This is a genomic window from Pelagibius sp. Alg239-R121 (assembly GCF_947331435.1).
GTDB lineage: Bacteria > Pseudomonadota > Alphaproteobacteria > Kiloniellales > Kiloniellaceae > Denitrobaculum.
Genome location: NZ_CAMZOF010000009.1, coordinates 226,325 through 327,666, shown reverse-complemented (window position 1 = coordinate 327,666; position 101,342 = coordinate 226,325). Strand labels below are relative to the sequence as shown.

Here is a 101,342-nt window from a genome sequence, read left to right as displayed (position 1 = left end):
TGTTCCGAACAGAACGCGCTCTTTCGTTGCTGCGGTTGTTGGCAGTATCGCCAATGGCCTTGGCCGGGGTGGCCGTCAATCCAACGACAGCCGGTCGGCTCTTGCGGATCGGTCGGCTTATCCACGCGCTGCCTCCTCCGCTTCGAGGTTCGCGATCATCTCGTCCACCGCTTCCAGCGACGCGCGGGTATCCGCAATCATGGCCGTCTCGGCTGGGCTGATCAGATCATCGGGCGGAAAGTTCGATAGCCGCAGGATCTGGCTGTTGACCGACTCCGAAAGGCGTGTGCGGAGCCTGAGTAAGCGTTCTGATGTGTCGTTGACCATGAGTCTACTGCGCCTCCTGTTGTTGCCGCTTCACGACAAAACCCAAAGTCCACAACGGTATTTGGCCAGGCCGAACGCGGCTCGGGAAACTTTGACGTGCGCCGTTTCGGATCTCGATAATTGCGGCATGTTCGGTGAGAGCCACCACGCGGTCGCCACGAAGCAGCCAGCAAAGGCCGGCCTGATCAACACGTGGTTCCGGCGCATCGGGCGACACGCCGAACAGTGGCAAAACGCCCCAGCCGAGGAGGAACGCTTGTTCGCCCCAGGTCTGAAGGAAGTCCGCAGCGTCCTCCTGGGCTTGCTTCCAGCGACCGTCAGATAGAGGCAACGGTTCCGGTTGACTCAGGAGGCGCTCGACGCCCCATGACCATTCTCGCGGCACCTGGGGCGCTTGCATGGCTGCGGTTCTCATGCCGAACCCCCTGGTCGACCAACCGCGAGGTATTGGTCGTAGCAGGCACCGTCTGCATGCAGCCAGTTGCCGCCAGATGCCGGAATCGGCTCGCTATCGACTGGTATTGTGCCGCCACACTGAACACAGGATTTTGGACTGTCAGAAGCTGAAACATGGCTATTATGCCCTGTACCCCCCTTTCTAAGCGCCACACCGCCACAACCCGCAGGAACACTGGAGTTTTCGGGGTTTTCTTGCCGCCACAAATCCGATTGTGTGGCGGCTCCAAAATCGCTGTAACCCGCAGTATCGTTGGGTTGTGGCGGTGTGGCGGCTAGAACAGGGGGTAGATAGCGAGAGAACACTTCTCGGAACTTTGACAGCTTGTATCCCTTGGGTGTTGCACCGCCGGTTCGGACGGTTCCCGGTGCGATTCCGAACTTAGCCAACTGCCGAGCCAGTTGCGGCTGTGTCATCGGCTTGCCTTGCCGCCACTCGCACCATGGGCGGGCCTCCAACTGTGCAAGCTCGTCACACAATTCTGCGGAAGAAAGCACATCGGCGTTGCGGCTCGCGAACGAGCAGCGGATATCGGACAGCAACATCACCCGGATAGAACTGTCCTCATCGATACCCGATAGATGCACGGCAGCTTGTCGGGCTACTGCAGGCCATCCACCGCCCGCCACATCCGCAATGGCTAACAATGGGCGCCATACATCCGCTGCTCGGTTGACAACACTCTGAGGCATTTCGGGCTCGGTCTCTCGTAGCAATTGCTCGTTGTCCACGGTCCAGCGCTTTATCTCACAGGCGATTTCCCGCAGGTGGTCGACACGATCAGATCGGAAGTTCTCGGCATACTCATCGATCTTGCGCCGTTGCAGCGTGATCTTGATGGAACGGTCCTCAATAGTGCCGGGAAGGTTACCAATACCTGCTAGGGCGACGGGGGCGTAGGTCTTGAACCCTTTGACCTCATGGTCATCGCCGATACAGCGCATGTGTCGACCGCCCTTGGCGAAACCAGCGTTGATGCAGCCACGAAGCTCTTCGTTTTCCTTGATGAACGTGTCCGCCTCATCGATCAGCAGTGTCGGTTGCCTGGAATCGATCAGCCGGAACATGACCGCTGTGGAAAGACTTTCGGACTTCACCGCTCTCGGCGCCATAGGTTCGATCACGTCAAGCAACGTGCTTTTCCCGCAGCCTTTTTCTGGCGCTCCGACCGATAAACGCGGCGTGTGTTGCCAGTTCTCGAAGCAGTGGCAGTGAACAATCCAAAGTGCAGTCGCTTCTGCCGTAAAGGCAGGCATGACGACATATCGACGGATCGCGCCGGTAATGCGGTCGAGCAAATCGACACCATCAACCGGATACTCGCAGGGCTCTGGATTGAACAAGCCGAGATCGTCGACCTGGCTGTCACCGGTAGTGTGGTTCTGTGGCCGGGCTTTCCTCACTTCATCATCAAGGACAGAAGCCCGCACCCCGAGGGCCTTCGCTTCTTTGCTGCGGACAGCCTCGTATTCCATGATTGGAAGCTGTGCCAGGCGTTCGACCGCCTCAGCGGGGCTCTCGGTTATCGTCTGGGCATTATCAAAAGCCGCTTTGACGATGTTGTCGTCTTCGCCTCCGATATCATGCATGGGCCTGCCCTCCCTGCTGCGAGCGGGCTATCTGGTCCATGAGAGCCGCGTTGAAGTCCTTCGCCCCCTCCGGTGTCGCGATACGGACTTGGCGACCTTCCTTTCGGAACCTGGCTGCTGCGATGCCGGCGACCTTCTGGCCGGGCTCATCGTTGTCGGCAGCGATTACTACTGACCTCACCGTATCGGGCAGGCGCAAGCCTTGAAGACCAGACGTGCCGCAACAGGCTGCTGCAGGCATTCCGGTTTCCTGCAGGACTGTCAGAGCATCTTCAACGCCTTCGCTAACGGCGAGTTCTTCGGCATCCCATGGTGCCAGCCACACCGCACCGCCAGCGCAGCGGCCCAAACTCAACTTATTGTCGGAGACTGGTGCTTTCCGCTTGCCGTCAGCGGTCAAGAAAATGCGGGTGATACCGGACACCTGCTTGTCCGGCCAGATGCGAATGCACCCGATCAGGCATGGCAACAGCATGCCGGTTGCTCGGTGCTTCAGGCCACCGTGGTAGCGCAAGCTTCCTGGCCATGGCGGACGGAGACCGCGTTCCCGCAAGTAGATTTCGCCAATAGTGTCCGCGAGCGGGGTAGAGGACTTGATAATCTCTTGGATGTATTCGGCCTTGCGCCGCTCCTCAGCTTCCCGCAGGGCCTCGTCAGCCCGCAGCTGGACCAAACGTCGCTCTCTGTCCTCTTGAGGCTCGGAAGGCCCGTCACGCTCCGGCAGGAAGCCACGGGCGCGCGCTTCGTCCTTGAGATCGCGCCAGTCACAGCCCGAATAACATTCGAATCTCGGACCGTCCTCGCTATCCCATACCTTCATGCTCGGGCGCTTGTCGTCGTGCCCTGGAGCAATGCAGCAGGCGGAACCGTAGCCGGACATCCAGCGGCCTTTAAGGGCGGTCGTGATCTGCCTTGCGGTCATCATCAGCGAACCTCCCGCAAAATGGTTGGATACCTGTCGGCGCCCAGCGCTCGTATGACCGCAGGGTCAAGGCGGTTGTAGTCTTGGAAGATCTCGCGCAGCCGGTCTTCGCAACCAAGCTCAACCGCGACCTGGGCGAACGCTGCAACGATCGCCCGCTCGTCGTGGTTTCTGATCATCCGACAGACCGGGCCGCGAAAGCTAGGGTCTTGCTCCAACGCGACCATGTCTCGGCAGTCGCCTCGGCGAACTGGACCAGATGCGGGCGCTGGGACGGCGGTTGAACTTTTGAGGGATTCTCTATACATTTGGCTTATTCCTCTTCTTGGGGAGTGCGCCTACCAAGCACACATGACGTTGCGGCCCCCGCCGGTGAGAGGCGGGGGTTTGCTTTTGGGATTAGGCTGCTTGGGATTCGGCCTTGCGAGCTGCAAGCCAATCTTCGAGGTCACGAGCGTCAACAAGGCGCTTAGTGCCAATCCTGAATGACTTTAGCCGACGGGCCTCGTCGGGGTCGTTCAACCAATTGTAAACGCCACTTTGTGAAGCGTTAAACATGGTCTGAATCTGCGCGATGGTATGAGCGCGCCGCTCAACATATGGTTCGGACAATTATCTTTCCTCACTGCATTTGCCTGCTAGCTATCGCTGCCTGCGGTAACCAGTGGCCGTTGATGTGATGCAGTGAAGTTGAGCGAACTTGGGCACAAAAAAAACCCACCCAGAGGTGCTCTGGACGGGTTCAACGTAGCGTCGAGTGGGTTTAACTAATTGAATTAATGCATTATTTTATTTTGCTTTTGTGGACAGACAATGCCGCCACTTCGTGAGGAAGCAAGTTAGGTATTTCGATGCCACATGGTTTCCCCGCCAACCAGATAGGTGGCAGCAATGACTCAACATCGTGAAAGAGCATTGTCTTATTCGAATGAGGTACAAAGCTCTTTGCGAACAGCAAAAACGATAGCGACAAGTTTGCTGTTATGTCTGGAGTGTCATAGATGGTTATCAGCCAGTCTGGATCTTTTAGTTCGGTTGACCGATACGCTCTAAAAAATATGGCTGCAGCTAAGTGGGCGACAGGTTTGAATTCGCTCCACAATGATTCAAGTGAACTCTGACTTGATTTCAGCCACGCGTATTTCGTCTCGGCTATCGCTAATGTCCGTGCCTTTGCAACACTCGCTCCGTTCGTAAGATCTAAGTTCGGAGTCAAGTGCATAGCAAGCACTTGATAAAGCAAATATCCGGCGTTCAATGCTTGCCAGAGACGACCATCATCAACACCGACTGCTTGATCAATTATCTTTGCCAGAGCTACGTCCATATCCTCCGGTGACTGAGGCAGCTCAGATAGCGTCTTTGCGAGATCCAACACCACTTTATCACGACTTTGTCCGGGTCTAATTGACTGCTGTTCAGTGGCAAGAAATCTTAAGATCAAAGATCTTTTGAGCTTTACCCTTTCATGAGCCTGTTCCTCATTCGGCCAACAGATATACGCCAGGAGATTAAAACTAACTCCCACTGGATTGAGCGGATAGCCCAAGTCCATCAGCTTCGCGTTACTCATTTCAACTGCGGTCATGTCAGCTCCGCCCGAAGCTTCACCACATTCTCGGAACTGCGTGGAGGATTGGAGATATAGCTCGCCCAGGCCTCCATGACCTTACGGCGTTTTGCCAGCACGTCAGAGCGCCGATACGCACGCGAGGCTGCATTCCCGACCACATGAGCCAGACACATCTCCGCCAGTTCGGGTGCAAAGTTGGTACGGTCGGCTACATAGTCGCGGAAGCTGCTTCGGAAGCCATGACTGGTGAATTGGCCGTACCCAATTCGCTCCAACAACTTCAAGAAAGCCATGTTTGATAATGGGCGCCTGGGTCTCTGGCCGGGGAAGACATAGAGGCTATTATCGATCACTGGCATAGATCTGATGACTTCCAAGGCCGCCGGCACCAGCGGAACCCTATGCTCGGCTTTCGATTTCATCCGTTCTTTTGGAACAGTCCAAATCGCCTCTTGCATATCGATTTCTTCGCGGGTGACCTCAAGGCATTCAGTCGTTCGCGCTGCGGTCAGTATCAGAAACTCTAATGCCCTAGCTGACACCTCCTCGCGCCGACGCAGTTTCGACATGAATTCGTACATGCGGTCGTATGGTAAGGCCGGGTGATGAACGACAGTTTTGACTCGGCTCGACTTGGGCAAGACCTGATCCAGATGCCCTCGCCAACGTGCCGGATTCTCTCCTGTCCGGTGTCCGCGTACCGTGGCGAAGTCGAGGACCCGCTCTATACGTCCTCTAAGCCTTGAGGCTGTTTCTGCCTTTGTAGTCCAGATCGGCTCCAGGGCCGCGAGCACAAGAGTTGTATTGACGGCGGCGACATCCAGATCACCGAAATGAGGATCAGCGTAAGTCTTTAGGGTGTTTCCCCACTGTTGCCGGTGTTTTGAGTTCTTCCATGAGGATTCGTTGGCGACAAGAAACTGTTCGGTACATTGCTTGAATGTTGTCGCTTTGCGCTGGGCTGCCTTGTCAGAAAGTCGCCTGGCCTTTCTAACTTCAATGGGGTCTAATCCCTCTCGAAGTAGCTTCCTGTTGGCCAGTGCCTCGTCGCGCGCCTCAGCAAGCGATACTGTTCGATATCCTCCCAAGCCCATTTCTCGAGCTCGATTGTTGAGGGAGAATCGAAACAGCCACGATTTACTGCCGCTCTTGCTGATCTGGAGGTACAGCCCTCCCCCATCAGCAATTAGGCCTGGCTCTTTCGCTGCTTTGACCTTTCGGTCTGTAAGACGATTGATCTCGTGCGCCATCCCATCCTACCCATGTTTTTACCCACAAGATATAATTGGTTTTGGGTGGGATGCAATGGACAGTCGTGGAATTCCCTGGAATTGTTTTCCAGGGTTTCTGGCGATTTGGTGAATGTCAGTGGTATTGTGTGGAAAAGTCTGTGGCGGAGAGAGAGGGATTCGAACCCTCGATACGCGATTAACGTATACTCCCTTAGCAGGGGAGCGCCTTCAGCCACTCGGCCATCTCTCCGTTCGCGCGAAGCGGCTGAATATCTATGGTTTTTGCAGGGCGATGTAAATCGAAAAATCGACCTCTGCGAAGATCGGCCGGAAAGACGATACGCCGCAACACTGACCAATCGGCTAAATCAAGGTTCCCGTCATAGGTTCGGCAAGCTGCGGCCCCTCATTGCGTACGTTGCCCACATCAGGACCGACTCGATGCAAAGTGAGCAGTTGACTTGGATATTGGCCGATCACACGCAGCGCGTCGGGAACATCCGCCATCAGCCAGGTCGCATAGTCCTCAGGCGGCAGAATGACCGGCATACGCTTGTAGATATCGGCCATCGCGTCGTTGGCAACCGTGGTCAGGATCGTAAAGCTGTAGAAATCAACCGCCTGCCCCTTTGAAAATCCGCGCCAGGCGGTCCAGAGACCCGCCATGAAGAACAAGCGGTCGTCCACCTGCGAAATCAGCCAGGGTTTCCCCTTGCCCTGCCACTCATAAAAAAACCGAACCGGGATCAGACAGCGTTGCGACTTCAGCGGCCCGCGATAGCTGGCCTTTTCCATGATTTCTTCCGACTTCGCGTTGAAGGTCGCAAACTTCAATTCTTCCAACGGTTTATTGAACCACTCGGGCACCAGGCCAAATCGGGCCATGGCACAGCGATGCTCGTGGCGGTCGCTGAGTACCACCGGAGCAAGCTGAGTGGGCGCAATGTTGTAGCGGGGCTCAAGATCGAATGCCGGTGCCGTCAATCCCGTCAACTCCAGGGCGTCGACGACCTCTTTCCAGGTCAAACGAGCAATTCCGTAACGTCCACACATATCAACAGTCTACGCGATTCTCGGGATAAATCCATATTGTTCTTCTTTTGTTCTTATTCTAATCTCCTGAGATGTTCGATGAGATTTCCGCCAAAATCGCTCAAGCCTTAAAGCGCTCGAAAGTCCTGATCAGGGTCAAAGGCCAGGATCCCGATACGGGGTATCGCGTGGCGGCGAAATACATCGCGGAAGAGTTGGAACGCTCCTATGAGATCAGGCGGCGGCGGATGAACGGAGGATATAAGGTCCCGGGGAACGAGTGACCAAGCCTCCGAGGACGTCTCATACACTTCAAATTGCCGAATGAAGCTTTGATTGCCGAAAGCTTCGGACTTTGGAGAGTAACTCATCGCAGGCATGACAGAGTTCAAAGGACCGGCCCGCGCTTCGAGAGCAGCCAATGCTATAAAAACACTCTGAAAGTGGGCCTTTACCTCTGACCTGCGATATGTACGGACTGAATAGCTCACCCATGTTGTTTCAAGAAAAACAATCATCGAAACAGCGCAATACAGTCTCCGCCTAGATTCTTACATTGGAACTTCTATTAGAAATTATACTACTTCGAATAGGGTCAATAATTTATACACAAATGTTACAGATAATGGAGTACTGGCAACCAACAGATCATTCCACGGCACCATATAATGCCTCTCTCTCAACTAACCGAGCTACAGCAAACTCCTTCGGACGCATTGATTCCGAACATTCTGATCATCGACGATGATGAGGTCGATTTCCGCGCAACCCGCAGGATGTTACTCGAAATCTTCGGTGACGAGTTAAGGCTCGGATGGACCTGTGACTGGAATGAAGCTGCAGAGGCTCTACGTGCCGACAGTTACGACGTCTATCTCATCGACTACTTCCTCGGCGGCAGAACCGGCCTGGAACTGATTGAGAGCTGTAACCGCGACGGCAAACCCAATGTCTTCATATTCCTGACCGGACACGACGACCGGGAAGTGGATGTCGCGGCAACCCACGCCGGCGCCTCCGACTATCTGGTAAAATCCGACATCAGTGCCGCCAAGCTTGAACGCTCTATCCGCTACGCGATCTCCATGGCAAACAAGAAAGAAGAGCTTCGGAAAGAGACCAGCGCCATTAAGGCGGCAAAAGAGGTCGTCGAACGACAATCGGAAATGCATGCAAAGCTCGCAAGCGATCTCTCGGCAACCCAGGAGAAACTTCGGACAGCCCTCAAGCGTGCTGAAGAAAGTGAGCAAAAACACAGGAACCTTGCTCAACAAGACCTGCTGACCGGATTGCCGAACCGGTCTCTCTTCATGACGCAGCTCGAAACCATGATTGCCCACTCACAGCGCAGTGATAAGGAACTGGCGCTACTCTTCCTGGACCTCGACCGCTTCAAATCAGTAAACGACACACTGGGGCACCCGATTGGCGACCTGCTCCTCATACAGGTTGCAGAGCGCCTGATGCGTTGTACGCGCAAGACCGACACGGTTGCCCGGCTTGGCGGCGATGAGTTTGCCATCATCGCAACGAACCTGCAGTGCTCCAACGACGCTGCCATCGTTGCGCAGCACGTGATCGACGCTTTGGCTGCCCCCTTCCAGATCGAGGGGCACGAAATCAACACGAGCACATCCGTCGGGATTGCACTCCTGAACCAGGATTGCAACAACGTCGATGTCTTGCTTAAGAATGCCGATGCCGCTCTCTATAAGGCCAAGGATGCCGGTCGCGGCATTTGCTATTTCTTCGACTCGGCGCTGGACATCCAGATGCGGACATTCACCGTCCTCAAAAAAGAACTCACCATCGCCCTCGAACAGAAACAGTTCTTCCTGGAGTACCAGCCGCAGGTAGAAGCTTCATCCGGCAAGGTGACGGGCGTAGAGGCTCTGGTGCGCTGGCAACATCCCGAGAGAGGCCGGATAGCCCCGATCGATTTCATTCCCACGGCCGAGTCCACGGGCCTGATTACCCCCTTGTCGGAATGGATTCTTCACGAAGCCTGCACAAAGACCGCCGAATGGTCCGCCTTGCACGGTTGTGACATTTCCGTCGCCGTCAATCTCTCCGCCGTTCAGTTCAGGCGCGGACGGCTAATGGAGACAATTGGTCAAACATTACGGCAGACCGGATTGCGGCCATCCTGCCTGACGCTCGAAATCACCGAAACAATCATGATTCACGATGTCGATGATGTCGAACAACAGCTGCACGCTCTTTCGGCATTGGGAGTGAAAATTGCCATCGACGACTTCGGTACGGGCTATTCTTCGCTGGCCCATGTCAGGCAATTGCCGATCAACAAGATCAAAGTCGATCGTTCCTTCGTCTCCGAAATGCTGACGGACCGGCGCGATGCCGCGGTGGTTGAAGCCGTGATCGCCCTGGGGCGAAACCTAGGCGTGACCGTGGTGGCAGAGGGCGTGGAAACCCAGCAGCAGATGGATTATCTGCGCGGTACGCCGGCGATCGACATCCAGGGCTTTTACATTGCCAAGCCAATGGCTGCCAGTGACTGCGAGATATGGCTGGCCGAGAACCTGCAGCCCAGCCTCAAGATGGCTGCTGCCGGATCGTAAACACCACGCTTCCGCTGAAGCTATAAAAGCTCAGTACGTAAATCAGACGTCAGTCTGATCAGGGGAATTCGACAACCCGCCAGTAGTGATCGATCAGCTTCATCGCTTCGGCAAAGCTGTCAGCGACATTGGACTTAACGATATAGCCTGCAACGTGCTTCTCGTAGGCTGACAGCCGGTCGCGTTCATCTCTCGATGTTGTTAGGACGAACACCACAGACGTATTCAGTTCCCGATCACTGCGCAGCTCTGCCAGAAACTCCAGGCCATTCATTCTCGGCATATTGAGATCGAGCAAAATCAGAAACGGAGACACGATCTTTTCACGCCCGTTCTGTCCGCGTAGATGCTCAAGGGCCTCCCGGCCATCCCGCGCAACGATAAGCGGGTTGGCGATCCGAAGCTCGAGGAGCGATCGCTTGATGGCCTTCACATCAACCTCGTCATCTTCTACGAGGAGGAATGTCACAGTTTTATCCGTCATATTTGGTTCGCATTGTTGGCACGAGGCGGTTGATCCGCTCCGGAAGCTTCAGGGTCGTTTTTTTAATCATAATACTAATCGAACAAATTGAACAAGCGAGCATAGGTAGCGATCCGGCCTCGCGAAAATCGGCTTCGGCAAATGCTTAATCGATAGGCCCAGTAAGTCGCCGATCCCTTCGCTTCACGATACTTCATCAATTTACTCAGCCGCCATATCCGAACGCGACTGCCACAGCTTAGGCCAGGTGAAGGTAAAGCCTGTCCCCCGCCCTTTCGCCGGATCGGACTCGATTTCAATGGAGCAGTCGGCGACCCGAAGCTGCTTGTGCACAATCGCGAGCCCCATGCCGCTGCCTTCGACCTGATCTCGGCCTTTGAGGGTTTGAAAGACGCCGAAAATACGTTCGTGGAATTCCGGTTCAATACCTGGCCCGTCATCCCGGACCGAGAAAACGTAGCGGCTGTCCAGCTCCGAAACGCCGACAGCAATTGTGCCTGTGTCACGATCATGATGTTTGATGGCGTTGGACATGAGGTTACGGAAAATCTGCCGGAGCGGCGATTTTGCTGTTACAAAAGTTGGAAACTCACCTTCGAGAATCAGTTCGAAATCCTTGTCTTGCATCACCAGATCGAACTCTTCTTCGATGGTCGATCTCACATCAACGCGTTCGACTTTCTCTTCTTTTCGGCCGACCCGGGAAAACTTCAGCAAATCGTCAAGCAAGGCTTCCAGACGGGCGACCCGGCCGCGAAGAAGCGTCATGTTTTCCCGGCTTTCCTGATTCATAACCGATGCCATGTCGGACTCGATCCAGGTTGCGAGATTATCTATACCGCGCAATGGTGCCTTCAGGTCGTGAGATGCGACGTAAGCAAATTGCTCGAGCTCAGTGTTCGAGCGTTTCAGCTCTTCCGACTGCAGCGCCAGCCTGTGTTCCGTCAACTTGCGTTCGTTGATGTCGGCAATCGAGCCGACCATACGTACCGGTTCACCTGTTTCTGTTCTTGAGGCAATCCCATTGGCCTGAAACCAGCGATATTCACCGGTTTTGTGGCGGAGCCTGTATTCAATATCGAATGGCACCCCATCTTTGAAATGAGCCTGCACGAGGCTCGCGACCGCGTCTAGGTCGTCGGGATGTACGAGGGATGCAAAGGACTTGAAACTGGGCTCGATATCACCCACGCCGTACCCCAGAAGACGATAGAAGTTCGGTGACCAATACTCTTCATCTTCGTTGATGTTGATCCAATCCCAGATCCCTACGCTGGAACCCTCGGCAGCCAATGCAAAACGTTCTTCGCTCTCTTTAAGGGCTGTTGTTTGGCGCCTCAATTCAGTCTCCTGCTCGCGCAACAGGATCGAGTTGTTCTTAAAGACGCGAACGGCATTCGCCAAAGCGCCAAATTCGTCCTGACCATAGACTTCAATTGGTGTTTTGTGATCGCCCTGTGCAAGTGCAAGGGTAGAACTGGTCAGCAACTCCAGGCGCCGCACGATCTGCCTGCTTACGAGAAAAAGCACGATCAGGGACGATCCAATCAAAGCAATCACGACAATCACAACCAACAGAGCGCGACTTGAGGAAATTGCCTCTGTCGCCGCTTTCGATTCATCCGCAATCGCTTGTTCTGCTTCTTCCGACAGAGCCGCTGCATGTTGATTGATGGCTCCAGAGATTTCAACAATACCGACATGGAGATGCGCGATACGGCTATTCAAATCCAAGATCTCAGTGCCCAACTGAAAGATATTCTCTTCTCCCGTAACAACCGAAGACAGCTCACGAAGCTGGATTGCCGTCCGGGCACGAAGCTCTAGGTCTTGCAGGTTCAGCGTTAATCTTGTCAGCGCACGAAGATCGAGGTCCAGTTCGGCCTTCAAAGAGGCCAGGCGAAGACGATCCCGTTCCAGCGTCGTTTGATTGAGCTTGTGAAAGAGTGACTCGGCACGAAACTGCATCTCAATGAGTTGCTCGATTCGTTCGACGTCCTCACCGGTAACACGATCGAACAGCTCAAGGATTTCTTCCGTAAACGCACGTCGATCGCTGAAGGTCTCCCGGAGTAGATCGCTGTCCTCGATGAACTGCGAAGACGACTCGATGACAACCGGTTCTACCGCATCGAGTATGAACTGGGTCGCAGCATAGGCCCGATCTATATTTCTATGCAGAAGCCGTTGCCTGTTGATTCTCTGCAAGACTTGCCGCTCCTGCGAAATTCTGTTCGCAGACAGCTGCACCACCAGATTGTCGAGAACGTCGACAACGTCGGTGGAAATACCACCCTGTTTCAAACGGCGGATGAGTGTGGGAAATTGTGTCAATAGCGCTTCGATGCTGACGATCTGATAGCTCAGTTCGTTCTGGTTCTCGACGCTGGCAAGCGCGGAGGTAGAGGCCGTGAGCGCAAAGGTTTGTTCGACCAATTGTTCCGCCACGATCATCGACGGAACCGCCTGCTCCAGGATTCGCTTCTGCGCCTCTTCGATCGCGCTGTAACTTGCAAAGGCAACGACAGCGGCAACAAAAGACAAACCGGAAATGGCGTAGAAGGCGATTCGCAGCCTCGCGCTGACGCTCAGTCCTTTGATCCATTTCCTAATCATTGAATGCTTGCCACCCTCACATCTTCATTTAGCCTATTTTACTAAAATTAAGGTAACAATTTATAAAATTCTGGTAAGTTATTATAAACATCCCACCTGCTTTATGAGAAATATTATGCTCCCCCGTTCTTCTCTTGGTAGTATTTCACGCCGACGCCTCCTAAGAACTGGCACGAGCGCCGCAATAGTCGGGGCATCCTCTTTGACATTTCCCGTTTCGACCCCCCATGCACAGGAGGCCGGATTCCACCTCGAGAAGCTTCACGAAGCGGTTTTACAAAAAGTTGCTTCGCTGGCCGCCAAGCGTGATATCGAACTTTCGATTCTGCAACCGAAAGGTTCTCTGGGAAACATTAAGCCACTCGGCGACCGCTTTACACAGGCTACGGGAGTAGCGATTCGCTATGTTGAGGTTCCAGTCGACAACATCAACACACAGATGATGATCGATACGGTCTCCGGCGCAGGCACCTTCGATCTCGCACTGCCGGCAACCTTTGGCCTCCCCGATCTTATTGAGGCCGGGGCTCTACTCAATCTTGATGATCTCGCTGCTCGATATGCACCCGATGCATTTCAGGACGACGCGCTGTTTTCAATCGGCGACTACTACAAAAACAGCCTTTACGGCTACCAGACCGACGGCGACGCCTATCTGATGTTCTACAATCGGGACTGGTTGGAGAATTCGGACGAAAAGAAACGCTTTGCCGATCAACACGGCTATGAGCTGAAAGTACCTGACACCTGGGACGAACTCGACAGCATGATGGCGTTTTTTCACCGGCCGGAAGAGAAACTTTATGGAGGCGCGCTGTTCCGCACGCCCAACTACATTGCCTGGGAATGGTGGATACGTTTCCATGCCAAAGGCTACTGGCCTTTCGCTGCCGACATGGAACCGCAAATCAACAACGCTGAGGGCGAAGAAGCCTTAGACGAACTGATCAGCGCATCGAAGTATCTTTATCCAGAAGCCCGCACGAACGGTCTGTTCGACAATTGGAAAGCCTTTGCCGAAGGCGGGATCTTTTGCAACATCGGCTGGGGAGGGACGCAAAAATTCCTGAATGGCCCTAATTCAGCGGTGCGCGGCAAACTCGCATTCGGTCCGACACCGGGCGGTATGGTCAAGGGCGCGCTTCTCCAGACGCCGTACTTCAACTGGGGTTGGAATTACACGGTCTCCAGCGCGACAAAAGAACCTGAAATCGCTTACCTCTTCGCACTTTTCGCCTGCAGTCCTGAAATGTCGACGGTCGCGGTCCAGGATGCCGGCGGCTACTTTGATCCTTTTCGTAAAGAACATTACGAAGACCCTAAAATCGTAGAGGTCTACAGCGCCGAGTTTTTGAAAACCCACCAGGAATCCATGCGAAAGAGTATTCCGGATCTCTATCTGCAAGGACAGGGCGAATACTTCGATGCGTTGCGTGAAAACATTGCCCAAGCCGAACGCGGTGAAATCACTTGCCGCGAAGCCTTAGACACGACTGCTAAACAATGGCGTAAAACCACCCGCCGAATGGGACGGCAGAGTCAGATCGAGCAGTGGAAGTTCCTTCGCTCGCTTTATCCCGAGGCAATCCGGGAACGGCTCGCCTGAAAGACTCTACAACCTGACAAGAAACTCAATAGGCAAGAGCGGGCCGGAACCAGCAAACCGACCCGCTCTTTGCCCACTTCCTTGTCGCGCCAGAACGCGATCAAGTAGGTGAAATCGCCATTGGAATCTGAGTGCTATTGCACTCTAGAAGCTTAGAACAAGACCCGTGACGATACCCCAGCCTTCATTGTCACTACCGGCAGCGTCCCCGGCATAGTCGACAGCGAAAACCGAACCGATGACATCAATTCCGGGACCTATACCGTAGCTCCCCGACAGCATTACCGTGTCGTTTTCGTCATCACCGTCTGTGCCGACCAAGCCTTCGACCTCGCCATGCAGATAGGAGAGGCTGATAGCGGCCGAATCCCAGGCATAGGCCACGCCGATATCATAACCGTCGCCATCGAACGACGTCCCAGTGTCGCCGCCGCCGCCCGCATTGCCTTCGGTATGGGCATAGGATCCTCCAACAGTAAATCCGGCGTATCCAACGTTGAACCCGAGGCTATAGCCTTCGGCGTCGTCATCCCCGCCATTCGGCGCCGATGCGGTTAGAAAACCAGCCGCCAGCGCCAGATCGACATCGCCAAGAGTCTCGACAAAGTTCACTCCAACCGCGAAGCCATTCTCATAAAGATCTTCCGAAGGCTGGGCGTTGTTGTCGCGTTCGAACTCGGGAATGTAGGACACCCCGACCTGCAGGCCGGAGAATCGCGGCGTGAAGTAGGTAATTTTGTTAGCCTTGTCCTCGCCCAGAAATAGAAAGGTCGATTCAAAGGCTGAGTCCGCATCGGATGAAGTCGTGTTCTCGACCCAGTCAGAGACATCACCATCGTTCAAACCGATACCTACGTCCGGGGCAGCGTATTGCATGATGGCTGCGGCATTGTCCCGCGACCCAATCTCCGCACGGCCGAAATCACCTTCGACATAAGCAAAGCTCTCAGCAATCTGCTCTTCGTCGTCCGTATTGCCGTTAAGAACAACTGCCGCACCAAACATAATGCCATTGTCCAACGTGGTTTCACCGCTGAACTCGACTTCTGCATCGCTCTTTTGGTCGAAATGATCCTGGTCCGTGTCGTTATCGGCGTAACCGAAGAACTGCTCCATGTAGCCACCGACTCCAAGCGCAATCGGCTCTTCTGCTTTGGCCCCGATAGATCCGCCCAGCGTCACGGCAAACAAAGATGCCGTCACCAACGCGGTCCGGGCCGTTCCATGCTGCAATTGTCGTTGAAAACTCAACTTCGTTCCTTTCCACAACTCGCCCAAGTGCGGTCCTAACATCGGACCTCGCTTCAGGCATCGTTTTACAAGCGCCCCGCCATTGGACTGGGCACAAGCATTCTCGTTAATATGTTATGTTATTACGTTTCGATGAATCAAGCATAACTAACGACCCGCTACATTGCAATCGCGAATCATTATCATTTGCATAATAAATCACAGAGGAAGAAGCTCTTGTCAAATAAGAATGAACTTGCAGCAAAACCTGCCTCAGTCGGTTCAGGCTAGTAGTGTTCACTGCAAACCGTTGGCTCACACAAGTGTCCCGTTTCAGGGCACCTTTCCTGCAGCCAGAAGCAAACTCAGTGGCTGAATGTGAATAAGGCATGTGACGATTAAGTCCGTTCCGTGTCCGGTCCTATCGCTTCGCCTGCCTTTCTGAATGCCAGGTTAATAGATTCGATGTGGAGTTTAGAGCGTTCAGGTATTTTTCTAATTCTATCAATTAATTACAGGAATATCATGCTGTTAACGCTGAACATGAAGGGCTAAACCATAGCGCTTTATGGATAGATATATGAAACCGCTATAGGCCGTAGAATTTGTTTGAACTAACACGATTCCATTCACTCTATCTTAAGCACGACACACTCAAAGTTACGTCAGATGGAATGCCGAATGAGGAGCATCTGATGGCGCTGTCCAGGGGCACGGTCGAAACACTTATCGACCTGGTTGAAATCAAACTGAGTTGTGTCGAGGTCTACGATCGTGACGACGCCAGAGAATTGGCACGACTAGAGCAGAGCCGGCGCGAACTGTTGGCATTGGCAGGCAGAGAAGACAACGAACCTGCCGAGATCGTGAAGATCTCTCGCGGCGCCCGAGGCCGGGGCCGAACCCGATCGACGGCGACGCATTAGGAGGGATGGGAGCATAGTGCTCCCAATAGAGGGCGATCGCTCTTGGCGGAAACATCCAAGAGAATGCAGTGTCCTCTAACTCTATGATACCGAGGCCGATTGACGCTTTTCACTGATGAGGTGAAAAACGATCAGGCTTTAGGCCAAAGCCGTTTCAAGATCCAAAATCAGATCCTCGACGTCTTCAACACCGACCGACAATCGCAACATATCGTCCGGAATCGGGCTGTCAGGTCCTTCGACCGACGCACGGTGTTCCACCAGACTTTCCACACCGCCAAGCGATGTCGCCCGTTGAAAGCAGTTTAAGTTGGCTGTGCAGCGCAGTGCCGCCTCACGCCCTCCCTTGATCCTTAGCGATAGCATCCCGCCAAAGCCGCCAGGCATCTGTTTGCGCGCCACCGCGTGCCTTGGATGACTCTCCAGTCCCGGATAAAGCACAGCTTCGATCGCCGCATGCCCGTCGAAATGTCTCGCGATCGCCATCGCGTTTTCACAACAACGTTCAACCCGCAGATACAGTGTTCGCATGCCGCGCAGCAGCAGCCAGGCTTCGAAAGTCCCCAGAACACCACCGACGTTCAGACGGTTATCCTTGATCCGCGCCCAGAGCGGATCTTCATTCGCAGTCACCAGCGCCCCCGCGAGCACATCGCTGTGACCGTTGAGGTATTTGGTGGCGGAATGGAAGACGATATCCGCACCCAGTTCGAGAGGCCGGCTCAGAACCGGGGTCACGACGGTTGAATCCACAACCAGTTGAGCACCCGCTGCATGGGCCACCTCTGCGACGGCCGCAATGTCGATAACATCCCAGGTTGGGTTTGCCGGCGTCTCAATCCAGACGAGTTTGGTCTTACCCGTCTGAACTGCCTCCTCAAATGCGCCTTCCTGGCTGGTATCGACAAGATCCAGTCCGATCCCCCATTCCGCACAGAAGGAAACCATCCAACTGCGTAACGTCCAGTACATGACATTCTGGGCGACGATATGATCGCCTGGCCGCAGTGCCTGAACGACCGCCGCTGCCGCGGCCATTCCGGAAGCAAACAGCAGCGCGTCCGTGCCGCCTTCCAAGCGCGTCAGAAGCGCTTCGGCTTGTTCCGGATTTGGCGCGTGATCCCGAGCATAGATCCGCCCGTCGACCAAAGGCTGGTAGTCCCGGTCACGCACGAAGGTCGTGGAGGGTTGAATTACGGGAACGACACCGCCTGTTGCAGGGTCGATGCTGTGCAAGGTTTGAGCGGCCAGGGTCGCGGGCCTGCGCGTATCCGAATCAGTCATACTGCCTGGATAACCCGCGCAGGCAAAAAAAGCCAAGCCTCTGTACCGCCTTTCACGAAATGCTTACGAAGCCGCACATCGGGTCAATCGAGCTTCTTCTTCAACAGCTGATTGACCATACCCGGGTTGGCCTTGCCCTGGGTCGCTTTCATCACCTGACCGACGAACCAGCCGATGAGCTTTACGTTGCCACCCTTGTACTGCTCGACTTGGCCCGGGTTGTCGGCGATGAGCTGATCGACGATCCCTTCCAGCGCGCCCGTGTCGCTGATCTGCTTGAGGCCCTTTTCCTCAACGATGGTGGACGCGTCCTTGCCGCTGTCCCACATCGCTTCGAAGACCTCTTTCGCCGTACGTCCCGAGATCGTGCCGTCGGCAATCAGATCGATCAGACCGCCCAACTTCGCCGCATCGACCGGCGCATTGCCCAGATTCGCACCGCTGGTTCTGTTCAAGGCACCGAAATAATCACCGATGACCCAATTGGCCACCAGCTTCGGATCCCGACCCTCTGCCACCGTCTCGTAGAACGCGGCAGTTTCCTGATCCGCGACTAATACGCCGGCGTCGTAGACCGGCAAGCCGAAATCATCCATAAAGCGCTGCTTCTTGGCATCCGGCAGTTCGGGCAGCTCACTCTTGAGGGACTCTACCCAATCCGCTTTGATCTTCAGCGGCAGGAGGTCCGGATCAGGGAAGTAGCGGTAATCATGCGCCTCTTCCTTGCTGCGCATGGAACGGCTGGTGCCCTTGCTGGCATCGAACAGGCGGGTCTCCTGCGCAATCGTGCCGCCTTCTTCCAAAATCTCAACCTGACGCCGGGCTTCCAGTTCGATGGACTGCTGCACGAACCGGATCGAGTTTACATTCTTGGTCTCGGTCCGCGTGCCCAGGGGATCACCTGGACGCCGCATGGAGAGGTTTACATCGGCACGCATCGAGCCTTCATCCATATTGCCGTCACAGGTGCCCAGATAGCGCAGGATCGAACGCAGTTTGCGCAGATAGGCCCCTGCCTCTTCCGCCGAGCGCATGTCCGGCTTCGAGACGATCTCCATCAGGGTGACGCCGGAGCGATTAAGGTCAATGTAGGACTGGGTCGGATGCTGGTCGTGCAGACTCTTGCCCGCGTCCTGCTCCAGATGCAGCCGTTCAATCCCGACTTCGCGCGTCTTACCATCCTCAAGATCCAGGATGATGGTCCCCTCGCCCACAATCGGATGCAGAAACTGCGAGATCTGATAGCCCTGCGGCAGATCGGCATAGAAGTAGTTCTTGCGCTCGAATTCCGAGAAGAGATTGATCTTGGCATTCAAGCCCAGACCCGTCTTGACCGCCTGCTCGACCGCCATCTCATTGATCACCGGCAGCATGCCCGGCATGGCAGCATCGACCAGCGATACCTGGCTGTTGGGCTCGGCACCGAATGTGGTTGCAGCTCCAGAGAAGAGCTTCGAATCGGCAATCACCTGGGCATGGACCTCAAGTCCAATGACCATTTCCCAGGGACCGGTTTTACCTTCGATTGTCGTCATGACTGATCGTCTTTCCTCTTTGCCTCAACCGCGCCGGATCACGAGATGATCTGCGGAAGGGCATCAAATTCAGCCGCGGTCTCCAACACCTCGGCGACCTTTAACAGCGTCCCTTCCTCGAAGGGTTGGCCGAGCAGCTGCAACCCAAGAGGCAGACCATCGGCCGAAAGTCCGGCAGGAAGTGAGATCCCCGGCAGACCTGCGAGGCTGGCTGGAACCGTGAAGACATCGTTCAAATACATGGCGACAGGATCGTCCATCTTGTCGCCCATGCCGAAAGCCGCGCTCGGCGCCGTCGGTGTCAGGACCACATCAACCTTTTCATATGCCGCCTTGAAATCGTTCGCGATCAGGGTACGGATACGCCGCGCCTTATTGTAGTAAGCGTCGTAGTACCCTGCCGACAGCACATAGGCACCAATCAGGATTCGGCGCTTCACCTCCGCGCCAAAGCCCTCGCCCCGGGTCGCCTCGTACATTTCGTCAAGCGTATCGCCTTGCACTCGCAGGCCGTAACGCACGCCATCGTAGCGCGCCAGATTCGAGGAAGCCTCGGCCGGCGCGACAATATAGTAGGTCGGCAGCGCGTATTTCGTGTGCGGCAGACTGATGTCGACCATCTCGGCGCCGGCGGCCTTCAGCCACTCGATGCCCTGCTGCCAGACCGTGTCGATTTCCGCAGGCGTGCCGTCGATGCGGTATTCCTTGGGAATTCCCACCTTGAGCCCCCGGACATCACCATTCATGGCGGCTTCATAGTCGGGCACCGGCGTATCGACGCTGGTGGAATCCTTCGGATCGTGTCCAGCCATGCCACGCAGCATGATCGCGGCGTCGCGCACGCCACGGGTCATTGGCCCCGCCTGATCCAGGGAAGAGGCAAATGCGACAATACCCCAGCGCGAGCAGCGTCCATAGGTGGGCTTCATCCCCACAACACCGCAGAAAGCCGCCGGTTGGCGGATCGATCCGCCGGTATCGGTCCCGGTCGCGCCCATGGCGCAACGTGCCGCCACAGCCGCAGCTGAGCCACCTGAAGAACCGCCCGGCACCAAAGGTGCGTTGCTGCCCTCGCGCCGCCATGGATTCTCCACGCCGCCGTAATAGCTGGTCATGTTTGACGAGCCCATGGCGAACTCATCCAGGTTTGTCTTGCCCAGCATGACCGCCCCGGCAGCCCAGAGATTGGCGGAAACTGTCGATTCGTACTGCGGCTGGAAGCCGTCAAGTATGTGCGAACCCGCCGTGGTCAGGACGTCCTGCGTACAGAAGAGATCCTTGATTGCCAGTGGAATACCCTCCAACACACCGGCTTCGCCCTTGCTGCGGCGCTTGTCAGAGGCATCCGCACCGTCCAACGCTTTATCAGGCGTTTCGGTGATAAAGGCGTTCAAAGAACGGCATGCCTCAACGGCTTCTACATGCGCCTGGGTCAGCTCACGGGCCGAAAAATCGCCTTTGCTCAGGCCATCCCTGGCTTCTGTCAGGGTAAGATGAGTCAGTTTGGACATTATTCGACCACCTTCGGCACGGCAAAAAAGCCGTGAGCGCCCTCGGGCGCGTTCTTCAAGACCTTGTCAGCGCAGTTGCCGTCCGTCACAGCATCCTCACGCTTGGGCAGGGACATGGCCACAACCGAAGTCATGGGTTCAACCCCATCGGTGTCGAGCTCGGATAGTTGCTCGACCCAGTTCAGGATTTCGGTCAGCTCGCCAGTCAGGGCTTCCTGCTGTTCCTCGGGTATGCGGATCCGCGCCAATTTGGCGATCCGCGCGACGGTGTCCTTATCGACAGCCATAACGGGTCCTGTTCTCGTTCTTTGGGGGATCCCGCCAAAGCACAACCAGGCACGGCCGAGCCCGGGGCAGGATCGAAGCGCGCGGAAAATAGCACCAGCGTTTCGCGCCCGCAATGCCCCCCTCGTTGTCTTCTAAAATGGCCCCGGCAATACAGAGACGGCATTGGAGAAAGATTGCTACTGGCGCCGGCGGCGGGAGCGGTGTAACTGATCCTGCGCGCAACCCGATAGTCACATGCCATCCTGTCCGTCCACCAGGCCGTCATGACGCTGTTGGTCACCGCCTGTTAAACCTCGAAGCAAACGAACAGCAGCTAGCAGTTACCGGATCCATCTATCAATGCGGATGAAAACGAAGCGCCTCGAGCTTGGCCCAGTGACCATGGACGACAAGGACGACCTGGTAGAAATTCTTAATAACTGGCAAGTTTCTCAATGGCTTATCGCCCCACCCTTTCCCTATAAGCAAAGAGATGCCATCGACTGGATTCTCAAGGTGCGCAAGGATCACGAGAAGCTCTCCCCCGAGCATTTTGGCATTTATCTGCGGGACGAAGCCAAACTGATCGGTGCCGTCTCGATCGACAGCAATGTCAAGAATGGCGTCTGGACCCTGGGATATTTCCTGGGCCAGCTCTACTGGGGCAAAGGCTATGTCTTTGAGGCGATTGAACCACTGATCACCTATGCACGGGATCATCTACACGCAAATCGCATCGTCGCCACAGTCGACCAGGAGAACCTGAGATCGACCACCGTTCTGAAGAAACTGGGCTTCAAATACGAGGCAGCCCGCGAAGGCAAGTATCCCAGCCGCCGTCAAGGCAATCTGGTCGACGACTACATTATCGACCTATAGCTCACGCGGGCTTGGTAACGCCCTTTACCCGCTCTCTGATACTCTGGAAGAGATAATAGAGCACCGGAATGAAGAAGATTCCGATGGCTGTCGCCGCCAACATTCCGCCAAAGACAACAAAACCAACGGACACCCGGCTCGCCGCACCCGCTCCTGTCGCGAAGATTAAGGGTAGCACACCCAAAATGAACGACAGCGCCGTCATCATGACCGCCCGGAACCGCAAGCGAGCAGCCTGAAGCGAGGCTTCTTCGATGCCCATTCCCTGCTCCCGGCGTTCTTTGGCAAATTCCACGATCAGAATCGCGCTCTTACTTGCGAGGCCGATCAGCATGACCAGTCCGATCTGGGCATAGAGATTATTGTTGAGGAAAGGAAAGACCATCAATGGAACGAGTGCGCCGAAAGCCGCAATAATAACGGAGGTGATCACCGATAGAGGCACGGACCAGCTTTCGTACTGCGCCACCAGAAAGAGATAGGCGAAGAGGAAGGCCAAGCCAAAGATGAAGACGACGAGCCCTCCGGCTTCCAGCTCCTGCTGTGAGGTGCCGGTCCACTGAATCCCATAACCGTCGGGCAATGCCTCTGCCGCAACCGATTCAAGGGCTGAAATGGCTTCACCTGTGCTGAAACCGGTGCTGCTCGAACCAGTCAACGACGCCGATTGGTAGAGGTTATATCGATTGATAGAGAGCGGCCCCAAAATCGGCTTTAACTCGACCAGCGCGCTGAGCGGCACCATCTCACCAGCCGCGTTGCGCACATGCAGACGGTTGATATCCTCGATCGCGTCACGGTCGCGGGCTTCGGCCTGAATGATGACGCGATAAACCTTCCCGAAGAGATTAAAATCATTGATATACGACGAACCTAAGCTGGCTTGGAGCGTCGAGAAGATTTCCGAGATTGAGAGTCCGAGGGCTTCTGCCTTATCCCGATCCAATTCGAGGAAAAGCTGAGGCACATTCGCAGAAAAAGTACTGAAGACGTTCGCTAGCGCAGGTTCCTGGTTTGCATTGAACACAAGACTCCGCATGGCTGATGCCAGCTCCTGTGGGCTCCGGCCGAGGAAATCCTGAAGCTGCGCCTCTATGTCGCCGCCGGTGCCGAGTCCTGCAATAGGCGGTAAAGGAAACGCGAAAGCCTCCGCCTCCACCAGGCCTGCCAAACGCCCATTGATCTTTCGAAGGATCACAGGCCACTGCAGGTCGGGTTCGGTTCTCTCCTCCCAATCGCTGAGGATGGGAATGAGGAGCGCCGAATTGGAAGCTGCGCCCCCGAGAATGCTGAACCCGCTGATGGCGATGACATCCGTGACACCGTCGATCTCTCTCAACATCTCGGTTGCCTGATCGGCCACCAGTTCGGTTCGCGACAATGACGCCCCTTCGGGAAGCTGGATGTTGCCGAAAAAGACGCCTTTGTCTTCCAGTGGGATGAACCCGGTGGGAACATTCTGGAACATGTAGTAGGTGCCACCGACAAAGGCACCGAACACCAGCATGGTCAGCGCCGTCACCCGTATCATGCGCCCGACCATCCAGGCGTAGCCGTCCCGGCTCTTGTCGACAAGGCGCGCGAAAATACGAAGCGGGCCACGCGGGCTTCCGGATCCCGGCTTCAGCAGCAGCGAACACAGCGCCGGCGAAAGGGTTAGGGCGTTGATCGATGAGATTGAAACCGCAACACAGATAGTGACGGAAAACTGTTTATAAAGTTCGCCCGTGATCCCCGGCATGAAGGAAACCGGAACAAAGACGGCGAGCAGCACCAGTGTCGTCGCGACGACGGGCCCGGTCACTTCCTTCATCGCCTGTCGTGTTGCGTCGCGCGCATTCTTCCCCGTCTCGGTCATGATGCGCTGAACGTTTTCAACGACGACAATGCTGTCGTCCACCACGATCCCGATGGCAAGGATGATGGCAAACAAAGTTATGGTATTGGCCGAAAAGCCGACAACGAAGAGAACTGCGAAGGTACCGATCAGAGAGACAGGAATTGCCAGTGTCGGGATGATGGTAGAGCGCCAGTCGGCCAAAAACAAAAAGGTCACCGCCACGACCAGCGAGAAGGTGATCATGAGGGTTTCCAACACCTCCGCAACGGACGCTCTGACCGCCTTGGTCGTATCGTAGAGAATCCTGTATTCCATATCCGGCGGAAACCGCTCGGCCAGGCGATCCAGTTCCTTATAGAGGACATCCGCAACACCGAGCGCGTTCGCGCCCGGCGACTGGTATACGGCGATCGAGGCCGCCGGCTTGTTGTTCAGTTTAGATATCGCACCATAAGTCTGCGATCCCAGTTCAATACGGGCAACGTCTCGCATACGCACGATCGATCCGTCTTCCGCAGCGCGTACAATAATATTGCCGAACTCCGCCACGCTCGCGAGGCGGCCCTTGGCCTGAATCGAATACTGGAACTGAGGTGCGCCGTCGTAGGGTGGCGCACCAAGCTGCCCGGCTGTTGCCTGGATATTCTGACTCTGGATCGCGTTTGCGATATCGGTCGTGGTCAACTGCAGCGACGACAGACGGTCGGGATTCAGCCAGACCCGCATGCCGTAATCCAGCGCGCCGAATTGAGAAACGCTGCCAACGCCATTGATCCGCGCCAGCACATCCTGAATGTTGATCGACGCGTAATTGCTGAGCGCCAGAGAATCATGTGTGTTGTTGGGCGACACCATATTGACCACCAGCAGCATGCTGGAAGACTGCTTCCTGGTCACAACACCTTGCCGCGTCACCTCCTGCGGCAGTTGGGCATTCGCCACAGCAACGCGATTTTGAACGTTGACCGCGGCAATATCCGGATCCGTGCCGACAGCAAAGGTGACGGTTAGCTCGTAACTGCCATCGTTCGAACTGGTCGACGACATGTAGATCATATCGTCGACGCCATTAACCTGCGCTTCAATCAGTGACGCAACCGACTGCTGCACCACCGTGGAACTCGCGCCGGGGTAACTCGTGGTCACCTTGACTTGGGGCGGGGTGATCTCGGGATATTCAGACACCGGGATCGAAAAGATCGACAGAATACCTGCAAGAGTGATGACGATGGATATGACGAAGGCGAACTTCGGGCGATCGATAAAGAAAGCGGACAACATAAATTGCTTACCCCTGTCCGCCACCGGTCATGATTACCGGGTTGACCTGCATCTCAGGCTGCACCTTCTGCAGTCCCTGCACAATCACCCTTTCGCCCTCTGCTATGCCGTCATCCACAATCCATTCGGTCTCTGTCTGATTGCCCAGCGAGACACGCCGCACTTCCACCTTATCGCTACGATCGACAATGAGGACAAAATAGCCCTGCTGATCTTCTTGAACCGAAGCTTGGGGAACGACGACAGCAGATTCAGGTTCTTTTTGCCGAACAACAACCGTCACGAACTGACCTGGCAGCAAGAGGCGATTAGGATTGGGAAACACTGCGCGGGCCGTGATGGTGTCAGTGCTGCTGTTAACCGTAGAATCCAGATAATCGAATTCGCCCCGCCCGTCATACTGGCTGCCGTCGGAAAGTTGAAGCGACGGAGCAACCGTTGGGTTGTTGAGGTCGATGCCCTGCCGGCGGGCTTCGATCAACTGCTTTTCGCTGACCGCTATGGTGACATATATCGGATCAAGCGAGATCACCGTCGCCAGGGATTCGCTGTTGTTATCGACATAATTGCCAACACTGTAGCGGGCGCGACTGACCTTCCCGTCAATAGGGCTAACGACATCTGTGTAACTGAGATCCAAATTTGCAGCGCGTAAAGCGGCTTGCGCCTGCTTGACCGATGCGCGCGCCGTTCCCAGGTTTGCCCGCGCCGTATCAAGAGATGACTTGGCGGCTGTCTTGCGCTTCACCAGCGTTTCTTTACGGGCATAATCGGCTTCGGCGTTGGCGAGTGTGGCTTTGGCGCCATCCAAATCAGCGGAACGTTGCTGGACCGTGATCTCGTAAGTGTCTTTTTCGATCATGAACAGGACGTCGCCCGCCTTGATCTCTGTGCCTTCCCGGAAATTCCGTTTCTCCAGAAACCCGGCGACGCGGGCGCGCAGTTCAACCGTATCGATCGCCTCGATCCGACCTAGATAGGAGAAACTAGGGGTGATATCACGCCGCTCTGCCGGTGCAATGATCACGCTTGGAGGCTGAGCGGCTTCCTGAGCGGCAAGTGGCAAAGCCGCAACGCTCAATCCTGCGAAAAGGGAGCCGGCAAGAAAAGACGCCATAAGGAGTGGTCTGAAATTCATAACGATGCCTCAGCTCTGCACATTGGTTATCGCGACAGGCTAGCTCTAGCGATGTTTTCGCGTCCAGAAAACACCCAATTTTCAAAAGCTTGCGAAATCCGTCGGTCAGTTATTTTCAATCAGTCTAACATCTCCCAAAGCTCCGCGTCGCCATTCAATCCATCGTTCACCGCATCGGCGTTATTTGTTGGACGGCAGCGACTACCACAGGTTATCGGCGTTAAGTTCAATCGCGATCTTGTTATCTTGTTTGACTGGGCGAACAGCCGTGCCGACCTTACGTCCTTGCCACCGCGCATTACAGTAATGGCTCAGCGCCAACATAGCATGTGCGCTCAAAAGCAAATTCTTGGAAACGAGAGCTCGGACAGGAGAAAAGAGAGATGCGAAGGCAGGTAGGATCAACGACCGCGGCAATGAGCATATCATCAGGCATTCAACGCCTCTTTGTACTCGCGTTTTTTTTGGCCCTTCTTCTTGCTGCTGCTCAGACCGTTCGGGCCGCTCCCTCCGCAGAACTCTGGGAGCGCTGGGCGACTCACGATCCTGCCTCGACGACAAAGCTTGAGCATAGGGCCTGGAACCAGTTCCTGACTCGCTACGTCTCTCCCCAAGCCGACGGCGTGAATCGGGTCGATTACGGGCGCGTCACCCGGGCCGACAAGTCAGCGCTCGCCGACTACATCGATGCCATGACCGCAGTGCGTGTAAGCTCGTTGAACCGGAACGAGCAGCGCGCCTATTGGGTAAACCTCTATAACGCTCTCACGGTGATTGTAATTCTGGATGCCTATCCGGTTGAGTCGATCCGAGATATCGATATTTCACCGGGTCTGTTCAGTGACGGTCCCTGGGGCAAGAAGCTGGTGACCATTGAAGGCGAAAAAGTCAGCCTGGACGATATCGAGCATCGAATCCTGCGGCCGATCTGGAAGGACCCCCGAATCCACTATGCGGTCAACTGCGCCTCGATCGGTTGTCCAAATCTGCGCACGAATGCCATGACCGCTGCAAACGCCGAAGTCTTTCTGAACGCGGGTGCGGTGGACTACATTAATCATCGCCGCGGCGCGGAAGTTATCAAGGGCCAGTTGGTCGTGTCCAGTATCTACGATTGGTTTGAATCGGATTTCGGCGGCAATGACGCCGGCGTCATTGCTCACCTGCGCCGCTACGCCAAACCGGGACTGAAGAATGCACTTTCAGGCATATCCGAAGTCGATGACCATCGTTACGACTGGGATCTGAACAGCAGCGTCAAGGTGGCAAAGGCCAAGAAAAAGCGAAAAAGTGCCACAACCTGGCGCAGCCGTGGAAGCTAACCACCCTGCTGCCCTGCTCACCCCGGCAGCCAAGACGGCGCCGGTCGTCCTTGCACTATGCGGCCTTGGCCTCGCGGCATCGTCCATTCTCTTTCTTTTACTCTCTCATCACCCGCTCAACATCCCGGTGCTCGGTCTGGATCCGATCGTATGGCTGGTCGGGATCGGAATGGGTGCAGGTGCGATCTATCTGATCCTCTGCCGAAGCATTATCGGCCAGGGAAAAAGGGAATTCAGGCTTACGGGCGCTTTCACCTGGCTTCTCCTCGTAGGTCTCCTGATGCGGCTTGTTCTCCTGCCATCGACACCGATGCTGGAGAACGATTACCTGCGTTACCTCTGGGACGGCAGCGTAGTTGCCGCTGGACAGAACCCTTTTGCTTTTGCGCCGCAATCCGTCATCAACGGCGCCGCGCCTCCCACACTGCAAGAGCTCGGCATGTCATCGGGCGGCCTGCTGGAAAGCGTAACCTACCCTCTTCTGCGCAGCATCTATCCCCCAGTCGCGCAAGCATCCTTTCTTTTGGCAAACTGGCTTGAACCCTGGAGCCTCATGGCATGGCGCACTGTAATCTTCGGGTTCGATCTGGTGTCGTTCGGTCTTCTGCTGACCATCCTTCGGCAACTCGCACTCCCGATCACCTGGGCGGCGATTTACTGGTGCAATCCGCTGATCGTGAAAGAATTCTTCAACTCCGCCCATATGGATGCCGTTCTCGTGCCTTTCCTGCTGGCCGCGCTGCTCCTTATTCTCAAAAATCGCTCTGGGTGGGCCGCCAGCATGTTAGCTTTTGCGGCGGGCTGTAAGATATGGCCCGCTCTCCTCATGCCGAGCCTGCTGCGCCCCTTCGTACAGCAATGGCGCAAAGGCGTTGCTCCATTGCTGATTTTTGTGGCACTGGCCACTCTGTTCTCGGCTCCAGTTTTGCTTGCCGGCCTGAATGAGGATTCCGGCTTTGTGGCCTACGGCCGGTCCTGGCAGCGCAATGATGCCGTCTTCGGAGTCATTGCCTGGCTGGCCGGTCAGACGCTCGATATTCTTTCCTTAGACTTTCTGGATGCCGGGCGTGTCGCGCGCTTTGCCGTCGCGCTCGTGGTCGTTGCCACCGCTCTCGGCATCAACCGAAAGGACCTTAGCGAACCAATCGATGTCGTTCATCGGTTCCTGTTTGTCGCGGCACTATTGTTTCTGCTGAGCCCAACACAGTATCCCTGGTATTTCAGCTGGCTGTTGCCCTTTCTCGCCATCCTGCCATCCCTTCCCCTGTTGCTGCTCACCGCTCTTCTGCCGCTCTACTACCTGCGATTCTATTTTGAAGCATCGGACGCCGGAGCCTCGGCGGAAACGATCCTTGCCTGGATACAATTCGGGCCGGTGCTCGCACTTTTGGTCTGGCAGGGACTCACCAAAATCCGACCCGGCAGCACCGACGCCGGAACCGCAAAAATCAAGAGGGCAACCGCACTATGAAATCCGGCACCCACATCACCACGATTATCCCGGCTCTCAATGAAGAGTGTTCCATTGGCAAGGTCATCGCAGCCATTCCCGAATGGGTCGACGAGGTGGTCGTAGTAGACAACGGCTCGACGGACTGCACGGCACAGGTCGCCGCAAGCGCCGGCGCAACCGTCATAGCCGAACCCCGTCGCGGATATGGTCAGGCCTGCCAGCAGGGACTTGCCCAGGTCACTGAATCAGACGTCATCGTGTTCCTGGATGGCGACTACAGCGATTATCCCGACGAGATGGATCGGTTGGTCGATCCGATCCTTTCAGGCAAAGCGGACATGGTCGTCGGATCACGCACACTGCGCAGCAACCCACGCGACGCTCTTACGCCCCAGCAACGTGCGGGTAATCGCTTTGCCTGCGCCCTCATCCACCTCTTTTGGCGGACACGCTATACGGACCTCGGGCCTTTTCGTGCAATCAGCCGTCCGGCCCTGGACCTGCTCGATTTGCAGGACAAAGATTTCGGCTGGACCGTCGAGATGCAGGTTAAGGCGTCACAGAGAGGATTAAAGGTTCGGGAAGTTCCGGTCCGGTACCGCCGCCGCATCGGCCACTCCAAAATCTCCGGCACCATCAAGGGCACACTGCTCGCGGGTACAAAGATCATTTACGTCATCCTCTCGGCCATGATCGGGCAACGTTTCGCTAAATCTTCAGGGATTTAGATGCTGATTCACGTTATTTTCGGCCAACTCATGCCGCCTTTCGTCCTGGCAGAGTAAGCTTCCAACCGAGCCGGACACCAAGTGTCGCCAGCGCGATCATGACTACGCCAATGATCTGCTGAAACGAAAGCAGGTGGCCGTAGACGGCATAGTCCAGGCCGATTGCAACTACCGGATAGACGAAGGAAAGAATGGCGATAAGAGCCATCGAAAGCTTCTGAAAGGCCGAATAGAGCAGGACATATTCGACACCGGTGTGCAAAACCCCGAGCGAGATCAGGAAGAACCACTGCCGCCCCACCGGAACCTGAGCAAAATCGACGAAGGGCAGCACCAGCAGCACGCCAACGCTGACCTGCACAAATGCGATGAACGCGGGTGGGACACCGGTCACCCACTTTGAAAACACGATGGTGAAGGAGTAGAGCGTTGTCGCCAGCAAGGTGAAGACGATGCCCTGAATGTAATCACCCTCAAAAGCGTCCGGAATACCGATAACGCTGATAAGACCGAGGAAGGCAAAGAGGGTCCACCCCAACTTATGCCGGTCGATACGCTCGGCAAAGAAGACAATCCCCAACAGCAAGATGATGAAGGGATTCACGTGGTAAACGATCGTCACAATTGAAATTGACGTCAGGCGCAGAGCCTCGAACATCAAAACCCAGTTGTAGACCAGAAACGCTCCGCCGATGCAGATGAGAGCGAGATTGCGAACGCTGTAGGGAACCTGCCGGAATACCCCGCGGTATAAGCAATAGGCACCTAGCGAAAGTGCTCCAAAGAGACAGCGATAGAAAACGACCGTGAAGGGCGGTTGCTGCGATTCGAGTGCGAAGACTCCAATACTCCCGGCAATAGCCATCGCGGCGGCCATTTCGAGAACCCCCACCTCGACACGGCTGCGTCCGGCGTTAACATTCTTTTCCATCACTGCTCCGCGGCACATCGGAATGTTTGAGAGACAAATTTCGCTTTCAGACTGCCGCACAGAAATGTATCGTTAAAACGAATTTTTATGATCTTTAAAATCTTAAAAAGAGATTATGATGAAACCGGATCTGGATATCGATCTGTTGCGTGCCTTTCTCGCGGTTGCCGAGACCTCCAGCTTTACCGCGGCCTCACAACGCCTTGGCCGGGTCCAGTCGGCGGTCAGCGCACAGATCAAGAAGCTGGAACAGGCTGTGGGGGCAGAGGTCTTCAGCCGAGGACGCGGGCGGAGCGTTTCGCTGACCGGACCAGGCGATGCGCTAGCGTCTTATGCGCGCCGCATGCTGGCACTGAACGAAGAGGCCCTCGCAGCCGTCGGCCAAAGGTCCATGGCGGGCAAGGTCCGCTTGGGCACCACAGACACCTATGCGCAGAGTTACCTACCGCAGGTCTTAACTCTCTTTACCCAGGCAAATCCGGGTATAGAACTCGAAGTTCTTTGCAAAAACAGCGCTGAAGTGCTCTCGGCAATGGATCGAGACGAGATCGATCTGGCACTGGTTACGCGCCAGCATGATCGAAGCGATGGGGTTCTGATCAGGCGAGAGCAGCTCTCCTGGGCCACCGCGCGCGACCGCGCGCCGCTCGACAGCAGCCCCATACCACTAGCATTCATGCCAGAAGGCTGCGCCTTTAGGGCGGCGGCGCTTGCGGCGTTCGACAAAGCCGGGCGTCCCTGGCGCATGGCCTTTCACAGCGAAGGCCCGGCCGGGGTAAGAGCCGCTGTTTCCGCCGGTCTGGCGGTCACGGTCCTGCCGCGCAGCACCCTGGGCCCGATGCTTGTCCCTCTGGGAATACAGGATGGCTTTCCTACGCTGCCCTCAATTGAGATTGTGGTGCACCGGAACCCGAGATCACAACTGCCTGCGGTTACGCGGCTGATGGAAGATATCGCCACGAACCTGGTTTTTTTTGCCGCTTAAGCGCAGCGCGACTTTTCCCAGAGTTTCGCAGAGTGCAGGTCCGCCCAGCCAAAGGCCTCCTCGCTGGGACCATTGGACCTAAGCAGCTCGAGCCGTGCTTTCGCTTCACTCAGATCCGGCAGATGACCTTCCTCGACCCACCACATGACGAAATGATGCTCGGCCATCAGCAGGAACCATTCATCCTTACGTTCGTAGAATTTGCGATGGATGGTGCCCCAGACGAAACGTTCGAGATCAACTGCGCTCTCCCAAACCGAGAGATTGGGAATCAACATCGGATCCTCGAACGCCTGAACATTGGTGGCGTTGCCGCTCTCGTCCTTAAATCGCCACACAAAGCCCGGCATGCGTTCGGCAAGACCGTTGATGCGATCCAGGTTATCCACAAAATCGGCGATATCGGGATGATCGATCGGCTGGCTCAGTCGGGCAATGTTCAATTCCGCGAGATGCATGGGACGGTCCCTCTCCTTCGTCTGCAGATAACATAAGCGATAAGGTGCTGAAGATTGGCCGCCGTTGAATTGAATCGCAAGAGGTGCTTTTGCTCGTCTTGCCCGCCACTCCTGTGTTCTGTATGACTTTTCGGAGCTTTCCGCTTTCCGGTCGTGTCCTTCTGTTCCACTTTCGAAAGTCGCGGCCTTGCCCCTTGTCGAGCTAAACGAACTTGTCCCCCTGGTTCCGAAAGGAACGCGCCTGCTTGGACTGGACCCAGGCACCAAAACCATCGGCCTGGCTATCTCGGATGGCAGCCTGAAGGTCGCGTCCCCCATCGGCACGATCCGGCGCAGCAAATTCACTAAGGATGCCACGGAACTTGCTGCCATCTGCAAAGAACGCGACGTGGGCGGCCTGGTGATGGGTCTGCCGGTCAATATGGATGGCTCTGAGGGGCCGCGCTGCCAATCGGTGCGGCAACTTGCTCAAAATCTGATCGACAAGGCGGGATTTACCCAGCCGATCACTTTTTGGGACGAACGCCTGTCGACCTCGGCGGTAGAGCGTTTTTTGGTCGGCGAGGCCGATATGACTCGGAAACGGCGCGCGGAAGTGGTCGATAAGATGGCGGCTGCCTACATTTTACAAGGCGCGCTGGATGCCCTAGCGCATATATCGGCCGCTCCTTCGCAAGAATCATGAAGCTGTAAATCATGGGGCCGATACTCGACGCAACACTCCCGATCTTTCTTCTAATCCTGGTCGGCTTCCTGCTGCGTTGGCGCGGCTTTATCGAACGTCCTGCCTGGGAAGCGGTCGAGAAGCTGACCTATATGATCCTGTTTCCGGCCCTCCTCATCAGAACACTTGCGACCACCGACTTCGGAAGCCTCCAGGTTCTCCCGATCGTCGCGGCAATCAATACGCCGTTGATCCTGACCGCGTTGATTCTGATGACTTTGGTCGCCCGTTTTACGAATGACGGTCCGGCTTTGACCAGCATGCTCCAGGGCTTCATTCGGCCAAACACCTATATCGGTTTGGCAGTTGCAGCCAGCCTCTTCGGCGAGGTCGGATTTGCTACGGCCACCCTGGCAATTGCGGCCAGCGTACCATTGGTCAATCTGCTCAGCGTCGTTGCTCTCAGCCGTCACGGCAACAACGGAACGAGATCGCTCGGCGGCATGCTGCTTGCCATCGTGAAGAATCCAATCATCGTCGCCTGTGCACTCGGCATCCTTCTCAATGTGACCGCTGTTGGCTTGCCGTCGATTTCCGATCCATTTCTGGAAATTCTTGGTCGGGCTGCCCTGCCGCTTGGCCTAATCGCCGTTGGCGCCGGACTCGAACTGCGAAACGAAGGAGGCGCATTGGGCGCACTTGTGGCGCCGATTGTCGGCAAACTTGTGGTGCTTCCGATCATCACCGCCTTTGCCTGCGGCTTGTTCGGCGTGACCGGCGTCGGCGCCTATGTCGCGATCCTTTTCAACGCCCTGCCCGCCGCCTCATCTTCTTTCATTCTGGCCCGGCAATTGGGGGGAGACGCCGCCCTTATGGCACGCATCATCACGATCCAGACCGCAGCGGCCATGATCACGCTACCGATTTTGCTCGGCTTGCTGGTCTAGTACCATAGATCTGTGCTTAAAGAGACGCCGCCGATATTCATCGAACGAGATATAAAACGTCATGACTGATACCGTCCCGTCCCAATCAGCGAAGGGACCGCTCGCCGGTCTTAGGGTTTTCGATCTTACCCGCATCCTCGCCGGCCCCACTTGCACCCAGTTGCTCGGCGACCTCGGAGCGGACATCATCAAGATCGAACGGCCGGGTCAGGGTGACGACACGCGCAAATGGGGCCCGCCTTATCTGAAGGACAAAGACGGCGGCGACACCAAGGAAAGTGCCTATTACCTCTCGTCCAACCGCAACAAACGCTCCCTTGCCATCGACATCAGCAAACCCGAAGGGCAGGCCCTCGCGAAACGCCTGATCGCGCAGTCGGACATTTTGGTGGAGAACTACAAGGTCGGTGGACTGGCGAAGTACGGTCTGTCCTATGACGACCTCAAGGACGAGTTTCCCGGCCTGATTTTCTGCTCGATTACCGGCTTCGGGCAGACCGGCCCCTATGCACCGCGCGCGGGCTACGACTATCTCGCACAGGGCATCGGCGGGATCATGAGCCTGACAGGCGAGAGTGACGGCGCGCCGATGAAGGTCGGTGTAGGTATCGCCGACGTCATGTGCGGCATGTACGCCAGCTCGGCGATCCTGGCGGCTATCCATCACCGCAGCCAGACCGGCGAAGGCCAGCATATCGATCTCGCACTGCTGGACACCCAGGTCTCCTGGCTGGTGAACGAAGGTCTCAACTATCTGACTTCCGGCAAAGTACCAACCCGCCTGGGTAACGAGCACGCCAACATCGTGCCCTACAAGGTCCTGCCCGCCGCCGATGGCTTCTTCATTCTAGCCGTCGGCAACGACCGGCAGTTTAAGACCTTCTGTGATTTTGCTGGTGCGCCTGAATTGGCAGAAGATCCTCGCTTCCTGACCAACTCCGACCGAGTGCGGAACCGCGAGGCGCTCTATGCGCTGCTGCCCGACGTGACCAAACGCAAAACCCAACAGGAATGGGTCGACGGACTGGCTGGTATCCACGTGCCTTCCGGCCCGGTCAATAGTCTGGACCAGGTCTTCGAAGACCCTCAAATTCAGGCACGCGGCATGAAGCTGACCATGCCCTATCCCGAGTCTCAGAGCGGCGATGTCGACCTGATCGCCAATCCCATCAAGTTCTCTGGCACGCCGGTCACCTACCGCCGCCCGCCACCGTCCGCAGGACAGCATTCGGAAGAGGTCCTGAACGAACTCCTGGATCTATCGGAAGCCGAGATCGCCGCGTTGCGCAGCGATGGGGTGATTTAAGCGCCGGCATTTGGAGCCCGTTTTTAGGCATCTGCCTTGCTGGATGCGCATTGTTTCAGACGATCGTCAAAAGTATTGGAATCACTCCGCCTCACCCGTTGCGCCGCTGCCACGAGGGTGACATAGTCCCGCTTTAATGACTGATACCGGACACACAGCGGACATCCTCGGATTCGCGCACCGCCATCTGCTTGGAATTGACGGGCTGACGGCGGAACAAATCACCTTTCTCCTGGACCTTTCCGACAGCTACGTTGCGCTGAATCGCTCCGACGACAAAAAGACATCGCTGCTGCGCGGGCGCACCGTGATCAATCTCTTTTTCGAGAATTCGACACGGACCCGAACCTCCTTTGAGCTGGCGGGCAAGCGTCTGGGCGCAGACGTAATCAACATGTCGGTTTCCTCCAGCTCGATTAAAAAGGGCGAGACCCTGATCGACACCGCCATGACCCTGAATGCGATGCATCCTGATGTGCTGATCGTCCGGCATCCTGATTCCGGCGCGGTCAAGCTGCTGTCGGAAAAAGTCAATTGCGCGGTCATCAACGGCGGCGACGGCAGTCACGAACATCCGACTCAGGCTTTACTGGATGCCCTGACCATCCGCCGGCGGCGCGGTGACTTGCAGGGACTCAGAGTTGCTATCTGCGGCGACATCTTGCACAGCCGCGTGGCGCGTTCAAACATACAGCTGCTCGGCATCATGGGCGCACGCGTGCGGGTGATCGCGCCGCCGACCCTGCTGCCCAGCAACATCGAACGCCTGGGCGTGGAAGCCTTTATCGACATGCGTGAGGGGCTCAAGGACTGCGACATCGTCATGATGCTGCGATTGCAGACCGAGCGTATGCAGGGCAGCTTCGTGCCCTCGATCCGCGAATACTTCCGCTTTTTTGGGCTTGACCACGAGAAGCTGCAGGCGGCAAAGCCGGACGCACTGATCATGCACCCGGGCCCCATGAACCGTGGCGTGGAGATTGACAGCGAGCTTGCCGACGACATTGACCGTTCATTGATCCGCGATCAGGTAGAAATGGGCGTTGCCGTGCGCATGGCCTGCCTGGACGCCCTGACCCGAACGCTACGATCCAATTCCCAGGATAGAACCAGCGCGCAGGCAGGAGGCGCGTCATGATTTCATCGGCGATGAAGGCGGTCAGTTCCAAGAACCCCGGACGCGTTGCCTATATCAACGCACGTCTGCTCGACCCCGCGAGTGGTCTGGACGAAGTCGGTGGACTGTTTACCGATGGCACCAAGATTGCAGACTTAGGCCCGCGCCTCTTCAACGACGGCCTGCCTGAGGATTCACAGATCATCGACTGCGCCGGCCTTTGCCTTTCGCCCGGGCTGATCGACATGCGTGTCCAGTTGCGCGAGCCCGGTGCCGAGCATAAGGAAACCATTGAAAGCGCCAGCCGTGCCGCGGCCTACGGCGGCATTACGTCGATGGTTGCTCTGCCGAATACGGAACCGGTGATTGACGATGTTGCGGTACTTGAATTCCTTGCCCGGCGCGCCCGCGAAACCAAACTGGTCAAGGTCTACGCCTACGGCACAGTCACCAGGGGTCTGAAGGGCCGCGAACTGACGGAATTCGGACTCTTAACCGAATTTGGCGCGGTCGGCTTTACCGACGGTCTGACCGCCATATCCGACTCCCAGGTCATGCGCCGGGCCCTCAGCTATTCGCGCACCTTCGGACAGGTGATCGTCCAGCACCCGGAAGACCCCGCCCTGGCCAGCGGTGCCATGAACGAAGGAGAAGTCGCGACACGATTGGGTCTGGCTGGCATTCCCACTGCCGCCGAAGTCATCATGGTGGAACGGGATCTCCGATTGCTGGAGCTGACCGGCGGACGCTATCACGTCGCCAACGTAACCACCGCAGCTGCCATAGAAGCCATTCAAAAGGCGAAGCGCCAAGGTCTCTCTGTCACCTGCGACACCGCCCCCCATTACTTCACGTTGAACGAAAACGCAGTGGGCGATTATCGCAGCTTTGCCAAAGTCTCACCGCCGCTGCGTGGCGAGGCCGACCGTCAGGCCGTGGAAAACGCCTTGTCCGACGGTACGATCGATGCGATCGCCAGCGACCACAGTCCGCACGATCAGGATTCGAAACGACTGCCGTTTGCGATCGCCGAACCGGGTATCGTCGGTCTGGAATCGCTGTTGCCGCTTTCTTTGCAGCTTTATCATAACGGGCGGGCAAGCCTGCTCGACGTATTGGCCAAGCTCACCACTGGCCCTGCAGAGATCCTTGGCCTCAGTGGAGGCAGTCTGACCGTCGGCGCGGCGGCGGACCTGACCCTCTTCGATCTAGACAAACCCTGGCAGATCAATCCGGACGCCTTTCAAAGCAAATCCAAAAACTCGCCTTTCACCGATCATCCGGTACAGGGATTGGTGAGACGCTGCATCGTTGACGGGCGATGCGTTTACGATCCAGACGACAAAAAAGAAAGCTGAGGAGCCTCGGAACATAATGCCCGATCCGATTTCCTGGACTCATGCAGCCCCTTACCTGATCACGGCGCTTGTCGGTGGCTATCTGCTCGGTTCCATCCCCTTTGGTCTGGTGATGACCAGATTAGCCGGCTTAGGCGACGTGCGGGCGATCGGCTCAGGGAACATCGGTGCGACCAATGTTCTGCGCACCGGGCGCAAAGATCTTGCCTTTGCAACACTTGTGCTCGATGGCGGCAAGGGTGCGGCGGCCGTTCTGATCGCCATGCTGTGGGGACCCGACGTCACTCTGGCGGCAGGTTTCGGCGCCGTTGTCGGACACCTCTTTCCGGTCTGGTTGAAATTTAAGGGCGGCAAGGGTGTTGCGACCACTTTGGGCGTGATCACTGCCCTCGCTTGGCCGGTGGGTATCGCTTGCTGCGCGACCTGGCTGGTTGCCGCTGCGGTTTTCCGCTACTCCTCTCTCGCGGCACTCTTAAGCTTGGCCGCTGCGCCGGCTTACTCCTGGTGGTTATTGGGCGACCTGCAGATGGTTGAGCTCACGTTATCGCTGGCTGTTCTTGTCTGGTACCGGCACCAGGAAAACATTCGCCGCCTGCTCAAGGGTGAGGAATCGAAGATCGGTCAAAAAAAGACCGAGTAATCCCCAAAGCCACCAGGCATCTTGACGCAGACCGCGTTAACGACCCATGGTAGCTCATGGTCGGCCACACACAGCCCGAAAGAGACGAGCGCAATATCATTGATAGCCTGCAGCTCAGCCGCAGCCGCTCAATTGGGCCGATTACCTTTCGGCAATTGGTGGCCCGGTTCGGTTCGGCGGGCGCAGCGCTCAAAGCTGTGCCCGAACTCGCCCGCAAATCCAACAACACGTCGAGGTTTGCACTGAGATCGCGCGAGGAAGCCGCGAAGGAACTCGAGACCATCAATAGACTGGGCGCCTGGGCAGTGCCCTTAAATAGCAACGACTATCCAGCAGCGCTGGCAGCCATTGAGGATGCACCTCCGGTGCTCATCGGCCTGGGCGACAAGAGCCTTCTCCTCCGCAAGACCATAGCGGTCGTGGGCGCGCGCAATGCGTCTGCCAACGGCAAGCGCCTGGCGCGACAGTTTGCCGCCGATTTAGGTGCCGGAGGGCTGGTTGTGGCATCCGGTCTGGCGCGCGGGATCGACACGTCAGCCCATGAGGGGGCATTGAACAGCGGAACGATCGCCGTCGTCGCCGGCGGCCTCGACATCGTCTACCCGCCCGAGAACCAAGACCTGATGGAAGCCATTGCCGCAAATGGTGCTGTGCTGACAGAAATGCCGCCGGGCACGCGTCCCAAGGCCCGGCACTTTCCACGCCGCAACCGCATCGTGTCGGGCCTGTCTTTTGGGGCATTGGTTGTCGAGGCAGCTCGTAATTCCGGATCGCTGATTACGGCCCGCCTTGCGCTGGAACAAGGCCGTGAAGTCTTTGCCGTTCCTGGTTCACCGCTTGATCCCAGGTCGCAGGGCGGCAACGATCTTATTCGCCAAGGCGCGATTCTGGCCGAATCCGCCGAAGATATCTTGCGTTCGCTGGAAGAAGGTTTTCAGAAACCGGTTATTTCCCCGCAAACCTTTGACAAATCTGCTTTTTGTACGCCGGCGAACGAAGAAACCGAGATCGCGAAAGCTCACAACGATATTGTATCATTGCTGTCTCATACGCCTGTTGCTGTTGACGAACTGATCAGGCAATGCCAATTGTCTCCCGCAGCCGTCTCTTCCGCGATCCTTGAGCTGGAGTTGTCTGGTGCCGTCGACCGGCTTCCCGGCAACATGGTGGCACTCAAGTCCGGAACCGCGGCCCGGCCGGCGTATTAACCGATTGGTTTTTATATTTAGAAGCAGGTAAGTCGTTCCATTATGAAGGTCGTCGTCGTCGAGTCCCCCGCCAAAGCCAAGACCATAAATAAGTACCTCGGCAACGATTATCACGTCTTGGCCAGTTACGGACATGTACGGGATCTGCCCCCGAAAGACGGATCGGTTGATCCGAACGAAGACTTTTCCATGGTCTGGCAGGTCGAAGGTAAATCCGAACAGCGCATCAAAGACATTCAGAATGCCGTCAAGGGCGCCGACACACTGATTCTGGCGACTGACCCCGACCGTGAGGGCGAGGCCATTTCCTGGCATCTCGCCGAAGAACTGACTCGCCGTAAAGTACTCAAGAACGTTGCCATTCAAAGGGTCGTGTTCAACGAGGTAACCAAGAGCGCCGTCCTGGATGCCTTCAGTTCGCCTCGCGAACTGAACCGTGAACTGATCGATGCCTATCTGGCCCGGCGCGCGCTGGACTACCTTGTTGGCTTCACTTTGTCACCGGTGCTGTGGCGCAAGCTGCCTGGAAGCCGCTCCGCCGGCCGCGTGCAATCGGTGGCACTGCGGCTTATCTGCGAACGCGAAGCCGAGATCGAGGTCTTTAAGCCGCGCGAGTACTGGAGCATCGTCGCCAAACTGCGCAACGAAGAAGGTGCCTCCTTCTCTGCCCGTCTGACCCATCTGGACGGCAACAAACTGGATCGCTTCGATCTGTCAGACGAGGCAACCACTATGGCCGCAGTCCGGCGGTTGGAAGACGCTTCCAGCTTTACCGTGGCCCAGGTTGAGCGCAAGCAGGTCCGGCGCAACCCATATCCCCCCTTCACGACCTCGACACTTCAGCAGGAAGCCTCCCGTAAGCTTGGATTTGGCGCCACACGGACGATGCGGACCGCCCAAAAGCTCTATGAAGGTCTCGAGCTAGGCGGTGAAACCGTCGGCCTGATCACCTATATGCGGACCGACGGCGTCTCAATTTCGGCCGAAGCCATTGCGGCCACACGGGATATGGTCGGTGAGAATTATGGCCAGAATTACCTGCCGGACTCGCCCAGGGTCTATAAAAGTAAAGCCAAGAACGCCCAGGAGGCCCATGAAGCCGTCCGTCCGACCGACGTTCGGCGGCATCCTTCCGAGGTCAAATCCTATTTGGATTCTGATGGCGCGCGGCTCTACGAACTCATCTGGAACCGCACGGTTGCAAGCCAGATGGAATCAGCTCGCTTCGATCAGGTCGCCGTCGATATCGATGTTGATATCGATCAGGCGAAACTCCGGGCCACCGGCTCAATCCTGACCTTCGACGGCTTTCTGAAGCTTTATCAGGAAGGCCGGGACGATCAGAAAGAAACCAAGGTTGGCGAACAGGGTGACGATGATAAAGACCGGCGCCTGCCGAAGCTGACCGAAGGCGACCGCCCGACCCGGGACGCCATCGAACCGGAACAGCATTTCACCCAGCCGCCGCCACGCTACAGCGAGGCCAGCCTGGTCAAGAAGATGGAAGAATTGGGCATCGGCCGGCCTTCGACCTATGCCTCGATCATTCAGGTTCTTCAGGATCGGGATTACGTGGTCCTGGATAAGCGCCGCTTTGTGCCGGAAGATCGCGGCAGGCTGGTGGTCGCATTTTTGAGCTCTTTCTTCGAGCGCTACGTCCAATACAATTTCACCGCCGAGTTGGAGGAACAGCTTGACGATATCTCCGGTGGCCGTATCGACTGGAAAATTGTTCTGCGGTCGTTCTGGGAAGCTTTCAATCAGGCTGTCGGCAGCACCAAAGACCTGACGATCACGGAAGTGATCGACGCTCTGGACGAAGATCTGGGCCCGCACTTTTTCCCGGTCGATGCAGAAAATCCCGACAAGGATCCACGGCTTTGCCCGACCTGTTCGGAAGGCCGGCTCGGTTTGCGCCTCGGCCGTAACGGGGGTTTCATAGGTTGTTCCAACTATCCGGAATGCCGCTTCACACGACCTCTTGCGGTGCCTGCAGAAGGCGAAAACGGCGAAAACGGTGACGCCGCCTTTCCTCGTATTCTGGGCAAGGATCCGGCGACCGGCCTGGACGTTTCGCTGCGTAAAGGCCCCTACGGTGTCTATGCGCAGCTTGGCGAACCGGTGGAGAAGGAAAAGCCCAAGCGCGCTTCTCTCCCCAAAGGAATGCCACCGGCAGACGTCACTCTGGAAACTGCGCTCGGCCTCTTGAGCCTGCCACGGGACATTGGTCCTCACCCTGAAGACGGAGAGATGATCACCGCAGGCATCGGACGATTCGGTCCTTATGTTAAGCATGGGAAGACATACCGCTCGATCAGTAACGACGACGATGTTCTGACCGTTGGTCTGAACCGTGCCGTCTCCCTGATCGCTGAAGCCCCCGCCCGGCGCGGCGCGGCTGAACCCCTTCGAGTCGTTGGCGAACATCCAGAGGACAAGGCCCCGATCAACCTCTTCAAGGGACGCTACGGCCCTTACGTCAAACATGGCAAGCTGATTGCCTCCCTGCCGAAAACGGCTGATATGGACAGCTTCACACTAGAAGCTGCTGTCGAGCTGCTAAAGGTCCAGGCCGAAAAGGCTAAGACCAAAAAGGGCGGCAAGAAGGCTCCTGCAAAGAAAGCTGCGACCAAGAAAACGGCGGCCAAAAAGCCCGCAGCTAAGAAAAAAGCGCCTGCGAAAAAGAAGGCACCCGCCAAGAAAACGGCGCCGAGCGAAGACTAAATCGAGACCCACTTGGCAAAATTTAAATCCAAGGCAACACCTTTTCCCAGCAAGGATGAGGTTCTGGCCTTTATCAGCGAAAGCCCGGTTGCAGTCGGCAAGCGCGAGATTGCGCGCGCCTTTCATATCAAGGGCAGCGACCGAATCCCCTTGAAAGCTCTGCTGAAAGAGCTGGAACGCGACGGTCATCTGGAACTTCGGGAAAAGAAGAAAGTAATGTTACCGGGTCACCTGCCACCGGTCCTGGTAGTGGAAGTCGCCGACATCGACGAGGACGGCGAACAACTCGCGAAACCTGCGAGCTGGGATCATGAATCTCCGCCGCCGCGCATCTTTCTGTCACCCGATAACCGCAGCCGGGCGGCCTTTGCCACCGGTGAGCATGTCCTGGCCCGCTTGAGCCGCAATGATGACGGAAGTTACGACGCCAAGACCATTCGACGTATTGGAAAGTCTCAGGACCGCATTCTCGGTGTCTACGAGAACAGCCGCGAAGGCGGACGCCTGCGCCCCACGGACCGGCGGGCCAAAAATGATTTCGTTGTCCGATCGGAAGATTCTCGTGGCGCCGTGCACGGCGAACTGGTGGTTGCCACCCTGAAGTCGACACGGCACCGCAGCAGCCAACGTGAAGCCCGGATCCTGGAGCGGGTCGGCGCGATCGATACCCCGCGCGCCCTCAGCTTGATCGCACTTTACGAGCACGACGTCCCTATGTCCTTCTCCAGCGATGCGGCCGATGCTGCCAAGGCGGCCACAGCCACCGACCTGGGGTCACGAGAAGATCTGCGCGGCCTGCCGTTGGTCACGATCGACGGCGCCGATGCCCGAGATTTCGATGACGCGGTTTGGGCGGAAGCCGACGACGATAAAGACAATCCGGGTGGCTGGCGTCTGATTGTCGCGATCGCCGATGTGGCCCACTACGTGACGGCAGGCAGCGCGCTGGACCGGGACGCATACAAGCGCGGCAACTCAACTTATCTTCCAAATCAGGTCGTCCCGATGCTGCCGGAAGAGCTGTCGAATGGCTGGTGTTCACTGAAACCGGGTGTCGACCGCCCCTGCCTCGCAGTTCAGATGTGGATCGACGCCGAAGGCAATCCTCTGCGGCATCGGTTTCTTCGCGGACTCATGCGTTCAGCTGCCCGTTTGACTTATGAACAGGTTCAGGCAACCCGCAACGGCGAGGAGAGTGAAATTCCCGGCCAGTTGGCCGAACTCGTTGTTTCACCACTCTACGGTGCCTATGCGGCCCTCCTGGCCGCTCGCGAGAAACGCGGGACGCTTGAGCTCGATCTGACCGAACGCAAGGTCGTGGTCGACGACGACGGTCAGATCGTGGCCATCGAACCCCGTGTGAGGCTGGATAGTCACAAGCTGATCGAAGAATTCATGATTGCGGCAAATGTCGCAGCCGCCACGGAACTTGAGCGCTTGCAGCGTCCCTGTATGTACCGTGTTCATGAGCAGCCTGACCCGGTCAAGATAGAAGCCCTGTCGACCGTGCTGGCCAGCATGGATCTCAAGTTGGCACGGGGTCAGGTCATGAGACCGAAAGTTCTCACACAGATTCTGGCAAAGGCGAGCGAGCGGCCTGAAAAGTCGATGGTCAATGAGATGATCCTTCGCGCACAGAGTCAGGCGGTTTATGCACCCGAGAATATCGGCCACTTCGGGCTCGCTTTGACCCGTTACGCCCATTTCACCTCGCCTATCCGGCGTTATGCCGACCTCCTGGTCCATCGCGCCCTTATCTCTGGCCTAAGGCTCGGCGATGACGGATTGCCCTCTGACGCTGCTGAAAACTTCGAGGAAGCGGCACAGCACATCAGCAAAACCGAACGGCGCTCCGCCGCCGCCGAGCGCGATGCCGTCGACCGGCTGACTGCCGCTTACATGTCCGACAAGGTCGGGCGCATCTTTCAGGGCCGGGTCAACGGCGTAACCCGTTTCGGCTTGTTCGTAACGCTCGATGAAAGCGGAGCAGACGGCTTGGTTCCCATGAGCTCCCTTCCCGACGACCGCTACGACCATATCGAGGCGAAACACTGTCTGGTCGGGCGCCGCTGGGGCAGAACCTACCATCTCGGAGACCGTGTTGCGGCCCGTCTTATGGAAGCAACCCCGGTTACCGGCGGTTTGGTGCTGCAGCTCATCGAAGACCCAGAGGGCATCGAAAATGCCGATTTAGACGAAAAAAACTCCGGTTCGACCGCCGCCTGGGACCCACTGAAAAAATCAAGCGCCAACCGAAAACTGGCCGACCGCCGCGGCCGAAGCACGAACCGCAGGCCCCCCGGTACGGCAAAAACAGGCAAGAAATCACCAAGAGGCAAAGGACCGCGGCGCCCATCGAAATGAATTGCGACAGTTTAAGTCGAATGTTTACGAATCCTTGACGGCCTTGCGGTTCAATCACGCTCCATCTCGTGAGATAAATAAATTGTGTGTTTGCGATATTAGCTGTGGTGAAATAGAACAAACGACACTTAGTATTTGATTGAACTCAAAATTAAGGAAACTGGCGGGTGGCAGAACCATCGTTGCCAAATAATGGTCCCGGCGATGATGTGCCGGTAGAACCCCAGGCCAAACGCCAGGCTTTAAGAACGTTTTCTCGCGGCGCGCTACTTTCGCTCGCATTTCTCATTGTCGCTTGCGCGTCTCAGGACTCAACCAATCCTTCGAATTTTGACCGCTCCCGCGCCGACCGCTTCTTTGTCGCCGGCTATCGTGATGTCGCAGAAAGCTACATTGATGAGGTCATGGTCAATCAACTGGCCATCGCAGGACTTGAGTCTCTCGCAGCCATCGACCCTAACATATCTGTTGCAGTAGAGCGCGAAGAGGTTCGCATCGCCCTGGAAGGGGAAGAAACCATCCGCTTCCATCAACCGAACCCAAACGACGTCACTGCCTGGGCCAGTCTCACGACCGCCGCCATTTCCCTGGCACGGTCAAAGTCGAAGGAGCTGGAAGAAGCCAACGCGGAACGGCTGTACGAAACGGTTTTCGATGGCATGCTCGGCGAACTTGACCAGTTTTCACGTTATTCCGGACGTGAAGAAGCCCGCAATAACCGGGCAAGCCGCGACGGTTTCGGCGGCATCGGCATCCGCATTAATATTTCCGACGAAGGCATTCGGGTTCTCTCCGTTATGGAAAAGACGCCGGCAGAAGCTGCAGGACTGAAAGCCGAAGACCTGATCGTCAAAATCGACGGGGTCGATACCACGACACTCTCGCAGAAGGATGCCATACACCGGCTTCGCGGACGCCTGCGCAGTAAGGTCAAACTGGATGTCGAGCGCGAGGGCCATGGGCGCCTCCTTCCGATCACAGTCACCCGTGCGAAAATTGTTCAACAGACGGTCCGCATCAAAAAAGTTGACGAGATAGCCCATATCACAGTGTCGGGTTTCAACCAAAACACCACGCAGAACCTGCGCCTCAAGGTTAGAGAAGTGGCGCAAAGGCTTGGGCCGAAGCTTAAAGGTTATGTCATCGACCTCCGCGGCAACCCAGGTGGCTTGCTGGATCAGGCCGTAGGCGTTTCCGATCTCTTCATCACGGGAGGGCGCATTGTTTCTACCCATGGCCGCCACCCGGACAGCGAACAGTTCTTCGACGCCGAACCGGACGACGTGGCCGACGGCCTGCCGATCGTCGTGCTGATCAACAGCAATTCGGCCTCGGCCTCAGAGATTGTCGCCGCAGCCCTTCAGGACTCGGGCCGCGCCGTTATCATCGGCAGCAACTCCTACGGCAAGGGAACGGTTCAGAATGTTTTCCGTCTCCCCAACCAGGGTGAACTGGCATTGACCTGGGCACGGTTTCACGCCCCCTCCGGCTACGCCCTCCACCAACGTGGTGTGCTTCCCGATATCTGTACGACCAAGGGAATCGACTCCGCTGAAGATGTGTTGGCCGAGTTGAGGCAGGGCACCATGCCGATCGACCATAACATCCGGAACATCTCACCCGATTTTGACGACCCGGCGGCGATAAAGCTGCTTCGAGACAATTGTCCGCCGCGGCAGACCACCGCGAGCATCGATCTCGAGGTTGCCGAACGCTTGCTGACGGAACCTTCGCTCTATGTACGTGCGCTCGGTGAGGTCAGCACCGGCACGACCGCCCAGCTGTCGAACGTCCTAGACCGTACCCAAAGCAGCCAATGAAACGGCTGGTCCTTCCATGAGTACAGCTCGGCGTTGAATTCTCGCTATTGCTACTTTCTTGCGGGTCCAGCCGCAATGTTACCGGTAAAGTGGTAATCCCTTGCCAGACTCCAATCCTCAACATGCCGTTTCTCGTTTCAAACCGGTTCGCCCCGTACCGGCAGCAGCGCTAATACTGCTTCGTGACACGAAATCAGCGGGTTTTGAGGTGCTTTTGGGGCGGCGGCATAGTCAAGCCAAGTTCATGCCAGGCGTTTACGTGGTACCCGGCGGCCGGGTCGAACCAGAGGACGGTGACGCATCCGGCTTCAAGGAAGTATTGCGGCCCCTTCCCCAAGGTCTCGATCAGGCAACACGCAAAGCGGCGCTGGCGACTGTGCGGGCTGCATTGCGGGAGACCTTCGAAGAAACCGGCCTTCTCTATGGCACGCCTCATCAGGCTCCTGCTGTGTCACAACACAGCAACTCAGAAGAAGGAACAGGCTGGAGCCATTATACCGACGCTGCGCTGCGGCCAGCTTTCGACCATCTGCTGTTCATTGCCCGAGCCATTACGCCAACCTTCTCGCCCCGGCGTTTTCACACCCGATTCTTGTTGGGAGACGGTGGATTCGCCGAGGGTCAAATCGCAGGTGACGGCGAATTGGAGGATATTGGCTGGCATCGGCTCGAGGCAATCGCTGAGCTCCCAATGGCCGGTATTACCAGGTTGGTTTTAAAAGAATCTCTAAAACATTATGATTCATTGAGAAAAACTGATTTCGTTGCTCCCAAACGGCCTGCAGCCATGTTTCGCTGGACGGGTTCGCAGCATCGCGGCGGTGTTTCCGCCAGTCCCACAACACTCCAGGCTTGACTTCACCGCTTCTACCGCTATTTTGCGCGCTGACTTTAGGTTTCTAGGGCCTGAGCGTTTCCTGACGAGCCAAATCGGAATGCGACTCAGTCTCTAATCAAATAGGTAGATTGCGCCATGGCTAAGCCAGCAACACAGCTCATCCGGATGGTCAGCACGGCCGACACGGGTTACTTCTACGTCACGAAGAAGAATCCACGGACCTTGACCGAAAAGCTTGAGTTGAAGAAGTACGACCCGCGCGCGCGCAAGCACGTCATCTTCAAAGAAGCGAAGATTAAGTAAGCATTCCGCGTCGTACGGAATTGCAAGCGGCTGCCTCACGGCGGCCGTTTTGCTTTCGGGCCTTTCCCGTTGCCCTGGGACACGCTCCTTCTAGCTCGTTTCTATCGCCGCAATATCACGCAGTCCGTTGAGAGCAAGCGCCTGCGTTTCCGGATCCTCCGGCTCTTTGCGGTAAACCACATAGGCAGGGCGGGAGATAACCGGTGCTTCAGATAGCTGTATAAGTCGTCCCTCATCGATCAATGGCTGGACGGCACGCCGCGGAAAGTAACCAGACCCACCTCGGTGCAGGATGTGTTGAAGCCCCAAGGCACCCAGACCAACCGAGATAGCTGCGGTTTCCATCTCAGGAAAGGCCTCTGCATGCTGGGTACGAAATACATCGCCCCAATCGACATAGACATAGTCCTCAATCCAACCTGGCGATAACCGCCGCTCGTCTGTCGCCACGAGAACAAGCGCCTCTTCGAGCAATTTTTCAATCACCAGGCCCGGAGCCTGCCGTGGCTGGTACATGACGCCTATATCCAGCAATCCATCGGCAAGCTGGCGCATCTGACTGGGCGAATAGTCGGCTTCGATCCGCAAGGCCACATCAGGCGCCTGATCACGCATCCAGGGAATCCAGTCCAGAATCAACCGTTCCCACAAGCTGACCTGGGCACCGACGGACAGCACACTACGATAGCCCGGCCGTAAGGTTACCGCCTGATGTGACTGCTGCCACAGGCGCTGCATACCGATGGCATGCTGTCGGAACTGATGCCCTGCGCTGGTTAAAACGCAGCCGTTGTGGCTTCGGACCAGCAGCGGGCGGCCGAAATTCTCTTCAAGAGTCTTAATCCGTCCGCTCACTGTCGACTGGGTCACATTCAGATTCTCGGCGGCACGATTGAAGTTGCCTGTCGCTGCGACTTCGAGAAACGTCCATATGTGATCCAGGTTCATATCAGTCGGGCCTCCTTTGATCAGGTCACTGCCGTACCGCTGTTTCAGGCAAAACTAATGATCGTCTTTTCCGATCATAGCTATAAATAAATGTCGCTATCCTGATTACTCCAATCAGTCCAATCTGCCTAGCATGATGGTTGCGAAGCGAGCTAAGAAGCGCGCACACCTCCCTCAACCTGACGCACAACGCTGATGCCCATCCCGGGCCAGCTTCGATCGATTGACGCACGCCGATATCATCTGAGGTATAGCCATGGCCGGAAAACCTGCCTACGCGGATCAGGAAGTCTTGAACCTTCTGGATTCCCCCTTAAAGGGGATTCTCCTCGTCAGTGGCGGAATCGCCGTCTTCGGACTGCAGGACGTCATCATCAGATCGCTGAGCGGCGAGTATGCGGCCATGGAGATCATGTTTGTTCGCGGCTTAGTGGCGCTCGTGCCTATGGCATTCCTGGTCTACTGGGACGGGGGCTTTACCAGCCTGCGCGTCAGGCATCCGTACATCAACCTGCTGCGCGGCCTGCTGATGGTCTGCTCCTACACCGCCTTCTACATGTCGTTGGCAGCCATGCCCATCGCCGACGTAACGGCTATTTTCTTCGTCTCACCTTTAATCGTAACCCTTTTCTCCGCCCTCTTCCTACGCGAGTCGGTCGGTATTCGGCGCTGGAGCGCCGTCATCGCAGGCTTCCTCGGTGTGCTGATCATCGTCCAGCCCGGCAGCAGCAGTCTGGATCCCGTCGCTCTACTGCCCCTGCTCGCCTCTGTCACCTACGCTGCCAGCGTCGTCATCACCCGCCGCATTGGCCGGGCGCAGACCGGTGCCAGCCTGGCTTTCATCGCTATGCTGATTTTCATCGTGGCCAGCAGCATCCTGGGCGGAATTACCGGGGACGGGAGTTTCGCTAACGACAGTCATCCCAGCACGGCGTTTCTACTTCGCGCTTGGGTCATGCCGGATGGTCACGACCTGCTCCTAATCGGCAGCTGCGGACTGATTTCAGCCTGTGGCTTCTACTGTCTGTCACAAGGTTACAGGATCGCGCAGGCAAGCTTGGTTGCGCCCTTCGAATTCATCTCCATGCCCATGGCGGTTATCTGGGGCATCGTGCTGTGGAACGAGTATCCGCCGGCGACCACGATAATCGGCATCGCAATCATTATCGGCAGCGGTCTCTACGCCCTGCAACGCGAAGCAGCGCACAGGCGTTACCTCAATACTGGACGCGGTGTCCGGCTCAGGTTGTAGAGGATGTTCCAGCGCCGGATTCCCGACTGGCTGCGCCACGCACCTACGCCAAGCATTCGTGGTTTTGCGGTGTTGGCAGGTGTGGAGAGTGCCGCGAGAGGCGTTCTGATGTCCGTCTTTCCAATTGTAATGTATAGAACCTTCGGCAGCGCTGAGACAGTCTCCGAGGTTTATTTTCTTGTCGGCATCTTGTCCTTTATCACGGCGCTGTTGACGCCTTGGCTGTCACGGTACGTTCCACGCAGATGGCTTTTTACAACCGGCGCTGTCGGGCTCATACTCGGCAGCACCTGTGCTGCAACGGGACACTTCTGGCTGGTGCCCGCCGGATTAGCGGCTAACACCGTTGCGACCGTGATTATTGCAGTCTGCTTCAACTCCTATGTCATGGACTACATCGCCCGCTCCTCACTGGGAGAAAGCGAAACCCTGCGGCTGTTTTACAGCGGCGCGGCCTGGACCATCGGCCCATATCTGGGAATTTGGCTGTTGGAGCAGTGGGCGCCGGCGCCCTTTGTGGTATCCGGCCTAGCTGCACTCACTCTGCTGATTGTCTTTTGGGTCATGCGTCTGGGCAACGGTAAGGTCATTCGCAAGGCGCTTGCCCCCACACCCAACCCCCTGGCCTTCCTGCCCCGCTTCCTGGCGCAACCCCGCCTGATTTCCGGCTGGAGCTTTGCTGTCCTGCGCTCCTGTGGCTGGTGGGTTTACGTCGTCTATCTTCCAATCTACGCCGTGGAAAACGGGTTAAGCGAACAGCTCGGCGGCATGGTGCTTTCAATCTCCAACGGCTTTCTGTTCATAACCCCCTTCATGTTGCGATGGATGCGCAAGACCAACGTCCGCCACGCTGTTCAAGTTGGTTTTTACGGCAGTGGTGCCGCTTTTCTGACCGCCGTTGCATTCGCATCCATGCCGGAGGCCGCGATCGCCTTTCTGATGCTCGGTGCGTTTTTTCTGGTCATTCTCGATATGAGTGGAGGCTTGCCGTTCCTCATGGCGGTCAAACCTTCCGAACGTACGGAGATGTCTGCAATCTTCGCCACGTACAGGGACGTCTCCGGCGTTGTAACACCAGGTATCGCGCGTCTGGTTCTGATCGTTGCACCGCTGCCTGGCGTCTTCGCGGCAACCGCAGTCGGATTGGCCATTGGTGCACTGATCGCTACCAGACTGCATCCCCGCCTAGGCGCACTGCGACACGAGCCGGCAAAAGCGCCGACAGCTTGAGACGGCACGTAATTAGTCTTGCCGTGACGCCCTATGGGCAGATCAACGAAAAGTGTCGGTGAATTTAAGAGACTTTGGACTGATCGTTCGGGACGACCTGGGCGATCACCGGCTCCCGTTCCGCCTGAGTCAGCGGTTGAGCGGACACAACGCGATTACGGCCTGAGCGCTTCGCCTGATAGAGCGCGGCATCAGCGCGCGCCAGCAAGCTGTCTGCGATCTCCATGGGATCGGTAGTCGTCGCAACGCCGATGGAGATTGTGACAGCAAGCGGATCGCCCAACTCGACGGTCTGGAAAGTTTCTTCAGCTACGCGCCTACGCACCCGTTCGGCTATGGTGATGGCAATCACCGAAGCCGTGTCAGGCATAATAACGACAAACTCCTCGCCGCCGTAGCGTGCCAGAAGATCGAAATCGCGTATGCTGTCGGCCACCCGTAACGACAGGGATTTGAGAATTGCGTCTCCTGCCGCGTGACCGCAGGTGTCGTTGACGTCTTTGAATTTGTCGATATCGAACAGCATGACCGAGACCGGCTTCGCGCTCTCGGCGATTTCCATGATCTTGCGGTCCAAATGCGCGTTCATGTAACGGCGATTGTACACACCAGTAAGGCCGTCGGTGTAGGCCAGCGATACACTCTGCTGGAGCATTTCACGCAACATATCGTGATAACGACGGCGCCGAATCTGCGTACGAGACCGTGCGCGCAACTCATTACTGTCGATCGGTTTGATCAGATAGTCGGTAACGCCAAGATCGAGTCCCTTGGCCAACTGAGGCAGGTTTTCCTCTTCCAGCACCAGTAAGATTGGAACGTGGCGGGTTTCCTCCTGCGTGCGGAACTGTGAACAGAGCCTCAAGCCGTCTTCGTCCCCGAGAAACAGACTGACAATCATGAGGTCGTAGGATTCGCGACATCCCAATTCCAGAGCTTCCGCCACCGAGGTACGACGATCAATGGTATGTCCGGCCTCGCTCAGATAGCCCACGACTTTTTCAGCAACCAGATCGTTGGTCTCGGCAAGCAAAATCCGCGCATTGGCGGTTTCCTCCTCACTGCCGAGTTTCTTTTGTTCGAGTACAGGATCCTGACCTGACGCTGCCTGACGAACGCGAAGCTCGTCCATCATAACCTTGAGCCGTGCAAGTGAACGCACCCTGGCAAAGAGTGCGATATCGTTCACCGGCTTGGTCAGAAAATCGTCAGCGCCAGCCTCAAGTCCTCTGACACGGTCGCTCACATCGCTGAGCGCAGTGACCATGACGACTGGGATATGGCTCGTAATGGGTGAGGATTTCAAACGCGCACAGACCTCGAAGCCATCCATGCCCGGCATCATAACATCAAGCAGGACAAGGTCGGGCATCTCCGACGTCGCGACCTCGAGCGCCGTCGGGCCGTCCGAGGCAGAGAGAACCTCGAAATACTCCGCCATCAGCTTCGCTTCGAGAAGCTTCACATTAGCGGGTATGTCATCAACGACGAGAATTCTAGCAGTCATTCGGGGCCTGGTTTATGGCGATCAACAAACTGGACTAACGACAGGTTCGACACAGAGGACTCATTGATACAGGCGATTAATTCAAAAACCGCTCGACAGTTTCCAGGAAATTGGTCACCGAGATCGGCTTCGCGATATAAGCTTCACATCCCCCTTCACGGATCTTTTCCTCATCACCCTTCATCGCGAAGGCCGTAACCGCAATCACGGGAATGGACCTAAGATTGTCGTCTTCCTTGATCCACTTGGTCACTTCAAGCCCGGAGACTTCGGGCAGCTGAATGTCCATCAGAATCAAGTCAGGATGATGTTCACGCGCGATACGCAGCGCTTCCATACCATCCTTGGACTGCAGAATGTTGTACCCATGGGCTTCGAGCAGATCATGAAAGAGTTTCATGTTTAGCTCGTTGTCTTCGACCACCAAGACAGTCTTGGCTTCCTTGTCGCCATTTTGCATGTTCGCGTCGCCTCAACCTTTGACTACAGTCACGGGTCTTGTTCCAACCGATATGACATTTGTCGCCGTAAATTTACATCCGCCGACCCGGATCCGCCAAAAGGCCCGCCCGAGATGCAGACCTATGGAATGTGCTCCCAGAGATCTATACGCTTAAAGTTAATTTAAAGTAACCAATTACGTCGAAGGTTGCGAGTGCGCAATAGTTTTGAGCAGGACTTTCAGGGAAGATTTTGCCGTGCGAATAGGAATTGATCTTGGCGGGACGAAGATCGAAGGAGTTGTGCTGTCGCCTGACGGCACTCAACTTATGCGCCGGCGTATCGATACGCCGGCAGGCAACTATGACGCAACCATTGCTGCGGTCGGGTCGCTCGTTGACTCAATTGAACGCGATATTGGGAAGCACGGCACCATCGGCGTTGGGATTCCAGGCGCCGTTTCGCTGGTGACCGACCGGGTCAAAAATGCCAACTCAACCTGCCTGATCGGGCACCCAATAGAACAAGATCTCTCGGCTGCTGTAGGACGGCCCGTCAGGGTGATGAACGATGCAAACTGCTTCGTGTTGTCCGAGGCTTCCGACGGCGCCGCCTCGCAAGCGACCTTTCCCGATGCCAGAGTCATCTTCGGAATCATATTGGGCACCGGCGTTGGTGGCGGGATTGTCATGAAGGGCGAAGCCTTATCGGGACGAAATGCCATTGCCGGTGAATGGGGGCACAATCCCCTGCCCTGGCCCCGGCCCGAAGAATCGCCCGGTCCACCCTGCTACTGCGGTAAATCCGGATGTATTGAAACCTTCCTCTGCGGTCCCTCTCTCTTCGCGGATTACTGCAAACAAGGCGGTGACGCAAAATCAACGCGCGAGATGGTGGAGCGCGCAGCGAGCGGAGATGATGATTTAGCAGAGGCCGCTTTGCAAAGGTACGAAGACCGCCTGTCACGCGCGCTGGCAATGGTGATCAATGTCCTGGACCCTGACGTGATCGTGCTCGGTGGCGGCATATCGAACATTGAGCGGCTGTACCAAACACTCCCCAAGCGACTTCCGGAATACGTTTTCTCCGACTCTTTTGATACGATGATCGTGCCACCAAAACACGGCGACTCCAGTGGTGTGAGAGGCGCCGCCTGGCTATGGAGCCAGGCGGAAGCCGACCAGATGCAAAGTGTCTGGTCTAATGGTGGTTTGCAGGCGCCGACCACCGCTTTCATTAAGCCATGAAGCTGCAAGATTGATGAAGCCACGTTTCAAATGACAACTCTCTGTCGAGATTGCTTTATCGTCAGTCCACAGCCTACGGTCGAAAAGCGGCCGAACGTACGCTGCCGGTCTTGCGGATCACCGCGCGTTGCCTCTCACCTGGAACTCGAATCCCTCACCATCGCCCATATTGACTGCGATGCCTTTTACGCAAGCGTTGAAAAGCGCGACAACCCCGACCTGCTGGATAAGCCCGTCATCGTCGGTGGTGGTCACCGGGGTGTTGTTTCCGCAGCCTGTTACGTCGCGAGAATGTATGGTGTGGGTTCCGCAATGCCGATGTTCAAGGCCTTGAAAGCCTGCCCGGATGCGGTGGTCATCAGACCCGATATGGCAAAATACAGCCGCGTCGGCCGTGAGGTTCGTGCCTTAATGGAGGCGGTTACGCCGCTGGTTGAGCCAATTTCGATCGACGAAGCCTTTTTGGATCTTTCGGGTACGGCGCAACTGCATGGCGGTTGTCCTGCCAGAACACTGGCCAGACTGGTGAAACAGATCGAAGACTCGATTGGAGTTACGGCTTCAGTCGGGCTCAGCTACAGCAAGTTCCTGGCCAAGATTGCCTCGGATCTGGATAAGCCGCGTGGATTCGCCATGATCGGCCGGGAGGAAGCCCCGGCTTTCCTGGCGGAACAACCGATCAGCATTATCTGGGGAGTCGGTAAGGCTTTCAGACAGCAGTTGGCCAAAGACGGGATCCGGCATGTGCGGGACCTGTTACCCTACGACGAAAACCAACTGGTTGCGCGCTATGGCCGCATGGGCAGCCGACTCTACTTTTTCGCGCGTGGGATCGACAGCCGAAAGGTCGAACCTCACTCCGCCATGAAGAGTGTCTCGGCAGAAACGACTTTCAATGAGGACATCAAGGACCTCCCTAAACTTGAAAAGCAACTATGGCGCCTCTGCGAAAAGGTATCAAAACGTTTGAAAGCAAAAGACCTTGCCGGCGGCAACATCGTTCTCAAACTCAAGACTTCCGATTTTAAGCAGCTTACCCGCAGCCGAAGCCTCGAGAATCCGACACAGCTGTCGGAAGTCATTTATCAGGAAAGCAGAAGGATGCTGGCTAAGGTGGCCGATGGACGGCGCTTTCGTCTGATCGGAGTGGGCACAAGCGACTTAAAGGAGGGCGAAGACGCCGATCCCCCCAGCCTTTTGGTACCGGAGCTGGAGCAGGTTGCGAAGGTAGAACGCGCGATCGACGCCGTCCGGTTAAAGCTGGGCGACGACGCCATCAAAAAAGGCAGAAGCCTCAAGTGATCACTGGCTCCCTCAGACTCGTTGGCAATCAGCAGTCGGGTGCCGCGAAGGGTTTAAGTTCTCTGAGCCGCGCCTTGACGACGAAATCCCCGTAATCCAGCTCGAGCTCGTCGACAACGCCATTTGCGAAGATGCGCAAACCCTGTTCCTGTTCCGGCGCACCGGTCTGATTCTTCACGTCGAAAAAGGCGAGCTGCATCCGCCAGGAAGCTTCGTCGGACATCTCGGCTGCGACCTCGCCAAGGTCTTCACCCGGCGCCAAACGGCGCACCAATGCGGCAGAGATTCCGAAGAAACCGTCGTCGCCCGATCCATCGAACACGATCCGCCAAAGCGGGAGGGTCTCCCCTTCTGCAGCGTTCAGCAGTTCGAGGCTGTGTTGAGTCGGAAAGACCGCCCCTTTGGGTAAAGTCATCTCCCGGTCATCCGGCGCACTGTAGCGTGCCGTTCCCCGCGCTCCGCCTTCACCGCGTTCGGCTTCGCCGCGAACCTCTTCGACCGTGGCACCATTGTAATTGCGCTTGATGAAAAACTGATACTTCTTACCGTCCTTAGATTCCCAGGACTTGTGCGATGCACCGAAGTCGAGTTGGCGTCCATCGGAATAGTCGACCTTCAGGCGCGTTTGATGAAGAACCGTCCAGCCCGAACAGGCATCCTCCCACTCGAATTCGAAGAACCCTTGAGCCTGAGTTACAGTGCTGTTTGCCTGGGTTTTGCTGAGCTTCAAGTCGTAGATCGCGCGGTGCGGCAAAATCTGGCTTGCTGCCAACGACGGCGAGGCAAAAAAAGCAATCAGCGCCGCGGCAAAAAACAGACGAACCGAAGATACTCTTGGATCTTGGCGATCGAACATGTAGCAGGTTACTCCCAACAAAAAGCGATCTTATGTAAAGCAAGGCGCCGCGACTCTAGCAGGCCGGTCATGCAGCGTGTACTAATTTGTCTGTCCCGCCTTGCCTGCCTCAATCTTGTGGAGTGATTTTTGTATGCCTAATAAGCCATCCGTGCTCGTGACCCGTGGGATGCCGCGCGATGTCGCCGCCCGCCTAAATCGGGATTATGACGCGCGCCTGAACGTAGAGGACAGGCTTCTAAGCCAAGACGAATTGCTGCGGCGGGCCGAAGGCTGCCAGGCGGTTCTCTGCACGCCCACGGAAAAGATGGATGCGGAAACCATTGCCGGCCTGCCTGAGGATGTCAAAATCCTCGCGACCTTCTCAGTCGGTTTCGAGCACATCGACCTGGAGGCAGCTGGAAAAAAAGGCGTCATCGTCACCAACACTCCGGACGTCCTGACCAATGCCACGGCCGATATCGCGATGTTGCTGATCCTGGCGGCCGCACGGCGTGCCTATGAAGGCGAACGGTTGGTCCGCGAGGACAAATGGATCGGCTGGAAGCCGGACTTCATGCTCGGCACCGATGTAACCGGCAAGCGCCTGGGTATCCTCGGCATGGGTCGTATCGGCGAAACGACTGCGAAACGCGCCCGCGGCTTCGATATGGCGATCCACTACAGCAAGCGCCAGCGCCTATCGCCGGAACAGGAACAGGGTGCGGTCTATCACCAGTCCATCGAGGCGATGCTGCCGCAGTGCGACTTTCTCTCCATCCACTGTCCAGCCACGCCGGAAACCCATCATCTAATCAACGAAGAACGCCTGGCGCTGATGCCTGACGGAGCGATCGTGGTCAACACCGCGCGCGGCACTATCGTCGACGACACCGCTTTGATTGCCGCACTCAAAAGCGGAAAGATCGCCGCCGCCGGTCTCGACGTGTTCGAGGGAGAACCGAAGATCAATCCGGCCTATCGCGATCTGCCAAACGCTTTCCTGTTGCCACACGTCGGCAGTGCCACCATCGAAACCCGCAACGCGATGGGTTTTAAATGCCTCGAGAACCTTGACGCCTACTTCAAAGGGGATGCGCCGCCCGATCGGCTGATCTAAGTAACGGCGCGCGGTCGAGAGACATCAGAAGGCACGACGCGCCCGGCAACGTTGGTACCTTCGCTAGGTTATTCTTGCCGTAGTGGAAAATTTTGCCGCCCCAAGCCTCGAATTTGACACATTAACAGCTCGTTTCCCTGGCACGGCAATTGCTTGATATATCTCCGAGTGCATATTCACAACGAGGAACAGATGCCGTGTCAGCATCACATGTCCTAAAGTCTGAAGTAGACCCTGTCGAACCGAATTCTATCAACGATATCTGCAGCGTCAGCGAACGGCTGCAGAGGCTTGCCGAACCCCGCAAATGGAAAGTCGATCCGGCCGCCAAACAGCTGTTGGAAGAGCTTCTTGCCCTGGCGGCAGAAGCCGAGCAGACGGTCGCCGAGCAAAGAGAACGCATCCGCTATCTGGAAAGCCTCTCGATGACCGACGAACTCACCGGCTTGCTGAATCGCCGCGGCTTCGATGCGGTTTTCAGCCGCGCCCTCGCCCGCGCCGACCGATCGGACGAGAACGGATTGTTGATCCTGTGTGACCTCGATCACTTTAAGGCCATCAACGATACTTACGGTCATTTGGCAGGCGATGCGGTTCTGCGCGCCATCGGTGAAAAGCTCTCCGGCAACACCCGGCAGTGCGATGCTGTCGCACGGATCGGCGGTGACGAGTTTGCCATCCTCCTGACCCAAGCAGAACCTGACATGGCGGCAAACCTCACGGCCAAACTCAACAGGATGCTGAACACGCTGGTGGTTACCTGGAACGGACATCAAATCCCCGTATCTGCGAGCACAGGCTTTGACAATTACTGTTCGGGCAAGACAGCAGATACGGTCATGTTCCTGGCAGACCGGGCGCTTTATGCCCGAAAAGGACAGATCCGGGAGATGACGGTCCCTCCTTGTAAACGGAGCCGGCGCCAATCATCGGAATTATAGATTATTGTAAACCAGCACCTGTCGCATCAAAGGCGCAGCAATGAATGAGAGCAGTTGAACGCCTGCACCCTGGGGTTCAAATCAGAGGCTGTTGCTGCGTGATGCAGTGAATACCGCCTCCGCCATAGGCGATATCCGTGGCCGACACGCTGACGACCGTTCGGTTTGGAAAGGCGTCGGAGATGATTTCAAAGGCCTGGCCATCTTGCGCATCCTCGAAAGACGGCATAACGATCCCACCATTGGCAATATAAAAATTGATGTAGGACCGACTGAGCCTGTCACCATGATCGTTGTTCATCCGATCCGGCTGCGGCACCTCAATGACTTCCAGAGGCCTGCCTTTCGCGTCGCTTGAGGATCTAAGCCGGCTAATGTTGTCCTGTAGGGCAGCATAGTTCTCGTCATTGGAATCTTCACTCGAAAGCGCCAGTACGACGCCCGGCGCCGCAAAACAGGCGAGGTTATCGACATGCCCGTCGGTCTCATCATCAATCAGACCTTCATTGAGCCAGATAATCTTCTCCACACCCAGATTGGCACGCAGCTTTTCTTCAATGTCCGAGCGGCTCAAGTCCGGATTGCGGTTTGGGTTTAACAGGCATTGCTCGCTTGTCAGAAGCGTCCCCTCACCGTCAACGTGGATCGAACCGCCTTCAAGCACCATATCGGCCTCAAACACCTGAACATCCAAATGCTCCAGGATAGACCTAGCGGTTTGCTGATCTTTGTCGTAGTCCCGATACTTCTGGCCCCAGGCATTAAAGCGCCAGGCAACGCCGGCGAGATCACCGCGTTCGTGCACCAGAAAACTGGGACCGGTGTCCCGGGTCCAGGAATCGTCGTGCGGTATGGGCAGGCAGCCCACGCCCGAACCGCACCTCAGGGAAACCTCGGCCAGATCTTCTGGATTGGCAATCATCGTGACCGGTTCGAATGCAGCAATCGCGTTTGCCACTTCGGCGTAGGCGTCTTGAGCCATCTCCAGACGATCGCCCCATAGGGATTGCCGACACGGCCATGCCATCCAGCATCTGCTGTGCGGCATCCATTCGGCCGGCATGAAGAACCCGTCATCCCGTGGCAGTGTCATCAATGTAGTCCCTGACATTCCAAAGCGAGCGGCAGACTCTATTTGAGCCCAGAGCGAATAGCAATCGGATCACACAACACCGATCGGCTCTGGTGCATACAATAACGTAAACACCAATAGGTTAGAAACATAGAAATTATTGCAGCTTGTCCGTGCAGAACAGCAACACTCTCGGATGACCCTATATCCCGCCGGTTATTCCGGCGGGAGGTTGAGTTTCAAATGAAGCTCACGCAGCCGCTCCAGGGGAACTTCAGCAGGAGCGTGCATCATCAGGTCTTCTGCCTTCTGGTTCATCGGGAAGGCAACCACTTCGCGGATATTGGGTTCGTCGGCCAGCAGCATTACGATCCGGTCAATACCCGGTGCGGAACCGCCATGCGGTGGGGCACCGAACTTCAAGGCTGACAGCAGGCCAGAAAAGCGCTCTTCGACTTCTGCCTGCGCATAGCCGGCAATCGCAAAGGCTTTGTACATGACCTCAGGCAGATGGTTCCGGATGGCACCCGATGACAACTCCACGCCGTTGCAGACAATATCGTACTGGAAGGCCTTGATGGTCAGCGGGTCTTGGTTCTCCAACGCATCCAATCCACCTTGTGGCATAGAGAAGGGATTATGGCTGAATTCAATCTTCCCGCTGTCCTCATCGAGTTCGTACATCGGGAAATCGACGATCCAGCAGAATTTGAAGCAGTTCTTCTCCAACAGATCCAAGTCGTCGCCAAGCTTGGTGCGAACCGTGCCGGCAAACTTGGCAGCGGCACCCACCTTGTCGCAGGCAAAGAAGACGGCATCGCCATCGGCAACCCCAGTCATGGCCTTGATTTGCTCGATCCGGTCAGCGTCGAGATTCTTGGCGATCGGTCCTTTTGCCTCGCCGTCGGCAAAGTTGATATAGCCGAGGCCCGCCGCGCCGTTACCCCGTGCCCAGTCGTTCAACTTGTCGAAGAAACTGCGCGGCTTGCCGCCCGCACCAGGCGCCGGGATCGCCCGCACCACCGCACCTGCATCCACCTGCTTTGCAAAAATGCCGAACCCCGACCCACGGAAGGCTTCGGTCACATCGATAATTTCAATCGGGTTACGCAAATCGGGCTTATCGGAGCCGTACTTTAGCATCGCCTCGTCAAAGGGAATGCGTGGGAAAGGCGCCGGTGTGATCACGCGGTCGTTGGCGAATTCTTCGAAAACCCCGTGGAGAACCGGCTCAATGGCAGCAAAGACATCGTCCTGGGTCACGAAGCTCATCTCAAAGTCGAGCTGATAGAATTCACCAGGTGAGCGGTCGGCCCGGCTGTCTTCGTCACGAAAACACGGGGCAATCTGGAAGTAACGGTCGAAGCCGGCCACCATCAACAGCTGCTTGAACATCTGCGGGGCCTGAGGCAAGGCATAGAACTTGCCTGGATGGATCCGGCTCGGCACCAAGTAGTCGCGCGCGCCCTCAGGACTGCTTGCTGTCAGGATCGGTGTCTGGAACTCGGTAAAATTCTGCTCGATCATGCGGCGGCGGATCGAGGAGATCACCCGGCTGCGCAGCAGGATCTTTTCGTGCATTTTCTCCCTGCGCAGGTCCAGGTAGCGATATCGCAGGCGGATGTCCTCACCTGCATCTTCATCGGCGTTGACCTGGAGTGGCAGCATATCGGCAGTCGATTGGACGGTCAGTTCATCCACGCCGATCTCGATCTGGCCGGTTGGCAGCTTGTCGTTGATGGTCTCGCCGGTCCGCGCTATGACCCGGCCTGTGATGGTAATGACGCTTTCGTTGCGCGCCGACTCCAGTTTCTGAAACAGCGGGCTGGAAATATCGATTACGCATTGGGTCAGACCGAAGTTATCCCGCAGATCGACGAACAGAAGTTGGCCGTGATCGCGCTTGCGATGGACCCAACCGGACAGGCGGACGGCCTCACCGGCGTGCGACAAGCGTAGTTCTGCACAGTTATGTGTGCGATAGGGATGCATATCGGGTCCTCTGGAGCTCTTGGTCTGGTCAATGTAAAGCGGGCGAAAGAGGCATCTAACAGGCCGTTTTGTCAAGGGCCGGACGATGAAATCCTGGTGTTCACGGTCTCCCGCCCTCCAATCACGGACCTTGGCTTTTATCCCCGGTGATTACCGTGTATATCGGATAGATGACACTCATTGCCGACAGTACTGAACTCGCCGCCTTTTGTGACCGACAAGCGACGGCAGAATACATCGCCGTTGATACCGAATTCTTGCGGGACACGACCTATTGGCCACAGCTCTGCCTGGTACAGGTCGGTGGCCCGGACGAGGTCGCGGCCATCGACACTTTGGCACCGGACATCGATCTTTCACCACTCTTTGCCCTGATGGACAATCCGAAGATCCTCAAGGTTTTCCACTCGGCGCGCCAGGACCTGGAGATCTTCTTCAATCTAATGGGTCACGTACCGGGGCCGATTTTCGACACTCAGGTCGCTGCCATGGTCTGCGGCTTCGGCGATTCCGTCGGCTATGACACCATGGTGCGAAAGCTGACCGGCGCGCAGATTGATAAATCCTCTCGCTTTGCCGACTGGTCCCGCCGTCCCCTTTCCGACAAACAGCTGAACTATGCCCTTTCGGACGTGATCCATCTGCGGCCGGCCTTCGAAAAGCTGAAGCGGCGTGTTGACAATTCCAATCGCGCCGAATGGGTTAACGAAGAAATGGCGATTCTAACCAGCGACGATACCTACCGCATGGACCCGGAGACCGCTTGGGGGCGTCTGAAGACTCGTTCCAACGACCCGCGCTATTTCGCGATTCTGAAAGAACTGGCGGCCTGGCGTGAACGGGAAGCCCAGCGCCGAAATACGCCGCGTAACAGGGTTTTGCGGGATGAACAGCTGTTTGACATTGCCGCCCATCGACCTACAAACGCCGATGCCTTGGGCCGGACCCGAGGACTGTCTCGGGATGTCGCAAATGGCCGCATCGGCCAGGGCATCCTGACGGCGATAGAGCAAGGTCTCGCAATTCCCAAGGCCGACTGCCCTTCCCCGCCTCGCAAGCCGGATCTGCCAAATGGCTTGGGTCCGGTTATCGACCTGCTGAAGGTCCTGCTGAAAATGAAATGCGAGAAGCACGAGGTTGCGCAAAAGCTGATCGCCAATGCCGCCGATCTCGAATTCATCGCGGCCGACGATAATGCCCCTGTCCCTGCCCTTTCCGGCTGGCGCCGGGAACTCTTCGGTGACGATGCCCTGGCCTTGAAAAACGGCCAGCTCGCGCTCACCACGCGAAACCGAAAAATCAAGATCGTGCCCCTGGCATCCAACGGTGAAGCCGCCTAAATCCTATGGGCAGGGTTCCGTTAGCTATCTTCCTGTCATTAGCCTTCTGTGGTCTTTTTCCCGTTACTGCTGCTGAGCAGATAAAGTCGCCGAACTATCCTCTTGAGGGCGCACCGCTGCTTAGTTTGCCGGTCGACTGCTCTGAAGCAGGCCGCTGTTCGGTTCAGAACTACGTCGACTTTGCACCTGGGCCCAAAGCCCTGGATCACACCTGCGGCCCGCTGACCTACAACGGGCACAGCGGCGTAGATATACGCCTGAGGTCTGTCGAAGCGATGGAACGCGGTGTCGCGGTGCTGGCCGCTGCGACCGGCACCGTCATCGCCAGCCGCAATGACATCCCTGACCGGCTGTTGAACGAAGTCGAAGCGCGTCAGGCACTTGCTGCCCCTGTAAAACCAAGCAATTCCGTTTCTCTCTATCACGGCAACGGCTGGACGACTCATTACGGTCATTTGCGCAAGGGCAGCGTCACCGTCAAAACCGGTCAGATCGTAAAACGGGGACAACAACTCGGTCTCATCGGCGCGTCCGGTAGCACCAATTTTCCACACCTGCACTTCACACTCCTGCTCCGCGATCAGGTTATCGACCCCTACAGCGGACGACTGCCAGGCAGCGGTTGCGGTGCCGGTGTCCATCATTCGTTTTGGAACGAAGAAGCGGCCAAACTCCTTGCTTATCGCTCATCGGGTGTTCTTAACGCCGGTCTTGCGGAGCGTATCCCTTCGCAGCGAAAAATCCGTCGCGGTCTGCGCAACAAGACTCCACTGTCCACGACAGCCGACCAGATCGTGTTTTGGACCCGGATCTGGGGCTTGCGCCGGAACGACCGGTTCCACATACGCTTGTTTGCCGCCAACGGCGCTCTACTGGCGGAGAGCACCCAGCGTGCCGATGACGACAACGCGGTCAGTATCGCCTCTCTTTCCATATCGCGCCGCACGGACGCCTGGCCGCAGGGAACCTACAGAGGCGAATATCTGTTGGAACGGCCGAACGGGGCCAAGGACGAGAAGTTCGAGAAAATCCTGAAATTCAGCCGTGAGGCAGAAATCCGTTAGGAGCGATCGCTCTTCGAGTGGTGCAATCTACAACTCGATAAAACATCGATAGGCTTCGTCGACGAGTTGATTCACCGCCGTTTCATCTAGGCCCGGCCTCAATCTCCGCGCTTCCTGCGCGGCAATTTCCAGCTGTCCTTCACGACAGAGCCCGGATATTGCCGCCTGCTCGATCGCTTGCGTGATCGAAACCCTGATGTCCGGTGCCTCCATGACGTCACCTCCTCTTCGACCATCCAACACCGCTCAAGCTTCGACGATGGCAGCCTTCAGTTCCAAAACATCGGACAAGGCTTTAAGACGGCGCTCCACGACATCGCCTGCCAACACAGAACCGTCGGACGGCAGTATCAAACTGACGCGGTTGCTCTTGATAGATAGCGAGGTGCGTTCCAAAACACTGCGCATTCCTCCGGAAAGCACAAATGCCATACGCAGAGCCAATCCTAGGATCTGCGCGCGCCGAGCCACCTTTTGCTTCATCAGGGGCAGAATGGAGGCTACCCGGCGGGACTGAATTGAGCCGCTGTAGCGGAGGAAAATTGCGTAGGCCATGAAAGCACGCCCACTATGGTTCACACCAACGAAGGGATGATGCAGGATCCGGAACAGCGCCTGCTCAGCGCGATATTCGGGAAGCTCCCGCCAGACAAAGTCCGACAGATGGCAAGTGGCCATTCGCAGCAGACTTCCTGTTTCATCTTCGTCCTCAAAGAGGGGGGACAGCCAATCGAACAACGTCTGTCCCAGGTCGCCAAACCGGCCTTCACGTGCGGCGATGTCCTGAGCAATAGCGATGAGAGGATCTTTCTTCTGCTCTTTTGCGGGCAAAAGATTGAAAACATGTCCTTCCCGAAGACCGCAGGATGAGAAGACGGCACGGCCGAATTGTGCCCGCCGCAATAGCTGGCTCAACACGAGCGCTCCAAAGGGAAGGGTCTCAACCCGCCGGCGGTTAACGCCGGACGTCCGTGACAATGACTCGGCTCCCTGGCTGCTGACCAGCGACGCCAGTTCCTGCAGTTTTTCGCTCCGCATTTCGTAGCCGTGAACAACTGACAAAGGGTATTTATTCTGCTTGATATGAATACGGGCCAATCCACGCCAGGAGCCACCAACCGGATAGAAAGTTCGGCCCTTCGACTCTTTAAGCCAGTCAACTTTATCCAATTCCCGGTCAATTTCGGCTTTAGCGGTTTTTCGGTCACCGTGACTGAGTTCAATCAGGCGTAACGGGCCCAGTCCCAGGGTCGCGGAACGGCCGATCTTACCGCCATTCAACTCAACCAGTTCGAGACTGCCGCCCCCGAGATCCCCCATAATGCCGTCAGCCTCAGGCATGCCTGAAATGACACCGAGCGCAGAAAGCCGAGCCTCGGCTTTACCGCTGAGCACCTGCACTTCCAGGCCATACTGCTGCGTGATCTCTCTGACAAAGTCCTCACCGTTATCGGCTTCACGGACGGCTGCAGTCGCCAGTAGCGTTAGCTTTTCGACCCCCATAGAGCGAACCAGACCGGCAAAGCGCGCAAGATTGGTCAAGGCCAGCTCAACGCCTTCCTCGCTCAAGCTGCCGGTTTTTTTCAGGCCGCGCCCGAGCCCACAGAAGACCTTTTCATTAAAAACCGGTGCGGGAGCTCTCTTGAGCCCATCGAACACGACCAAGCGCATCGAGTTCGACCCGATATCGATCACGGCCACCCGCTCCCCGCTGGAGAGCGGCACCGATTCGACTGCTTGCAAAATCCAATTCCCTCTAATCGACTAAACTTTTTTCTTTAGTGTAAGTCTGGGAGCTTTTTTGCCCCGTTTCGTCTTCTTCAAAGCCGAGCCTCGCCCCGAAAGACTGGGGTTGGTCATGAAGTAAGTATGTGCAGAAAATGGCTTTCTGCCAGCGCGGGTTCGGCGATAGTCCCCATCCGGTTCAAGAACCCAGCTCTGCACATCGTCGTTGAGATTGGCAATCATGATCTGATCAACAATCTGCTTATGGGCCGTTGGGTTTTCGACTGGGATCAGCGTTTCCACACGCCGGTCCAGATTTCGGGGCATGAGGTCTGCCGACGAGATAAAGACCTTTGCTTCGGTCGAGGGCAGCCCATTGCCGGCGCCGAAGCAGAATATACGGCTGTGCTCCAGGAACCGCCCAACGATGGATTTGACCCGGATATTTTCCGACAGGCCCTTCACCCCCGGACGCAAACAACAGATGCCGCGGATGACAAGGTCGATTGATACGCCAGCCTGAGAGGCCTTGTACAATTTGTCGATAATCTCGGCATCCACCAGCGAGTTGATCTTAACCCAGATTGCAGCCGGCCTTTTCTCCTTGGCATGTGCGATTTCGCCGTCGATCAATTTAAGCAGGCGCTGACGCAAGGTAAGCGGTGCAAAGGCAATCTTTTCCATCGGCTTCGGCTTGGCATAGCCGGTCATGTGATTGAAAAGACGGGTCGCGTCGCGACACAAGGCCGGGTCTGTGGAAAAGAACGAAATGTCCGTATAGATCCGCGCCGTAATGGGGTGGTAGTTTCCGGTTCCGTAGTGAACGTAAGTCCGCAATTGCGATCCCTCACGCCGGGCCACCAGCGATATCTTGGCGTGCGTCTTCAACTGAATGAAACCGTAAACGACCTGTACGCCGGCCCGTTCCAGATTCCGCGCCCAGCGAATATTCCGTTCTTCGTCAAATCTCGCCTTCAGCTCGACCAGCGCGGTCACGGACTTTCCGGCCTCAGCGGCTTCCGTCAGCGCCTTAATGATCGGTGAATCCTCGCTAGTCCGGTACAGCGTTTGTTTGATGGCCACGACCGCAGGATCCTGCGCCGCCTGCCGGATAAACTGCACTACGACGTCGAAACTCTCGTAGGGATGATGAACCACGAAATCCTTGGCGCGGACAGCCGCAAAGCAATCACCGCCGAAGTCTCGGACGCGCTCCGGAAAGCGGGGATTGTAGGGTGGGAACATCAGATCCGGGCGGTCGCGGACGATGACTTGAGAGGCATCTGCCAATCCCAACAGGCCATCCAGCTGGAACACATCTGAATAATCCACATCCAGTTCACGTACGACGAACTCCAAAAGCTCGGGTGGCAGATTTTTATCCACGGTCAGGCGGATCACCGAACCTCTGCGACGCCGCTTCAATGCGGTCTCAAAGACACGTACCAGATCTTCGGCTTCTTCCTCGACCTCGATGTCACTGTCGCGGAGAATGCGGAAATAACCGTGCCCGGTGACGATGAAGCCGGGAAACAGCATATCGAGATAGAGTCGAACTACCTGTTCCAAACGCATAAAGCGTGCATTTTCACCGGGCAGCCGGATAAAACGCTCGATCTGAGAGGGCAGCGGAATCAGGCCGTTGATGTGGGCACCGTCTTCGGCGCGGTCCAGCTCCAGCACCATGGAAAAGCCACGGTTGGGCATGAAAGGAAAGGGATGCGCCGGGTCGATGGCAATCGGTGTCAGGACCGGGAAAATCTGACTGGTAAAATAATCGTCGAGCCAGGATTTTTCGTCATCGGACAGCTCATCACTATTAAGGACGACAATCCCGGCTTGCCGCATTTCCTTACGCAGAATTCGCCACATGTCCTGCTGATTCTGCAACAGACGCACGATCCGCTCATTGATCGCCGTTAACTGTTGTTCAGGTGTCAGTCCCTCAGGTGTGCGGGCGGTCACGTCGGCCCGTAACTGTCCTTTCAGGCCGGCCACCCGGACCATGTAGAACTCGTCCAGGTTACTGGAGGAAATCGCCAGGAAACGAACACGTTCCAGCAAAGGATGGTGCTTGTTTCCGGCCTCTTCCAGAACACGTTCGTTAAAAGCCAACCAGGAAAGTTCGCGGTTGATAAAGCGTTCCGGCGAATCGGCACCAATCGTGGTCCCGGTGTCGACCAGTTGTTCGAACTGTTCCTCTAAAACAGCACCTTGAGCTGATTCGTCCACGGTTGCCTAATACCTTCGAAACGTCAGGGGTTCGATCCAGCTAATAACATACGAACTTTCATATATTATTACGGTTTTGTGTCACTTAATCGACCGAAAACCCGGCGTACTGGGTGCTAGGTAGTTCTTAAAGGATTAAAGCGTCCCTGGGAAAGCACCTCCGTCGAGCAAAATGTTCTGTCCCGTAATGAAACCAGCGTGCGCGCCGCATAGAAACGCACAAGCCTCGCCGAATTCCTCCGGGTAGCCGAAACGCCCGGCTGGGCTGGATGCCAAACGCTCGTCGCGAACTTCTTCGAGCGAACGGCCGCTCTTTTTTGACACTGCAACCAGAGTTCCTTGAAGACGATCGGTTTCGAAAGGCCCCGGTAGCAGACCATTGATCGTGACGTTATGTCGCACGGTTTTGCGCGCGATCCCGGCTACGAATCCAGTCAGGCCGGCGCGTGCACCGTTGGACAGGCCCAGAATATCGATCGGCGACTTGACCGCTGCAGAGGTGATGTTGACGATCCGGCCGAAGCGACGCTCAATCATGCCGTCCACGGTCGCCTTGATCAGTTCAATCGGGGTCAACATGTTGGCGTCGACCGCCTTGATCCAATCATCGCGTTCCCAGTCACGAAAATCACCTGGCGGAGGCCCTCCCGCGTTGTTGACCAGGATGTCCGGATTGGGACAAGCCGCCAAAGCGGCCGCCCTCCCCTCGGGCGTCGTGATATCTACAGCCACGGCAGAGACCGTCACACCGCTCGCCTGTCTGATTTCTTCAGCCGTCGCTTCCAGCGGTCCGGCTGTGCGCGCAATTATGGTCACGTCCACGCCCTCGCGTGCCAAAGAAACGGCACAGGCCTTTCCAAGCCCCTTGCTCGCTGCACAGACAAGCGCGGTCTTACCGCGAATTCCCAGATCCATGAGTTCCTCCCAAGTATTAAATCGTATGCCTGCTCCGACCGGAGCCTCGGCTTAAAGGCGTTTCTCCAGCACGTCGCGCACCAGGGGAACGGTGATATCGCGCCGTCGCTCCAACGAGAAGGAATCGATTGCCGTGACCAATGCCCGGGCAGCTTCGAAAGAACGCTCCATCCTGGGCAGAATGTAACGCAAAACCTCTGGCGTGATCTTGAGTTGCCGGTCTGCGAACATCTTGACCAGAACCGCCTCAATCAGCATATCGTCCGGCACGCCCAGCTCAAAGACCGGCAAGGTCGACAAGCGCGAGCTCAGGTCAGCCAATTCGCAGCGCCAACGGGCCGGTGCCAGCCGACCGGCAACCAAAAGATACCCACGGCGTTCCCGCATCATATTATAGAGATGAAAGAGTCTACGCTGCAGTTCCCGGTTGCCTTCAAGCGCGTCTTCGATCCCGTCAACCACGCAACAGGGCGCCTCACCGATCAAATCCGGCGGCTCTTTCCGTGCCAGAGCAGCCGCATCGACCTCGACGGCACCACTGCTCGCTCGCCAGACTTGGCATAGATGCGACTTTCCGCTACCGGGAGGGCCGCAGAGGGCTATCGCAGGGGCACTCCAATCCGGCCAGCTGTCGATCAGGTCGACGGCAAGCTGATTACTCGGCATCACCAGAAAATCGTCACGGCCGAGTGCCGGCCGATGTCCAAGATCAAGCGGAATCTGTTCGGGACGACTCACGATTCGATCTTTTCGTCCACCACGGAAGTCTGCTCTGCCGCGTCCATTTCAACGTCCCGTGCCGACCCCCGATAATAGTGACTGGCCAAATATTGTCCCAGTCCGAAGCGGACGCCGACACCGATCACTGCGGCGACCGGAACCGCCAGCATAACGCCGACGAATCCAAAGAGAGTGCCACCTGCCAAAAGCCCAAAGATCAGCCAGACCGGGTGAAGTCCGACTTTGTCGCCAACCAGATTAGGAGTCAGAACATAACCCTCCAGGATCTGACCGGCGAAGAAGACTGCGGCGACGATGGCGACCCCGGTAAAGCTATCAAACTGGACGAGCGCGAGTCCCACCGACAGTGCCAGACCGACGATGGAGCCCACATAGGGCACGATCGATAAAATCCCGGCAATCATGCCGACGATCAGCCCGAAATCCAAACCCGCAATACTCAGACCCAGTGCGTAGAACACACCAAGAGTAAGGCAAACCATCCCCTGCCCGCGCAGAAAGCCGGAAAGCGTCTTATCGACCTGTAGTGTGAGATCCCGGATGACCGGTGCGTGATCGCGTGGCAGCCAGCCATTCAGATGTTCGACGATACGGTCCCAGTCGCGCAACAGATAGAAGGTGACCACTGGCGTGATCACTAGCAGAGACAGCACATTGACGACAGCCACGCCACCGCTCAACACCCCGACAATGGCCTTGCTCAACCAAGTGATCACATTGTCAGCAGAGCCGAGCACAGCTGACCTGAATTTCTCCAGCATCTGGTCATCGACACGCATCTCAATGACGGTCAGCAGCGATGAGAGTTTCGTTCGCAAAAATTCAAAATAACCCGGCAGGTTTTCCAACAACCGTGCGGCTTGACCTACAATCAGCGGCACCAGAAGCACAATCACCAGCAAGACAATGATTATAAAGACCAGTGTGACGATTGAGGTCGCCAACGTCCGGGATGCCCCCATGGCCTCCAGCCGGTCACAGACCGGGTCCAACAGGTAGGCAATCGCCATGCCGGCAACGAATGGAAGCAGGACACTGCTGAGAAAAAACACCAGGACCAAAAAGGTCAATAAGCCGAAAAACCAGAACCGGACCTGCCGTTCCGCCGTCATCGTTCCAACCCTGCAGTCATAAATCACGGTTCACGCAGCTTGACGGCACAGGGCCGAAAGCCGGGGCACTCTGTACCCTGATTGCCGTTATAAAGCGAGTAAGGGCCCGGGTCACGAGCTTCCGTTCATGCCCGGCGTTGCAGCACGACAAGGCGCCTGCCCCACAAAAAAACATAAGCGGAACCTGATATGAAAGTTGTGGCCGCAACCACGTAAACCGCCACTTCGCAGGCCATATCCAGCGCGCCATCAAAACTGAACCCCTGCGACGCGAGCACAAGACCGACCAAAACGATTTGCGCGAGAGTATTGATCTTGCTGACAGCCAAAGGTTCCATCTTGAGACTGCCGGTGATCATAAGGACCACCATTGCGCCGCTCACGATCAGGACGTCGCGCAACACAACGAAGCTGACCAGCCATCCCGGAATTTCTCCTAGAAACCCAAGGGTGAGGCAAAGCCCAACCAATAAAATCTTATCGGCAATAGGATCCAGATAGCCGCCGAGCTCAGACACGGCCTTGAGCTTATTGGCCAGATATCCATCGAGTGCATCCGAAACGCCGGCCAGGGCGAAAACCCAGAATGCAGCCAAATACTCCGTGAGGAGGATAAATCCAATGATGACGGGAACTAATAAAAGGCGCGCAATGGTTATGATGTTCGGAAGCCAAGACATATAACGCAGATGCTCATTCGACGGGTTGCGGACTGGACACGCCCGAGGTGCTCCCTAGATCAGAAACCCCTTCGGGTTGAATGGCGGCTTCAGGGTTTGCTGAAGCATTGGAACCGGGCACAAAACTCCCACCTTGCTGTTGAGCTCCTCCGCCTGGCAACGCCGTTGGTGATGTAGGAACAACAGAACTGCCGCTTACCGGGCCTTCAGAGCCGCTCAATCGGAGTTCCCAAACTAAGATCTCATTCATTAATAATGTGAGGTCATTCTGCCGCAATGCAATAGTAAGTTGTTTTTCGTCCCCAACATAAGTGATCGACAGGTCAACCAGTTGCTTTGAAATGGCCTGCACGTTGCTGCCGACAACAGCAGGAATCTCTCTCAATCGCTTCTGTATTTCCACCCAGTCCCCGAGACCGGTAACCGGTACTTTCACCTGAATGGTGCTTTCGACGCCGTATCGAAGCACGTTACTTCCTTTCCACCTTTCCTGAATCGATGCTTCCACGGTATCGGCGGCGCGCATCAGGAAGTCTTCAAGCAATTCACCGGTCTGTTGGCGATAGGTCTCTGCACCGAAAGGCTGAGGAGAACCATTCGAATCGAAACGGGTCATACTCAATCCGAGTTCGGCAGTACCAACCTCTGCATCGCCAAGCAGGGCTGCGCGGCTCACTAAAACCGATCCGGCACCGTAGCGTTCGGCCAGTGCCGAAAGGCGCTCAGCGTCGCCGTTGACCGCCTCATCCGCGGAAATAGACGAGATATCACTCAGATCGCCAAGCGGCACAATCAGAGGAACCAGCCCGCCACTGCCAGTTCGAATCGACCAGATATCCCGCCAAGTGTTGCCGTCTTCCCAAAGGATCTCGGTTCCGCCGGCATCCTGTAGCGGAAGCACCACGACCGGCTTGCTCCTGGTCTCTGCAAAGCCAATGCCGTTATTCCTCAGCAAACGACGAACCTCTTCGGGCCGGAAACGATAAGTAATATCAGCCAGGTAGCGCACGCTCGAGGTCCGTTCGCGCGCCACAGAGAAATCCACGGTATAGTTTGCAATCTGACCGGAAGTCAGTTGTGGAGCCCGTGCCTGCTCCTCCTTCGGCACCAGACGCCCGATCAGCCGGGCGTAGGCATCCAGGTATCCCTTCGCCAGCGCGGCGTCGCGTGCAGTAGCCGCAGCAGCAGCCGTGGCATCCACAGGCACATTTCGGACGGTAAAGACCTCGTTGGCCAGGGCGGATCCTGCCGCAGTCACCGGCAGTATCATGACCAGAACCGAAAAAAACCTGCGAAAGCTCGTATTAAAGCGGCGAAACCGCATTGCAAACCGTCCCGGATAAAGTATTTTCGCGTCGCAAACTGCCATGTAAGACCCGTTTGGGCCTCTTGGCTCTCACCTTAATACGCGAAGATGCCGGAGGACACCATAACAAGCGGATCGCAGCGCGACACCCCGGTGCGCAACACGCCACAGGAAAGTTACAAGTCTGCCGGTGTTGACATCGATGCAGGAAACGCCTTGGTGGACGCTATCAAGCCTCTGGCGAAGTCCACCTCGCGCCCTGGCTCAAACGCCGGTCTCGGCGGTTTCGGCGCGTTTTTCGACCTCAAGGCAGCGGGTTTCGACGATCCACTGCTGGTCGCCTGCAACGACGGTGTCGGCACCAAGCTCAAGATCGCCATCATGGCCGGCAAACACGACGGAGTCGGTATCGATCTGGTTGCCATGTGCGTTAACGACCTCGTCGTTCAGGGCGCAGAGCCTCTGCTATTCCTCGATTACTATGCGACCGGCAAACTCAATGTCGATGCCGGCAGGGAAATCATCGCCAGTATCGCCGAAGGCTGCAGGCAGTCGAACTGCGCCTTGATCGGCGGCGAAACGGCCGAAATGCCCGGTATGTACGAAGGTGACGACTACGATCTCGCCGGTTTTGCCGTCGGTGCAGTCGAGCGCGCCCAGACACTGAACGAAGATCGCGTCACCGCAGGTAATGTCGTCTTGGGTCTGGCGTCCAGCGGTTTGCATTCCAACGGCTTCTCTCTGGTGCGCAAAGTTGTGGCAGATAATGGGCTGGATTACGCCGCGCCCTGCCCATTCAGCCCCACACAAAGCCTTGGGGAAGCATTGCTTGAACCCACGAAGATCTACGTCAGGAGTTGCCTCGATGCAGTGCGCGGCGGTGGCGTGACGGCACTCGCCCACATTACGGGTGGCGGCTTTACCGAGAATCTACCCAGGGTTCTGCCGGCGAATCTGGCGATCGAAATTAACGGCCTGCCCTGGCAGATCCCGGCTGTCTTCCCCTGGTTAGCCGAACTAGGTGGAATTGCACCGCAAGAAATGGTCCGGACCTTCAATTGTGGAATCGGGATGGCAGTGGTCTGCAACGCCGACGCCGAAGAGGACGTCTCAAACACCCTTCAGGCTGCAGGTGAAACGGTGTTCCGATTGGGCAAGGTAACCGAAAAGGCGGAAAACGGCCTCTCCGTCATCTTCCACAATCTCTACGATTCCTGGCCCGTAATGGCCGGAAACACTGGGCTTGACCAGGAGGGACGATGACCAACCGGTTAAAGGTCGGCGTCGTAATTTCAGGTCGCGGCAGCAATCTTCAGGCATTGTTAGACGCCTGCACAGATCCGGCCTATCCGGCTGAAATCGTACGGGTCATCTCCAACAATCCAGATGTCGAAGGTCTGCGCCGTGCTGAACGGGCCGGAGTCGCAACCGAAACGATCAACCACCGCGCATTCGAGAATCGGGAAAGCTTCGAGCGATCGCTGAGCGACGCCATGGAAGCCGCAGGTGTCGAACTGATCTGCCACGCAGGGTTCATGCGGATTGTGACAGGAGACTATCTTTCGAAATGGCACAATCGGCTGATCAATATCCATCCTTCGCTTCTGCCGGCCTTTCCTGGCCTGAACACGCACAAAAAGGCACTGGATGCAGGCGTCAAGCTGCACGGCTGCACAGTGCATTATGTTCGTGAGGAGGTAGATGTGGGTCCGATCATTGGGCAGGCTGCGGTGCCGGTCCTCGACGGGGACAGCGAAGACAGTCTCGCCGACCGGGTATTGACTGCAGAACACAAGCTTTATCCGTTGTGTTTGCGGTTGGTTGCCGAAGGACGAGTTCTGGTCGACGGGGACAGGGCGATCGTCAAATACGCCGGACCGTTCGACCCGAACATTCTATTAAGCCCGGCCAGCTAAACTAATGTCTGCAATGACGGGCTTCGACTGAGGCTTGCACTGATAATCGGCGCCGGTTAAGTTCCGGCATTATACAAGCGGCGATAATGCTTTAGTGAGGGGATCCGTTCCATGAATGACGATGAAATGCTTGCCGAACACCAACAAGCCTGGGTTGGCTTTGTCCGCGTGGCGACGATCTCGACCGTAGCGGTTATCGCGATTCTCGTCCTTTTGGCGCTAGTGACGCTTTAATCAAGCGACATAAGAATCTGACTTTAAACAAAAAAAGGGTGGAGCCGTCATGCGCTCCACCCTTTTTCGTGTCTATGTTCTTCGGCGTTATCCGACCAACTCATCGTCGGTGAAGAAGAACTTGATCTCTTCAGCAGCGGTCTCGGGCGCATCAGAACCGTGGACGGAATTTGCCTCGATCGATTCGGCAAACTCAGCGCGGATGGTGCCGGCGGCTGCGTCGGCTGGGTTGGTGGCGCCCATTACTTCGCGATTCTTCGCGATGCCGTCCTCGCCTTCCAGAACCTGTACAACAACAGGACCAGAGGTCATGAAGCTGCAAAGATCGCCATAAAACGGGCGCTCTTTGTGAACTGCATAGAATCCTTCGGCCTGTGCCTTGGTCATCTGAATGCGCTTGGAGGCGACGATGCGAAGGCCGGCGTCCTCGAACTTACTGATGATCTTGCCGGTCAGATTACGTTTGGTTGCATCCGGCTTGATGATGGAAAAGGTACGCTCGATGGCCATCTTCTTGGCTCTCCTCGTTTGGATTGGGCCCAGGTCTGGATAGGGCTGGTAAATTCGCGCGCGTTATAGCCGTAGAGCGGTTCCGCTGCAATAACCGCGTCGCATTGAACCCAGCGCAAAAAATATCACCGGCTGCGGCCTCTGAAACCGCTCGTACAATTTTGCCGTCTGCTGGCCCTTTCACCACCTTCACCCGACGTGCTATCACCCCGCCTGTCATGCTTCATATCAAAGACATAACCCAAAGGGTCGAAGGCCGGTTGCTGTTCGATCGGGCTACAACCGTCGTCCACAAAGGCGAGCGGGTTGGTTTCGTTGGCCGCAACGGCTCCGGCAAATCCACGCTGCTGCGCCTGATCATGGGAACCACGCCGCTGGACGGTGGCGAAATCGTCGTGCCCAAAGGCGCAAGCGTCGGAACGGTCGCACAGGATGCCCCCTCCGGCCCGACCAGTTTGATCGATACGGTCCTTGCGGCTGACATCGAGCGCACAGCGCTTCTGGCCGAGGCCGAGACAGCCGAAGATCCAGGACGTATCGCTGAAGTGCACGAGCGGTTAGCAACCATCAAAGCCGAAACCGCACCCGCACGTGCGGCTCGTATTCTGGCGGGCTTAGGCTTCAGCGAAGAGGCACAACAGCAGCCCTGCTCCTCACTCTCCGGTGGTTGGCGCATGCGGGTGGCCTTGGCGGCTTTGCTGTTTACCGAACCTGATCTGTTGCTCCTGGATGAGCCGACCAACCATCTCGATCTCGAAGCAACTCTCTGGCTCGAAGGTTACCTCAAAGGTTATCCCGGCACTTTATTGCTGGTCTCTCACGACCGGAACCTCTTGAACAATATCGCCCAGAGGACCCTGCATTTAGAACAGCTTAAGCTGAACATCTACAACGGAAACTACGATAGATTTGAACGCACGCGGCGTGAAAACCAGGAACGCCAGGCGGCAATGCGCACAAAACAGATCGCCGAGCGCAGACATATCGAGAGTTTTGTTGAGAGGTTCCGCGCCAAAGCCAGTAAGGCCAGACAGGCTCAGTCGCGCCTGAAAGCGCTGGCACGAATGGAGCCGATCGCCAGCGCGATCGAGGAGCGCACGACCACGTTCGATTTCCCAACGCCGGTCCAGCTATCCCCTCCCTTGATCAATCTGGAAGACGCTGCGGTCGGCTATAGCGCCGATCTCGCCGTGCTGAACAAACTCAACCTGCGCATCGACATGGATGATCGCATCGCGCTTTTAGGTGCCAACGGCAACGGGAAATCCACCTTTATCAAACTCCTGGCGACACGTCTTAAGCCAATGTCCGGACGCCTCGTCAAATCCTCGAAGCTGAAAGTGGGTTATTTTTCTCAAGACCAAGCTGACGAGCTGGATCTGAACGGAACGCCGCTCGAACACATGGCGCGCGCGCTCCCCATGGAAACCGAAACCAAGCTACGCAGCCATCTTGGCCGGTTCGGGTTTGGCCAGGAACACGCCACAACAAAAGTCGGTAAACTGTCGGGTGGCGAGAAAGCCCGGTTGCTCTTTGCTCTCATGACCCGGGATAAGCCGCATATCCTTTTGCTGGATGAGCCGACCAACCACCTGGACGTCGATGCCCGTCAGGCGTTGATTCAGGCAATCAACGGCTTTGACGGCGCCGTCATTCTGGTCTCGCATGATCCCCATTTGATTGAACTTTCTGCGGATCGCCTGTGGCTGGTTTCCAATGGCGGCGTTGCCAGCTATGACGGCGACATGGAGTCTTACCGTCAGCTTCTTCTGGATCAGCGCCGGGAAGAGCGTGCCCGGGCCCGCAGCGAACGGCGTGAACGAGAATCCGAACTGAATGGTTTCGCTGACCCCAAACAGGGCCAAAGCAAAAAGGACAAGCGCAAGGCAGCTGCCGATGCGCGTGCCGCGGCAGCCGATCTTCGCAAAAAGGTCAAAGCGGCAGAGCAGAACGTGGAGCGCCTTGAACGCCGGAAAAAAGATCTGGAGGTAAAGCTCGCGGATCCGAAAATCTACGACGCCTCGACTGCCGACTTACAGGCGATCCATGTCGAATTTGGACAGGTCTCCAAGGCAATCGCCGACGCCGAACAACTATGGCTGGAAGCCCAAAGCGCCTTGGAAGACGGCTGAGACGGTCGATGGCCCGACTTGAGCTCTGTCACGTCTTTCTATTCGTCGAACCCGAAGCCATTCAGGCGGCAGGGGTGCTCAGGGGCATCGGGCTACGCGAGAGCTGCCGGCGGGAACATCCTGGACAAGGAACCGCCAACCTCTGTTACTGCTTTGACAACGCGTTCCTGGAACTGTTGTGGGTCACCGACAAAGCGGCTTTGACTTCCCCTGTCATCGCCCGCACCGGCCTTGCGGCCCGTGCCGACTGGCACAGCAAAAGGACGAACCCCTTCGGCATTGCACTACGCCCGGAACCTGCGCCTCCCTTCCCGACATGGAATTACACCCCCCCTTACCTGCCTGAAGATCGTGCAATCCCTGTCGCGCTTTCGAGCGAAGACCCCACCCAACCTCTCCTCTTCGTATCCCCCGGTAACACGCGGCCGGACCAGTGGATGGATGGGCGTGCCGGCGCACGACAGGTGGAGGCAGGATTGAGCGAAATTATAGGCTTGGAACTGTCTCTTGACGCAGATATTCAGCCCTGCGCCGACCTGCAGGCTTTGTCGGATACAGGTTTTATCAAAGTGATTCCAAAAAAGGGCCGCTCGCAAGCAAGCCTTGTCTTAAGCATCTCGCAATCGAACAAAGGCCCCGCCCGACGTCTCGAGTTGCCAGCTATGAAATGGCTGGAACCAAGCCGCTAAAAGGTTGGCAAGTCAGGCCTTCTGGCTCCAACGTCCGTTATCGTCCTGCTGCCAGTAGGTTACCTGGTGACCGGCATCCTTGTAACCGACCCACTGCTGACGTGCGGCCTTTACCGCTTCCTCAAGCTTACCATCGAAGAGTACGGCACAAAGTTGAAAGTCCTCCAAGTGCTCCGACGCCGCCCCATCTGTGAGGAATAGGACCTCCGCCGCATTCGGTCTTTCGTCTTTGACCGTCAACCACACCGGCTGGCGCTCGGGATAGCCATCCTTCGCCGAGCCATGGGGTAAAAACGAGCGGTCGTGATAACTCCACAGGTGGCCATTCAGAGCTTCCACCCTGGCATTGGATCCGGCCATCACGACCGCCTTTTGGCCTCGCTCTAAGGTTTTCTCCAGCATCTGCGGCAACGCGGCTTCCAATGTGCTCCGCGTCATATGATAGAAGCGGACTTCCGTCATGGCCTTGCCGTCACGCCCTTCCTTCAGCCTTCGTAGCGGTCGGCGACCAGACGGTCGAGCAGGCGCACACCGAAGGCCGTCGCGCCACGGGGCACCGTCGGTTTGTCCTTTGAAGACCAGGTGACGCCGGCGATATCGATATGTGCCCAGGGCACATCCTTCTGAATAAAGCGCTGCAGGAACTGCGCGGCGGTGATCGATCCACCGGCCCTCCCCCCGATATTCTTCATATCCGCCGCCTCGCAATCGATCAGCTTGTCATAGTCGTCGCCAAGCGGCAGCCGCCAGACTTTCTCGCCGACAGCCTGACCAGCCTGATTCAACGCCTCGGAGAGATCATCGTCATTGGAGAAAACGCCTGCGTGACTGTTGCCCAGGGCGATAATGATGGCACCGGTCAGCGTGGCTAGGTCGATCACCATGCGCGGCTTAAACTTTTCCTGCGTGTACCAGAGAGCATCGGCCAGGACCAGGCGGCCTTCGGCATCGGTATTCAGAACCTCGATGGTCTGCCCCGACATGGAGGTGACGATATCACCCGGGCGCTGAGCATTGCCCGACGGCATATTTTCGACCAATCCACACACTGCGACCACATTGGTTTTGGCTTTACGGCCAGCCAAAGCCTTCATAAGACCGACAACAACGCCCGAACCGCCCATGTCCCATTTCATGTCTTCCATACCGGCCGCAGGCTTGATGGATATACCACCCGTATCAAAGGTCACACCCTTGCCAACAAAAGCGATGGGGCGTTTGTTCTTGGCTTTTGGAGCGCCATCCCATCGCATCACCAGCAACTGCGACTCACGCTCGGACCCCTGGCCGACTCCCAACAGAGCGCCCATCCCCAGTTTGGCCATTTCCTTCTCACCCAGCACCTGCACCTTGACCCCAAGCGAGGTCAGTTCCTTGGCATGCTGGGCCAGCGTCTTTGGATAGAGGATATTGGCAGGTTCAGAAACCAAGTCACGGGTCATGAACACGCCGTCTGCCACCCTGCTCAGAGCCCCATAGAGCTTTCGGGCTTTGGGTGCCGACTCGACCATAAATGTCAGTTTGGCGAGCTTGGTTTTCTTTTCAGACTTTTCTTTGGTCTTGTACTTATCGAAGCGATAGGAACGCAGCAATGCACCATAGGCGCCGTGAGCGGCACGATCGGCACCGTCCAATGCTGCTGATTTTACCGCATCGACCATGACGACGGCTTCTTTTTCACCGCAAGACGATAGATGTTTGTAAAGAGATCCGCCCAGATTCTCCAAATCGCTATCCGTGATTTCTGCCGGATCTCCAACACCGACCAACAGAATACGGCTATTTTGGATATTGGCCGGCGCGAGCAATTCAAGCAGTTCCCCCTTCTTGCCTTCGTAACTGCTTGCTTCGATCGCCTTGGAAAGCGCGCCTCCTGTGGCCTTATCCAGGTTCGCAGCAGTCGGCGACAGTTTGCCGCCTTTCATGACGCCAGCGACGATAGCGGCATTTTTAGGAAGGGCCGGCGCAGCAAAGGAAATTTTCATGATGGCGATCTCGGACAGTTAAAATGGAAGGCGGGGAACGGAATTTTGGACATTGACGATAAACTAACGCAGTTATGCGATATCGGTCACTCATTTCCCTGTCAATGACCACTTTGTTACATCGCGAGCGCGTACAGAAGGCCACAGCCTGTCTGCCTGCCTCAACTTTGGCGCTCTAAAGGCTTCAACCACCAGTCAAAATATCTGGACGTCAGGAGACTGTTCCGGCTATCTCTCTAGCAGCACAGGGCTGATCGTAGAGTAGATGCACACGCTTACACGTCATATTTTGGGGCAGCTGACCGGCGCCACCTTGTCAGTCACTCTCGCGCTGACCTTTGCCATTTGGCTGATGCAGTCCTTGCGCTTGTTGGACTACATCGTCAATCGCGGCCTCCAAGCGACGACATTTCTCTATTTTGTGGCGCTTTTGCTGCCGTCTTTTCTGAGCATCGTCCTGCCGATTGCGGCCTTCTGCGCAACTCTGTTCGTCTACTATAAGCTGACCGCTGATCGCGAATTGATCGTCATGCGGTCGGCCGGTTTTTCCCAGGTCGATCTTGCCCGTCCTGCCATGATCCTCGCCACTGCGATCACCATCATAGGCTACGCGATATCGGTCTATTTCCTCCCGATTTCCCATCGGGAGTTTCGCAATTTGAAGTATCAGCTCAGCAATGAATATTCGGCAGCGATTCTTCAGGAAGGCGTCTTCAACACGCTGACCGAAGGCATCACGATCTTCGTGCGGGAACGCAGCCTGAACGGCGAACTGCGCGGTATCCTCGCCCACGACAACCGGGATCTGGACAACCCGGTTACGATGATGGCCGAGAGCGGCGCGCTCCGGCGCAGCGACGAAGGTCCGCATATTGTGCTCGAGAACGGCAACAGGCAGGTCGTTGACCTGAAGACCGGGCGTCTGCAGATGCTCTATTTTGACAGCTATTCCTTCAACCTCAGCCAGTTCGAGACAGCCTCGAAGGAGCGGGCCAAGGATCGCAGGGAACTGACCATCCCCGAACTGCTAAGTCCTGATACCAAACTGCCGGCACGCACGCAGCGAACATACATTGCGGAAGCCCATCAGCGGATGGTCTATCCGCTCTATTCCATCGCCTTTGTCCTGGTGGCGCTGGCTGCATTGCTTTCGGGCGAATTTTCGCGGCGTGGGCAGGTCCAGCGCGTGGTTGTCGCGATCTTTTGTGTCGCATCGCTTCAGGTCATACTGCTGACACTCAACGATTATGCGAAATCTTCTCTGTCCATCGTTCCCGCCATTTACGCCACACCTCTGAGTGCAATCGCCGTATCGCTGATATTCGTGCTTCGGGACAGCAGGCGGCGCGCCGTATCGCCGCCAAGCAGCGAGGCTATGGCAGGATCATGACCAGCAACGCAATGTCTTCACCGCGGGCTATGAGGTTGTCGCCAACGCTCCTTTGGTACATAGGGCGCCAATACCTGAACCTCTTCATGATGTTCTTCTTCGGTCTGGCGGCCGTCATCCTTCTGATCACCGTTGTCGATGTCATTGACAGGGTTTCGGGCAAAGGTGCAGATCTCGGCACCATGCTGCAGCTCGCGTTTATGAAGCTGCCCTATCTGGCCCAAGAGGTTATGCCCTTTACTGCCCTGTTCGCAGGCTTGGCCACATTCTGGCGCCTCACCAGATCGCACGAACTGGTCGTCACCCGTTCAGCGGGTGTTTCGGTGTGGCAATTTCTTCTTCCCGTGCTCATCGCCGGTTTCCTGCTGGGGGCCGCCACCACTGCGTTACTCAATCCGCTGGCGTCGATTTTACTCAGCCGCTACGAAGCTCTTGAAAGCACTTTTAAAGGCAAGTCCAGTTCGACCTTCGCAATCTCCAAAACCGGCCTCTGGCTGAGGCAACCCGGAGAAACAGGTCAATCCGTCATACATGCGGTATCTGTTACTCCCGAAAGCATGATCCTGAACCACGTGATCGTGTTCAATTACGAGACCAACGATCGCTTTGCCGGACGGATCGACGCCAAATCGGCAGAGTTGAGAGAAGGACGTTGGGTCCTTTTCAATGCATGGAAAACCAGTCCCGGCGTGCCGGCGGAATTCTTTGATACTGTCGAAATCAATACCGATCTGACGATCGAGAAAATCCAGGAAAGCCTTGCCGATCCTCAGACAATCTCGTTCTGGAGTCTCCCCAGTTTCATCGCGCTGATGGAGGAAGCGGGCTTCTCAGCGGTGCGTCATGAACTCCAATTTCATCGGCTGCTGGCGACTCCTTTTCTGTTGATTGCCATGATCCTCCTGGCGGCAAGCTTCTCACTCAGGCCTCAGCGCCGGGGCCGGGTTGGCCTGGTACTGCTCGGCGGTGTTCTGACGGGGTTTCTATTCTACTTTATTTCCAATTTCGTCTTCACACTCGGTCTGTCAGGGAAAATTCCTGTCGTTCTGGCAGCCTGGCTGCCTTCAGGCGTGAGCATGATGTTCGGTGTCGCAGCTCTCTTGCACCTGGAGGATGGATAGGCTAGTGGCTGTTGGGGGGTACATCACCGGGTGGAAACTGGCGTTAGCCGTAACCGCTGTCTTTTTGTCGTTTGCCCAGCCCGCCACGGCACAGGTTTCGGTGGATTCATTCGACAGAGACACGCCAGCTTTGATCAGCGCCGATCAGGTTACCTTCGATCAGGAACTGAACATCGTAACGGCTTCGGGTAACGTCGAAATTTCTCAAGGCGACCGGATCGTCAAGGCAGATGCCGTTTCCTACAATATCAATACCAACGTCGTTACGGCTACGGGCAACGTGGCCCTGCTGGAACCAACCGGAGACGTCGTCTTCGCTGAATATCTCGAGCTGTCCAAAGACCTTAGCGAAGGTTTTATCCGCGACATTCGGGTCTTATTGTCGGACCGCAGCCGCCTCGCAGCCGTGACGGGACAGCGTACCGGAGGCAACCGCACCGTTCTCAGCAAGGCGATATTCAGTCCCTGTAATCTCTGTAAAGACGACCCTTCCAAGGCGCCCCTATGGCAGCTCAAGGCCGATAGGGTGATCCACGATCAGGCGGAACAGGAAATCCGCTACTACGACGCCCGGATGGAATTTTTCGGCATTCCAGTTGCCTACAGCCCGTATCTGTCACATCCGGACCCAACCGTTAAAAAGAAAAGTGGTTTCCTGGCGCCGACCTTCCGCAATTCCGATTCTCTCGGTTTTACAGCTCAGGTTCCGTATTTCTGGAACATTGATTCGAATCAAGATCTTACGATTGCGCCGATCTTCACCACCGAACAGAACGCGGTTGCAGCAGCCCAGTACCGGCACCTGTTTACCAATGGTTTCATTGACGTTAGCGGCAGCGCCACGATTGCCGATCGGGAAGACCGTGGCGGTCAAACCGCGGAAGACCGGTTTCGTGGCCATATTGATGCAGAGGGGCGGTTCGATATCGACGAAACCTGGCGATGGGGTTTCGATGCCAATCGCAGCAGCGACGACACCTACCTGCGTCTCTATGACTTTGGATCGGAGCGAACCCTCACCAGCCGCGCATTTGTCGAGGGATTCAGAGGGCGCAACTATGCCGCTGTGAACAGCTTCGCCTTTCAGGGGCTCCGGCAAAGTGACGTCAACGACGAATCGCCCATTATCCTGCCCATGGCGGATTACAACTTCATCAGCGAACCCCTGATTGCCGACAGTGTCGTTCGACTGGACGCAAATTTGCTGGCCTTGACTCGCAGCGAAGGCAGGGATAGCCGTCGGGCATCAATCATCGGCGGTTGGGATCTGCCCTTTATTTCTCCCCTGGGCGACAGTTACAAGTTCACCGCGCAAGTTCAGGCGGATGGCTATTGGGTCAACGGCGTCGATCCCAACAGCAACGAGGTCAATCCCACCGGCTCAACGTTTGATGGCTTCACGGGTCGCGTCTTCCCTCAACTGGCCGCCGAATGGCGCTATCCCTGGGTACGTAACGACGATACTTTCAGTCAGGTCATCGAACCGGTTGTTCAGGTCATTGCCGCGCCAAACGGTTCCAATCCTGGTGAAATCCCCAATGAAGACAGCAGGGACTTTGAGTTCGACGATACCAACCTCTTCAGTTTGAACCGGTTTGCAGGTCTGGATCGTGTCGACTCAGGAAGCAGGGTCAACTACGGTCTGAAATGGACGCTGTTTCATGAGTCGGGATCCAGTGAGGCCTTCGTAGGTCAGAGCTACGCCTTAAAAGAAAACAACAACTTCAGCGAAAATTCGGGCCTGGCGAACAATCTTTCCGATTATGTCGGGCGGATCCGGATCAACCCGATTGACGAAGTCGATCTTCTTTATCGCTTCAGACTCGATGAAGAAACTCTCGACGCGCAACGTAGCGAAGTCAGCCTCAGGGTTGGCCCGCCTTTGCTAAGGTTCGGCGTCAACTATCTATTTCTTAACAATACCGGAGAAGTCGACGAGTTCGACGACCGGGAAGAGCTAACTGTAAGTGTAAGATCTCAACTGAGCGAATACTGGTCGACATTCGCGTCCCATCGCCGCGATATTCAGGACAAAAGTTCGCTGGAAACAAGGGTTGGCCTAACGTATCAGGATGAGTGCTTCCTGATTGAGGGTATCGCAGAGCGGACCTTCTTTACCGATCGAGATATCGAGCCGGAAGATACCTTCGCAGTACGGTTTGTTTTCAAACACTTAGGCGAATTTTCGACCAACTAGGTTCATCGAAAACCAAAGACGGTTCTGAATGTCACGCATTCGGGACCGTTGAGACCTGTAGTTAGCTGAATTTATGATGTATATCGATGGACATGGCTTACAGCGGCATTGACGTAATGAAGTTTTTCCGACTGAGACTTTCACTCGCGCTCCTCCTCTTGCTTGCGAGCGGAATGACAGCGGCTGCGCAGGATATGCTGCGCCCGGCAGCAGTCGTCAACGACGAGGTCATCTCGATCCTCGATCTAACCCAACGTGCACGCCTGACTCTGCTCGCGACCCGCCAAAAGGACGGGCCGGAGACCCGCCGTCGTTTGATCCCGCAGGTTCTACGACGTCTGGTCGACGAACGCCTCCAGATGCAGGAAGCGCAGCGACTGGAAATTTCCGTCGCCGACAACCAGGTCGAAGCCGCTTTGGCAGACCTGGCTCGTCAGAACAAGATGAGCCGGGATCAGTTTGTCAGCTTTCTTCGTCGAAAAGGCGTGCTTGCCTCCACCATCTCGGACCAGATCCGAGCTCAAATCGCTTGGTCGATTGTTGTCGCCCGCCGCCTCCGTCCATCTGTCAACATTTCCGACGAAGAAGTTCAGGAAGTCGTCGACCGGGTGGCAACCGGCGTAAATTCCGCTCAACGGCGTGTCGGTGAAATTTTCCTTGCGGTCGAAAACGCACAGCGTGAGGCGGAAGTTAGGGAAAATGCCCTCCGTCTGCTCAATCGTCTTCGTGAAGGCGCGAACTTCGGCACCCTTGCACGGGAATTCTCCCAGTCTGCGAGCGCGTCGCTCGGGGGTGACCTTGGCTGGGTTGCCCAAGGCGAATTGCAGCCAGAGCTTGATCAGGCTCTGGCGTCGGCTGCTCCGAACAGCGTTGTCGGCCCGATTCAAACAACCACTGGCTTTTATCTCCTGAATTTCCTGGAACAGCGGCAGGCAGGTCAGGAGGAAACGCTGAACCTGAAACAAGTTCTCTTCGCGCTGCCCGCAACGCCTACGTCAGAGCAGATTGAGGGTGCACGCGCGCGCGCGGCTGGTGCCCGGGCGCAGTTGACCAGCTGCGAAGCCGTCGACGATGTGGCAGCCGCAATCGGCAGCCCAGGGTCCGGCGACCTCGGAACCGTAAAAACCAGTGAATTGCCGGCCGAACTACGCACCGCCGTTCAGAACCTGGCAACAGGCGAAGCAAGTCAACCGGTTCAGGTGTCCGGCGGTATCTCGGTCCTGCTGGTCTGCAGCCGAACCGGCAGCGATCAAGGCGTGGATCGGGCGCGGATCGTGACGACACTGACCAACCAGCGCCTCGACGTCCTCGCACAGCGTTACCTGCAGGATCTGCGCCGGACGGCCAACGTGGATATCCGAATATAATCGCCGACGACCGGGGCCAAACCGGGCAACTGGTCGCGCCTTAAACTACAGGATTCCGCGGCCATGCCCTCACCACCGACAGCAGAAAGCTCAGGGAGGCCTTCGACCGCTCTTCCGCCCTTGCGTGAAACCATCGCTAAACACGGTTTGGGGGCGCGCAAAGCTCTTGGGCAACACTTTCTGCTCGATCTCAATCTGACACGCCGTATCGCCAGAGCCGCGGCACCGCTGAGTCAGGGAACTGTAATCGAAATCGGCCCCGGTCCCGGCGGATTGACCAGGGGGCTTCTGGATGAAGGCGCCCGCAAAGTTATTGCGATCGAGAAAGATCGCCGGTGCCTCGACGCTCTCCAAGAGGTTGCCGACGCCTACCCCGGCCGTCTTGAACTGATTGCCGGCGATGCGTTGGAAATTGATCTCAGCCAACTCGGCGAGGCGCCGCGTCAGATCGTGGCAAACCTGCCCTACAATGTCTCGACCGCCCTGCTCATTCAATGGCTGACCCTTCTGGATAAAGATGCCGGAGCCCTGACGCGTTTGACACTGATGTTTCAAAAGGAAGTGGCAGAGCGTCTCGCGGCGATCCCGCGGGCCAAGGAATATGGGCGCCTCTCCATCCTTGCGCAGTGGTTGTGCGAGATCGATCTGGTGTTCGATGTTCCGAAGCAAGCCTTCACGCCGCCGCCGAAGGTCATCTCCACCATCGTGAGCCTCACACCGAGAACAGTGCCTCTTGCACCGGCGCAGATGCCCAGTCTGGAGCGCATTACAGCTGCGGCGTTTGGCCAGCGCCGAAAGATGCTCAGACAGAGTCTGAAAAGCGCTTCGCAGGACGTCACCGGCCTACTCGCACAGTGCGGGATCGAAGGGACGAAACGTGCCGAGGAACTTTCCGTCGAGAATTTTTGTGCCCTTGCGCGCGCCTTGGATCATGGAAGTCTCAAGGTCTAAACGGCTACAAGACCGGCGTTCCCCTGAAGCATCGGCAGCATTGCGGATCGCAATATTCAGGGCGAACGCAGTGTTTCCACAAAGTCTCTAAGGCCAACACGGCGTTCACGCCGAAGACGCTCGGCATGCAGGATAGATTGGACGTCCGATAGGCTCTGGTCGATATCGTGATTGACGATGATGTAGTCGTACTCGGCCCAATGGCTGAGTTCGTCGGCTGCCTTCGCCATCCGGCTGCGAACCACATCTTCGGGATCACGCGCACGCGCGTAAAGGCGGCGCTCCAGCTCCTGCGTCGAAGGTGGCAGGACAAACACGCGGACCAAGTCCCTGGGCGCCTTGTCAGCAACTTGCTGGGTGCCTTGCCAGTCGATATCGAACAAGACGTCCCTACCCCCTTGCAGAGCCTTTTCAACCGGGTCGCGGGGTGTCCCATAGCGATGATCGAATACCTGTGCATGTTCCAGCAACTCGCCACGTGCAACCATGGCCTCGAACTGCTCGGACGAAACGAAGAAGTAATCCTGTCCGTTCACTTCACCCGGCCTGCGCGGCCGCGTGGTCGCCGATATGGAAAGCTCCAGGTTATCGTCTTTTTCCAACAGTTTTCGCGAGATCGTTGTTTTTCCCGCACCTGAAGGCGAGGAGAACACCAACATAAGTCCCCGGCGTTTGATATCACCATGCTTCATCGCGGCCCGGCTCATACTGCTATTCCAAATTCTGAATCTGTTCGCGGAACTGCTCAATTGTCGCCTTGAGCTCAAGGCCTATTCTCGTCAGCTCCACGTCTGACGATTTCGAACAAAGGGTATTCGCTTCCCGGTTAAATTCCTGACAAAGAAAATCCAGGCGCCGGCCGCAAGGACCAGCCTGGTCCAGTAGCTCCTGCGCTGCCTCCACGTGCGATCGCAAACGGTCAAGTTCTTCGCGAATATCTGCTTTCGTGATCAGCAATGCCGCTTCCTGCGCAAGCCGTTCTTCCGGCAAAGCCGGTGAAGCTTCCAGCAACGCCGCGACCTGCTCGCGCAGCCGCGTCCGCAAGGCATCCGGCTGAACCGTTGCTAGTCCCGTTGCAGTGTCAATAAGTTCGGCAATGTGCGTCAACATACGGCGAACAACACCATCGAGCCGCTGCCCCTCTTCCCGCCGCGCATCGCGCAACCCGGAAATGGCAGACATCAAGTCCTCCCTGATGATCTGCTTTCGAGCCTGAACCTGCTCCTCAGTCTCGACATCCTCAACGGTCTCGATCACTCCACGCAGGCCCAAAAGGCCATCAAGCCGTGCCGGCGCACTGGGAATTTCACACTCCAGCTCGCCAATGACCTCTTTGAGTTGGGCCAAGACCTCGCGGTTGACTTGGAAACTCGTCGTCTGCTTGGCATGGTCGAGTGTCAGATTCAGCTGAAAGTTTCCACGAGCAAAAGACTCGGACATCGCCGTACGGATGATAGGATCAAGATCCTCATAACCGTTTGCCAATCTGCAGCGAAGATCGAGATTGCGGCCATTGACGCTTTTAATCTCCCAGGACCAAGTCGCTGACCCGTCACCACCGTCCTTGCGGGAAAAGCCCGTCATGCTGGACAGAACACCTGTATTTTCAGACACTCGGCAGGCCTCAATAATGATTTAACTTCAATGCGCAGCCTTTATATACGCGGCGGTGGTCGACAACAACATCGCACCAAACAAGCGAGAACCGCATGCAAGCCCCCAATTCAATACTGATAACCGGTGCGTCCAGTGGAATCGGCGAAGCGCTCGCAAACTGCTATGCAGCGCCCAGCGTCCATCTTGCACTCACTGGGCGCGACAAGGATCGTCTCGAACAAGTGGCTGCCGACTGCCGGGATCAGGGTGCAAAGGTATTGACGGAACTCATAGACGTTCAAGAGTGTGACCGCCTTTCTTTCTGGATGAAACGGATCGACGAAACTGCCCCTCTTGATCTCGTTATCGCCAACGCCGGCATTTCGGCAGGCACTGGAAGCGGCGGAGAGACCGCCGAACAGGCCCGCCGGATCATGGCGGTCAACGTCGATGGCGTTTTCAACACCGTCCTACCGGCAATTGAGCTCATGAAACCGCGAAAAACCGGGCAAGTTGCCATCATGTCTTCACTCGCCGCCTTTAAAGGGTTTCCCGGCGCACCGGCCTACTGTGCGAGCAAGGCCGCGGTACGTCTGTGGGGAGAGAGTTTACGCGGCGAGCTATTTGCACAGGGTATCGGGATATCGGTGATCTGTCCCGGCTTCGTCCGCAGTCGCATGACTGCGGTAAACAACTTTCCGATGCCACTGTTGATGGACGGGGATCGCGCAGCGCAAATCATTCAACGCGGATTGGCGAAAAATCGTCCACGTATCGTCTTTCCCTTCAGACTGTATGCGGTCGTCTGGATGCTGGCTGTGCTGCCGGCTACGCTCATTGATCCGGTCTTACGAAAACTGCCGCAAAAAACATAGTACGGGACAACTCGTCCATTCGCCGTCAGCTGGCGAGTGAGCCGGGTGCGAGTGAAATTCTGATCTGCGTCCCCTCTCCCGGTTCCGATTGCAGATGGAAGCTACCGCCCAGTAGCTTGGTGAATTCGGCGATCAGCGGCAGACCGAGGCCGGACCCCTGGTATTTCTCCGACAGACCGGTTCGGATTTGACCGAAGGGTTTCATGATCTTTTCCAGGTCTTCACGCGCGATGCCAATCCCGGTGTCTTTCACTTCGATCACCACCTGTTGCGCTTCATCCTGAGAGATCCGGAGCGTGACCAATCCGTCCTCAGGCGTAAACTTGACCGCATTCGACAGCATATTGAGAACGATCTGTTTGATCACCCGAGGATCGCTCTCGATCGCTGGAAGGTTAGGATCAACCTCCCGCTTGAGTGCAATGTTTGCCTGTTCAGCTTGACCACGGATCAGGTCACAGCATTCAATCGTCAACTTGTCGATGTTGACTTCCTGCGGATGCAGCTCGAATTTGCCGGCTTCGATCTTATTCATATCGAGAAGATCGTTGATCAGGGAGAGAAGATGCTGGCCGCTCTGATGAATATCGGCCGCGTACTCGACGTACTTGGTTCTTTCGATCGGCCCTAATGCCTGGGTTTTGATCATTTCGGAAAACCCGATGATCGCGTTCAATGGTGTTCTTAGTTCGTGACTGACGTTACCGATAAAGACTGTCTTAGTCTCGTTGGCTTGTTCGGCAGCCAACTTTTCCTTTGCTAGGAGACGTTTTTCAGCCTCCTGGCGGTCAGCAAGCATCTGTTCTGCGCGAACAAAGCGCTGCGTTTTCACATAGAGCAGACCAAAAAACAGTAAGACACCACCGACGGTCCCCAACAGCATAAGGAAATAACCGGAGTTACCAATCGGATCCAAGGGCGATAGGGCGAGAGCCACGCTCTGGACACCTCTTATGTCACCCACGACCCAATCGGTTTTCGGGCTTTCTTCGTGGCTGTTATGGCATTCGACACAGCTCTGCTTCATTGTTATGGCGACTGCGTACCGCAGGGTATCGCGACCATCTACAACGCCGACCTGGGCAAAATGATCGAGCTTCCCGCTGCGCAGAGCATTCAGCGCTGCGCGTTCGAATTGATCGTTAGGGCCCCCTTCGATACGATTCGCAAAAGGGTAGTCACTGTAAAATCGAAAGCCCGCCTCTCCGGTTCGCGAAGAAATCTCATCCCCTAACTCGATGGCGAGCGTGGCGGGAATAGGGATCGTATCTCTCTCATCATGATAGCGATGAGAGGCCATCAGACCGGCATCCTTCGCCTGCTTGATGACAACCGACGAGTAGTACTCCCGGAAGGTCGTAATGGCATTGGAATAGCTTGATGCCATCCCCACAGCCACCTCGCTGCGGATGTACTGGCCGCCTTGAACCATAACAAACGCAAGGATTGCCGCCGCGACGACAAGGTATGTCAGGAACATGCTCTTCGGATAACGAAGAAAGAATGTGATAAATCTGTGCCGTCGCACCATTGTCATCACCAGCAAGACAGTTTCGTCAGCATACTACCGCAATGGTGTTTTCAGTATGGTTAACAAACATTTTATTTTGCGGATTGCGATGAAGACTCAACCCTAATTACGAAACACCGGTTGTATTCACATCAAGCAGAGTCAAACGTGGACCAGGACCCGTTCAGTGGGATGGAAAGGAGAGCAATCCGAACGGTGCCCTCGCGAAGCTTGTTCCTACTTCGAGCCCGCCTTTTTTATCTTCCGCCACTTCGCAACATTCCTGTTGTGCTCCTTAAGAGACTTGGCAAAGGCATGGCCGCCAGTCCCATCGGCAACGAAATAGAGATAGCTTGTCTTGACGGGATTCAACACGGCTTCTAACGCGGCGCGACCGACGTTTGCAATCGGACTCGGCGGCAGTCCGTCGATAACATAGGTGTTATAGGGTGTCGGCTTCTTCAGATCATTCCGGGTGAGGTTGCGGCCCAATGGTCTTTCGCCAAGAGTAAGACCATAGGTCACTGTCGGGTCCGACTGCAGGCGCATACCCTTGCGCAAACGGTTTACGAAGACACCGGCAACCAGCCCGCGTTCGTCGGGAATCCCTGTTTCCTTTTCCACAATCGAAGCCAGAACCAGCGCCTCTTCCGGTGTCTTAATCGGTAGCTTTTCCGCGCGCACCGCCCAAAGCTCCGAGAGCATATCATCGCGCGCAACACGCATACGCTTGACGATATCCTGCCGGCTATCGCCACGCCGGTAATGATAGGTTTCGGGCAGCAAACTGCCTTCTGGAGGAACAGTGTCAACCTCGCCTTCCAGTCCTTCCGCCGCATCAATCAGTGCAACCGCTTCTCGGCTGGTTAGACCCTCGGCAATGGTCAAACGGCGCACCACAGTGGCGCCGCTGGCCAGGACGTTCATCGCGTCACGCATCGAAACGCCTGCCGGAAAGGCGTACTCTCCGGCTTTCAGTGAACGAGCTTTTCCGACAATCCGGACGCCAACACGAAAAATGCGCTCGTCCTCAATGACACCGTCTTTTTCGAGCAGCATCGCGATCGCATCAAGACCACTGCCCAAAGGCACGTTCACAATGGTCTCGGCACGCAAAGGGCCGGGTCGCTCAAAGCGTTCCCGGCCCTTAAACCAAATGACACTGCCCGCGATCGCCAAGACGACGGCGGCGGTCGCGACTAAGCCGCAAACCCGTCTCCAGGTCATCGCGTCTAGTTATTTGCCGCGAGAACAAGACTCGCGTTAGTGCCCCCGAACCCGAAGGAATTTGAGAGCGCGTATTTGACCTGCCGCTGACGCGCCTCATGAGGCACGAGGTCGACTCCCTCGCAACTCTCGGACGGTTTATCGAGGTTCAAGGTCGGCGGAACCACCTGATCACGGAGCGCAAGGATGCAGAAAATCGATTCCACCGCACCTGCAGCGCCCAGAAGATGACCGATCGCCGATTTGGTGGAGGACATACTCAGTCCGGTGTTATCGCTTCCAAACAAGCGCTTCACCGCCCCCAATTCGATCTCGTCACCCAACGGCGTCGAAGTGCCGTGCGCATTGATATAGTCGATATCCGACGCATTGATGCCGGCACGCTGAAGAGCGGCAGACATCGCGCGGAAACCACCGTTACCATCTGCTGGTGGCGCCGTGATATGGTGGGCATCGCCTGACAGACCGTAGCCAACGACCTCACCATATATCTTCGCGCCGCGTGCCTTGGCATGTTCGAGATCTTCGAGAACCACGACACCGGAACCTTCACCGATCACAAAGCCATCCCGATCCACATCCCAGGGCCGCGATGCGCGTTCGGGTGTATCGTTGAACCCAGTCGAAAGCGCCCGTGAAGCTGCAAAACCGGCCATTCCCAACCGGCAGACCGCCGCTTCCGCACCACCTGCCACCATAACGTCGGCATCACCGAGCATGATCAAACGTGCTGCGTCACCGATTGCATGCGCGCCGGTCGAACACGCCGTTACCGCTGAATGGTTCGGTCCACGAAAGCCGTATCGGATGGAAACCTGACCCGAGATCAGGTTGATCAGCGCAGCCGGAATAAAGAACGGTGAAAGCTTTCTGGCGCCCCGCTCCTTAAGAGTGACTGCTCCATCAGCGATGGTTTGAAGACCGCCAATACCCGAGCCGATCATGACTCCTGTCCGCAAGAGGCTTTCTTCATCCTCTGGCGTCCAACCAGCATCCTCAACAGCCTGCTGTGCAGCCGCCATTCCATAGACGATGAAGCGATCAACTTTACGCTGATCCTTCGGCGCCATGTAATCGTCGGCGTTAAAGCGGCCTTCGTTCGTATCTCCGCTCCAGACCGCACCTGCGACTCGTGACGGAATATCCGAAACATCGAATTCTGTGACGGCTCGAATGCCTGAGTTCCCGTTTAACAGGCGATCCCATACATAAGAGACGCCTGATCCAAGCGGGGTAACAAGCCCGAGACCCGTGACGACGACTCGTCTCATAACTTACATTCAATAATTACGGAAAACTGCGATTTTCGGTAGCGGCACCGGGATAGGCCCGGCACCGACAGACCCGAAACTTCAGGCATTGTCCTGAATAAAGTCGATCGCGTCCTTAACGGTGACGATCTTCTCAGCAGCGTCGTCGGGAATTTCACACCCGAACTCTTCCTCGAAAGCCATTACGAGTTCGACGGTATCGAGACTGTCAGCCCCAAGATCGTCGATAAAACTCGCGGTGTCGGAAACTTTTGCCTCATCAACACCCAGGTGTTCGACGACAATCTTTTTTACGCGTTCGGCAGTATCGTTGCTCATAAACCTTAGCCCTCAGATTTAGCTAGCGCTTCGTGGCGGGAAGCAGAGACCGTTTTGGTCGATTTGTCTCCTGCGGTGCAGCAGAGCGCCGCCTCATATCATAGTTTTTCCGGGTTTGCCAACGGTCACGGAAGAGAATATCCGAAACGCCCCCAAAACTCCCTCATATCATGGCCATTCCGCCGTTTACATGCAAGGTCTGGCCGGTAACATAGGCCGCCTCGTCACTTGAGAGATAAACTACAGAAGCGGCAATGTCCTCCGGCAGACCAAGCCGCCCTGCCGGAATTCCGTTCAAAAGATGTTCGTGCTGTTTTTCGTCCAGTGCGTCGGTCATCGGGGTTTTGATGAATCCCGGCGCCACACAATTCACGGTGATTCCGCGGGACGCAATCTCCTGTGCCAAGGATTTCGACATGCCGATCATGCCGGCCTTGGACGCTGCATAGTTGACCTGACCGGGATTACCCGTAATCCCGACGATTGATGTGATCCCCACGATCCGGCCCCAGCGCCGCTTCATCATGCCCCTCAGGCAGGCTTTCGCCAGTCGAAAACTAGAGGTCAGATTAACTTCGATGACCTGATCCCAGTCCTCATCCTTCAGACGCATAGCCAGATTATCCCGGGTCAAACCGGCATTATTGATGAGAATGTCAAGGCTGCCCATCGCCGCTTCTGCCTGTGCTGGCAGTCCCGCAACCGCGTCCCGGTCAGAGAGATTGCAGGGCAGCACCGCCGTCCGCGCCCCTAATTCTGAGGCAACCGCTTCCAGCGCTTCGACGCGCGTACCCGTCAGACCGACGGTCGCGCCCCTGTCGTGCAGCGCCTTTGCAATGGCACCACCGATGCCACCCGAAGCTCCGGTTACCAGGGCCGCCTTGCCGGTTAAATCGAACATACCTTTGTACTCCGCTCGCTACACTCTCAGGCCGTCGTGTCGACGCAGCCCGAATACTCATTTCTCGTGTTAACAGCTTAAAGGGTCCAAATCCACACCCCCACGCAATTCAGAGCAGCTTCAGGACCGATTCGATATCTTCAGGCGTACCAACCGCCTGGCCGGTCATATCCCGATCGATTCGCCGTGTCAGACCAGCCAATACCTTTCCTGCGCCCAACTCGAACAAGGCCGATACCCCCTGCCCCTTAAGATAAAGGACGGATTCGCGCCAACGTACTGCCCCAGTCACCTGCTCGACCAACAGGCGGCGGATGGCTTCGGGGTCGTTGACGGAGCCGGCCGTCACGTTGGCGACCAGAGACATGCGCGGCGCCTGAAGGTTTACGTTCCCCAAGGCCTCACGCATCTCATCTGCCGCAGGCTCCATCAGCGAACAATGAAAAGGCGCACTGACTGGTAAAAGCAACGACCGCTTGGCGCCACGCTCCTTCGCAAGAACTATCGCCCGTTCGACGGCAGCGCTATGCCCGCTCACGACAACCTGTCCGGGCGCGTTGTCATTGGCAGGTGTACAGACTTCGTCCTCAGCGGCTTCGTTGGACAGCTCCTTAACCACGTCAAGATCAAGCCCAAGGATCGCCGCCATGGCGCCCTCACCTACGGGAACAGCCCGCTGCATTGCCTGACCGCGTCGCTTTAACAGACGCGCCGCATCGGACAACGCAAAGGTGCCCGCCGCTGCAAGCGCGGAATACTCGCCCAGCGAATGACCGGCGACGAAAGCCGCCTTATCAGCCAGATTTACGCCGGCTTCGGCTTGTAACACACGTACTACGGCCAGACTCACCGCCATGAGAGCCGGCTGGGCATTCTCGGTCAGCGTCAAATCCTCTAGCGGTCCCTCGAACATCAACCGGGACAGATGCTGCTCGAGCGCATCATCAACCTCTTCGAAGACCTGTCTGGCAACGGGAAAGGCCTCGGCAAGGTCCTTTCCCATTCCGACGGCCTGCGATCCTTGACCAGGAAAGACAAACGCCCGGCTCATACCCCTACTCCAGTTCGGTTTTTGGCTAAGAAATCGCGCTCAGACATACTCCTGACGCCTTCTCTGTCAAGCTTTCCACCCATGCCCGGTGTTTTTCCACTCGTCAAAGCCTGAAAAACCCTTAATTTCCGGGCATCTTCGCCTGATAGACTCGGCTCTTGCACCACACGGTCTTTTCTGTATAGTCGCGCGCTTCGAAGTATCCGCTAATAGACTTACTCCTTGCCGGCAAGCGTGCGCGGAACACGTCACTGCCGGCTAGGGTCGATTGGCTGAGTGTGGAAGCACCAGCTCCGGCCCGATAACAGCCGTGAGGAGTTCAAACATGGCATTATATGAGTGCGTGTTGATCGCGCGCCAAGATATTGCTTCGACCCAGGTTGAAGGCCTGGTCGAACAATTGAGCACTATCCTTACCGATAACCAGGGTTCTGTGGCCAAGCACGAGTACTGGGGCCTGCGTAACCTTGCCTATCGGATCAAAAAGAATCGCAAAGGGCACTATGTTCTCCTGAACATCGATGCGCCGTCTGACGCAATCCACGAAATGGAACGCGTTATGCGCCTGAACGACGACGTTCTGCGCTATCTGACGACTCGCGTCGACGAGTTGGAAGAAGGCCCGTCTGTCGTCATGCAGAATCGTCACAGCCGCGATGAGCGCGGTGGCCGCGGTGGCCGTCGCCACGAAGGTGGCCGGGATGGTGGCCGTGACAACCGACCGCCACGTTCCCACGACTCGGCTCCGAAGCCGGCTGCTGCTGCTAGTGCTGAAGGAGAAAGCGCATGACCATTCGCGTTGTCAGTCAAGGTTCCGGTGGACGCCGCCCATTCTTTCGTCGCCGCAAGAGCTGCCCTTTCTCGGGCCCGAATTCGCCTAAGATCGACCACAAGGATGTGCGTCTTCTGCAGCGGTTCGTTTCGGAGCGTGGCAAGATTGTTCCCAGCCGGATCACCGCAGTTTCGACGAAGAAGCAGCGTGAGCTCGCCAAAGCGATCAAGCGCGCCCGCTATCTCGCTCTTCTGCCATACGTTCTGAAGTAAGACGGAAGGACGATAATCATGGAAATCATTCTACTCGAACGTATCGAGAAACTCGGGCAGATGGGTGAAGTCGTCAGTGTCAAACCCGGCTTCGCACGCAACTACCTTCTGCCGCAGAAGAAAGCTCTTCGGGCAACCAAGGTTAACCTTGAGCAGTTCGAGACGCAGAAAGCCCAGCTCGAAGCCGAAAACCTTGAACGCAAGGGCGAGGCCGAAAAGGTTGCCGAAAAGATGGACGGCCTTTCGATCATCGTCATCCGTCAAGCAGGCGAATCGGGTCAGCTCTACGGATCGGTTACCAACCGCGACATCTCAGATGCCGTGAGCGAAGCCGGTTTCACGATCGACCGCAAGCAGGTCAGCCTGAACGCGGTGATCAAGACGCTCGGCATGCACACGGTCAAGGTCGTGCTGCATCCCGAAGTCTCCGTGGACGTAAATGTGAACGTCGCTCGTTCTGCAGAGGAAGCGGAGACTCAGGCCGAGACAGGTTCTGCATTCAACGCAGCCGAACTGCGTGACGCCGAGGACGCTGCCGTCGCCAGAGAGATCGCAGCCGAAGCCGCCGAGTCGCGCGCTGAAGCCGAATCTGAGGACGAAGGTCAGTCAGCGGTAACGGACGAGGAAGAGGCGAAGGCCTAAACCTCTCCGCTAATCCGATAAATCGAAGCGGCGGCCCGCATTAGGGCCGCCGCTTTGTGTTTTAGGGTCACGAAATTGCCGTAGTCTTGGGATCAAGTTATCCACGTTATTTTTTGTTACCCACAGCCCCGCAGGTAGGCTCCGGATCAACGATCTGATAGTTTCTTTCGCCATGGACAACACACAGTCATCAACCTTCGCGCCCCTACCCGTCATCGAAGACGATAGCGAATTGTTACGCAGCCCACCGGTCAACTACGAAGCCGAGCAGGCTTTGTTGGGCGCAGTGCTTGCCAACAACCGCGCCTACGAACGGGTTTCCGACTTTCTGCAGGCCGATCATTTTGCCGACCCGGTCCATGGCCGGATATTCGACGCCTGCGGCCGGATCATCGAACGCGGCCAGATCGCAAATGCCGTTACCTTAAAGAACCTTTTCGAAGGCGACGAAGGACTGACCGAGGTCGGAGGCGCACAGTATCTCGCCAAGCTGCAAAGCAGCTACGTCACGATCATCAATGCGTTGGATTACGGCAAGACGATCCATGACCTCTACCTGCGCCGCGTACTGATCGATCTTGGTGGCGAAGTGGTCAATGACGCATTTGACCATGACCTTGATCTGAGCGCGGCACAGCAGATCGAATCGGCAGAGGCGAAGCTCTATAATCTAGCCGAGATCGGTCAGACTGAAGGCGGCTTTACCAGCTTCAAGGATGCCGTGGTCGAGTCGTTGCACATGACCGAGACGGCCATGCAGCAGGAAACCGGAGTAGCGGGTGTGCCGACCGGTTTTCGCGATCTCGACAAGTTGATGGGCGGTTTGCATAACTCGGATTTGATCATCCTCGCCGCGCGCCCATCGATGGGTAAAACCACCTTTGCCACCAATGTGGCATTCCATGCCGCCTCGAACAACAAGCTGACCAAGGATCCGACCGGTGAATTGGCCGAGGTTCCGCAAGTCGTCGCCTTCTTCTCGCTCGAGATGTCCGCCGAGCAGCTCGCAACCCGTATTCTTTCCGAGCAAGCGCATGTGCGCTCCGACTCCATGCGGCGCGGTGAAATTCACGACACGGAATTCGAACGTCTGTTCCAGGCCAGCCGCAAGCTGCACAGTCTCAAGATGTTCATCGACGATACACCGGCTTTGAACATTCCCGCGCTCAGAACACGCACCCGGCGGCTTAAGCGTCAGCACGGTCTCGATCTAATCGTCATTGACTACTTGCAGCTGATGTCGGGCCCTCCGGGGCGCCGCAGTGAAAACCGGGTTCAGGAAGTCTCTGAAATCACCCGTGGCCTGAAGGGTATTGCCAAGGAACTCGACGTGCCGGTCATCGCTCTGTCGCAGTTGTCGCGGCAAACCGAGCAACGCGACGATAAGCGCCCTCAACTCGCGGATCTCCGCGAGTCAGGCTCTATCGAGCAAGACGCGGATATGGTGGTCTTCCTATACCGCGAAGAATACTATCTGGCCCGCGAGAAGCCAGGTGCGCGCGGCAATGAAACGCCCGAGAAGTTCCGCGAGCGCATGGCCAAGTATGACGAGGACCTGGAAGCCTCGCGGAACAAAGCGGAGGTTATCATCGCGAAGCAGCGTCACGGACCGATCGGCACGGTCGAACTTGGGTTCAATGGTGAGTTCACCCAGTTCAGCGATTTGATCACCGACGACCACCTGCCCGACTCCAATTACTGAAGCTTTGATGCCGGTTCAGTCAGACTCACAGGTGATCAAGGATCCCGCAGCGGCGCGTGCCGGCGCGCTCCTGACAATCGATCTGAAAGCGGTCCAGTCCAACTATTTCAGACTCTGTGAAGAAATCGGCCCCCGGGTTCAATGTGCCGCTGCGGTCAAAGCGGACGCATACGGACTCGGTGTCGCGAAAGTTGGGCCAGCGCTGGCAGACGCGGGCGCCCGGCGCTTTTTCGTCGCTCAGTTCGACGAAGCCATAAGTCTGAAGACCGCGCTCGCTCAAGCAGCGCCGGATTGCGAAATTTATGTCTTGAATGGCCTGATCGCGGCTCCGGCAGAGGAATTCCTGGCGAGCGGCGTCAGACCGGTCCTCAACTCTCTCGGTGAACTTGAAGACTGGAGCGCGTTTGCCCGCCTTCAGGAACGGGCGCTTCCCACCGCCCTGCACATCGACACCGGGATGTGCAGGCTCGGACTGCCGGACGGCGAGTTCCAGTCGCTTCTGACGCGCAGAGAGGTGCTAGAGGCTATCGACCTTCAGCTCGTGATGAGCCATCTGGCTTGCGCCGATACACCCGAGCACCCGCTAAACCGGGAACAGCTTGCGGCATTCAAAAAAGTCCACGCCGCCTTTCCCAAGATACCCGCCAGCTTCGCCAATTCTTCCGGCATCTTCCTGGGTCCGGAATATCACTTCGACCTCGCCCGGCCCGGCGTAGCACTTTACGGCGTCAACCCAACGCCGGCAGAACCCAGTCCGATGCGGCAAGTGGTTCGACTCCAAGGTAAAATCCTGCAGGTTCGCGAGATTGACGCTCCCCAGACCGTTGGCTATGGTGCCGCGCATCAGGCAGGTGGCCCAATGCGTATCGCGACGGTCGCTGTAGGTTATGCGGATGGCTATCTGCGTTACTTGTCTGATAGGGGGCACGCCTGGATCGGCGATCGCCGTGTTGCTGTGGTGGGACGCGTATCCATGGATCTCATAACTCTCGACGTAACGGCCGTGCCTGCGGGCGAAGCCCGTCCAGGCGCTCTGGTGGACCTGCTCGATCCAAAGACTGGTGTCGACGCTCTTGCTGACGAAGCAGGAACAATCGGCTACGAACTCCTGACCGCGCTCGGTCATCGCTATCACCGGCTGTACCTGGACGCCTAGCCGATGCCAATTCTCCAACCTATCGGCCGGACCTTCATTGCTTTTCTGGAAGTTGCCGGACGGCTGTCGATTTTCGCGATCGCAGCGCTTACACACTGTGTCCGCCCGCCGATCTATCCCAGGCTGATCGGTCGCCAAATGCTGGAAATCGGCTATTACTCGCTGCCCGTGGTGGGCCTGACGGCCATCTTCACCGGCATGGTTCTGGCGTTGCAGAGCTACACCGGCTTTGCCCGCTTCTCGGCCGAGAGCGCGATTCCAAATGTGGTCATCGTCTCGATCACCCGCGAACTGGGTCCCGTTCTAGCCGGATTGATGGTCGCCGGCAGAGTGGGTGCGGCCATTGCCGCGGAAATCGGCACGATGCGGGTCACCGAACAGATCGACGCCCTCTATACGCTTTCGACCAATCCCTTCAAATATCTGGTCGCACCTCGTCTGATCGCCGGGCTGGTGACTCTGCCGATCCTGGTGCTGATCGCGGACATCATCGGTGTCTTCGGCGGATATCTGGTTTCGGTCTATAAGCTGGGGTTCAACCCCGCCACCTACATCTCCAACACTGTGGACTTCGTAGAGGTTCAGGATGTTGTCTCGGGATTGGTCAAGGCCAGTGCTTTCGGTTTCCTTGTCACTCTGATGGGCTGCTACCACGGATACCATTCACGCGGCGGCGCACAGGGTGTGGGAACAGCAACTACCAACGCCGTGGTATCGGCTTCCATCCTGATCCTTTGCTTCAACTACTTCATTACCGAACTGTTCTTCGCGCAATGACCGAACCGACTGCCATAAACCCCACACCAAAGATTCAAATCCGCGGGCTGAAGAAGGCCTTTGGAGATAACGTCATCCTGGATGGCGTGGATCTGGACATCGGCAAGGGTGAGTCCGTGTTGGTCATCGGCGGCTCCGGGTCAGGGAAATCCGTGCTTCTGAAATGCATTCTGGGCCTGCTGCACCCGGATTCGGGAAGCATACTTGTTGACGGGCAGGAAGTCGTCGGGCTCTACGGCTCGGATCTCGAAGAAGTCCGCGCCAAGTTCGGCATGCTATTTCAGAACGCCGCTCTATTCGA

The 101,342-nt window shown here is 56.6% G+C and carries 92 protein-coding genes and 1 tRNA gene (1 of these 93 cut by a window edge); 48 read left to right on the top strand and 45 right to left on the bottom strand.

Annotated features, from left to right (window positions below):
- Positions 1-117 precede the first annotated feature (117 nt).
- From QMZ18_RS28100 to QMZ18_RS28085, 4 genes are read right to left on the bottom strand one after another with little or no spacing between them, the layout of a single operon-like run.
- Positions 118-327 (bottom strand): hypothetical protein, encoded by a 210-nt coding sequence (locus QMZ18_RS28100; RefSeq protein WP_282609712.1) that lies wholly within the window; start codon positions 325-327, stop codon positions 118-120.
- A gap of 4 nt (positions 328-331) precedes the next feature.
- Positions 332-742 carry a hypothetical protein gene (locus QMZ18_RS28095; RefSeq protein ID WP_282609711.1) on the bottom strand — a complete coding sequence of 137 codons (411 nt, stop codon included), beginning with the start codon at positions 740-742 and terminating at the stop codon, positions 332-334.
- Positions 739-2,373, bottom strand: a complete 1,635-nt coding sequence (locus QMZ18_RS28090; RefSeq protein WP_282609710.1) for a DUF3631 domain-containing protein — start codon at positions 2,371-2,373, stop codon at positions 739-741. Before QMZ18_RS28090 ends, QMZ18_RS28095 begins: the two co-directional genes overlap by 4 nt.
- The gene (locus QMZ18_RS28085) at positions 2,366-3,298 is read right to left on the bottom strand and encodes a toprim domain-containing protein (RefSeq protein ID WP_282609709.1); all 933 of its coding nucleotides are present in this window, start codon (positions 3,296-3,298) and stop codon (positions 2,366-2,368) included. Before QMZ18_RS28085 ends, QMZ18_RS28090 begins: the two co-directional genes overlap by 8 nt.
- Positions 3,299-3,378: 80 nt before the next feature.
- Here QMZ18_RS28085 and QMZ18_RS28080 point away from each other — a divergent pair, with 80 nt between their 5' ends.
- Positions 3,379-3,579 carry a hypothetical protein gene (locus tag QMZ18_RS28080; RefSeq protein ID WP_282609708.1) on the top strand — a complete coding sequence of 67 codons (201 nt, stop codon included), beginning with the start codon at positions 3,379-3,381 and terminating at the stop codon, positions 3,577-3,579.
- A gap of 115 nt (positions 3,580-3,694) precedes the next feature.
- Here QMZ18_RS28080 and QMZ18_RS37125 read toward each other — a convergent pair whose 3' ends face one another.
- The 5 genes from QMZ18_RS37125 to QMZ18_RS28060 form a co-directional block, all read right to left on the bottom strand.
- Positions 3,695-3,907, bottom strand: coding sequence for a helix-turn-helix domain-containing protein (locus tag QMZ18_RS37125; RefSeq protein WP_367575963.1), 213 nt, complete (start codon positions 3,905-3,907; stop codon positions 3,695-3,697).
- Between the two features lie 172 nt (positions 3,908-4,079).
- The gene (locus tag QMZ18_RS28075) at positions 4,080-4,883 is read right to left on the bottom strand and encodes a hypothetical protein (RefSeq protein ID WP_282609707.1); all 804 of its coding nucleotides are present in this window, start codon (positions 4,881-4,883) and stop codon (positions 4,080-4,082) included.
- The gene (locus QMZ18_RS28070) at positions 4,880-6,118 is read right to left on the bottom strand and encodes an integrase arm-type DNA-binding domain-containing protein (protein ID WP_282609706.1); all 1,239 of its coding nucleotides are present in this window, start codon (positions 6,116-6,118) and stop codon (positions 4,880-4,882) included. The genes QMZ18_RS28075 and QMZ18_RS28070 overlap by 4 nt, the downstream gene beginning before the upstream one ends.
- A 141-nt stretch (positions 6,119-6,259) precedes the next feature.
- Positions 6,260-6,350: transfer RNA gene (locus QMZ18_RS28065), tRNA-Ser, on the bottom strand.
- Between the two features lie 113 nt (positions 6,351-6,463).
- Complete coding sequence (locus QMZ18_RS28060) at positions 6,464-7,153, bottom strand: SOS response-associated peptidase (protein WP_282609705.1); 690 nt, start codon at positions 7,151-7,153, stop codon at positions 6,464-6,466.
- A gap of 71 nt (positions 7,154-7,224) precedes the next feature.
- On the opposite strand from QMZ18_RS28060, the gene QMZ18_RS28055 reads away from it, so the two are divergent.
- A complete protein-coding gene (locus QMZ18_RS28055; protein WP_282609704.1) occupies positions 7,225-7,416 on the top strand; it encodes a hypothetical protein in 192 nt (63 codons plus the stop codon).
- Between the two features lie 384 nt (positions 7,417-7,800).
- On the top strand, positions 7,801-9,714 hold the full coding sequence (locus QMZ18_RS28050; protein WP_282609703.1) for a bifunctional diguanylate cyclase/phosphodiesterase: 1,914 nt from the start codon (positions 7,801-7,803) through the stop codon (positions 9,712-9,714).
- A 58-nt stretch (positions 9,715-9,772) separates the two neighbouring features.
- On the opposite strand, the gene QMZ18_RS28045 is transcribed toward QMZ18_RS28050, so the two are convergent.
- Both QMZ18_RS28045 and QMZ18_RS28040 read right to left on the bottom strand, forming a co-directional pair.
- The gene (locus tag QMZ18_RS28045) at positions 9,773-10,198 is read right to left on the bottom strand and encodes a response regulator (protein WP_282609702.1); all 426 of its coding nucleotides are present in this window, start codon (positions 10,196-10,198) and stop codon (positions 9,773-9,775) included.
- A gap of 201 nt (positions 10,199-10,399) precedes the next feature.
- Positions 10,400-12,814: a PAS domain-containing protein gene (locus tag QMZ18_RS28040; protein WP_282609701.1), complete on the bottom strand. Its 2,415-nt coding sequence runs from the start codon at positions 12,812-12,814 to the stop codon at positions 10,400-10,402.
- Between QMZ18_RS28040 and QMZ18_RS28035 the strand changes: the two genes are divergently transcribed.
- A complete protein-coding gene (locus QMZ18_RS28035; RefSeq protein WP_282609700.1) occupies positions 12,795-14,420 on the top strand; it encodes an extracellular solute-binding protein in 1,626 nt (541 codons plus the stop codon). The two genes, QMZ18_RS28040 and QMZ18_RS28035, sit on opposite strands and share 20 nt — an antisense overlap.
- A gap of 144 nt (positions 14,421-14,564) precedes the next feature.
- Here the strand turns inward: QMZ18_RS28035 and QMZ18_RS28030 are convergent, their stop codons facing one another.
- On the bottom strand, positions 14,565-15,671 hold the full coding sequence (locus QMZ18_RS28030; protein WP_282609699.1) for a porin: 1,107 nt from the start codon (positions 15,669-15,671) through the stop codon (positions 14,565-14,567).
- Between the two features lie 674 nt (positions 15,672-16,345).
- Between QMZ18_RS28030 and QMZ18_RS28025 the strand changes: the two genes are divergently transcribed.
- The gene (locus QMZ18_RS28025; RefSeq protein WP_282609698.1) at positions 16,346-16,576 is read left to right on the top strand and encodes a hypothetical protein; all 231 of its coding nucleotides are present in this window, start codon (positions 16,346-16,348) and stop codon (positions 16,574-16,576) included.
- A 138-nt stretch (positions 16,577-16,714) separates the two neighbouring features.
- On the opposite strand, the gene QMZ18_RS28020 is transcribed toward QMZ18_RS28025, so the two are convergent.
- The 4 genes from QMZ18_RS28020 to gatC all read right to left on the bottom strand — a co-directional run bounded on the left by QMZ18_RS28020 (position 16,715) and on the right by gatC (position 21,193).
- Entirely contained in the window at positions 16,715-17,860 is a 1,146-nt protein-coding gene (locus QMZ18_RS28020) for a PLP-dependent aspartate aminotransferase family protein (RefSeq protein ID WP_282609697.1), read from the bottom strand.
- 83 nt (positions 17,861-17,943) lie between these two features.
- Positions 17,944-19,395: an Asp-tRNA(Asn)/Glu-tRNA(Gln) amidotransferase subunit GatB gene (gene gatB, locus QMZ18_RS28015; RefSeq protein WP_282609696.1), complete on the bottom strand. Its 1,452-nt coding sequence runs from the start codon at positions 19,393-19,395 to the stop codon at positions 17,944-17,946.
- 38 nt (positions 19,396-19,433) lie between these two features.
- Entirely contained in the window at positions 19,434-20,906 is a 1,473-nt protein-coding gene (gatA, locus tag QMZ18_RS28010) for an Asp-tRNA(Asn)/Glu-tRNA(Gln) amidotransferase subunit GatA (protein WP_282609695.1), read from the bottom strand.
- Entirely contained in the window at positions 20,906-21,193 is a 288-nt protein-coding gene (gene gatC, locus QMZ18_RS28005; protein WP_282609694.1) for an Asp-tRNA(Asn)/Glu-tRNA(Gln) amidotransferase subunit GatC, read from the bottom strand. Before gatC ends, gatA begins: the two co-directional genes overlap by 1 nt.
- A 340-nt stretch (positions 21,194-21,533) precedes the next feature.
- On the opposite strand from gatC, the gene QMZ18_RS28000 reads away from it, so the two are divergent.
- Positions 21,534-22,052 carry a GNAT family N-acetyltransferase gene (locus QMZ18_RS28000; RefSeq protein WP_282609693.1) on the top strand — a complete coding sequence of 173 codons (519 nt, stop codon included), beginning with the start codon at positions 21,534-21,536 and terminating at the stop codon, positions 22,050-22,052.
- A 1-nt stretch (position 22,053) separates the two neighbouring features.
- On the opposite strand, the gene QMZ18_RS27995 is transcribed toward QMZ18_RS28000, so the two are convergent.
- Both QMZ18_RS27995 and QMZ18_RS27990 read right to left on the bottom strand, forming a co-directional pair.
- The gene (locus QMZ18_RS27995) at positions 22,054-25,173 is read right to left on the bottom strand and encodes an efflux RND transporter permease subunit (protein ID WP_282609692.1); all 3,120 of its coding nucleotides are present in this window, start codon (positions 25,171-25,173) and stop codon (positions 22,054-22,056) included.
- A 7-nt stretch (positions 25,174-25,180) separates the two neighbouring features.
- Entirely contained in the window at positions 25,181-26,311 is a 1,131-nt protein-coding gene (locus QMZ18_RS27990; protein ID WP_282609691.1) for an efflux RND transporter periplasmic adaptor subunit, read from the bottom strand.
- A gap of 416 nt (positions 26,312-26,727) precedes the next feature.
- Here QMZ18_RS27990 and QMZ18_RS27985 point away from each other — a divergent pair, with 416 nt between their 5' ends.
- Genes QMZ18_RS27985 through QMZ18_RS27975 form a run of 3 tightly spaced genes read left to right on the top strand, consistent with a single transcriptional unit; the run spans position 26,728 to position 29,814 of the window.
- Positions 26,728-27,633, top strand: a complete 906-nt coding sequence (locus QMZ18_RS27985; RefSeq protein WP_282609690.1) for a DUF547 domain-containing protein — start codon at positions 26,728-26,730, stop codon at positions 27,631-27,633.
- Complete coding sequence (locus tag QMZ18_RS27980) at positions 27,602-29,104, top strand: glycosyltransferase 87 family protein (protein ID WP_282609689.1); 1,503 nt, start codon at positions 27,602-27,604, stop codon at positions 29,102-29,104. The genes QMZ18_RS27985 and QMZ18_RS27980 overlap by 32 nt, the downstream gene beginning before the upstream one ends.
- Positions 29,101-29,814, top strand: coding sequence for a glycosyltransferase family 2 protein (locus QMZ18_RS27975; RefSeq protein ID WP_282609688.1), 714 nt, complete (start codon positions 29,101-29,103; stop codon positions 29,812-29,814). Before QMZ18_RS27980 ends, QMZ18_RS27975 begins: the two co-directional genes overlap by 4 nt.
- A 28-nt stretch (positions 29,815-29,842) precedes the next feature.
- On the opposite strand, the gene QMZ18_RS27970 is transcribed toward QMZ18_RS27975, so the two are convergent.
- Complete coding sequence (locus QMZ18_RS27970) at positions 29,843-30,745, bottom strand: DMT family transporter (RefSeq protein ID WP_282609687.1); 903 nt, start codon at positions 30,743-30,745, stop codon at positions 29,843-29,845.
- Positions 30,746-30,863: 118 nt separating this feature from the next.
- Between QMZ18_RS27970 and QMZ18_RS27965 the strand changes: the two genes are divergently transcribed.
- Positions 30,864-31,730 carry a LysR substrate-binding domain-containing protein gene (locus QMZ18_RS27965; RefSeq protein WP_282609686.1) on the top strand — a complete coding sequence of 289 codons (867 nt, stop codon included), beginning with the start codon at positions 30,864-30,866 and terminating at the stop codon, positions 31,728-31,730.
- On the opposite strand, the gene QMZ18_RS27960 is transcribed toward QMZ18_RS27965, so the two are convergent.
- Positions 31,727-32,188 carry a DUF3291 domain-containing protein gene (locus tag QMZ18_RS27960; protein ID WP_282609685.1) on the bottom strand — a complete coding sequence of 154 codons (462 nt, stop codon included), beginning with the start codon at positions 32,186-32,188 and terminating at the stop codon, positions 31,727-31,729. The two genes, QMZ18_RS27965 and QMZ18_RS27960, sit on opposite strands and share 4 nt — an antisense overlap.
- A 187-nt stretch (positions 32,189-32,375) precedes the next feature.
- On the opposite strand from QMZ18_RS27960, the gene ruvX reads away from it, so the two are divergent.
- The 12 genes from ruvX (at position 32,376) to rpmG (ending at position 47,477) form a co-directional block, all read left to right on the top strand.
- Complete coding sequence (ruvX, locus tag QMZ18_RS27955; RefSeq protein WP_282609684.1) at positions 32,376-32,873, top strand: Holliday junction resolvase RuvX; 498 nt, start codon at positions 32,376-32,378, stop codon at positions 32,871-32,873.
- 11 nt (positions 32,874-32,884) lie between these two features.
- On the top strand, positions 32,885-33,799 hold the full coding sequence (locus tag QMZ18_RS27950) for an AEC family transporter (RefSeq protein WP_282609683.1): 915 nt from the start codon (positions 32,885-32,887) through the stop codon (positions 33,797-33,799).
- Between the two features lie 61 nt (positions 33,800-33,860).
- Positions 33,861-35,105: a CaiB/BaiF CoA-transferase family protein gene (locus QMZ18_RS27945; protein ID WP_282609682.1), complete on the top strand. Its 1,245-nt coding sequence runs from the start codon at positions 33,861-33,863 to the stop codon at positions 35,103-35,105.
- A 136-nt stretch (positions 35,106-35,241) separates the two neighbouring features.
- Positions 35,242-36,243, top strand: coding sequence for an aspartate carbamoyltransferase catalytic subunit (locus QMZ18_RS27940; RefSeq protein WP_282609681.1), 1,002 nt, complete (start codon positions 35,242-35,244; stop codon positions 36,241-36,243).
- Entirely contained in the window at positions 36,240-37,580 is a 1,341-nt protein-coding gene (gene pyrC, locus QMZ18_RS27935; protein WP_282609680.1) for a dihydroorotase, read from the top strand. Before QMZ18_RS27940 ends, pyrC begins: the two co-directional genes overlap by 4 nt.
- Positions 37,581-37,596: 16 nt before the next feature.
- Positions 37,597-38,220 (top strand): glycerol-3-phosphate 1-O-acyltransferase PlsY, encoded by a 624-nt coding sequence (gene plsY, locus QMZ18_RS27930; RefSeq protein ID WP_282609679.1) that lies wholly within the window; start codon positions 37,597-37,599, stop codon positions 38,218-38,220.
- A gap of 56 nt (positions 38,221-38,276) precedes the next feature.
- Positions 38,277-39,428, top strand: coding sequence for a DNA-processing protein DprA (gene dprA / locus QMZ18_RS27925; protein WP_282609678.1), 1,152 nt, complete (start codon positions 38,277-38,279; stop codon positions 39,426-39,428).
- Between the two features lie 42 nt (positions 39,429-39,470).
- Positions 39,471-42,152, top strand: coding sequence for a type I DNA topoisomerase (gene topA, locus QMZ18_RS27920; RefSeq protein ID WP_282609677.1), 2,682 nt, complete (start codon positions 39,471-39,473; stop codon positions 42,150-42,152).
- A 12-nt stretch (positions 42,153-42,164) separates the two neighbouring features.
- Positions 42,165-44,516, top strand: a complete 2,352-nt coding sequence (rnr, locus tag QMZ18_RS27915; RefSeq protein ID WP_282609676.1) for a ribonuclease R — start codon at positions 42,165-42,167, stop codon at positions 44,514-44,516.
- A 167-nt stretch (positions 44,517-44,683) separates the two neighbouring features.
- Positions 44,684-46,336, top strand: a complete 1,653-nt coding sequence (locus QMZ18_RS27910; RefSeq protein ID WP_282609675.1) for a S41 family peptidase — start codon at positions 44,684-44,686, stop codon at positions 46,334-46,336.
- A 244-nt stretch (positions 46,337-46,580) separates the two neighbouring features.
- Complete coding sequence (locus QMZ18_RS27905) at positions 46,581-47,192, top strand: hypothetical protein (protein ID WP_367575962.1); 612 nt, start codon at positions 46,581-46,583, stop codon at positions 47,190-47,192.
- A 117-nt stretch (positions 47,193-47,309) separates the two neighbouring features.
- On the top strand, positions 47,310-47,477 hold the full coding sequence (rpmG, locus tag QMZ18_RS27900) for a 50S ribosomal protein L33 (RefSeq protein WP_282609673.1): 168 nt from the start codon (positions 47,310-47,312) through the stop codon (positions 47,475-47,477).
- Between the two features lie 90 nt (positions 47,478-47,567).
- On the opposite strand, the gene QMZ18_RS27895 is transcribed toward rpmG, so the two are convergent.
- Positions 47,568-48,425, bottom strand: coding sequence for a LysR family transcriptional regulator (locus tag QMZ18_RS27895; RefSeq protein WP_282609672.1), 858 nt, complete (start codon positions 48,423-48,425; stop codon positions 47,568-47,570).
- Between the two features lie 256 nt (positions 48,426-48,681).
- Between QMZ18_RS27895 and QMZ18_RS27890 the strand changes: the two genes are divergently transcribed.
- Both QMZ18_RS27890 and QMZ18_RS27885 read left to right on the top strand, forming a co-directional pair.
- Positions 48,682-49,677, top strand: coding sequence for a DMT family transporter (locus QMZ18_RS27890; RefSeq protein WP_282609671.1), 996 nt, complete (start codon positions 48,682-48,684; stop codon positions 49,675-49,677).
- 3 nt (positions 49,678-49,680) lie between these two features.
- Positions 49,681-50,907 (top strand): MFS transporter, encoded by a 1,227-nt coding sequence (locus tag QMZ18_RS27885; protein ID WP_282609670.1) that lies wholly within the window; start codon positions 49,681-49,683, stop codon positions 50,905-50,907.
- 64 nt (positions 50,908-50,971) lie between these two features.
- On the opposite strand, the gene QMZ18_RS27880 is transcribed toward QMZ18_RS27885, so the two are convergent.
- On the bottom strand, positions 50,972-52,414 hold the full coding sequence (locus QMZ18_RS27880; RefSeq protein WP_282609669.1) for a PleD family two-component system response regulator: 1,443 nt from the start codon (positions 52,412-52,414) through the stop codon (positions 50,972-50,974).
- Between the two features lie 76 nt (positions 52,415-52,490).
- The gene (locus tag QMZ18_RS27875; RefSeq protein WP_282609668.1) at positions 52,491-52,874 is read right to left on the bottom strand and encodes a response regulator; all 384 of its coding nucleotides are present in this window, start codon (positions 52,872-52,874) and stop codon (positions 52,491-52,493) included.
- 238 nt (positions 52,875-53,112) lie between these two features.
- Between QMZ18_RS27875 and QMZ18_RS27870 the strand changes: the two genes are divergently transcribed.
- Together QMZ18_RS27870 and QMZ18_RS27865 are read left to right on the top strand one after the other, a co-directional pair.
- Positions 53,113-54,102, top strand: a complete 990-nt coding sequence (locus QMZ18_RS27870) for an ROK family protein (protein WP_282609667.1) — start codon at positions 53,113-53,115, stop codon at positions 54,100-54,102.
- Positions 54,103-54,132: 30 nt separating this feature from the next.
- Positions 54,133-55,404: a DNA polymerase IV gene (locus QMZ18_RS27865; RefSeq protein ID WP_282609666.1), complete on the top strand. Its 1,272-nt coding sequence runs from the start codon at positions 54,133-54,135 to the stop codon at positions 55,402-55,404.
- 28 nt (positions 55,405-55,432) lie between these two features.
- On the opposite strand, the gene QMZ18_RS27860 is transcribed toward QMZ18_RS27865, so the two are convergent.
- Positions 55,433-56,260: a DUF1849 family protein gene (locus tag QMZ18_RS27860; RefSeq protein ID WP_282609665.1), complete on the bottom strand. Its 828-nt coding sequence runs from the start codon at positions 56,258-56,260 to the stop codon at positions 55,433-55,435.
- A gap of 133 nt (positions 56,261-56,393) precedes the next feature.
- Between QMZ18_RS27860 and QMZ18_RS27855 the strand changes: the two genes are divergently transcribed.
- Positions 56,394-57,359, top strand: a complete 966-nt coding sequence (locus QMZ18_RS27855) for a D-glycerate dehydrogenase (RefSeq protein ID WP_282609664.1) — start codon at positions 56,394-56,396, stop codon at positions 57,357-57,359.
- A 197-nt stretch (positions 57,360-57,556) separates the two neighbouring features.
- The gene (locus QMZ18_RS27850; protein WP_282609663.1) at positions 57,557-58,300 is read left to right on the top strand and encodes a GGDEF domain-containing protein; all 744 of its coding nucleotides are present in this window, start codon (positions 57,557-57,559) and stop codon (positions 58,298-58,300) included.
- A 76-nt stretch (positions 58,301-58,376) separates the two neighbouring features.
- Here the strand turns inward: QMZ18_RS27850 and aguA are convergent, their stop codons facing one another.
- Both aguA and aspS read right to left on the bottom strand, forming a co-directional pair.
- Positions 58,377-59,393, bottom strand: a complete 1,017-nt coding sequence (aguA, locus tag QMZ18_RS27845; protein ID WP_282609662.1) for an agmatine deiminase — start codon at positions 59,391-59,393, stop codon at positions 58,377-58,379.
- Positions 59,394-59,588: 195 nt separating this feature from the next.
- A complete protein-coding gene (aspS, locus tag QMZ18_RS27840) occupies positions 59,589-61,364 on the bottom strand; it encodes an aspartate--tRNA ligase (RefSeq protein ID WP_282609661.1) in 1,776 nt (591 codons plus the stop codon).
- A gap of 170 nt (positions 61,365-61,534) precedes the next feature.
- On the opposite strand from aspS, the gene rnd reads away from it, so the two are divergent.
- Together rnd and QMZ18_RS27830 are read left to right on the top strand one after the other, a co-directional pair.
- Positions 61,535-62,704, top strand: a complete 1,170-nt coding sequence (rnd, locus tag QMZ18_RS27835) for a ribonuclease D (protein ID WP_282609660.1) — start codon at positions 61,535-61,537, stop codon at positions 62,702-62,704.
- Between the two features lie 5 nt (positions 62,705-62,709).
- The gene (locus tag QMZ18_RS27830; protein ID WP_282609659.1) at positions 62,710-63,768 is read left to right on the top strand and encodes a M23 family metallopeptidase; all 1,059 of its coding nucleotides are present in this window, start codon (positions 62,710-62,712) and stop codon (positions 63,766-63,768) included.
- Positions 63,769-63,795: 27 nt separating this feature from the next.
- Here the strand turns inward: QMZ18_RS27830 and QMZ18_RS27825 are convergent, their stop codons facing one another.
- The 8 genes from QMZ18_RS27825 to QMZ18_RS27790 form a co-directional block, all read right to left on the bottom strand.
- Positions 63,796-63,981 carry a hypothetical protein gene (locus QMZ18_RS27825; RefSeq protein WP_282609658.1) on the bottom strand — a complete coding sequence of 62 codons (186 nt, stop codon included), beginning with the start codon at positions 63,979-63,981 and terminating at the stop codon, positions 63,796-63,798.
- Positions 63,982-64,014: 33 nt separating this feature from the next.
- A complete protein-coding gene (gene ppx / locus QMZ18_RS27820; RefSeq protein WP_282609657.1) occupies positions 64,015-65,511 on the bottom strand; it encodes an exopolyphosphatase in 1,497 nt (498 codons plus the stop codon).
- A gap of 21 nt (positions 65,512-65,532) precedes the next feature.
- A complete protein-coding gene (locus QMZ18_RS27815; RefSeq protein ID WP_282609716.1) occupies positions 65,533-67,677 on the bottom strand; it encodes an RNA degradosome polyphosphate kinase in 2,145 nt (714 codons plus the stop codon).
- A gap of 183 nt (positions 67,678-67,860) precedes the next feature.
- Positions 67,861-68,640: an SDR family oxidoreductase gene (locus QMZ18_RS27810; protein WP_282609656.1), complete on the bottom strand. Its 780-nt coding sequence runs from the start codon at positions 68,638-68,640 to the stop codon at positions 67,861-67,863.
- A 51-nt stretch (positions 68,641-68,691) separates the two neighbouring features.
- On the bottom strand, positions 68,692-69,378 hold the full coding sequence (locus QMZ18_RS27805; protein WP_282609655.1) for a DnaA/Hda family protein: 687 nt from the start codon (positions 69,376-69,378) through the stop codon (positions 68,692-68,694).
- Entirely contained in the window at positions 69,375-70,493 is a 1,119-nt protein-coding gene (locus QMZ18_RS27800) for an AI-2E family transporter (RefSeq protein ID WP_282609654.1), read from the bottom strand. The genes QMZ18_RS27805 and QMZ18_RS27800 overlap by 4 nt, the downstream gene beginning before the upstream one ends.
- 125 nt (positions 70,494-70,618) lie before the next feature.
- The gene (locus tag QMZ18_RS27795) at positions 70,619-71,173 is read right to left on the bottom strand and encodes a CDP-alcohol phosphatidyltransferase family protein (RefSeq protein ID WP_282609653.1); all 555 of its coding nucleotides are present in this window, start codon (positions 71,171-71,173) and stop codon (positions 70,619-70,621) included.
- Between the two features lie 13 nt (positions 71,174-71,186).
- Complete coding sequence (locus tag QMZ18_RS27790) at positions 71,187-72,374, bottom strand: DUF2066 domain-containing protein (protein WP_282609652.1); 1,188 nt, start codon at positions 72,372-72,374, stop codon at positions 71,187-71,189.
- Between the two features lie 213 nt (positions 72,375-72,587).
- On the opposite strand from QMZ18_RS27790, the gene purM reads away from it, so the two are divergent.
- The 3 genes from purM to QMZ18_RS27775 all read left to right on the top strand — a co-directional run bounded on the left by purM (position 72,588) and on the right by QMZ18_RS27775 (position 74,629).
- The gene (gene purM, locus QMZ18_RS27785; RefSeq protein WP_282609651.1) at positions 72,588-73,742 is read left to right on the top strand and encodes a phosphoribosylformylglycinamidine cyclo-ligase; all 1,155 of its coding nucleotides are present in this window, start codon (positions 72,588-72,590) and stop codon (positions 73,740-73,742) included.
- Complete coding sequence (gene purN, locus QMZ18_RS27780; RefSeq protein WP_282609650.1) at positions 73,739-74,395, top strand: phosphoribosylglycinamide formyltransferase; 657 nt, start codon at positions 73,739-73,741, stop codon at positions 74,393-74,395. Before purM ends, purN begins: the two co-directional genes overlap by 4 nt.
- Before the next feature lie 111 nt (positions 74,396-74,506).
- Positions 74,507-74,629, top strand: a complete 123-nt coding sequence (locus tag QMZ18_RS27775; RefSeq protein WP_282609649.1) for an aa3-type cytochrome c oxidase subunit IV — start codon at positions 74,507-74,509, stop codon at positions 74,627-74,629.
- A gap of 87 nt (positions 74,630-74,716) precedes the next feature.
- Here the strand turns inward: QMZ18_RS27775 and ndk are convergent, their stop codons facing one another.
- Positions 74,717-75,139: a nucleoside-diphosphate kinase gene (gene ndk / locus QMZ18_RS27770; protein ID WP_282609648.1), complete on the bottom strand. Its 423-nt coding sequence runs from the start codon at positions 75,137-75,139 to the stop codon at positions 74,717-74,719.
- Positions 75,140-75,357: 218 nt separating this feature from the next.
- On the opposite strand from ndk, the gene QMZ18_RS27765 reads away from it, so the two are divergent.
- Positions 75,358-77,271, top strand: coding sequence for an ABC-F family ATP-binding cassette domain-containing protein (locus QMZ18_RS27765; RefSeq protein WP_282609647.1), 1,914 nt, complete (start codon positions 75,358-75,360; stop codon positions 77,269-77,271).
- Between the two features lie 8 nt (positions 77,272-77,279).
- Positions 77,280-77,960 carry a VOC family protein gene (locus tag QMZ18_RS27760; protein WP_282609646.1) on the top strand — a complete coding sequence of 227 codons (681 nt, stop codon included), beginning with the start codon at positions 77,280-77,282 and terminating at the stop codon, positions 77,958-77,960.
- 12 nt (positions 77,961-77,972) lie between these two features.
- Here QMZ18_RS27760 and QMZ18_RS27755 read toward each other — a convergent pair whose 3' ends face one another.
- Both QMZ18_RS27755 and QMZ18_RS27750 read right to left on the bottom strand, forming a co-directional pair.
- A complete protein-coding gene (locus tag QMZ18_RS27755; protein ID WP_282609645.1) occupies positions 77,973-78,422 on the bottom strand; it encodes a DNA polymerase III subunit chi in 450 nt (149 codons plus the stop codon).
- A gap of 23 nt (positions 78,423-78,445) precedes the next feature.
- Positions 78,446-79,945, bottom strand: coding sequence for a leucyl aminopeptidase (locus tag QMZ18_RS27750; protein ID WP_282609644.1), 1,500 nt, complete (start codon positions 79,943-79,945; stop codon positions 78,446-78,448).
- Between the two features lie 265 nt (positions 79,946-80,210).
- Here QMZ18_RS27750 and lptF point away from each other — a divergent pair, with 265 nt between their 5' ends.
- From lptF to rsmA, 5 genes are all read left to right on the top strand, one after another.
- Positions 80,211-81,335: an LPS export ABC transporter permease LptF gene (gene lptF, locus QMZ18_RS27745; RefSeq protein WP_282609643.1), complete on the top strand. Its 1,125-nt coding sequence runs from the start codon at positions 80,211-80,213 to the stop codon at positions 81,333-81,335.
- On the top strand, positions 81,332-82,456 hold the full coding sequence (gene lptG / locus QMZ18_RS27740) for an LPS export ABC transporter permease LptG (RefSeq protein ID WP_282609642.1): 1,125 nt from the start codon (positions 81,332-81,334) through the stop codon (positions 82,454-82,456). Before lptF ends, lptG begins: the two co-directional genes overlap by 4 nt.
- 4 nt (positions 82,457-82,460) lie before the next feature.
- Entirely contained in the window at positions 82,461-84,653 is a 2,193-nt protein-coding gene (locus QMZ18_RS27735; RefSeq protein WP_282609641.1) for an LPS-assembly protein LptD, read from the top strand.
- Positions 84,654-84,739: 86 nt separating this feature from the next.
- Positions 84,740-86,020, top strand: coding sequence for a peptidylprolyl isomerase (locus tag QMZ18_RS27730; RefSeq protein ID WP_282609640.1), 1,281 nt, complete (start codon positions 84,740-84,742; stop codon positions 86,018-86,020).
- Positions 86,021-86,083: 63 nt separating this feature from the next.
- Positions 86,084-86,971, top strand: coding sequence for a 16S rRNA (adenine(1518)-N(6)/adenine(1519)-N(6))-dimethyltransferase RsmA (rsmA, locus tag QMZ18_RS27725; protein ID WP_282609639.1), 888 nt, complete (start codon positions 86,084-86,086; stop codon positions 86,969-86,971).
- A 56-nt stretch (positions 86,972-87,027) separates the two neighbouring features.
- Here the strand turns inward: rsmA and gmk are convergent, their stop codons facing one another.
- The gene (gene gmk, locus QMZ18_RS27720) at positions 87,028-87,678 is read right to left on the bottom strand and encodes a guanylate kinase (RefSeq protein WP_282609638.1); all 651 of its coding nucleotides are present in this window, start codon (positions 87,676-87,678) and stop codon (positions 87,028-87,030) included.
- Between the two features lie 4 nt (positions 87,679-87,682).
- Positions 87,683-88,585 (bottom strand): YicC/YloC family endoribonuclease, encoded by a 903-nt coding sequence (locus QMZ18_RS27715; protein ID WP_282609637.1) that lies wholly within the window; start codon positions 88,583-88,585, stop codon positions 87,683-87,685.
- 95 nt (positions 88,586-88,680) lie between these two features.
- Here QMZ18_RS27715 and QMZ18_RS27710 point away from each other — a divergent pair, with 95 nt between their 5' ends.
- On the top strand, positions 88,681-89,442 hold the full coding sequence (locus QMZ18_RS27710) for an SDR family NAD(P)-dependent oxidoreductase (RefSeq protein WP_282609636.1): 762 nt from the start codon (positions 88,681-88,683) through the stop codon (positions 89,440-89,442).
- A 25-nt stretch (positions 89,443-89,467) separates the two neighbouring features.
- On the opposite strand, the gene QMZ18_RS27705 is transcribed toward QMZ18_RS27710, so the two are convergent.
- From QMZ18_RS27705 to fabD, 6 genes are all read right to left on the bottom strand, one after another.
- The gene (locus QMZ18_RS27705; RefSeq protein ID WP_282609635.1) at positions 89,468-90,922 is read right to left on the bottom strand and encodes an ATP-binding protein; all 1,455 of its coding nucleotides are present in this window, start codon (positions 90,920-90,922) and stop codon (positions 89,468-89,470) included.
- A 267-nt stretch (positions 90,923-91,189) separates the two neighbouring features.
- Positions 91,190-92,179 carry an endolytic transglycosylase MltG gene (gene mltG / locus QMZ18_RS27700; protein WP_282609634.1) on the bottom strand — a complete coding sequence of 330 codons (990 nt, stop codon included), beginning with the start codon at positions 92,177-92,179 and terminating at the stop codon, positions 91,190-91,192.
- A 5-nt stretch (positions 92,180-92,184) separates the two neighbouring features.
- Positions 92,185-93,450: a beta-ketoacyl-ACP synthase II gene (gene fabF, locus QMZ18_RS27695; RefSeq protein WP_282609633.1), complete on the bottom strand. Its 1,266-nt coding sequence runs from the start codon at positions 93,448-93,450 to the stop codon at positions 92,185-92,187.
- Positions 93,451-93,531: 81 nt separating this feature from the next.
- Positions 93,532-93,768, bottom strand: coding sequence for an acyl carrier protein (locus tag QMZ18_RS27690; protein WP_142896394.1), 237 nt, complete (start codon positions 93,766-93,768; stop codon positions 93,532-93,534).
- 163 nt (positions 93,769-93,931) lie between these two features.
- A complete protein-coding gene (fabG, locus tag QMZ18_RS27685) occupies positions 93,932-94,669 on the bottom strand; it encodes a 3-oxoacyl-[acyl-carrier-protein] reductase (protein ID WP_282609632.1) in 738 nt (245 codons plus the stop codon).
- Between the two features lie 109 nt (positions 94,670-94,778).
- The gene (gene fabD / locus QMZ18_RS27680; protein WP_282609631.1) at positions 94,779-95,720 is read right to left on the bottom strand and encodes an ACP S-malonyltransferase; all 942 of its coding nucleotides are present in this window, start codon (positions 95,718-95,720) and stop codon (positions 94,779-94,781) included.
- Positions 95,721-96,045: 325 nt separating this feature from the next.
- Between fabD and rpsF the strand changes: the two genes are divergently transcribed.
- The 7 genes from rpsF to QMZ18_RS27645 form a co-directional block, all read left to right on the top strand.
- On the top strand, positions 96,046-96,510 hold the full coding sequence (gene rpsF / locus QMZ18_RS27675; RefSeq protein WP_282609630.1) for a 30S ribosomal protein S6: 465 nt from the start codon (positions 96,046-96,048) through the stop codon (positions 96,508-96,510).
- On the top strand, positions 96,507-96,764 hold the full coding sequence (gene rpsR, locus QMZ18_RS27670) for a 30S ribosomal protein S18 (RefSeq protein ID WP_282609629.1): 258 nt from the start codon (positions 96,507-96,509) through the stop codon (positions 96,762-96,764). The genes rpsF and rpsR overlap by 4 nt, the downstream gene beginning before the upstream one ends.
- A gap of 18 nt (positions 96,765-96,782) precedes the next feature.
- Positions 96,783-97,406: a 50S ribosomal protein L9 gene (gene rplI, locus QMZ18_RS27665; RefSeq protein ID WP_282609628.1), complete on the top strand. Its 624-nt coding sequence runs from the start codon at positions 96,783-96,785 to the stop codon at positions 97,404-97,406.
- 172 nt (positions 97,407-97,578) lie between these two features.
- Positions 97,579-99,108, top strand: a complete 1,530-nt coding sequence (locus tag QMZ18_RS27660; RefSeq protein ID WP_282609627.1) for a replicative DNA helicase — start codon at positions 97,579-97,581, stop codon at positions 99,106-99,108.
- Between the two features lie 7 nt (positions 99,109-99,115).
- The gene (gene alr / locus QMZ18_RS27655) at positions 99,116-100,264 is read left to right on the top strand and encodes an alanine racemase (RefSeq protein WP_282609626.1); all 1,149 of its coding nucleotides are present in this window, start codon (positions 99,116-99,118) and stop codon (positions 100,262-100,264) included.
- 3 nt (positions 100,265-100,267) lie between these two features.
- Positions 100,268-101,041 (top strand): ABC transporter permease, encoded by a 774-nt coding sequence (locus tag QMZ18_RS27650; RefSeq protein WP_282609625.1) that lies wholly within the window; start codon positions 100,268-100,270, stop codon positions 101,039-101,041.
- Positions 101,038-101,342: the 5' portion of an ABC transporter ATP-binding protein gene (locus QMZ18_RS27645; protein ID WP_282609624.1), read on the top strand. It continues 490 nt past the right edge of the window; only the first 305 of its 795 coding nucleotides appear in the window; it begins with the start codon at positions 101,038-101,040; the stop codon falls past the right edge of the window. Before QMZ18_RS27650 ends, QMZ18_RS27645 begins: the two co-directional genes overlap by 4 nt.

Coding starts and splice junctions, on each gene's coding strand:
- QMZ18_RS28100 (WP_282609712.1), bottom strand. CDS start 327: ATGGTCAACGACACATCAGAACGCTTACTCAGGCTCCGCACACGCCTT.
- QMZ18_RS28095 (WP_282609711.1), bottom strand. CDS start 742: ATGAGAACCGCAGCCATGCAAGCGCCCCAGGTGCCGCGAGAATGGTCA.
- QMZ18_RS28090 (WP_282609710.1), bottom strand. CDS start 2,373: ATGCATGATATCGGAGGCGAAGACGACAACATCGTCAAAGCGGCTTTT.
- QMZ18_RS28085 (WP_282609709.1), bottom strand. CDS start 3,298: ATGATGACCGCAAGGCAGATCACGACCGCCCTTAAAGGCCGCTGGATG.
- QMZ18_RS28075 (WP_282609707.1), bottom strand. CDS start 4,883: ATGACCGCAGTTGAAATGAGTAACGCGAAGCTGATGGACTTGGGCTAT.
- QMZ18_RS28070 (WP_282609706.1), bottom strand. CDS start 6,118: ATGGCGCACGAGATCAATCGTCTTACAGACCGAAAGGTCAAAGCAGCG.
- QMZ18_RS28060 (WP_282609705.1), bottom strand. CDS start 7,153: ATGTGTGGACGTTACGGAATTGCTCGTTTGACCTGGAAAGAGGTCGTC.
- QMZ18_RS28055 (WP_282609704.1), top strand. CDS start 7,225: ATGTTCGATGAGATTTCCGCCAAAATCGCTCAAGCCTTAAAGCGCTCG.
- QMZ18_RS28050 (WP_282609703.1), top strand. CDS start 7,801: ATGCCTCTCTCTCAACTAACCGAGCTACAGCAAACTCCTTCGGACGCA.
- QMZ18_RS28045 (WP_282609702.1), bottom strand. CDS start 10,198: ATGACGGATAAAACTGTGACATTCCTCCTCGTAGAAGATGACGAGGTT.
- QMZ18_RS28040 (WP_282609701.1), bottom strand. CDS start 12,814: ATGATTAGGAAATGGATCAAAGGACTGAGCGTCAGCGCGAGGCTGCGA.
- QMZ18_RS28025 (WP_282609698.1), top strand. CDS start 16,346: ATGGCGCTGTCCAGGGGCACGGTCGAAACACTTATCGACCTGGTTGAA.
- QMZ18_RS28020 (WP_282609697.1), bottom strand. CDS start 17,860: ATGACTGATTCGGATACGCGCAGGCCCGCGACCCTGGCCGCTCAAACC.
- gatB (WP_282609696.1), bottom strand. CDS start 19,395: ATGACGACAATCGAAGGTAAAACCGGTCCCTGGGAAATGGTCATTGGA.
- gatA (WP_282609695.1), bottom strand. CDS start 20,906: ATGTCCAAACTGACTCATCTTACCCTGACAGAAGCCAGGGATGGCCTG.
- gatC (WP_282609694.1), bottom strand. CDS start 21,193: ATGGCTGTCGATAAGGACACCGTCGCGCGGATCGCCAAATTGGCGCGG.
- QMZ18_RS28000 (WP_282609693.1), top strand. CDS start 21,534: ATGCGGATGAAAACGAAGCGCCTCGAGCTTGGCCCAGTGACCATGGAC.
- QMZ18_RS27995 (WP_282609692.1), bottom strand. CDS start 25,173: ATGTTGTCCGCTTTCTTTATCGATCGCCCGAAGTTCGCCTTCGTCATA.
- QMZ18_RS27990 (WP_282609691.1), bottom strand. CDS start 26,311: ATGAATTTCAGACCACTCCTTATGGCGTCTTTTCTTGCCGGCTCCCTT.
- QMZ18_RS27985 (WP_282609690.1), top strand. CDS start 26,728: ATGAGCATATCATCAGGCATTCAACGCCTCTTTGTACTCGCGTTTTTT.
- QMZ18_RS27975 (WP_282609688.1), top strand. CDS start 29,101: ATGAAATCCGGCACCCACATCACCACGATTATCCCGGCTCTCAATGAA.
- QMZ18_RS27970 (WP_282609687.1), bottom strand. CDS start 30,745: ATGGAAAAGAATGTTAACGCCGGACGCAGCCGTGTCGAGGTGGGGGTT.
- QMZ18_RS27965 (WP_282609686.1), top strand. CDS start 30,864: ATGAAACCGGATCTGGATATCGATCTGTTGCGTGCCTTTCTCGCGGTT.
- QMZ18_RS27960 (WP_282609685.1), bottom strand. CDS start 32,188: ATGCATCTCGCGGAATTGAACATTGCCCGACTGAGCCAGCCGATCGAT.
- QMZ18_RS27950 (WP_282609683.1), top strand. CDS start 32,885: ATGGGGCCGATACTCGACGCAACACTCCCGATCTTTCTTCTAATCCTG.
- QMZ18_RS27945 (WP_282609682.1), top strand. CDS start 33,861: ATGACTGATACCGTCCCGTCCCAATCAGCGAAGGGACCGCTCGCCGGT.
- QMZ18_RS27940 (WP_282609681.1), top strand. CDS start 35,242: ATGACTGATACCGGACACACAGCGGACATCCTCGGATTCGCGCACCGC.
- pyrC (WP_282609680.1), top strand. CDS start 36,240: ATGATTTCATCGGCGATGAAGGCGGTCAGTTCCAAGAACCCCGGACGC.
- plsY (WP_282609679.1), top strand. CDS start 37,597: ATGCCCGATCCGATTTCCTGGACTCATGCAGCCCCTTACCTGATCACG.
- dprA (WP_282609678.1), top strand. CDS start 38,277: ATGGTCGGCCACACACAGCCCGAAAGAGACGAGCGCAATATCATTGAT.
- topA (WP_282609677.1), top strand. CDS start 39,471: ATGAAGGTCGTCGTCGTCGAGTCCCCCGCCAAAGCCAAGACCATAAAT.
- QMZ18_RS27905 (WP_367575962.1), top strand. CDS start 46,581: ATGCCAGGCGTTTACGTGGTACCCGGCGGCCGGGTCGAACCAGAGGAC.
- rpmG (WP_282609673.1), top strand. CDS start 47,310: ATGGCTAAGCCAGCAACACAGCTCATCCGGATGGTCAGCACGGCCGAC.
- QMZ18_RS27895 (WP_282609672.1), bottom strand. CDS start 48,425: ATGAACCTGGATCACATATGGACGTTTCTCGAAGTCGCAGCGACAGGC.
- QMZ18_RS27890 (WP_282609671.1), top strand. CDS start 48,682: ATGGCCGGAAAACCTGCCTACGCGGATCAGGAAGTCTTGAACCTTCTG.
- QMZ18_RS27885 (WP_282609670.1), top strand. CDS start 49,681: ATGTTCCAGCGCCGGATTCCCGACTGGCTGCGCCACGCACCTACGCCA.
- QMZ18_RS27880 (WP_282609669.1), bottom strand. CDS start 52,414: ATGACTGCTAGAATTCTCGTCGTTGATGACATACCCGCTAATGTGAAG.
- QMZ18_RS27875 (WP_282609668.1), bottom strand. CDS start 52,874: ATGCAAAATGGCGACAAGGAAGCCAAGACTGTCTTGGTGGTCGAAGAC.
- QMZ18_RS27865 (WP_282609666.1), top strand. CDS start 54,133: ATGACAACTCTCTGTCGAGATTGCTTTATCGTCAGTCCACAGCCTACG.
- QMZ18_RS27860 (WP_282609665.1), bottom strand. CDS start 56,260: ATGTTCGATCGCCAAGATCCAAGAGTATCTTCGGTTCGTCTGTTTTTT.
- QMZ18_RS27855 (WP_282609664.1), top strand. CDS start 56,394: ATGCCTAATAAGCCATCCGTGCTCGTGACCCGTGGGATGCCGCGCGAT.
- aguA (WP_282609662.1), bottom strand. CDS start 59,393: ATGACACTGCCACGGGATGACGGGTTCTTCATGCCGGCCGAATGGATG.
- aspS (WP_282609661.1), bottom strand. CDS start 61,364: ATGCATCCCTATCGCACACATAACTGTGCAGAACTACGCTTGTCGCAC.
- rnd (WP_282609660.1), top strand. CDS start 61,535: ATGACACTCATTGCCGACAGTACTGAACTCGCCGCCTTTTGTGACCGA.
- QMZ18_RS27830 (WP_282609659.1), top strand. CDS start 62,710: ATGGGCAGGGTTCCGTTAGCTATCTTCCTGTCATTAGCCTTCTGTGGT.
- QMZ18_RS27825 (WP_282609658.1), bottom strand. CDS start 63,981: ATGGAGGCACCGGACATCAGGGTTTCGATCACGCAAGCGATCGAGCAG.
- QMZ18_RS27810 (WP_282609656.1), bottom strand. CDS start 68,640: ATGGATCTGGGAATTCGCGGTAAGACCGCGCTTGTCTGTGCAGCGAGC.
- QMZ18_RS27800 (WP_282609654.1), bottom strand. CDS start 70,493: ATGACGGCGGAACGGCAGGTCCGGTTCTGGTTTTTCGGCTTATTGACC.
- QMZ18_RS27795 (WP_282609653.1), bottom strand. CDS start 71,173: ATGTCTTGGCTTCCGAACATCATAACCATTGCGCGCCTTTTATTAGTT.
- purM (WP_282609651.1), top strand. CDS start 72,588: ATGCCGGAGGACACCATAACAAGCGGATCGCAGCGCGACACCCCGGTG.
- purN (WP_282609650.1), top strand. CDS start 73,739: ATGACCAACCGGTTAAAGGTCGGCGTCGTAATTTCAGGTCGCGGCAGC.
- QMZ18_RS27775 (WP_282609649.1), top strand. CDS start 74,507: ATGAATGACGATGAAATGCTTGCCGAACACCAACAAGCCTGGGTTGGC.
- ndk (WP_282609648.1), bottom strand. CDS start 75,139: ATGGCCATCGAGCGTACCTTTTCCATCATCAAGCCGGATGCAACCAAA.
- QMZ18_RS27765 (WP_282609647.1), top strand. CDS start 75,358: ATGCTTCATATCAAAGACATAACCCAAAGGGTCGAAGGCCGGTTGCTG.
- QMZ18_RS27760 (WP_282609646.1), top strand. CDS start 77,280: ATGGCCCGACTTGAGCTCTGTCACGTCTTTCTATTCGTCGAACCCGAA.
- QMZ18_RS27755 (WP_282609645.1), bottom strand. CDS start 78,422: ATGACGGAAGTCCGCTTCTATCATATGACGCGGAGCACATTGGAAGCC.
- QMZ18_RS27750 (WP_282609644.1), bottom strand. CDS start 79,945: ATGAAAATTTCCTTTGCTGCGCCGGCCCTTCCTAAAAATGCCGCTATC.
- lptF (WP_282609643.1), top strand. CDS start 80,211: ATGCACACGCTTACACGTCATATTTTGGGGCAGCTGACCGGCGCCACC.
- lptG (WP_282609642.1), top strand. CDS start 81,332: ATGACCAGCAACGCAATGTCTTCACCGCGGGCTATGAGGTTGTCGCCA.
- QMZ18_RS27730 (WP_282609640.1), top strand. CDS start 84,740: ATGGACATGGCTTACAGCGGCATTGACGTAATGAAGTTTTTCCGACTG.
- rsmA (WP_282609639.1), top strand. CDS start 86,084: ATGCCCTCACCACCGACAGCAGAAAGCTCAGGGAGGCCTTCGACCGCT.
- gmk (WP_282609638.1), bottom strand. CDS start 87,678: ATGAGCCGGGCCGCGATGAAGCATGGTGATATCAAACGCCGGGGACTT.
- QMZ18_RS27710 (WP_282609636.1), top strand. CDS start 88,681: ATGCAAGCCCCCAATTCAATACTGATAACCGGTGCGTCCAGTGGAATC.
- QMZ18_RS27705 (WP_282609635.1), bottom strand. CDS start 90,922: ATGTTCCTGACATACCTTGTCGTCGCGGCGGCAATCCTTGCGTTTGTT.
- mltG (WP_282609634.1), bottom strand. CDS start 92,179: ATGACCTGGAGACGGGTTTGCGGCTTAGTCGCGACCGCCGCCGTCGTC.
- fabF (WP_282609633.1), bottom strand. CDS start 93,450: ATGAGACGAGTCGTCGTCACGGGTCTCGGGCTTGTTACCCCGCTTGGA.
- QMZ18_RS27690 (WP_142896394.1), bottom strand. CDS start 93,768: ATGAGCAACGATACTGCCGAACGCGTAAAAAAGATTGTCGTCGAACAC.
- fabG (WP_282609632.1), bottom strand. CDS start 94,669: ATGTTCGATTTAACCGGCAAGGCGGCCCTGGTAACCGGAGCTTCGGGT.
- fabD (WP_282609631.1), bottom strand. CDS start 95,720: ATGAGCCGGGCGTTTGTCTTTCCTGGTCAAGGATCGCAGGCCGTCGGA.
- rpsF (WP_282609630.1), top strand. CDS start 96,046: ATGGCATTATATGAGTGCGTGTTGATCGCGCGCCAAGATATTGCTTCG.
- rpsR (WP_282609629.1), top strand. CDS start 96,507: ATGACCATTCGCGTTGTCAGTCAAGGTTCCGGTGGACGCCGCCCATTC.
- rplI (WP_282609628.1), top strand. CDS start 96,783: ATGGAAATCATTCTACTCGAACGTATCGAGAAACTCGGGCAGATGGGT.
- QMZ18_RS27660 (WP_282609627.1), top strand. CDS start 97,579: ATGGACAACACACAGTCATCAACCTTCGCGCCCCTACCCGTCATCGAA.
- alr (WP_282609626.1), top strand. CDS start 99,116: ATGCCGGTTCAGTCAGACTCACAGGTGATCAAGGATCCCGCAGCGGCG.
- QMZ18_RS27650 (WP_282609625.1), top strand. CDS start 100,268: ATGCCAATTCTCCAACCTATCGGCCGGACCTTCATTGCTTTTCTGGAA.